Below are 114,334 nucleotides of genomic sequence, written 5' to 3'. Positions count from 1 at the left end.
GAAACCGAAATCCAGCCGGATGGCGCCATCGTCCGTCTCCCCAGCAAGGCGTGAAACCGCTTGAGCCGAGAACTGAAGACCAGGTTTGAAGCGCCAAGAGGCATTGAGCCCCAACTCACGGAAATCGAAGGAGCCTCCGTCGATGGACTCGCCGAAGTAATTGTTCCCTGTCGTCAGGATGTAACCCTGGGTCGCAAAGCCGTGAAGCTGTAATTGCTCGGGCCAATCGCCGGCCTGAACGGCCATGCCACAGAGACCAGCCAGCCCGACCGCACACTGGAGCGTAAATCCCTTGATCGTCGAGTGAAGATGCAAATGCAAAACAGACACTCCCTGAATTGTCCCTATTCCAACGCACAGGGATAAACCGATCGAAACGCGTCAAGCGAACCGCTCGCCAACCTTCGGGCACCATTGTAGAGCAGCAATCGCCCGAACGCCGCGCTGGAAACCGAAATCAGAGCATCTCCTGGACAGCAAGAAAGAGACCCGGCATGCGCCGGGTCGAGGGATCTCTCGGGGGAGAGATGAGGAGAACAGTTTCAGTTGTCGAAATCGATGCGTCGGGAAACATCGACCTCAAAGACGCTATCGGCACGAAACAGGCTTTCTTTACCGCGCCATTGCAAAAGGGGCGAACACTCCCGCGATGCCTGGACTCAGGTTCCGCAATTGGCCAGGCATAGGAGCCGATCGGCCAGATCCAAGATGGAATCGCCCCGACTGATGCGACCGCGCCAATCCTCTGGAATGGCGTCCAGACCATAATGGGCACCCGCAAGCTGACCATAGATGGCGCCCGTGGTGTCGGCGTCCTCGCCCAGATTGACGGCCCGCAATGCCCCCTCGCGAAAGGTCTCCGTGTTCCAAAAGGCCCAAAGGGCCGCCTCCAGCGACTGGACGACGTAACCCGTACCACGAATCGCCGGAGGATGACGCTCCTTGAAGCGACCGGCCGCGATGAGATCGATCTGGGGGCTCAACGGATACGTCCGCCAGTCGATACCCTCCGGCGCAAAACGCGAACCAAGCAGGGTCGCCTTGCCCACCCCGTGCACGGCGCCCAGAATGAGGCCGGTCATGTAGCGACAGGCATCGACCGCCTCCGAGGCACCGTGCGTCGTGCGGGACATACATCCAGCACAGCGCACCGCCTCGACGGGTGAATGGACGAAGGCGAGAGGAATGGGCGCCAGACGCATCAGCGAGCCGTTGCCAGCGCTGTGCGGGTCCCTGGACCCCGCCAAGGGATCGCCCGTCTCCTCGAAGCGCTGCAATGCCTGGGCGACCGTGTTGCCGATGTCGAAACAGCGTCCGGTGCTGCTCCAATGGCCTTGATCGCGCCAAAGCAGATAGCGGCGCATCTGATCCTCCGGATCGAAGCCGCCGCACACGACCAGACTCTCGGCCAGACACAGGGCCATCGAGGTGTCGTCCGTCCACTGCCCCGGGGCGAGCCGGAAGGGGCCGCCGCCCTGCATGCAGTCAATCGGCTGAAAGCACCCAGGGCGCGTGAATTCGAGCGTCGTTCCAAGCGCATCGCCGACCGCAAGCCCGATCAGCGCACCACGGAAGCGCTCCGCCAGCGAGGGTTCTGCGTGCGTTGTCATGGCGCAACCTCACACGCAGGATCCCTCAGAAGACGTGCGTAAACCGCCAGATCCTCCGCCGAGAAACAGCAGAAAATGACCTCTTCGACTACAGTCGGCCGCTCCAGAACCGCTCGGACGGTGCCGATAGCCACCTCGGCGGCCAACTCGACCGGATAGCCGTAGACACCCGTGCTGATGCTCGGGAAGGCCAGCGTGCGCAGCGAATGCGTCGCGGCCAGCTCAAGCGAGCGCCGGTAGCAGGAAGCCAGCAGCTCCGACTCGTTCGCCCGGCCCTGCCGCCATACCGGACCGACTGTATGGATCACACATCGGGCCGGGAGGCGATAGCCTCGGGTGATCTTTGCATCGCCGGTGGCGCAACCGCCGAGCTCGCGGCATTCCGCGAGCAGCTCGGGACCAGCCGCGCGATGGATGGCGCCGTCCACACCGCCGCCACCGAGCAGCGATTCGTTGGCCGCGTTGACGATCGCGTCCACCGCCAGGCTGGTGATGTCCGCTTGAATCGCACTCAATCTTGCCGTCATACGTAACTCCTCTCCGATCGCCTCAGACATCGACCGCTCGACACAATGCTGGTTTGACACGGCCAAACCATTAGGGCGGCACAGAACCCGCAACGTGTCCGAATGAGCGCGACCCTTTTGCTAAAGTGCGAACCCTCCGTTTCCGTTGGTTTGCAGTTTCATGGCTCGTGCTCCGAAGAAATCCTCGAAGAAACCCCGTTCCACCGCTAAACCCCGCTCGAACTCACCGACCTGGCTTCCCTCATGGCTCAAAAACTGGCTGATCAAGCTGCGCGTCTTCGCGATCGCGCTGGGGGCGATCGGTTTGGTGTCGACGCTCCCGCAAAACATCGTCGAAAAGCTGCCGGAAAACGCCCAGCAGGCCGTCTCCATCACCGTCGATATTCGCACATTGCTGGGCGATATCGCCTCGGATACCGGAGGTTGGCTTGGCGATCTGTTGAGTTCGCGCACGTCCTCCTTCAGCGAGGACCTGGTCTCGCTGATCCAGTCGCTTCCGCTCGATCCAAAACGCTGGATGCCCCAGAACGACGGCACCATACAGCCCGACGCCAGCAGACTGCCTCAGGTGGCCGGCTCATTCTCCAGTGCGAAAAAGCTACTCTACGAAAAAGTCTACTCAGACCACAGAGAGACCTTCTACTGCGGATGCCGCTATGACGACAAGCGCCAGATAGCGCTGGGCAGTTGCGGTCTGATGGGTTTGACCAGCTCGCGCGCCCAGCGCGTGGAGGCCGAGCACGTCTTTCCGGCGGCCCAGTTCGGCAACACCCGTAAATGCTGGCGTCAACCGGCCGCCTTTCCCGAGTGCGTGAGCAGCAGCGGCCGCACGCTCTCCGGCCGCCAATGCTGCGAACGTACCGACCCGGTCTTCGAGGCGGCGCACAACGACCTATTCAACCTCTATCCGGCGGACGGCTACATCAACGGCCAGCGCTCGAATTTCAATTGGGGCATGGTCAGTGGCGGGGAGCGTTTCGGCGACTGCGACATCCGCATCGACGCCAGCCAGCGACGCGTCCAGCCGCCTCAGAACGTACGCGGCGACATCGCCCGGACCATGTTCTACATGCGCGATACCTACGGCTTCCGTCTGAGTCGCCAGGACGAGCAGCTCTACACCGCCTGGAACAACAGCGACCCGCCGGATGTCTGGGAGATCGAGCGCGAGAAGCGCATCCGCCGCATCCAGGAAAAAGGGAACACATACATCTCGGATTACAAGCGGCTGTAGGCAACGACCGGCTGTCCATCCCGCCCGAGCGCATACGCCCGCAGTCGGGTGAAGATCGACCTCCATCCCTACAGCCGTAAGGTGGAGCTCGGACGCCATGGCCTGTATCGTGAAGTTCTCCGTCACAGCACGCAGGCGACAGCGAGGTCATGAGGATGAGTTGGAAAACCGCCTATCGTTCCTTCTACTACGAACATGCCCCCGAGCCGGACGACCCCGTGCTCCTTGCGCACGAAACCGCCCTGCTCTGCATCGATGTCCAGAACTACGGCATGGTGCAATCGGACGATCCCGACGAGCGCGCACGCTGGGAACCCTTTCACTCCCGGATGCGCCAAACCCTCATCCCGAATCTGCAGGCGATGCAGACACGCTTTCGTCGCAACGGAATCGACGTCATCCATGCCAGGATCGGCTGCCTGCTGGAGGATGGGCGGGACCGGTCACTGAGTCAGAAGCTTCCGGGATGGAACAATCTATTGATGCCGACCAGCACCGAGGCATCCCAGATCATCCCCGAATTGGCCCCGGCACCAGGCGAGATCGTGGTAACCAAGACCACCGATAGCGCCCTAACGGGCACCAATCTGCGGCTCGTCTTGAACAACATGGGCATCCGCAACCTGATCGTGACCGGCGTCTATACCGACCAGTGCGTCTCCTCCACGATCCGCAGTCTCGCCGACGAGAGCTTCTTCGTCATCCTGCTCGAGGATTGCTGCGCCGCCGGCACCGATGAATTGCACCGCCGCGAGCTCGAGATCATCAACATGATCTACTGCCACGTCATGAACAGCGACGAACTGATCGGGCTGATGGGTCTGAGCTGAGCGGATCCGCTCGTCTCGATAGGAGAAATCGAACCGCAAAGGACGCAAAGCGCGCAAAGGATGTTCATGAATCGAGCGGATTGCGCGCACCCACACACTGGTGGAATACGCGCATGGCTCAACCCCTCTTTCTCTTCGCGTCCTTTGCGCCTTTGCGGTTCAATTCATAGGGTCCAGGCAGCGCCATAGACGCCGCCTGGACGCATCGCGTCAGCCGATGAACTTACCGCGCGCCTGGTAGTGCGTGTGCAAGTGATGGTGCGAGATATGTCCGCAGGGACCGTCGGTGAGGAACTCCTGGTAGAGCTGGAGCACCATCGGGTTCTCGTGTGACTTGCGCACTGCGTAGTTGGCGTCGATCTGATAGATGGCCTGAGACCGCTTGGCGCGGATCTCCGGACTGGTCGGGATCGGCTGACCACCGCCGCCGAGACAGCCGCCCGGGCAGGCCATGAACTCGATGAAATGGCACTCGCTGAACGGGCCGCCGGCCTCGATGTCCTCCATCACCTGTTTGGCGTTGGCGGTACCATGCACCACGCCGACCTTGAGGGTCGCACCCTTCAGCCAATCCCAGTTCGGAACCAGATGCTTGAGGAGATCCGGAACCGGACCGACCTCGGTGATGGGGATCTCGGCCAGACGCGCCCCTTCGATCCCGCGCACCGGCAGGATGTTGGCGTGGTCGTAGAAATCCTCGACCTGCTTCCCGGTGACCATTTCGATCACGCTACGCAGCGCGGCCTCCATGACACCGCCAGTCGCGCCGAAGATAGCGCCGGCACCCGACGCCTCGCCGAAGGGGGCGTCGAACGGTGCTTCGGGCAGCTTGGGCAGGTCGATGCCCGACTCCTTGATCATCCCCGCCAGCTCGCGGGTGGTGAGACCGTAGTCCACATCCTTGAAGCCGCTCGAATTCATCTCGGGGCGGTTGCACTCGAACTTCTTGGCGGTACAGGGCATGAGCGCGACCACCACCATATCCGCCGGATCGACGCCCTTCTTCTCGGCGTAATAGGTTTTGAGCAGCGAGCCGAACATCTGCTGCGGGCTCTTGGCCGATGACAGATGATCGAGCCGATTCGTATGAAAATGCTCCATGTACTTGACCCAGCCGGGCGAACAGCTGGTGAACTGGGGCAGCTTGACGCTCTCGTCCTTTTCCACCAGGGCCTTGTAGAGCCGCAGGATCAGCTCGGTGCCCTCTTCGATAATGGTGAGGTCGGCGGTGTGGTTGGTGTCGAAGACCGCGTCGAAGCCCACCCGCTTGAGCGCGGTGTTGAGCTGTTGGGTCACCGGGGTGCCGGGCTCCAGCCCGAAACACTCGCCCATGCCCGCGCGCGGAGAGGGCGCGGTCTGAATGACCACATGCTTGGTCGGATCCTCGATCATGGTCCAGACCTCGTCGGTCTGATCCAGCTCGGTCAGTGCGCCGGTGGGACAATGGTTGATGCACTGACCGCAGTTGATGCAGACCACGTTGGCGAGCGGTTTGCTAGCGAAGGTCGCGACATGGGCGCGCGAGGAGCGACTCGCGACCGTGAGACAGCCCACGCCCTGGAGTTCTTCGCAGGCGCGCACACAGCGGCGACAGAGCACGCACTTGTTCATGTCGCGCACGATCGAGGGGCTACTGCGGTCGATGGCGTACTTGGGCTCGGTCGGGTGACCGAAGCGGTAGAAGTCGACGCCGTATTCGGCCGCCAGGGACTGGAGCTCGCAGTTGTTGTTGCGCTTGCAGGTGTTGCAGTCGCCGTAGTGCTCGGCGAGCAGCAGATCGATGATGTGGCGGCGCGCCGAACGGACCTTGGGGGTATTGGTCTTGACACTGATCGGCTGGGTCACGGGCGTGGCGCAGGACGCCTGCAGTGTCCGGGCGCCCTCGACCTCGACCACGCAGATCCGACAAACGCCGGCGGTGCAGAGATCGTCGTGATGGCAGAGCGTAGGGATGCGCACCCCGACCTGGCGTGCGGCGTCCAGAATACTGGTGCCCTGCGCCACCTTGAGCTCGATACCGTCGATGGAGATATCGATCATGGCGGCGTCCGGACCTGGGATGAAGGTGCTGTGGCTATGCGTGGCTGTTTGCATTGGCTTGTCGTTCATCTCGTTGTTGATCCCATCCGTCCTCAGGCCGCCAGTACCGGGCGCGCCATGATCTCTTCCTTGAAGTGCTCGTTGATGGCGACGAACACGTTCGGGCTCGCCTGACCCAGACCGCACTTGGAGGTGCTCTTGATGCTGTGGCTAAGACCGATGAGATCGTTGAGATAGCGGTTGGAACAGGTGCCCTTCTGGAGCAGGCGCACGCCGTCGAGCAGCTTCTGGTTGCCGATGCGACAACCGGTGCACTGACCGCAGGACTCCTCCACGAAGAACTCCAGATAATTCTCGGCCACCTCCAGCATGTCGCGGCCCTGACCGTAGACGATGATGGAACCACCGATACCCAGGTCCTCGTAGCCCATGACGCGGTCGAACTGGCTCGCCGGAACCAGCTCGCCGGTATAGCCGCCGACCTGGACCGCCTTGGCCCCCACGCCGTCGACCAGTTCCAGCAGCTGCCGCACCGTCATGCCCCAGGGCAGCTCGTAGACACCGGGACGCTCGCAGTCGCCCGAGACGCTGAACAGCTTGAAACCCTTGGAGCGCTCGGTGCCGATTGAGGTGAACCAGTTGACGCCGCGCGCGATGATGCAGCTCGCGGTGGCCAGGGTCTCGACGTTGTTGACGACGGTCGGACGGCCGTGCAAACCCTTCTCGACCGGATAGGGCGGACGGTTGCGCGGCTCGCCACGGCGGCCTTCCAGACTTTCGATCAGCGCCGTCTCCTCGCCGCAGACATAGGCGCCGGCGCCCATATGGATGCGGATATCGAAGCAGAAGCCGTCCTTGCCGAGGATGTTCTCGCCAAGCAAATTGGCCTGACGACGCGCCTCCAGAACCGCCTCCAGGTGCGGACGCAGGTGGGTGTATTCGTAGCGCAGATAGACGATGCCCTCGCGGGCCCCGACGGCATAGCCGGCCAGCGTCATGCCCTCGAACACCAGATCGGCGTACTTGCCGAGGAGCACACGGTCCTTGAAGGTCCCCGGCTCGCCCTCGTCGGCATTGCAGATGATGTACTTGACGTCGCCTTCGGCCTTGGAGGCCAGGCTCCATTTGACGCCAGTCGGAAAGCCGGCGCCGCCACGTCCCTTGAGTCCGGAGACGGTCAGCTCGCTGGCCACATCGACTGGAGTCATCTCCTCGACCGCCCGTGTCAGGGCCGAGTTGGGGGCGTGGGAGGAATAGCTGAGGATGCTGGAAAAGGTCTCGCCGACATTGCCGACGGTCGGACGGCGGGTGCGAACCTCCTGACGGCATTCCTCGATGATGCGATGCACCATCGGTGGGGTCAGGTTGGAGAAGACCTCGTTGTTCACCATCATGGCCGGGGCCTGATAGTTCATGCCGATGCAGCTCGTCCATTCGAGCGTGAACATACCGTCCGGGGTGGTCTCGCCGATCCGGATGCCCAGGTCGTTGCGCAGTTGGCGCGCGACCGACTTGGCGCCTTTCATGATGGAGGACATATCGCGGCTGAGCCGGATGATGAACTTGCCCTTCGGTTGCTTGTTGATGAAGTGGAAGAAGGTGGCGACGCCGTAGACCTCGTTGGCGGGGATCTTCAGCTGGTCGGCGATGTATTGCATCGCGAATTCGGAGACATAGCCGAATTCGTCCTGATACGCCAGAAGGAGTGGAATGAGCTCCGATCGCTCAGACCCTATTGTTTTCATCAGCTCCTTGATGACGGCTTTTTCATTGTCCTGCCCAGTCAGCAACATCAGAGACCTCACTCCGCACGCCCCGCGAAAGGGAGCACGCGGCCATGTTGAACACGAGCTGGGTGGCCGCGACAGCGGCCGATCCCCGCGTATCGACCCATCATCTGGACGTCGAAACGGCGCGGGAGCGCGGATGACCTGTGAGGAATCCGGTGTCCGACGGGGTTACGACCAGCGCGGCGCATGAAGGATCAGTATTGGGTAACCTAATACCCCTACAAAATACCGCAGAATTTAATGGTATTCTGAAATACATTCGTCATACAAGCATCTAGGCCGGCCTTGTTAAGGGTAATTACTCAATCCAGGTCATTCGGCGAGGAAACAACGTCGCCTCAAGGATCACGCCGAACCGCATCGTTCCGCATTGGTACGGACGCGTCAGAGACCGAGCCGAGCTGAATTGGAATGCCGATCAGCCCTGCATCCGCCGCATGCCCATGCCGACCTGGCGCGGAATCGACGGGGATCGGCAGATTCATACGTCGGCGGAAATGACGCGAGCAGCCCCACTGGTTCCAGCCGACCCGCCGTCCCATGCGATGGATGCGCCCCTCGAGACAGGCACGGCAGTCGGTCGGTTCCTCGTCGATACAGGGCTTGTTGTCGTAGAGCTGATAGCGCTTGCGCACCGGACGCGGGGTGATGTTGGGCATGATGATGTTGCAACCGTGGGCGATCCCCTGCTCGCGCCCGTCCTCGGCCAGGGCCTGCAGCGCGGTCGCTGCAGCGATGTTGACGTCGCGCAGCACCAGGCGGCAGACCGCCAGCATATTGAGCGCGCGCTGCAACAGCGGACCCGACGCCATCATCCCCTCGTCGAGCATGTCGCCGCCGCGCGAGAGGATGTACGGCCCCATGCCGAGCATGTCGACGTCCATGCGTTGATAGAAGCGGATGTCGGCGCAGAGATCGGCGAGGGTCTGACCCGGCAGCCCGATCATGCCGCCGGTGCCGACCTGGAAGCCGGCCGTACGCAAATCCTCCAGCGCCTGGATGCGCGAGGCATAGGCCTTCTCGTGGGCGAATCCGTCCGGATGGAGCCGAGCGAAGATCTCGGGATTGGTGGTCTCCATGCGCAGCAGATAGCGCATGCAATCGGCCTCGCCCGCTGCCGCACGCCAGCGTTCGTAGGTCTCCAGCGGCTGCTCGCCGAGCGAGAGCGTGATGCTGGCCCCGTCGGGCAGACGCTCGGAGCGGGTTCGGGCGCGGATCTCGCGGATGCCGTCCTCGACGAAGGCGACGAAGGGTTCGTCGCGCCGCTCCCCGGCCTGGAGACAGACCGAGCCGTAGTTGTTCTCCGCCGCCCAGACCGCCCCCTCGACCAGCTGCTCCAGGCTCAGGTCGTAGCGCTCCAGCTCTCGGTTGTCGCGACGGATGCCGCAATAGCGGCAGTTGAGGGTGCAGCGGTTGGAGAACTCGAGGATGCCGCGATAGTGGACCAGATCGCCGACCAGACGGGTCGTGAGATCGTAGGCCGCCCGGCGCAGACGCTCGCAGTCGTCGGGATCGGTCAGCCCCAGCAGGCGGATGATGTCGGCGTCGCTGAAACTTTCCTGCCGCAGGAGGTCGTCCAGGGTCTTCATGCCGAGGTCTCCCGACAGGCGTCTTCATAGGCCGCCATGGCCGCCGGAAAGGACTGCAGCGAGCGTGTCAGCACGCCCTGGAGCAGCGAGATGGCCACGCCATAATTGGTCATGGGCACGCCCTGGCGCTCGGCCCGGTAGAGCCAGGAGAGCATGTGCTTGCGCGTCACCATGCAGGCGCCGCACTGGATGATGAGGTCGTAGTGACCGATCTCCTCGGGGAAATACTTGCCGCTGCTGAAATCGATCCGAAGATCCCCGCCGACGAACTGGCGCAGCCAACGCGGAATCTTGACCCGGCCGATGTCGTCGCAGATGAGATCGTGGGTACAGGCCTCGGCGATCAGCACCCGGTCGCCCGGCTTGAGTTTGTGGATCATGGCCGCGCCGGCGGTCAGCTTGATCAGGTCCGCCTTGAAGCGGGCCATGAGGATGGAAAAGGTGGTCAGGGGCACCTCGGGCGGGGTGTCCGCCGCCGCCTTCATGACCACCTGCGAATCGCAGATCACCAGCGAGGGCGGCGTGCGCAGATCCTCGAACACGGCCGAGAGCTCGCGCTCCTTGACCACCGTGCAGACGGCATCCGCGTCCAGGACCTCGCGGATGACCTGGACCTGGGGCAGGATCAGCCGCCCCTTGGGGGCACCCAGATCGATGGGCACGACCAGCACCACGCTGCCGCCCGGCTGGATGAGATCGGCGACCAGCGGCGGCTCCTGCAAATAATCCTCGGGCACCAGACGGATGATGGATTCCTTCACCGCGTCGATGTTCTGGTGCTCCAGCGCCGAGATTCGCACCAGCTCGCCGCCCTCCCCGAGCAGCTCGGCGATTCCGGCATCCGGGGCCTCTCCCAGATCGCTCTTGTTGAGCACACAGAGGATCGGCGTCTCGCGCTCGCGGAGCTGGGCGATCAGCGCGCGCTCCTCGTCGCCGAGACCGCGCTGATCGCAGACCAGCAGGGCCAGATCAACCCGTTCCAGCACCCCGGCGGTCTTGGCCATGCGCATCCCGCCCAGCGCGCCCTCGTCGTCGATCCCGGCGGTGTCGACGAAGACGACCGGACCGATCGGCGGCAGCTCGAAGGCCTTCTCGACCGGATCCGTGGTGGTCCCGGCCACATCCGAGACGATGGAGAGCGGATAGCCCAGCAGGGCGTTGATCAGACTCGACTTGCCGGCATTGCGGCGTCCGAAGATGCCGATGTGCAGACGCAGACTCTTGGGGGTGTCCAGCATAGGAATGGCTCGGGTTGGGAAAGGCGGATGATTCTGCAGCGCGAGGACCGATTACCTACGACGGCATAGCCGGAACGGAGCGCATCAATGGCGCCATCGGTGACTCTTGTACGGTCGGTCTCAAGCTGATTGCTGTGGCTGCTTTCGATGAGTGCTTCCGAACCAGCGACTGGGTGACACCATCGAACTCCGAGTCCATCAGTTTTCTTCCATTTCGCTATCTCCACCCAGCTCACCCAGCTCGCTTTCGATCTGCTCAATGCTGGGCAGGTCCGTCTGCAGCTCGACCGGCAAAGACTCAAGCAGCTTGTATTCGGCGATACCCAGCGGCTGGGTCTTGTCACGCAGGGCATATTCGGCTACCACCTCATTTTTGCTCTTGCACAGCAGGAGGCCGATGGTTGGGTTGTCGTGTTCGCTCTTGAACTGAGCGTCCACGGCGGTGAGGTAAAAGCCGAGCTGGCCCAAATGCTCGGGTTTGAACTTATCGGCCTTGAGTTCGATCACCACATAGCGGCGCAATTTGAGGTGATAGAACAGCAGATCGATGAAGAAGTCGTCACCCCCGACCTCCAAATGCACCTGGCGTCCTACGAAGGCGAAGCCCGCGCCCAACTCCAGCAGGAACTGAGTGATGTGCTGCACCAGCGCGGCTTCGATTTCCCGTTCGCCCGCCTCATTGCCAATGCGCAGGAAATCGAACAGGTAAGGGTCTTTCAGGGATTGGCGGGCCAGGTCAGTGTCTGGTGCCGGCAGACGCTCGACAAAATTGGTGATGGCCTGGCCTTCACGCTCTAGCCGCCGGGTTTCGATATGGATTTCCAGCACGTTGCGCGACCAGCCGTGCACGATGGCGCGCTGAGCATAGGCTAGGCGCATCTCCGAGCTTTTCAGCTTGCCGAGCAGCACCAGGTTATGACCCCAAGGCAATTGTCCAACAGCCTGTTGGACAATTTCGACATCCGGCCATGCCTTGGCAAAGGCGCGCATATACATCAGGTTGGCGCGCGAAAAACCCTTCATGTCCGGAAAGGCGGTACGCAGGTCGTGCGCCAACCGTTCGATGATCTTGGCGCCCCAGCCTTCGCGGGCCTGGCGGTCCAGAATGTCACGACCGATCTGCCAGTAGAGCAACACCAGCTCCCGGTTGACGGCGAGCGCGGCGTGTTGCTGGGCACGGTGGATGCGGGTTTTCAGCTCGCCCAGCCAGTCGGCGTAACCATTGGGTGGTGGAGTCAGCGAGATGGGGCGGTCGGTCATGATGCGATTCCTTCCAGCCTCGACATAACGCACATATAGCCGACAAGCATGTCGTTGGCTTTGAACGGGTAGCGCTCCAGTTGGAACTGGGTCAACGGCATGAGGTTTTTCCAGTGACTGCGTAGCGAAAAGGGCACCCGTTCTGGCCACTCAATGCAGCTAACGAAACCCGAGCGCCGTCATGGCGGCCGGGGACAGCAATCGGTCCAGGGTCGCCGCATCGAGCAGACCCCGCTCCAGCACCAACTCGCGGACCCGCGTGTCGCTCGCGGCCGCCTCCTGGGCGATGCGGGAGGCGGTCTCGTAGCCGAGTGCGGGGACTAGGGCGGTGACGACGGCCCAGGAACGCTCGACCTGCTCGCGGCAGTGATCGGCGTTCACCTCGATGCCCTCGACGCAACGCTCGGCCAGGGTCAGGCTCGCGCGCTCCAGCACCGCCAGGCTCTCCAGCAGGGCATTGGCCACCAGCGGCAGGAAGGCGTTGAGTTCCAGCTGCCCCGACTGGCAGGCCTGGGTGATGATGGTGTCGTTGCCGATGGCGGTCATGGCCGCCTGGGCCGCCGCCTCGCAGATGACCGGGTTGATCTTGCCCGGCATGACGCTGGATCCGGCCTGGACCGGCGGCAGACGCAGCTCGGCGATGCCGGCACGCGGACCCGAGGCGAGCAGGCGCAGGTCGGATGAGATCTTGTAGAGATTGACCGCATGGGCCTTGAGGATGCCAGAGACCTCGACGAAGACGTCGACGTTCTGGGTCGCGTCCAGCAGGTTCTCGGCGCGGGCGAGGTTGAGCCGGGTTTCCTCGCGCAGCCGGTCGGTGACGCGGAAAATGTAGTCGCGCGGGGCGGTCAGCCCGGTGCCGATGGCGGTCCCGCCCAGGTTGACGACCCGTAGCCGCTCCTTGCACTTGAAGACGCGCCAGCGGTCGCGGGCGAAGGCCTCGGACCAGGCGCCGAAGGCGGCGCCCACGGTCATGGGACAGGCATCCTGGAGCTGAGTCCGGCCCATCTTGACGATACCCTCGAAGGACTGTTCCTGAGCCTGGAAGGCGGACTGCAGCCGGGCGATGCCCCGCTCCAGCCGGTCTAGCGCCACGAGCGCCGCGACCTTGAGTGCGGTCGGGAAGACGTCGTTGGTCGACTGGTGCAGATTGACCTGATGCAGCGGATGGACGCGCGCATAGGACCCGAGCGACCCGCCCAGCAGTTCCTCGGCGCGGTTGGCGATCACCTCGTTGAGGTTCATGTTGAGCGAGGTGCCGGCCCCGCCCTGGAGCGCGTCGACCCGGATCCATGGGTGCAGGCCGCCCGCGAGGATCTCGCGGCAGGCAGCCTGAATGGCCCCGGCCTCGGCCTCCGACAGGAATCCGAGCTCGGCATTGGTGCGGGCACAGGCCAGCTTCACCTGCGCCATGGCGCGGATCAGCTCGGCGCGGCAGGGCCGGCCCAGCAGGTCGAAGTTGGCCAGGGCGCGGGCGGTGTGGATGCCATAATAGGCATCGGCCGGAACGGGAAACTCGCCGAGCGCATCCGACTCGATGCGCATACCGGCATCTAGCTCCCCGGTCCCTCCGGCCATCTCAGCAGAAGACGTCGCGCTTGCCCGAGCGGATACGGTCGAGGATCACGTCCGAGACGCGCCGCTCTTCCGTCCCCATCTCGGCCAGATCGCGCTCGATCGCCTGCTCGCCGGCGCGGGTCGTCTCCGGGTTGGCGTAATCGAGCAGATATTCCATGAAGGTGCCAACCGAGTTGGGACCGCATTTCTGCTTGATGTCGGCCGTCTTGGCCCAGTGCATGAAGTCCTCGCCGGTGCGACCGTTGCGGTAACAGGCGGTACAGAAAGAGGGGGTGTAGTCCAGCGCGGCCAGCTCGCGAACCACCTCGTCGAGCGAACGGTGATCGCCGAGCGAGAATTGGCTCTCGTCGAAGTCCTCCGCGTCCTGATCGAGCTGCGCGGCATAACCGCCGGGGTTGGTGCGGCTTCCGGCCGAAATCTGCGAGACGCCCAGCGCCAGGGTCTCGCGACGCATCTCCGCATTTTCGCGCGTCGACATGATGATGCCGGTGTAGGGCACGGCGAGACGCAGGATGGCAACCAGACGCTTGAAGTCCTCGTCGGAGACCGGATTCAGGGGCGAGTTGGAGAAGTCGGATCCGTGCGCCGGCTCGATGCGCGGCACGCTGATGGTGTGACACCCGGCGCCGTAGGTGGACTCCAGATGCTCGGCATGCTTCATGAGCGCCAGCACGTCGAAGCGCCAGTCGCCGAGACCCAGCAGCGCGCCCAGACCGATGTCGTCGATCCCGGCCTGCATGGCGCGGTCCGGCCCCGAGAGACGCCAGTCCATGTCGCGCTTCTTGCCGCTGAGATGAACGGCCGCGTAAACGTCGCGCTGATAGGTCTCCTGGAACAGCTGATAGGTGCCGATACCGATCTCGTGCAGACGGCGGAATTCATCGACCCGCAGCGGCGCCAGGTTGACGTTGATGCGGCGGATCTCGCCATTGCCGATCTTGAGCGAATAGATCGCCTCCAGCGCCTCCATCACATAATCCAGTCCGCGCGGATAGGACTCGCCGGCGACCATGAGGATGCGCTTGTGCCCCTGCTCGATGAGCACCTCGGCCTCGCGCTTGATCTCATCCACGCTGAGTGCGCGACGCTTGAGGGTCTTGTTGTCCTTGCTGAAGGCGCAGTAGGAGCAGGAGTTGCCGCAGTAGTTGGAGATGTAGAGCGGGGCGAAGAGGACGATGCGCTTGCCGTAGATCGCCTCCTTGACCAAGCGGGCGGCGGCGTAGAGCTCCTCGACCAACGCGGGATCCTTCACCTGGAGCAGGGCTGCGACCTCGTTCGCCGTCAGCCCCTTGAGCTCGCGCGACTTGGCGAGCACCTCCCGTATCAGCGTGGCATCTTCACGGATATGGGCATCGAGGGCGGACGTGATCTCTTCGGCATTGAGCCAGGAGGTATCGGTCTCCGCCCGGTGGGAGCCAGCGGGGCCTGAGCCACCGTCAGCGCTCGCCAAAATCGTCATGACAGGATCTCCGAGGATCGCTAGAACAGATTAGCGGTCAACATGTTAGATCCGCGCCACGCTCGACGACAAGAAATTCACACTATTGCGAAGGCGAGACACTGACTATTGGGATATCTCAATCCGCCGCTCACCAGGATTCGCAAGCCCTCAAGAAACGCATACGGATACCGTCCGGATCGGCGCGTCAGAACTCATCCCAATCCTCATCCGATACCGCCTTCGACGACGAGGATTTAGGCGCACCGCCACCCGTGTCCGAGCGACCTCGCGACACCGCCTTCACCGCCCTGGAAGCGGGCTTCGCTCCAACCGGCGACGGGCTCGCTCCTTGATCCAGGGTAAAGACGGCAACGGATTTGGATAGCGAACGCGCCTGATCCTCAAGGCTCTCGGCTGCGGCTGCAGCCTCCTCGACCAATGCCGCATTCTGCTGGGTCACCTCGTCCATCTGGCTGACGGCCTGCGAGATCTGCTCGATTCCAGTGCCCTGCTCGCGGCTGGCCGCCGAGATCTCAGACATGAGGGTCGCGACCTGGCTGAACGAATCCAGGATGGAGGTCATGGTATGCCCCGCCTCGTCGACCAGTTTCGCACCGGCATCGACCTTGGTCGCCGAGCCGGCGATCAGGCTCTTGATCTCCTTCGCCGCTTGGGCGCTACGCTGAGCAAGCATGCGGACCTCGGCAGCCACCACAGCGAATCCCTTGCCCTGCTCGCCCGCCCGTGCCGCCTCCACCGCTGCGTTGAGCGCCAGCAGGTTGGTCTGGAAGGCGATGCTGTCGATCACGGCGATGATTTCGGAAATCTGCTCACTGGATTTCTGGATCTCGCCCATGGTATCCACCACACGCTCGAAGATCTCGCCACCGCGTACGGCCATATCGTTCGAGGTCTGAGCCAAACGGTTCGCCTCCAGCGCGTTCTGGGTATTCTGCTGGACCGTCGAATTGAGCTGCTCCATAGCGCTCGCGGTTTCTTCCAGACTGCTTGCCTGGGTTTCGGTGCGGCTCGACAGGTCCACGTTCCCCGCAGCGATCTCGCCGGCCGCCATATTGATGGTGTCGGCCGACTCCTTGATATTGCCGACCACCTCTTGAAGCCTGGCAACGGTGCGATTGGTGTCGTCCTTCAGCTGACCGAAGGTTCCCTCGTAGTGCGACTCGATACCCTTGGTCAGATCACCATCGGCGATCGCTTTAAGCACACGGGCGATGTCGGCGAGTCCGCCAGCCACAATATCGATCAGCCGATTCATGCCCTCGGCGAGTTCCCCGAAGAACCCCTCCTTACCCTCGCGCTGCAAACGGTGCGTGAAATCGCCTCGCACGGCTGCGTCCAGGAGCGAGGCCAGCTCACGCTCCGTCGCGACCTCGTCCGTACGGTCGTTCCATTCCAATACCGTTCCGAGCCGCTCGCCCTCATCGCCGATGACCGGATTGGCGACCAGCTTGAAGACGCGACCGCCCACCGTGATTTGGGTGACATGCGTGTTTTGGAGGGCCGCCAGCATGGATTTCTGATGGGCCGGATTGCGGTGAAAGGCGTCGAAACAGCTCCCCAGCAGACCGTCGACACTGAAATTCGGGAGATCCTTGCGGATATCCGACTCGGCCGTCCGCATCATGCTCACGACGGCCTCGTTCACGTAAACGATGGTGCCCTTGGGGTCGGAAACCATCATGTTGGTCGACGCCTTGTCGAGGGCGCGCTTGATACGCAGCGTCTCGGCGGCGATCCTGGCGTCCGATCGGGTCCGCTCGTCCAGGCTGCCCTGCATCGCCCCCAGAGATTGGAACAACGATCCGATCTCGTCGCCACGGCCGGTCGGAATCGCATTGTCATAATGCCCGGAACCGATGCGGGAGAAGATATTGGCTGCCTCACCGAGCGGTCGGCTGATCAGACGCCGCGTCAGCAGGAAGATCACGAATCCCAGAACGAGGACCGCGAGCAAGGCGACGGAGAAGGTGAGATTGCGCAGCATGACGCTGTCGCGGCTCAACTCATCGTCATACGCGCCACCGGCGATGACCCATTGCCACTCGGGGAAGAAGTCGTAGGCGACCACCTTGAACCTGGGCCGCGTCTCGCCCGCATCCGTGTTGATCCAGGGATAACGGATAACGCCTTGGCGCTTTTCCAGCATCTCCTTGATGAAGGAGTGGCCATCCGCATCCCTGGATTCGAGGATATTGGCCCCTTCCTGCAACGGATGGATCACCAGGGTACCGAGACTCGATCCGGGCCTCGCGTCGATGGCAAAGAAATATCCGGTCTCGCCAACCTTGATCGAGGTGATTTCGGATTTGACGCGCCCGAGTTGCTCCTCGATGTTCAGCGCGACGGACAGAGCCCCCACCACCTCGCCCCGCCCGTTCATCAGAGGATGGTAGAACCTGATGTATTGCTTGCCGAACAGGGTTGCCAGACCGGAATAGTCCTGCCCCACCAGCAGGCGCTCTCGCCCCGGATCGCTTGGATCGAACCGGGTGCCAACGACGATTCGGCCCTTCTCATCCTTAAGCGTCGTCGCGGTACGCACAAAATTGTTGCCATCGCGCACGAACAACGTCGCCACGGCACCGGTAGTGGCGGTGAAATCCTCCAGATAGGCCAGGTCGCGATCGAGCCGCCCTTCGACACCATAGAGCGCCGGCACCGAGGCGTCGCCCAACAGGACCCGCTCGTCCGGGCGCAATTCGAAGCGCGTTCCGAAACGCGAGGAGAGAACGGACATGAGAAGCTTCGCCTCGCTACCCATGTTTGCACTCAAATTGCTCAGCATCGACTTGACCAGAGCCGCCTGCCCGACGATCTGGTCGATCGCTTTCTGCTCCATCAGACGATGATTCAGCTGCGCGACCCCGATGGCAAAGGCACCGAGAATGACGGCAATGACCGCGCTGGCCGCCAGCGACAAGGTAAGCGCAACCGAGCGGCCACGAGCGAGTCTCTTAATTGGTCCCATGCTTCCCCCCTGCCTCCACGAAATCGACGGTAGCCTATATCCCAAAAGTGGGCGTTCGCACAACGAGCGCGACACCTGCCTACTCGCCCCCATATTGAGGCGGAATTCGAGATCAGAATATCGAGGCCGTCAAGCCCACAGACGAATGGCAAACAACGTCAAGTCGCGGACGAAGGCGGATCAAGGGTCCATGTGGCCGGCGATGGCGCGGGCAATGGTGCCCAATCGCTCCTCCACCACGACCGGGCGACGACAGAGATAAGGGATCGAGCGCTCGCGCTCGTCGAACAGACGCTCCTCAATAGCGAGCCGCGCCCGGAGATCCCTCGCCTGCTGCGCCGCCTCGGGCGAGGATTTGCGCTCAAGTTCGACCAGCGCATCGAGCGAATGGCCGATCGACTCGGCGCGTCTGGATTGATCGCGCGAATAGCGCTCGATCCCATCGATGAGGTGGGCACGATCCCGATTCAGGGTTTCCAGAACACCAGCGAACACCAGGGTTAGGCGTGCATTGCGTTCCGAGGGATCCAATTGAGCGACGAACTCGGCAATCGCGTTCGACGCCGCGTCCGCGCTGGTCCGTCGAGCGGAGAGATGCTCGACCAGGGCGGCGACCTCCTTGTCCTCGCGCCATGCAGCACCCTCGATAGAGGGACCGTCCCAGAGTACCGCGGCGGAAATCTCGGGTACGAGCACCTGGGGACAGGGCCAGTCCGAATCTGCGGCGAGGATCGGTCGGCAGGCGCAGACCGCGATCAGAGCGGTGAAGAGCAACGAACGGATGTTCGAGCCGGACGCGTTCATCGAATAACCTCCTGAGGACAAGAAACCAGGGTGAAATCCCAGAAAAACCCGGCGACCCATCATCCCCCAGGACGCCGCTTCAACATGCCGCGTCCAGGGTCGTAGCCCAGCAGGGCGGCGCCGAGAAAGACCGCCAACGCCAACGCAACGCCAGCCAGAGACAACCAGTCGACCCGGGCATAGAGCGCGAAACGGATGAGTTCCACCGCCCAGGTAAAGGGGTTGAAGCGACAGATCTCGTAGAGCAGCAAACTGGAATCGCGGATGCGCCACAACGGATAGAGCGCCGAGGAGGCAAAGAACATGGGGAAGATGACGAAGTTCATGATCCCGGCGAAGTTCTCCAGCTGGCGTATGACCGAGGAGAGGAAGAGTCCGAGCGCGCCCAGCATGAGCGAGGCGAGCAACAGGGCCGGAAGCGCCAGCAGATAGCCGATCGGCGGCGGACGCACCTCCCAGAACCAGGCGATCGCGAGAAAGAGATAGACCTGGAGGATGGCGACCAGCGCGCCCGCGATCAGCTTGCAGAACAGCAGATACCAACGCGGAAAGGGGCTGATCATGAGCAGACGCATGCTGCCCATCTCGCGGTCGTAGACCATGGAGAGCGAACTCTGCATCCCGCTGAACAGCAGGATCATGGCGACCAGGCCGGGGACGATGTACTCCTCGTAAAGGATATAGGTCTCGTAGGGCGGGATGATGGAGACCCCGAGGATGGATCGGAACCCGGCGGCGAAGATGAAGAGCCAGACCAGGGGACGCACCAGGGCACCGAAGAAACGCTCGCGCTGATGCAGGAAGCGCAGCGCCTCGCGCACCAGGATGCCGAGCAGACAGCGCAGATAGGCGCGCGCGCTCATGCCGCCTCCCGTTCTCCGGTGAGCCGGGCGAACGCCTCTCGGACATTCTCGGCACCGGCGGCCTCCAGCATCCCCCGAGCCGTCCCGCGATAGAGGAGCCGCCCCCGGTGCAGCAGCAGCACGCTGTCCTCGGGACGCACCTCGTCGACCAGATGGGTCGCCCAGAGCACGCCGACGCCCTGTAGACGGCAGGTCTCGCGGACCTGTTCGATGATCGCCTGACGACTTCTGACGTCGAGCCCGACGGTCGGCTCGTCGGCCAGCAGCAGCCGAGGGCCATGCAGCAGGGCGCGCGCCAATTCGAGCCGACGACGCTGACCGCCACTGAGCTGACGCACCTTGTCGCCAGCGCGCTCGGCCAGCCCGGCCCCGGCAAGCGCCTCGCGGATGCGCGGCCCCATCGTTCCGGGATCCAGCCCGTGCAACGCACAGTGATACAGCAGGTTCTGACGCAAACTCAGATCCAAATCCAGCGTCAGCTGCTGAAAGACCACACCGAGATCGGCCAGCGCCCGATGTCCATCGCGGGCCAGATCCTGGCCCAAGATGCGGATGCATCCGGCACGACACAGAAAGAGACGAGTGATGAGGGAGAAGAGTGTCGTCTTCCCTGCCCCATTGACGCCGAGCAGGACGCAGAAGACGCCGGCCGGCACCTGGAAACTGATGTCATCCAGGACCGGACGGCGCGGATAGGCGAAGCTCACCCCGCTCACGTCCAGGGCAGGAGCATCCGGCTCGCTCATGGCCCGACCACGACCCCCCAGGGCAGGCGCCCGACCGGGATGCTCTTGAGCACCTTAAGCCGTTCCATGTCGACCACCGACATATCGTTGCTCACCCCATTGGTCGTGAACATACGCGACTGATCGGGCGCAAAGGCGAGATTCCAGACCCGCTGGCCGACCAGCAGATATTTCTCCACCTCAAAGGTCTTGGTATCGACGACTGCGACCCGCGCGGCCGGCCCGAGCGCGATAAAGGCACGGCTGCCGTCGTCGGTGATACGGATGCCGACCGGCTGGATCAGCTCCTTGCGCATGCCGGGGATGGCGAATGTGATGACATGGACCTTCTCGCGCTTGGCGACGTCGATCACGCTCACCGTCCCACCGATCTCGGATGAAACCCACACCTGACGGCTGTCGGGGGTGAACTGGGCCACACGCGGACGCTGATCGACCAGGACGTTGCCCACCACCTCATGCGTGGAAAGGTCGATGAAATGGGCCATGTTGGTCGTCTCGGAGGTATTCACCAGCCACTTGCCGTCCGGGCTCACCCCCATCCCCTCGGGCTCGACGCCAACCTGGATCTCGATCACCTTGGTCCGTTTGTCGACGTCGACCACCGTGACCATGTTGTCGTCCTCGTTGGCGACATAGAGGAATCGGCCCTGAGGTCCCAACGCCAGCAGCTCGGGATCCGGTCCCGACGGCAACGTGTGGTCGACCTTCAGGCTCTTGAGATCCAGCACCTCGATGTGATCCTCGTCACTGGTGCAGACGTAGAGCGATTCGCCGTCCTTGCTCAGGGCGATCCCGCGCGGGCGCTGCCCCACCGGCACGACCTGGCGCACCTCCAGGGTCTCGCCGTCGACCACGGTGATGCTGTTGTCCTTCTCGCTCGACACATAAACGCTGTAGGCATGCGCCCCCAATGGCGACAACAGACAAACGCCGAGCAGGGCCGTTCGCAGATGATGCATGGTGCTCTCCTGATGCGGATGGTGAAGATTTGCAGGACGGTTCGGACTCAACGGATCGAGCACTCGGTCTCGGGTCGGTCGTAGCCCAAGGTGTCGAGGGTCGAGAACTGGTGAAGAAACCCTTCCTGTGGCGAGACCGAGACCAGTATTCGCGGCGAGACGATGAGGATCGGCTGGCGCATCTGACCGTTCCAATCGCGGAAGGACAGAGGAACGCCCTTAAAGGCCGCGAGTTTGAAATCGGGTCCCAGCAGATACTGACGCAGCCGCGACACCTCCCCCGTCTGGGTGCGGGTGGCGGCCTCGCCGATGCTGCGTACGGCCAGCCAGGCGGCATAGTCTCTCGGCGTCATGAAGCGTCCGGTCCGTTCGAGGAATCGACGCTGGAACTGAGTCGCGCCCCATTGCTCAGTGACGCCGCTCCAGGCGGTCGCCACCAAGCCCTGAGTGCCGCCGATGGGCCTGGGTCGATAGGTGCGGTAGTTGAGATAGGCCCCGAAGGCATCCGCCTCATCGGCGACCAGCAGGATGTCGTAGTCCTCGACCTGGGTGAAGGAGTTGGCGAGCTGCTGCTCGTTGAAATGCCCCGAATCGGTCCGCGAGGCCCCCGCCTTGAAGGTCCAGGGTTTCTGGACGACGATCTTGGCACCGAAACGCTTGGCGGCACGCTCGATCGCGGCGCCGAACGCACGATCCTCGGGGAGAGGGCCGACCACCAGGAACCAGCGCATCCAGCGTTTCCAGGCCAGATACTGGGCCAGCGCGTCGGCGCGCATGGCGCGACTCGGCACCGTATGCAACAGGTTGGAGCGACACCCCTGGGTGCGCAGGTCGTCGTCCATGGCCCCAATGTTGAACAGGAGCGCATCGCCGGCCTCCGGCAGGTCGGCCAGCTCTAGGAGATCGGCCGCCGGCAGATCGACCAGAAAGAGCCGCACGCCCCGCTGGATCAGATCGCGCACTACATCGCTCGGCGACTGGTCGGATGTCAACGTCACCGGCAACAGATCGAAGGACTGACCGGTAAATCGCCCGGTGGTGTTGTTATCGAGGATGCCCTGGCGCGCACCCTCCAACCCCTCGTCCTCGATACGCGGTTCGAGCGATGAGAGCGGAATGTACTCGGCGCGTTCCGCACTGATGAGACCGATGGGGATGCTGAGAGGCTCGGCTCGAACGAGACCGATCGACAGAATCAGAGAGAGCGAGGCAAGGATCCGAATCCAATCGGACGAACGTGACATGGCGGGGTTCATGGCCAGGGTCAGACTCCTAGGTGTTGGATGCGCCGAGAAGCATGCCGACCTCGATCGCGGGGCATGGCTTCCATTCCAAAACGACGAGCGCCTGATCCTAAGCAATATCCGCGCCCAAAAATCCAGCGTAGCCGCCGTCTCTCCCCGTGGCTCACGCACCAAGCTCGATATGGCAATTGCGAAGCTTTATCGACAACAGCGCCTGATGAACCTCTGTCGCACCCAGCCGCCCCCCTCCCGGCCAGGAATGAAGACCCGAGTGACGCACAACGTGTCAGTTCTGACACGCCGATCGAGACGCCAACCCCAGGACGTACCGCCCGGTCGCACGACAGGCACCACACGAAACGCGCGACCGGACCGCCATCCAGGCTTGACGATGAAAGGCACGTGATTTGCTGTCGAGCCAGAGGCGCCGATATCCCCAGACCGAAGAGGCCTAGCGAATCGAGCCATTCTTTATGAAGGAGACCGGCGCGACCGATCGCTGGATCGCGATCCGGGACATGCCATCGAGCGAGGTTCCATGCATCCGAGACTGAACGCACTCATCCTCACCGCCATCGTCACCGGCTGGGCCGGCACCTCGGCAGCCACCGAGACCCGCGCCACCACGCCCCAGGCCGAAGACGGTCGAGCCGCCTATCCCACCCAGGCGATCGCCGACTATGTCATCGGCTGCATGCTGTCCAATGGCGCCTCGGCGGAAACACTGCAGAAATGCTCCTGCAGCTTCGATCTGATCGTCTCCGAGATCCCCTACGCCGAATACGAGAAGGCCGAAACACTGATGCGCATGCAGCAGGTTCCGGGCGGAGGCCGAGCGGGTGCCTTCAGGGGCTCGGCCTGGGCCAAATCGACGCTCGAACGATTCAAAGAGGTTCAGGCCGAATCCACGCTACGCTGTTTTTAGACCCGCCGGACCTACAACGACACATAAAGAGACACCGAGGAGTCGACGATGGATGAGACACGCACCAAGATTCTGGGCCGCGCCCTATTGACCGTCGGTCTGGTGCTCGGCCCAGTCACCGCATCCCTAGCTGCGGACGGCGCAGAACTCTACCGGGCCAAGATCTGCCACACCTGTCACGGCGAGCGTCCGAACGAGCCGGTTCTGCCCGCCTACCCCAAGCTCTCCGGCCAGAACGCCGGTTATCTGTTTCAGCAGATGAAGGACATCCGCGACGGAAACCGAACCAACGGCCTCTCGGTCGCGATGAAAGCCGTCGTCGGCAGCGTCACCGACGAGGAATTCCAGGTGATTGCGAACTGGCTGGCGACCCAATAATCGACCGTACAGTCATCGACATCGCGGGTGATGCACTCCGTCGCGCCGACCATCGTTTCAAGGCAGAGGAAGGCGGCAACAGGACGCCTTCCTCTGTGGATGCGGTTTAGGCCGGCTGAGTGGCCGCTGCTGGTTCTTCTTCCATCAACTCCTCGGAATGCAGATCCAATTCCGCCTGCTCCAGCATGGCGAACTCTTCTTCGGCGCTCTTCGCCACCAGATGATTCTTGCTGTAACCGAAGTAGTACGCCGCACCCACTGCGAACAACGCCAAGGTGTAATAAAAGGCGCGTGGATCGAAGGCGTAGACACCGGTCAGGGCAACCAGCGACAGCACCAGCGCAATCCCGGAGGTCACCACGCCACCCGGGGTCCGATAGGGACGCGGCAGCCCCGGCTGCTTGACGCGCAGCAGGATATGGCTCAAGGCCATCAGGGCATAGGACAGGGTCGCACCGACCACGGCCATGGCCAGCATCAGGTCACCTTCGCCACTCAGCGAGGCGATGAAGCCAAGCACGCCGGGAACGATCAGCGCCCGAGCAGGCACCTTGCGAGCGGTGGTGACCGACAGGCTCTGCGGTAGATAGCCGGCACGGGACAAGGCAAAGACCAAACGGCTGTAGCCGTAGATGATGGAGAAGAAGGAGGCGATCAGACCGACCAGACCCAAGACGTTCACCAGCGTGGCGAGCGTGGTATTGCCGGTCGCCTTCAGTGCATCGACCAAGGGCACCGCGCTTTCGCCCATCACCTGCGCACCGGTCGCGCCCGGCACCAGCACCACGACCAACAGGGCCGTCAAGAGCAGGAACAGCATGGCGCCGATGATGCCCTTGGGCACGTCCTTAGCGGGGTTCTTGGCCTCTTCGGCGGCCAATGGCACACCCTCGACCGCAAGGAACAGCCACATCGCAAAGGGAAGCGCCGCCCAGACACCGTACCAGCCCATCGGCAGCGTGGAGGAAGCGCCCTCGGTCGCAGCAATGTCGAACAGGTTGGCGACATCGAAGCTGCCGATCAAGGCAACGGCGGTGGCCACGATGGCCAGCACCGCCAGACCGCTGATCACCATCATCGCCTTCAGTGCCTCGCCGACGCCGACCAAATGGATCCCGATAAAGACCAGATAGAAGGCCGCATAGACCCAAGGCCCGTTGAAGCCAACCAGCGCCTCGACCGCCGAACCGATGAAGATCACGATGGCCGCCGGGGCCAGGGCATATTCGATGAGCACCGCCAGACCGGTCAGGTAGCCACCCGCCGGCCCCATGACCTGACGTGCAAAGCTGTATCCGCCGCCCGCAGCGGGAATCGCCGCCGACATCTCCGCCAGCGACAGCACCAGGGTGAAATACATGAGCGCCATCAGTGCGGCAGCGATGGCGAAGCCACCCCAACCCGCCTGAGCGATACCGAAGTTCCAGCCGGCAAAATCGCCGGAGATCACATAGGAGACGCCTAATCCAGCGAGCAGGATCCAACCGGCGGTGCCGCTCTTCAGTTGCCGTTTGGCAAGATAATCTTGATGGGATGTGGACATGGAATACTCTTGTTTCAGTTCATCGAGTGATGTGAGTGGATGTGGGTCAAGGCATCAGGTGACCAAGAAGCTACGCGGGTCCCCCTGTTGATCGGGCTGGCCGATCAGGTCTCCCTCAGACGCGTCCTCAAGCGACCCACTACGATCCTTCAGCTGCACTCCGGACAGACACAGCCGGCGTGATTCGCGTAGTAAATACAATGCTTTATGCGCGGCCTCGCGGAAGCTCAGTCCGTCCGGTCGCACATTGGAAATACAGTTACGACGGGCATCGGTGAGACCGCGTCGCGGTGCCCAGGTCAGATACAGCCCCAGACTGTCTGGCGAGCTCAGACCCGGACGCTCGCCGATCAGCACCAGCACCGCCTTGGCGTTCAGCAACTCGCCGACGTCATCGCCAATGGCGACCCGCCCTTGCTCCACCAGGATGGTGGGCGCCAGATTCCAGCCCTGGTCGTCATGCTCAAGCGCCTCGCAAAGCGCGCGAATGAAGGGCACGGCGTTCTGAGCGATGGCGGTCGCGGACAGCCCGTCGGCGATCACCAACGCCAAATCGAATGGCTTCTGCGGGGTCTGGTGTTCCTGGCACAGCAGTACGCGCGAGGCCTCATCCAGACGACGCCCAAGGTCCGGGCGCTGCAGATAGGTCATGCGGTCCACGGCCTCGCTGTGCACATGCAGCGGCAACTCATCACCGAGCAAGGGACATTCGGCGGCAAGGGCCTCGATCTGCTGGCTCAAGGCATCGAAATCGAGCGGCAGATGCACCGCGTCGCGGGCTTGTGCGTGGGCCAGTTGAAAGGCCAGCATCTCGCGGGTCGAGAGGCTGACGCCACTGCGTCCCAAACCGATTCGCGCCGCCGTGAACTGGCGCAGGAGACGCCAAGGGTTATCGGTTACGCCATTCGAGGCATCGAGCTGTGACGTATTGGCTTGATCAGCCATGATGGATCGCTCCCTGGTCTGTCTGATTGCTGGCCGGCAGCCGCGTGAGCGAATCGGCAAAGACCGCTGGCAACTGGTCGTTGAGACGCGCGCCAGCGGCGTTGCTCATGATCTGCATCCGCTCCAGCCATGCCTCGAATTCAGGCGATGGACCAAGTCCAAGGACGCGGCGCACGTAAAGCGCATCGTGGAAGGAGGTGCTCTGGTAATTGAGCATGATGTCGTCGGAGCCGGGGACACCCATCACAAAGGAGCAACCGGCCGCACCGAGCAGGGTGAGGAGGTTGTCCATATCGTTCTGATCGGCCTCGGCGTGATTGGTGTAGCAGACATCGCACCCCATCGGCAGGCCGAGCAGCTTGCCGCAGAAGTGATCCTCCAGACCGGCGCGGATGATCTCCTTACCGTCGAACAGATATTCCGGGCCGATGAAGCCGACCACGGTATTGACCAGCAAGGGATTGAATTTGCGCGCCACGGCATAGGCGCGCGCCTCGCAGGTCTGCTGATCCAGGCCGTGATGCGCATTGGCCGAAAGTGCACTGCCCTGGCCGGTCTCGAAATACATCAGATTGCGACCGACGGTCCCACGGTTCAGTGACTGCGCCGCCTGCTCGGCCTCGGCCAGGTTGGAGAGATCGAACCCGAAACTGCTGTTGGTGGCCTCGGTGCCGCCGATCGACTGGAACACCAGATCCACCGGCGCACCCTGCTCGATGCACTCCAACGTATTGGTCACATGGGTGAGCACGCACGACTGGGTGGGGATCTCGTATTGCTGGATCACCTCGTCCATCAGCCTCATCAGCCTGGTGGCCTGCACCACGTTGTCGGTGACCGGGTTGATGCCGATCACCGCATCGCCGTTGCCGTAAAGCAGACCGTCAAGAATGCTGGCTGCAATCCCGTTCATATCGTCGGTCGGATGATTGGGCTGCAGTCGCGTGGCCAGGCGTTGAGCTAGACCAATGGTGCTGCGGAAGGCGGTCACCACGCGGCACTTCTTCGCCACCAGGATCAGGTCCTGATTGCGCATGATCTTGCTCACCGCCGCCGCCATTTCCGGCGTGACGCCCTTGCGGATGCGCGCGAGCATCTCGCTGCTCGCCAGGTCGGAGAGCAGCCAGTTGCGGAAGTCGCCAACCGTGAGATGGCTGATCGGCTCGAAGGCCGCCTGATCGTGCTCGTCGATGATCAGGCGCGTCACCTCATCCTGCTCGTAGGGAATCAGTGCCTCGTTCAGGAATTGCTTCAGCGGCACCTCGGACAACGTCATCTGTGCCACCGCACGCTCTTCGGCGGAGCGAGCGATCACCCCGGCGAGACGGTCACCCGAGCGACTCGGGGTCGCCTTCGCCATGAGATCGGCGAGGTTGCGGAATTCGTAGGTCTTGCTGCCCAGTTGATGGCGATAGGCCTGATGCATAAAGGTCCCCTGACCGACGCCTGAGTCTCGCGTCACGGACTGGCATGACCGGAACGAAACTTGCGGGTAGGTCGCTGAAAATTGGCACGTTGCCCGATCAGTTCAGCGAATCGCGTTCCATGGGCCTATCGAATTTCGGCAAATCGAAAATTACCTACTATTATCAATAATCTAAGCCTTACCCGAGCACCTTCCTCGGAATTTCCAAGGGATCACAACGCATGTGAAGCACCAGAACGACCCCCAGTCGAACCTGATTGCACCAGACTGGCGCATCATTGAGGCCACCGATGCCGACGTTCACGCGCGCAACCTGCGTGACTGGCAGCAACAGTACGATCAGATCAGCGACGGCCCTTTCTATGGCCGTATCGACGAAGTGGCGCTGGAGCATTTGCAGGTCTTCCGCGAGCACACCAGCCGCGCACTACGCCAGCAGTGCAACGTCTGGCCGAATGCATTGTGGTTGGGGTTTGCCGCCGGCACGGAGGCCTGTCGCATCAATGGCCAGACGGTGACCAGCGATCAACTGATGTGCCGCCCAGGCGGCTGCGAGTTCGAGCTAGTGACGCCCGAGCACTTCAATATCTACGGGATCGTCGTCGGCCAACAGGCGCTACTCCGGACGGCAGAGGCGCAAGGCATCCCCTTCGATGCCCGGCTGTGGTCGGCCCCCCGACGCAATTGGAACCCCCAACGGCTCAACGCCCTGCGGATTGCCTTGCAGCGGCTGCTGGCCCCTCAACACAGCGGGCTGGCCGGACCACTACAGCAGGATATGTTGTTGATGGCGGTGCTGGAGGTCGTGCAACGGGAAAGCGATGCGAGACCGCCGCCCGGTTATGTCCGGCGCAAGGCGGTCGTCGATCGAGTGAAGGACTATCTAGAGGCGAATCGGCAGGCGCCGGTCACCATCACCGAGCTATGCGAACTCACCCATGTGAGTCGACGCACCTTGCAGTACAGCTTCGAGAGCATCGTCGGGACCAGCCCGCTGCGTTATCTGCGGCTCTCGCGTCTGAATGGGGTGCGGCGGGCGCTGTCCCAGCCGGAAGAGCTGGACGAGGATGTCTCGGTGGCACGCATCGCCGCTCGCTGGGGATTCTGGCACGCAGGTCAGTTTGCACATGACTACAAGCAACTGTTCGGTGAGAACCCGTCGGAAACGCGGCGAAGAACCAGTGGAACGCCGTTCGCTGATGCGGCTCAGGCCGTCGGCTGCACGACAGGCGGTGCCTCAAGCTGACGGATCGCCTCGACGACGATCGTATCGAGCCCTTCACCACCGGTTGTCTCGACATGCGCAACGATCTGCGCCCGCATCCGGGGATCCCAGAACCGAGTGAGATGACTGGCGATCTCGTCCCGACCCTGTTTTCGATCGGGCCAGGCGCCGAAGAAACCGCCGATGCTGTTTGCCATCTTGACGAGATTTTGGATATCCATCCGCGCGACTCCGCTTCAACACAAAAAATGCATTCAACTAAGGTGTCCGTAGCCTGGACGCAACGCAGCAAAACCCAGTAGATACCGCAACCCAACCGGCCCGCCTGTCCGCGCGGTTTCCCCGGCTTCCGCTATCGCTCCATCCGGGCGACGCTCGAACGCTTCACGGCAGCACCCTATCTGGATGGCTGTAGACCATCATCCGCTCGCCTCGGGCGAAACCGATCAGGGTCATTCCTGCCTGCTCGGCCAGACGCACCGCCGCGCCGGTCGGGGCGGAGACGGCGACCAACAGACCGATCCCCGCGCTCATGCTCTTCTGGACCATCTCGAAACTCGCCCGGCTGGTGCAGATGACGAACCCCTCGTGGGGCCTGAAGCCGCGCCGATGGAGCGCACCGATGAGTTTGTCGAGCGCGTTGTGCCGGCCGACATCCTCGCGCACCAGATCGATTCGCCCGTCGGCATCGACCCAAGCCGCCGCATGACCGCCGCCGGTGGCTCGGAAGAGCAACTGATGGGACGGCAGATCGGCAAGCGCGCGCACGATGGCGCCAGGCTCCAGCGGGCAAACCGAGGACACCCGCCGCACCGGCTGAGCGACCGCCTTGAGGCTCTCGACACCACAGAGTCCGCAACCGGTTTTGCCGGACAGGGTGCGGCGGCGCTCCTTGAGTTCGGCGAAACGCCAACCTGAGATGGAGAGCCGGATCTCGATCCCCTCCTCCCCCGCCAAGACCGGGTCGCAGTCCAGCAGCTCCTCGACCGAGCGCAGGATACCCTCGGTCAGACTGAAGCCGAGCGCGAAGTCGATGAGGTCTGTCGGCGTCGCCAGCATCACGGCATGCGAGACGCAGTTGTAGACCAGGGCGATCGGGGTCTCCTCGATCACCTGATCGGCACGCACCGAGACGTGGCCGCCATCGAACTGCCGGGCCTGGACCTCACTCCGATCGGGCCAGTGCTCGATCGGCTCACGATCCTCGGGAGGCTTTGGCACGGGACATTCCATGAATAAAGATTCTCGTTCGTTTGAAGCAATCCCGGTCTAGACCGCCTCGCGCTTGCCCTTGCGCGGCAGCAGATCCAGCTGCGCCTTGCTGAACCGCCGATAGCGCTTCTGCCACTCGGACGGCTGATCCACCTGGACGACCTGCACCGCCGTCACCTTGTACTCGGGGCAGTTGGTCGCCCAGTCCGAATTGTCGGTGGTGATGACGTTGGCGCCGGACTCGGGAAAGTGGAAGGTGGTATAGACCACGCCCGGCTGCACCCGCTCGGTGATGGTCGCGCGCAGCACCGTCTCGCCGGCTCTGCTGGCGACGCCGACCCAATCGCCTTCGCGGATACCGCGTTCCTCGGCATCGTGCGGGTGGAGTTCGATACGATCCTCTCCGTGCCACTCGACGTTGGGCGTGCGCCGGGTCTGGGCGCCGACGTTGTACTGACTGAGGATGCGCCCGGTGGTCAGCAGCAGCGGAAAACGCTGGTTGACGCGCTCGTCGGTCGGAATGTAGCGCGTCACCATGAACCGACCCTTACCGCGCACGAACGCATCGACGTGCATGATGGGCGTGCCGTCCGGCTGCGCCTCGTTGCAGGGCCACTGGATGCTGCCGAGCTGTTCGATGCGATCGTAGCTGACGCCGTGGAAGGTCGGCGTCAGACGCGCAATCTCGTCCATGATCTCGGAGGGATGGCCGTAGTCCATCGGATAGCCGAGCGCGTTCGCCAGCGCCACCGTGACCTCCCAGTCCGCCTTGCCCCCGAGCGGCGGCATGACCTTGCGCACCATGGAGATGCGGCGCTCGGCGTTGGTGAAGGTCCCGTCCTTCTCCAGGAAGCTGGAGCCGGGCAGGAAGACGTGGGCGAACTTGGCCGTCTCGTTGAGGAAGATGTCCTGCACCACCAGGCATTCCATGGCAGAAAGCGCCGCCTGGACGTGCTGGGTGTTGGGATCGGACTGGACGATGTCCTCGCCCTCGCAGTAGAGCCCCTTGAAGCTGCCGTCGAGCGCCGCCTCGAACATGTTGGGGATGCGAAGACCCGGCTCGGGGTCGATCTGGACGCCCCACTCGCCCTCGAAGAGCGTGCGGGTCGCGGCATCGGAGACGTGCCGGTAGCCCGGCAGCTCGTGCGGAAAGGATCCCATGTCGCAGGAACCCTGGACATTGTTCTGACCGCGCAGCGGATTCACACCGACACCCAGTCGTCCGATGTTGCCGGTCGCCATCGCCAGGTTGGCGATACCCATGACGGCGGTCGATCCCTGGCTGTGCTCGGTCACGCCCAATCCATAATAGATGGCCGCATTGCCCGCTTCGGCGAAGAGTCGCGCAGCGCCGCGCACCTGCTCGGCCGGCACGCCGATGGTCGCCTCCAAAGACTCGGGCGAATTCTCCGGCAGGGCCACGAAGTCGCGCCAGGCGGCGAAGGAGTCGGCCTCGCAGCGCTCGGCGACGAAGGTCTCGTCGACCAGACCCTCGGTCACCACCACATGGGCCAGGGCGTCGAGGATGGCGACATTGGTTCCCGGCAGCAGCTTGAGGTGATAGTCCGCCCGGATGTGCGGGCTCTTGACCAGGTCGATGCCGCGCGGATCGACCACGATCAGCCGCGCGCCCTCGCGCAGACGCCGCTTGAGCTGGGAACCGAACACCGGATGTCCGTCGGTCGGGTTGGCACCGATCACCATGACGACGTCTGCCTGGAGTACCGAGTCGAAGGTCTGGGTCCCGGCCGACTCGCCCAGCGTCTGCTTGAGTCCGTAGCCGGTCGGCGAGTGACAGACACGGGCGCAGGTATCCACATTGTTGTTGCCGAAGGCGGCGCGCACCAGCTTCTGGACCAGATAGGTCTCCTCGTTGGTACAGCGCGAGGAGGTGATGCCGCCGACCGCGCCGCGCCCGTATTGGGCCTGGATGCGTTTGAACTCGGAGGCGGCGTAGCTCAGCGCCTCGTCCCAACTCACCGGCTGCCAGGGATCCTGGATGCTTTTGCGGATCATGGGCGTGGTGATGCGGTCCGGGTGGGTCGCATAGCCCCAGGCGAAGCGGCCCTTGACGCAGGAATGTCCATGATTGGCCTGGCCGTCCTTCCAGGGCACCATGCGCACCACCTGGTTGCCCTTGGTCTCGGCCTTGAAGCCACAGCCGACGCCACAGTAGGCGCAGGTGGTGACAACCGACTGCTCCGCCTGCCCCATCTCGATGACCGACTTCTCCATCAGGGTCGCGGTCGGGCACGCCTGGACGCAGGCACCGCAGGACACGCACTCGGAGGTCATGAAGGGCTCGTCCTGACCGGCCGCGACACGGGACTCGAAGCCGCGCCCCGAGATGGTCAGGGCGTAGGTCCCCTGCACCTCCTCGCAGGCACGCACGCAGCGGCTGCAGACGATGCACTTGGCGGCGTCGAAGGTGAAGTAGGGATTGGAGGTGTCCTTGGGGCGGGCCGACTCGGCATCGAAGTGATTCGCGCCCTGCATGCCATAGCGCACCTCGCGCAGTCCCACGACGCCGGCCATATCCTGCAGCTCGCAGTTGCCGTTGGCCGAGCAGGTCAGACAGTCGAGCGGATGGTCCGAGATATAGAGCTCCATGACGTTGCGGCGCAGCTCCATCAGCTCGGAAGACTGGGTGCGCACCTCCATGCCGGCCTCGGCCAACGTGGTGCAGGAGGCCGGATAGCCGCGCCGCCCCTCGATCTCGACCAGACACAAGCGGCAGGAGCCGAAGGGCTCGATGCTGTCGGTCGCACAGAGTTTGGGAATCCGGATCCCGTGCTCCTCCGCCGCGCGCATGACCGAGGTGCCCTCGGGCACCGAGACCGGCAGGCCGTCGATGGTGAGGTCGATCCAATGCTCGCTGACGCGGGCCGGGGTTCCGTAGTCGTGGTCACGATGCAGGGACATGGGTCTTACTCCAGCGAGCCGAGCCCGCGTTGTTCTTCTCCGCCGGTTCCCACGCCGGGCGTGGGAACGCAATCATGCTGCCCGAGCCGATTGGCCGATCCCGAAATCCTCCGGGAAGTGCTTCACCGCCGAGAGCACCGGATAGGGCGCCATACCGCCCATGGCGCAGAGCGAGCCCTTGATCATGGTGTCGCACAGCGAATCGAGCAGGGCGAGGTTCTTGGCGCGCTCCTGGTTGGCGATGATGCGGTCGATGACCTCGACCCCGCGCTGGGAGCCGATCCGGCAGGGCGTGCATTTGCCGCAGGACTCGATGACGCAGAACTCCATGGCGTAGCGTGCCATCCGGGCCATGTCGACACGGTCATCGAAGGCGACGATGCCGCCGTGACCGATCATGGCGCCCATCTGGCTGAACGCCTCATAGTCGAGCGGCACATCGAAGCGGGACTCGGGGACATAGGCGCCGAGCGGCCCGCCGACCTGCACCGCGCGGATCGGCCGCCCGCTGGCCGAGCCGCCGCCATAGTCGTAAAGCAGCTCGCCCAGGGTCAGACCGAAGGCCTTTTCGACCAGACCGCCGTGACGAATATTGCCGGCGAGCTGGAACGGTAAGGTCCCGTGCGACCGCCCGACACCATAGTCGCGATAGAAGGAAGCGCCCTTGGACAGAATGATGGGCACGGACGCCAGACTCATGACATTGTTGATGACGGTCGGCATGCCGAACAGACCGGAGATCGCCGGCAGCGGCGGCTTGAAGCGCACCAGCCCGCGCTTGCCCTCCAGGCTTTCCAGCATGGAGGTCTCCTCGCCGCAGATGTAGGCACCGGCGCCCATCCGCACCTCCAGCTCGAAGGCATGGCCCGAACCCAGCACGTCCGGTCCCAGCAGACCGGCATCGCGCGCCTTGGCGATGGCGCATTGGAGGGTGCGGAAGGCGTGCGGGTATTCGGAGCGGCTGTAGATATAGCCCTGGGTGGCACCGACCGCCAGCGCGGCGATGGTCATGCCCTCGATCAGACAGAAGGGGTCGCCTTCCATCAGCATGCGGTCGGAGAAGGTGCCGGAATCGCCCTCGTCGGCATTGCAGACGACGTACTTGTGCGGGGCCTCGGCCTCCAGCACCGTGCGCCATTTGACGCCGGTCGGGAAGGCGGCGCCGCCGCGACCGCGCAGCCCCGAATCTGTGACCTCCTGGACCAGCTCGGCCGGCGACAGGGCGAGCGCCCGTTCCAGTCCACCAAAGCCTCCGTTCGCCCGGTAGGCTTCGAGGCAGAGCGGATCGCCGATCCCGACGCGGGAAAAGGTCAAACGCTCCTGTCCGGCGAAATAGGGGATGTGCTCGGTCAGACCGTGCCCGAGCCGATGCGGACGTCCGTTCAGGAACCCGGAGGCGAAGAGATCGGGCACGTCGGACGGTTTGACCGGACCATAGGAGATACGCCCGGCCGGGGTCTCGACCTCGACTAGCGGCTCCAGCCAGAAAAGACCGCGCGAGCCGTTGCGCACCAACTCGATGGCAACACCCAGACGCTCGGCCTCGGCCAGAATCGCCTGAGCGACCGACTCGGCGCCGACCGAGAGCGCGCTCGAATCGATGGGAACGAAGATACGCAGACTCATGCCGACACCTCCTCGGCGCGCAGCCTGTCCACCAGCGTATCGAATCGATTCGAATCGACCCGCCCGAACACCTCATCGTCGATCCGGATGGCCGGCGAACAGGCACAATTGCCCAGGCAATAGACCGGCTCCAGGCTGATGGAGCCGTCGGCCGTGGTCTGGTGGAAGTCAACCGCCAGGCTCGACTTCACATGGGTCTCCAGCGCCTGGGCGCCCATCGCCTGGCAGGACTCGGCGCGGCAGATCTGGACGATGTGGCGGCCCGGCGGTTCGCGACGGAAGTCGTGATAGAAATCCAGCACGCCCTGAACCTCGGCGCGCGAGAGGTTGAGCGCGTCGGCGATCAGGGGAACGGCCTCCTCCGGAACCCAGCCCGTCCGTCCCTGGATCGCATGCAGAATCGGAAGCAGAGCGCCCGGAAGGGACGCCTTCTCGCGCACGATGCCCTGGATGGCATCCAGATCGATGGACGAAGCGGTCGACATGGGTCGTTCTCCTTCAATGGTCAGTACGCGGTTCGATCGGTGAGCGGTTCGAATTGGGCGCCCCGGCTTCACCAGATCCGGCCCGCGAGCACGAGACGGATCAGCCACCATGGCCAGCCGGGGCGGCAAAACGTTCTGAGAAGGTCCGTCCGGTCGAGTCCCTGGCCCGCACCGCCAGCTCGCCCAGCCGGTCCGGGACGAAGGTCAGACGGATGCTCGGATCCTCGCTGATGGAGATATTTCCATCCAGGCGCAGCAAGGGCCCGCCGGCATAGTCCATCTCGATCTCCAGCAGATAGTCGGGAGGGATGTAGCGCCGCGCGATCTGGTCGAACTGCAGGCCCGAGCTGTTGGGGTGTCGGATCAGCAGCTGCAGCGCGAGCGGTTCGCCCGCCTCGACGTGCTCCGGCCACCGAACCTTCATCCTCCCGAGATTGGCCTCGGCGGCAGCCGGATCCTTCGAGGAGGGCGCCGAGCAGCCGCCGGACGCCTTGACGAAATTGGCCGCCATGTACAGCTCGCCATCATTGGTCTCCGCGATCGCCCGGACATGGCTGTAGCTGTCGATCCGTACCCGGGTCCCCAGACTGCTCCAGCGACGATCACCGGTGAAGTGGAAGACACCCGCGACCGGGGCCGGATTCATGTCGATGACCAGATGCAGATTCTTGATATAGCGCTCTGGCGTCTGCGCGAAGGTCGCCTTGATCTCGATCGGCACCACCGCCGCGTCGAGCGCACGATAGGGCGTCTCCAGCGCAATCACGCCGTCGGCATCCTGAATCTGGCGGTCGCCGAACAGGGCAGACCGGATCTCCCGCCAATGCGCCTGCTGGTCAGGCTCGGCTGCCGGCTCGGCCAGCGCGACGGAGGCGATCCCCAGAAGCACGACGAGCAGCAACAGCCTGAGCCGGCTCACCTCCCAAGCCCAACGAACCTGTGCCGATTCTGGAACAGTCTGGATTCGCATCCGTCACCTCTGAAACAGAATACCGTTCGAATCAAACGGCCGAAGAAACCGCATCGCCTCCGAGAGGCCCGTCACATCGAACGCCGCTCGCCCAACCCGGCGGTACCCCCGGATTCCGCGTTCGCTCCATCCGGCCAAGGACCGCTCTTCTCTCGCCTGGGTGGCGTGCAGTGAACGGCAGGCGACTTCAGGAACGCTCTACAGGTCGCCTCCAAGATCGATGCCAGCTATCCGGCGGACGGGTAGAACCCGTGCCGCCGGTCCGGCCATCAGATCCCGAACAGCACCAGCGTCTTCTTCACCGTCATCCAGATCCCCCAGCTGAGCGGGATCCAGATCACCGCCCAGGCCAACAGCACCTTGCCCGAATGGGTCGCCTCGTGCGCCAGGGCCGAGACGTCCTGGGCGAAATGTTGGTGCGTGTCATCGGCGATACGTTTCTCCTCGGCGAGCTCCTCGTCGCTCATGCAGTGCTGCTCGGCCACCGGACGGATCAGCGCGTTGCAGATGAAGCCCAGCACCAAAATCCCGGCCAGGATGTACATGGTCATGGTGTAGGCATCGGCGCGAGCGACGCCATGGTCGAGCTGATATTCGCGAATGTAGTTGACGATCACCGGCCCGAGGATGCCGGCCGTGGCCCAGGCGGTCAGCAGCCGACCATGGATGGCGCCGACCATCTGGGTGCCGAACATATCGGCCAGATAGGCCGGCACCGTGGCGAAACTGCCGCCGTACATCGAGAGAATGACGCAGAAACAGAGCACGAAGAGCGCCAGCGTCCCGGCCGCAGCGGCCGAGGGGATGGCGGCATAGAGCGCGCAGCCGAGCAGAAAGAAGATGGAATAGGTCAGCTTGCGCCCGAGCTTGTCGGAGAGCGAGGCCCAGAAGAAGCGCCCGGCGATGTTGAACAGCGACAGCAAGCCGGTGAAGCCGGCCGCGACCGCCGCGATCTCGGTCTTCTGGGCGGCGGTCAGCTCATTGAAGGTCGCCTCGATCCCGATCAGGCGTCCGGCGAACACCTCCTGCAGCAATGGCGAGGCCATGCCGATGATGCCGATACCGGCGGTCACGTTCAGACAGAGCACCGACCAGACCAGCCAGAACTGGGGCGTGCGCCAGGCCTTGTCGAGATGGACGTGACGGCTGGTCATCATCGCCTTCTCGGCAGCACCAGCGGGCGGGGTCCAGCCGGCTGGTTTCCAGTTCGGCGGCGGCACCCGGTAGCCGAGCGCGCCCGCCATCATGAAGACGAAATAGATCCCCGCCAGACAGAGGAAGGTCTCCCAAACACCGACCGAGGTCTCGGTCGCGAAATGCTGCATCAACCGATCGGCCAGCGGCGCGCCGATCATGGCGCCGCCGCCGAAACCCATGATCGCCATGCCGGTCGCCATGCCGCGACGGTCCGGGAACCACTTGATGAGCGTGGACACCGGAGAGATGTAGCCGAGCCCGAGTCCGATGCCGCCGATCACGCCGGACCCGAGCCACAGCAGCCAGATCTGATGGGTCATGATGCCGACCGCCGAGATCGCCAGACCGCCGCTCCAGCAGAAGGCGGCCACCACGCCTGCCTTGCGCGGACCGGCGCGCTCCAACCAGCCGCCCCAGATGGCCGCCGAGCAGCCGAGGAAGACGAAGAACAGGGTGTAGACCCAGCCGAGCATGGAGATTTTCCAGTCGCAGCCCGTCGCAAAGATCTGGGCGAAGAAGCCCATGTCGGCCGGACAGGCGATCGGTGCCGTGATGCCGACCGCCTTGGACAAGGGCAGCCAGAACACCGAGAAGCCGTAGGCCATGCCGATGCAGAGATGGATGGCGAGCGCCGCCGGCGGGACCAGCCAGCGATTGAAGCCCGGTCGGGCGATGGTGCGTTCGAGCGCGAGCAGGCCGGGGCCGGCCGGCACAGCGATAGACGTTGCGGTCATGGATATCCTCCTGTTGGATGCATCTGTCACCAGATCGACGACGACCGACCGGCCGAACCGATCGGCGGGATACCGGGCTTTTTCGTGTGCCTCTGTGAATCCCGCGTCGCGACCGAGACTAGCGGAGGTGACGATCCGGTGAACAACGAAAAAAACCGAACGGCCGTTCGTCCGAACCGAACGCCAGCAATCAGCCCGAGGCGCGTCCGGCCTCGGCGGCCTGACGACAGAAGGGGCCGACGGCCTCGGCGAACAGCGCCTCCACCATCGGCGAACGCGGCTCGCGCACCATCGCGACCAGGGAGATCTGCCACCTCAGTCGCGGCTCGACCAGTTCCAGCGCCTTGACCCCGTCCGGCACGCCGATCAGCTCCAGCACCGAGCGCGGCACGATGCTGCACCAGGCACCGGAGCAGACATGGGCCAGCAGCGAGACGATGGAGTTGGTCTCCAGGGTCACATTCGGACGGCAATCCTGACAGTGGAACACCTCGTCGATGGTGCGCCGGTTCTGCATGTCCGGCGTCAACAGACAGAGGTTCAGCGCTGCGGCCTCGCGCCAGCTGATGGCCTCACGCTCACCGACGGGTCCTCCGACCGGGGCGAGCAGTACATGGTCCTCTTCGCACAAGGGCGTGCGCACCAGATCCGTTTCCTCGGCCGAGGCGGAGTAAAGAATCCCCGCATCAAGCTCGAAGGAACGCAGACGAGCCAGGATCTCGTCCGTGCTGAGCGAGAGCACCTCGGTACAGACCAGCGGATGGCGCAACGCAAACCGCGAAGTCAGCGAGGCGACCACGGTGAGCGCGGTCGGGATCACCCCGAGACGCATCCGCCCGGACAGACCATCGCGCAGCCGCGCCAGCTCCTGGCGCAGATCGGCCGCGCTGGCCGCCGCGCGTTGGGCGTAATCGAGCACGCACCGCCCCTCGGGCGTCAGTCCGGAGAACTGCTGACCGCGCTCGACGACCGCCACCCCGAGTTCGGTCTCCAGATCCCGGATCGCTGCCGACAGTGTCGACGGCGAGACGTGACAGGACGCTGCGGCGCGACCGAAGTGCCGTTCGCGGGCCAACGCGATCAGATAGAGATATTTGCGCGCGATCATGTACGAGCGACTCCCGAGCCGTTCTCCTGTGTCGATCCCGAGACAGCACCCGAACGCCTCCACCAAATCTGCAACAGCGGCACGGGATTCCCGATCCACCTCGCATGCATCGCCCCCTACTCCCACTCCAGCTCGACGAAGGCGGCGGTGACGTTGCGACCCTGATAGGCGTCGAACAGCAGCCAGCCTCCGGGGTTCTCGCGCCCGAGTTCGGCGACCGCCTGCTCGATCGTCCCACGTGCGCGGATTACCCTGCGTACGCCTTGCGCCAGTCCGTCGAGATAGCGCCGCTGCCGGGCCAGGGCGGCACGCCAGTCGGCCGGCACCGGACCATGCCCCGGAACGACCCGCTGGGCCGGGAACGCCATCAGCGCATCACAGACGTTCAGCCAGCCGAGCAGGCTGCCGTCCAGCGCCGGAATGCGCTCGACGAAGAGCAGATCGGAGAGCCAGAGGGTGCCCGTGCGCCGATCGAAGACCGTCAGATCGGAATCGGTGTGGGCGGTCGGATGGGCGCGCAGTTCCAGTACCCGACCGCCGAGATCCAGCTCGATCCGATCCGCAACCGTTCGATTCGGCGCCACCAGACGGCTGCCCTCGGCGATCGGTCCTAGCGTGTCCCGCGCACGGGCAAGATAGCCCTCGCCCCGGCGGGCCATGGCGTCGGGCAGATGTGCATGGCCGACGAACGCGGGCCGATCCTGCTCGAAGGCCGCGGCCCCCAGGATGTGATCCGGATGGACATGGGTCAGGATCACATAGGCGATCGGCAGATCCGTCACCCCGCGCACCGCCGCGCGTAGCGCCTGACCTTCTTCGAGCGAGCCGCCGGTATCGATCACGGCGACCCGCTCGGTGCCCACGATGAAACCCAGATTGGCGATGCGCCCATGATTGGACGCCGAGGCATCCTCCTGAGCGCCGGCGTGGAAGAAGACACCGGGCGCAATCTCGCTCACCGGCAATGGATCGACCGCCTGCGCGAGCGCAGACCAGAGCGCGGCGACTGCGGCGAAGAGGCTGGCCAGGTTGGCTCGCCGGCACTGAACGGGCATCAAGATCAATCTCCAGCAGCTGTGAACCGCGCTGCGTAGCCTGAATGCAGGGCCGCGCAACTCAGGTTCGTTCAGGCAACGGCCAAATCGGCGATCAATGGCCTGTGTTTTGCTTCAAAGACGAACCGTCAACGTTCTCACAGCCCCGGAAGCAAAGTGCGGACCAGCTATCGGACGAGCGGCCCGGACTCCGGACGACGGACCACCCCTCGAACAGGAGTTGAGATGCCCATCGCCATGTCACACACAAGGCCCCTCGGAGCGGTACGCTGGATCCTCTGCGCTGCGCTCGCCCTGACCCTGCTTGCGCCTTCGACCCCGACCCTCGCCGACGGCACGCTCCGGCTCGCGGTCCTCAAATTCGGCACCCTGTCCTGGGAGGCGGATGTCATCCGACACAATGGTTTCGACCGCGCCGAGGGCTTCAGCCTGGAACCGAGCGCCTTCGCCGGCCCACAGGCGACGCTGGTCGCGCTCATGGGGGGAAATGCAGACATCGCGGTTACCGACTGGATCTGGGTCTCGCGCCAGCGCGACGCGGGCCGACCATACAGCTTCGTCCCCTATTCGACGGCCATCGGCGCGCTGATGGTGCCAGGCGGCTCGGACATCGGATCGCTCGCCGACCTCGCGGGCCACCGCATCGGCGTCGCCGGGGGACCGCTCGACAAGAACTGGCTCCTGTTGCGCGCCCTCGCCCGCCAGCGCTCCGGCCTGGATCTCGCGAACCAGGTCGAGCCAGTCTATGGCGCGCCGCCGCTGCTGAATGCGCAGATCCAGCAGGACCGTCTGGACGCCGTCATCACCCACTGGCCCTACGCCGCTCGTCTGAGCGCGATCGGCTACCGTCCGTTGATGGATGCACGCGAGGCCATGTCCGAACTGGGCATCCAGGCCGAAGTGCCCATGATCGGCTATGTCTTCAATGAGGACTGGGCCAAGTCGCACCGCGAAACGACCGACGGGTTCTTCCGCGCCGTCGCCCGCGCCAAGTCGCGTCTGGCCGAATCCGACGCCGAATGGGAGCGACTGCGCCCGCTGATGCGGGCCAAGGACGAGGCGACCTTCATCGCATTGCGCGAGGGCTACCGAGCCGGCATCCCCAAAGGCTGGGGCGCGGAGGAACGGGTCGCCGCCGAGCGGCTCTTCGAGATCCTGCGCGCGACCGGGGGCAGCGCTCTGGTCGGCCACTCCGAACGGCTCGCGCCCGGAACCTTCTGGGACGGAACGCCCGATTGACCCCGTCCCTGCCCGCGCAACACCCGCTCGCATTGCGGCTGGCTTCGGCGCTCTCCCTGATCCTGCTGTGGCAGTGGGGCGCCTGGCAGGCACAGAGCAACCTGCTGCCGACACCCTCGGCGGTGCTGGATCTGGCCTGGGGCGAGCTGGTTCATGGACCGCTGCTCGAACATCTCGGCGCCACGCTGCGCCGCGTGGTGCTCGCATTCTGCATCGCCATGCTCGTCGGAGGAACGCTTGGCGGCCTCATGGGACGCCTCAAAACGCTCGACGCCATCCTGGATCCCTGGCTCGTCCTGCTGCTCAACATCCCGGCACTGGTCATCATCATCCTCGCCTTCGTCTGGTTCGGGCTCAACGAGACCACCGCCGTCATCGCCATCGCGCTCAACAAGATCCCGAACGTCATGATCATCCTGCGCGAGGGCGCGCGCACACTGGACCCGGACTTTCGCGAGATGGCCCAGAGCTTCCGGCTCGGCTGGCGCAAGACGCTGCTCTACGTGACCCTCCCCCAACTGCTGCCCTACATCGCCGTCGCCGCACGCTCGGGGCTGGCGCTCATCTGGAAGATCGTACTGGTGGTCGAGCTGCTGGGACGCAACGACGGTATCGGCTTCATGCTCCACACCTATTTCCAGCTCTTCGACGTCACCGGAATCCTGGCCTACAGCCTCTCCTTCATCCTGGTCATGCTGGGGATCGAATATGCACTCCTCCAACCGCTCGAACGTCTTGCCAATCGCTGGCGGCGCTAATCCGACGGTGCCTGGATCGAGACGTCTGCGACAGGTCTCCATGTCCAGCGAACCGCTCACCCAATGCCCGCCGCTGGTCGAGGTCGAGATCGCGCGCAAATGCTTCGCCGATCCGGAAAGCCATCGGCCCAGAATCGTGCTGGAGGATCTGGGATTCGCCCTGCGGGCCGCAGAGGTGGTCGCGGTCGTGGGTCCATCGGGGTGCGGAAAGACGACCCTGCTGCAACTCATCGCCGGTCTGGACCGCGATTTCGAGGGCCGCGTCGCCTGGGCCGACACGCGTTCCGAACAGCCGCCTCGGCTCGGCTACGTCTTCCAGAATCCGCGCCTGCTGCCCTGGCTCACGCTACGCAAGAACATCGAACTGGTACTGAACGAACGCGCGCATCCTCGACGTCAGGTCGACGACCTGCTCGCGCTCACCGGGCTGAGCGGATTCGCCGAACTGCACGCCAATCGCCTCTCGGTCGGCATGCAACGCCGCGCCGCGCTCGCCCGCGCCTTCGCCGTGCAGCCACAACTGCTGTTGATGGACGAGCCATTCGTCTCGCTCGACGCACCCACCGCCCAACAGTTGCGGCGACTCCTGATCCAGATCTGGGACCGAACCCGCCCCACCATCCTCTTCGTCACCCACGACCTGCGCGAGGCCACCATGCTCGCCGATCGCATCCTCTGCCTCTCCAGCAACCCCGCCAGACTCATCGCCGAAATCCCGGTCGGCATCCCCCGCACCGAGCGCCTGAACGAAACCGCAACCGAGCGGCGTCACACCGAAATCCGATCCCGCTTCGAGCGCCTTTACGCATGACCTGTAGTAAAGCGGACTTAAATTGGCATTGACGTTAATTAAAAAAAACGACTATTACTTAAATAAAGAGCAAAGTCAGATGTAGACGCCCCATCAACATGCCCGAACCAACCCGCCTTGGCTGTTTTATCGAATCCCCCGTCGCTGGCGAGATCGTTCGCGCATTTATTCCACCACCGCTGCCGCCGAATCCGCCGATCGACGTGCTCAGCCTGCTCCATCATCTGAGCGCAGCGGAGCGCGCCTTGGGGCGACTCGACGGCATCACCATCCTGTTACCGCGCCAGGAACTGTTCCTGTACATGTATGTGCGCAAGGAAGCCGTACTGTCCTCGCAGATCGAGGGAACCCAATCCACCCTATCGGACCTCCTGCGCTTCGAGGCTGAGGCACAAGCCGGCCAGCCAATCGACGATATCCGAGAGGTTTCGAACTATGTCGACGCCATGATGTATGGCCTCGAACGCCTAGAGGACCTGCCTCTGTCACTTCGGCTCATCCGCGAGATCCACGCAAGACTGCTCCAGGGCGGTCGCGGTGGCACCAAGAGCCCAGGCGAATTCAGGCGCTCGCAGAACTGGATCGGCGGCACGCGTCCCGGAAACGCCCTGTTCGTCCCACCGCCCACGACCGAGCTGGACGCCTGTCTCTATGCGCTCGAAGGCTTCATGCACGAAGAGGATTCACGGCTCCCGGCGCTCATCAAGGCCGGGCTCATGCACGTCCAGTTCGAAACGATTCATCCCTTCCTCGACGGCAACGGACGCATCGGACGCCTGCTGGTCACACTCTATCTCTGCACCCATGGAGTGCTACGCAAACCGCTTCTCTATCTCAGTCTCTACCTGAAAAGTCACAGAACCGACTATTACCGGCTGCTTCAGGAAGTCAGAGAACAGGGCGCCTGGGAGCCATGGCTCGAATTCTTCCTGACCGGCGTCGCCGAAACCGCCAATCAGGCGTTCGATGCGGCAACACGTATCGTCGAGCTATTCAAGGATGATCGCGAGCGCATCGCCGCAAGCGGCGACCGCGTCAACTCCGCTCTGCGAGTCCACGACTTCCTCCAACAGAGCCCCTACCTCACAGCCAACGTACTCGTGACTCGAACCGGGCTCTCGGCCCCGACCATCAACGCCGCGCTACTGGACCTCCAGCGTCTTGGAATCGTCGAGGAGGTGACGGGCCGTCGCCGTGGACGTGTATTTGCCTATCGAAGCTACCTGGCCATCCTTGGCGAAGGCACGGATCCGCCGTCGACCCCGTAAGCGCAGCGAAACGGGGGTGCCACCAACCTCGCCGCCGTACCAGTACGCGCCAGGATTGCGCTGAAACCGCATCCGGGATAGGGTCGGGCACCGATACACGCGGCGCGCCACGAAGAGCGAGGTGGTTCATCGATGAATCCGACCAGGGATCCCCGATCCCCGAAAACCGCATCTAACGCGAAACAGCGCAAGAGAGCCCTCATGTTCGGCGTCACCCTATTATTGGCCGCACTCACGCCCCCGGCCCTGCCGACGGGACAACAACTCGCCGAGCGGCTGTTCCTGGCGGCCATCTCCCGATTCGGGGGACCCTGCCAAGGCATCGAACGCACTCGGGCGCTCGGGACCGGATCGAACGGGGCGGCACTGGTCGCCGTGGCCTGCACCAAGGGCGGACGACACGTGTTGCGCATCCACGCGGACAACACCGTCTCCTACATGTCGCCGTGCGCGGATTTCGAGTCGCTCACCGGACTGCGCTGTTTCCCCGCAGAAAAGTGAAAGGTCCGCTGATCTCGCTCCGAAGGCCAAAATCCTCCACGCGCGTACCCAGCAGTAACAGGCAACCGCCCGGCGGCCCGATCTCCGGTGCGAGTTTTCTCGAATATCCTGCTAGTTTATGCTCCTGATACATCGCAATTAATTAGGAATCGGGAACGCACGCTCCCAACTCAAGGACACAGGGCGCACTCGCAAGGCTCATGCGTCCCCATGATATGGATATCCAAGACGGCCCGGCGCACGCCGAAAAGACCGTCGCAATCGAACCGGACGCGCAATCGTCCGGCAAAAGGCGCCGCAGAATAGATCGATGAATTCCCCTCGCTTTACAGAATGGGGGAATCCGAACGGACCCGTGCAACGCGGGCCGTCACTAAAATGAGGAGGAGAGGAACGTGGGTGAAGCAATCATGCGGCTCAGCGGGTCTGAGCATGCGGACTTGGTTAAGGCCGCAATCGCTGGCGACGAAATGGTCTGCTCGCAGTTCGACGAGATCACGGTCGCCTCATGGCACCGTTGTTACACGGGATACGGGCTCGATCCAATCGATGCTCCAGATCCGGTGATCATCCCCCGAGGCGATCTGCGCGAGCGCCAGGAACGGGCCTGTCATCTGTTGGAGATCGCCCGCCACGAGATGACCAGCCTCTACCAACAGCTCGCCGGCTCGGGACACGCCATCATTCTCACCGACAATGAGGGCGTGCTGCTCAACTACATCGGTGACCCCATGTTCACCGATACCGCCGCCAACGTCTGCCTGCAAACGGGTGCGGTGTGGGACGAACGGACCCAGGGCACCAACGGCATCGGCACCTGCGTGATGGAGAAGAAGGCGCTGGTGGTCCACAAAGGCGCACACTATCTGGAGCGCAACGCCAACCTGACCTGCGCTGCGGCGCCCATTTTCGATCCGCACGGCAACGTACTGGCGATCCTGGATGCCTCAAGCGAGGCCAAGCTGGCCCAGAAGCACACCATGGTGCTGCTCAACATGTCGGCGCAGATGATCGAGAACCGGGTCTTCTTCTGCGCCTTGAAGGAGACCTACGTCTTCCGATGTCACAGCCGGGCCGAATTCATCGGCACGCTCGGCGAAGGGCTCATCGCCTTCACCCCGGAGGGTCGCGTCCTGGCCGCCAACCGCAGCGCCATGTTCCAGATGGGGCTCGAATCACCGCAACAGATCGTCGGTCGGGAAATCCAGGATCTCTTCACCATCTCGCTGCCCATGCTGCTCAAGCGCGCCCATTCCCAGAGCTGCCCGGCCTTCCCCATCATCGAAACCCACTCGGAGCGCCGCTTCTTCGCCAAGGTCCAACCCCCCGAAACGACCTCCGCGCCAACGCCGGCACCGATCCAGCGACGGGCGGCCTCCAACCTCCGCACCGATGCCTGTCCCTCGCGCTACGACCCCTTCGACGCGCTGCACTTCGGCGACCCACGGATGAAGCGCAACATCGAAACCATCCGCAAGGTTCTCGACCGCGACATCCCCTGCATGCTGTTCGGCGAGACCGGCGTCGGCAAAGACGTCTTCTCCCGCGCCATGCACCAATCCAGCGAACGCCGCGACAAGCCATTCGTCGCCCTCAACTGCGCCTCGCTGCCCGAGTCGCTGATCGAAAGCGAGCTGTTCGGCTACAAGGCAGGCGCCTTCACCGGGGCGAGCCGCGACGGCAACCGGGGCAAGATCCTCCAAGCCGATGGCGGCACGCTCTTCCTCGACGAGATCGGCGACATGCCGATTCATCTTCAGGCCCGTCTGCTGCGCGTACTGGAAGACCGTACCGTCGTGCCGCTCGGCGGTGACAAGCCGATTCCGGTCTCCATTCAGCTCATCAGCGCGACCCATCGCGACGTGCGCAGCCTCATCGCCGAGGGCAAATTCCGCGAGGATCTCTACTACCGCATCCACGGCATTTCCATTCAGATCCCAGCCCTGCGCGACCGCGCCGACCGACGCGAACTCATCCGCCGAATCGCCCAGGAAGAGGCTGGCGAGAATGTTAGACTCGACTGGGAGCCAGCAGCCCTGGAACAGATGGTCGCCTATCAGTGGCCGGGCAATCTGCGCCAGTTGCGCAACGTGCTGCGCGCAATCACCGCGCTCTGCGAAGACCATTACGTGCGAATGCGCGACCTGCCCGACGAGATTCGTCACCCGGCGCACGAATCGGCCCAAGACGACATCCCGGCACCCGAGTTCAACGCTCTGGCAGTCGCCGAGCGCGATGCACTGCTGAAGGTCCTGGAAGGCGCCCATTGGAACGTCAGCCTGGTCGCCAAAAACCTGGGACTCAGCCGCAACACCCTCTACCGACGGATGAAACGCTATGGAATCAATCCGGCGCGTTGAGAGGCGAGCGCCATGACGCCGCCCGAGACGCCCCGCCTGGCCTGGGCCATCACCGGCTCGGGGCATTACCTGAACGAATGTCTCGAACTGCTGGCGCAACGCGACGATGTCGATCTCTTCCTCAGCCGAGCTGGGGCCGAGGTCATGGCCATGTACGGCCATGACCTCAAGGCGCTGCGCGAACGTATGACCTGCTTTCGCGACACCACGGCCAGCGCCTCGCCGGTCGGTCTCTTCTACAAGGGACATTACTCGCGGCTGGTGGTGGCCCCCGCCACCTCCAACAGCGTGGCCAAGATGGTGTGCGGCATCTCGGACTCGCTGGTGACCAACATCTATGCCCAGGCCGGCAAGTGCCGCATCCCAAGCCTCATCTTCGCCTGCGACACGGCACCCGCGATGGAGACCGAGGCACCGAGCGGCCAGGTGATGGTCTACCCGCGCCGCATCGACCTCGAAAACGTCGAACGTCTGCGAACCTTCGAGTACACCCAGGTCGTCGACAGCTTCGCGCAGCTCAAGAGCGCACTGGAATCGCCGCCAGACTGAGCCGATTCCCCAGACACACGCGTCCCGAGACCATCGAGCACCCGGACCAACCTTCAGCGAGAGTTAAACGCCCGTGATTCAAGAAGTCATCGTCACGACAATCGACCCGTTGGGCGAAACGCACATCGCCCCGATGGGCATTCGCCGCCGCGAGGATTTCCTCGTGATCTCGCCCTTTCGACCGTCCAGAACACTGGAAAACCTGCTCCAGACCCGGCACGCCACCGTCAATTACACCGACGACGTGCGCGTGTTCGCCGGCTGCCTGACCGGGCGGCGCGATTGGCCGCTCATGGACAGCACCCGTATCGACGTCCCCCGTCTGCGTGACGCCTTGGCCCACACCGAACTTGAACTGCTCGACCTGGAAGAGGACGAGATTCGACCGCGTCTGCTCTGTCGCGTCCTGCACGAAGAGACGCACCGTCCCTTCCAGGGATTCAACCGCGCCCAGTCGGCCGTGCTGGAGCTTGCCATCCTGGTCAGTCGGCTGGAACGACTGCCGTTCCAGAAGGTGGTGGAGGAGATGGCCTATCTGCTCACGGCCGTCGAGAAGACCGCCGGTCCGCGCGAGCAGGAGGCATGGAACTGGCTGATGGACCATGTCACCAAGCGCAAGGCCCTCATGGAAGCGGGGACATGACCCGCCTGCTGGCGAGCGTCACCGATGCCGAGGAGGCCGAACTGGCGATCCAAGGCGGCGCGGACCTGATCGATCTGAAGGATCCCGCTCGGGGTGCGCTCGGGGCGCTGAACCTGACGGAGATCCGGCACATCCTGGCCCAGGTCGGAGAACGCCGCCCGGTCAGCGCCACCATCGGCGATCTGCCGCCCGACGCCCGCGCCACCGAGTCGGCCATTCGGACCACGGCTGCAACCGGAGTCGACCTCGTCAAGATCGGCTTCTTCTCCGAGGCCCACCTCGATGCCTGTCTCCCGGTCGTCGCCGATCTCAGCGCCAAGATCGCGATCGTCGCCGTGCTCTTCGCCGATCGCCCGACCGCCGAGACCGATCCAGCCCGCTTCGCCGAGGCCGGATGCGCCGGCGTCATGCTCGACACCGCCGACAAGTCGCGCGGACGACTGCTCGACCATCTCGACACCGATTCCCTGCGGCGCTTCGTCGACCGCGCCAAGCAGCTCGACCTCATGAGCGGACTCGCCGGATCCCTGCGTCAGGAAGACATCGCGCACCTCCTGCCGCTCGCCCCCAGCTACCTCGGCTTCCGAGGCGCGCTGTGCACGTCCGGTCAGCGGGCCGAACGACTGGTGCCCGAACGCCTGACCGAGATCCGCGCAGCCTTATAGAACGATCGAATCTCGCCTCAGCCCCGAACGACGCAGGAAGTAACAATCCTCTGGTGACACTCTGTTGCGAGCCTGGCGCAGCCAAGGCATGGCAACCTCAGCCGCTCCAGGCTCAGTGCTCTGGCACTCCAATTGCTGACGTGAACAACCGAACACGACAAACAGCCAGATGGCAATAAGAACAGCCCAGGAGAGACAGAGATGATCTACGCCAAACCCGGCCAACCCGATTCAAAGTTCAGCTTCAAGTCCCGCTACGCCAACTTCATCGGCGGCGAGTGGGTGCCGCCGGTCGAGGGTCGCTATTTCGAGAACGTCTCGCCGGTCGACGGCAAGGTGTTCTGCGAGATCCCGCGCTCGTCCGCCGCCGATATCGAGCTGGCCCTGGATGCCGCGCATCGCGCCAAGGCGGCCTGGGGCCACACCTCGCCGGCCGACCGCTCCAATGTCCTGCTCAAGATCGCCGATCGCATGGAGCAAAACCTGGAGCTGATCGCCCTCTCCGAGACCTGGGACAACGGTAAGCCGATCCGCGAGACGATGGCCGCCGATATTCCGCTGGCGGTCGATCATTTCCGCTATTTCGCCGGTTGTATCCGCGCCCAGGAGGGTTCGATCTGCGAGATCGACAAGGATACGGTCGCCTACCACTTCCATGAGCCCCTGGGCGTGGTCGGGCAGATCATCCCCTGGAACTTCCCGATCCTGATGGCGGCCTGGAAGCTGGCACCGGCGATCGCCGCCGGCAACTGCGTGGTGCTCAAGCCGGCCGAGCAGACCCCGGTCGGCATGCTGGTGGTCGCCGAGCTGATCCAGGATCTGCTCCCGCCCGGCGTGCTCAACATCGTCAACGGCTTCGGTGTCGAGGCGGGCAAGCCGCTGGCGACCAACAAGCGCATCAACAAGGTCGCCTTCACCGGTGAAACCAGCACCGGACGGCTGATCATGCAGTACGCGGCCGAGAACATCATCCCGGTCACCCTGGAGCTGGGCGGCAAGTCGCCGAACATCTTCTTCGCCGATGTCATGGATCAGGAAGACGCCTTCTTCGACAAGACCCTCGAAGGCTTCGCCATGTTCGCGCTCAACCAGGGCGAGGTCTGCACCTGCCCCTCGCGGGTGCTGATCCAGGAGTCGATCGCCGACACCTTCCTGGAGCGCGCCATCGAGCGCGTCAGCAAGGTGCGCCAGGGCAATCCGTTGGATACCGACACCATGATCGGTGCCCAGGCGTCGCACGAGCAGTTGGACAAGATCCTCTCCTATCTCGACATCGGCAAGCAGGAGGGTGCGCAGTGCCTGATCGGCGGCGAGCGCAATGTGCTGGAAGGCGATCTGGCTGAGGGCTATTACGTCAAACCGACCGTCTTCCGCGGTCACAACAAGATGCGCATCTTCCAGGAGGAGATCTTCGGCCCGGTGGTCTCGGTGACCACCTTCAAGGATGAGCAGGAAGCGCTGGAGATCGCCAACGACTCGCTCTACGGCCTGGGCGCCGGCGTCTGGAGCCGTGACGGGCGGCGCGCCATCGTCATGGGCCGGGCGATTCAGGCCGGTCGCGTCTGGACCAATTGCTACCACCTCTACCCGGCCCATGCCGCCTTCGGTGGCTACAAGCAATCCGGCATCGGGCGCGAGACCCACAAGATGATGCTCGATCATTATCAGCAGACCAAGAACCTGCTGGTCAGCTACAGCCCCGACGCATTGGGCTTCTTCTAGGTCGCAGAACCGGATTCCGATCTGCTGCACCCGGGCTACATCCCGTAGCCTGGATGCAGCGCCGCGAAACCCGGAGATGGCACCAAGCCCCATGCGGACGAAGCGCTGACGCTATCGCGCAAGGATCGGAAATCGGCTGTTACGCCGTTTCAAAAGCCAAGCAGCGGCAGCAACTTAGCACCCAAAAGCCACTGCTGGAGCAACCGATATGCCCGACCCGACACCGCGCGTCGTCGCCACCGAGGCGACACTCGAACTCATCGAACGGCTCAAGGAAATGCACGGCGAACTCATGTTCCACCAGTCTGGCGGCTGCTGCGATGGCAGCGCACCCATGTGCTGGCCGGCTGGCGATTTCCGCACCGGCGCCAGCGACGTCAAGCTCGGAGAGATCGGCGGCTGCCCCTTCTGGATGAGCGAATCCCAGTTCGAATACTGGCAGCACACCCAGCTCATCATCGACGTGGTTCCCGGTCGGGGCGGGATGTTCTCGCTCGAAGGACCGGAAGGTGTCCGCTTCCTCACCCGCTCCCGACTCTTCACCGACGAGGAATCGGCCGGCGTCGCCCCGGTCGAGCACGGCGGCGACGCCTAACCGCCTCGGTCGCTGTCTCAGAAGGCGTAGCTCGCCGTCAGACCGACCAGATAGGTCGCGCCCGCGCCCGGCGCGTAATAGCGCCCATTGGCATCGTTCGCGCGCACCCCTGAGATGTAGTCCCGATCCAGCACATTGTCGACGCGCACGAACTCCGAAAGCTCCAGCCCGCCCATCCGCTGGGTGAACCCACCACGCAGATTCAGCAACCAGTACCCGGCCGCCGTCTCGGTGTTGCGATCGTTCACATAGACCGCGTCCTGGCCATAGACGCTGACCCCGCCCTCGAATCCCCAGGGCGCGTAGGCATAGCTCAGCTCCCCGAAGACGCTGAACTCCGGCACGCCCGGAACCTGGTTCCCCGAGTCGACGGTCGCCGCATTGAGCGTCGAACCGGTGGTGCGGCACGGAATGCCGGCACAGCCAACGAAGCTGTCGGTAAAGACGCTATCGATATAGGTCGCCGCCAGATGTCCGGCAAAGCCGTGATCGAACTCGCTCGCCAGCATCAGCTCCGCCCCTCGGCGACGCGAGCCCGGTACGTTCTGATAGGTGGAGCGCCCACCGCGATTGGTGGCGACCGTGATCTCGTTGTCGGTGTCGATCTGGAACAGCGCCAGATTCAACCGTGTCCGATCCCCCAGCAGGAACTTGGCACCCAACTCGTAATGCCAGCTGATCGCAGGCTCCAGATCCAGGTTCAAACCAGAGCCGCCATCCGGGCGATAGGCCAACTCGGTGAAGGTCGGGGTCTCGAAGGTCTTGCCGACGTTGGCGTACAGATTGATGTCCGGGGTCAGACCGAACAGCAGACCGAAGGCCGGCGTCCAGGCACTGTAGGTCTTGCTGCCGCTGTTGTCCGGGTTGTAGCTGCTCTCCGAGATGGCGACGGTCGAGCCGCTGCAGGTCCCCGCCGAGGTTCCGGGCGCCGTGACCTGCTCGGTGGTGCAGATGAAATGGTCGTCCGAATCGAAACGCACCTGGGTGCGACGCAGACCGACATCCAGACTCCAGCGCGGGGCAAAGGCCCAGCTTCCCTGCACGAATCCGCCCCAACTGTCGACGCTGTTGTCCTCGTTGCGCTTGAGCGCGCCACGCGTGCCGTACTCGTTGATATACCCTTCGCGATCGTCGGTTGAGCGATCGTAATCACCACCCAGGGTCAGGGTCAGAGGACCCTCGGCCAAGCTGGATTCGTGACTCCACCACAGGCTCGCCCCGCCGAAATGCCGATCGTAGGTGCTCACCCCACCGGCAGAGGTGATGGCGTTCTGACTGAACAGCGGCACGGCGAGGAACTGCTCGTTGGAACGCGTGCCGGAATAGGCCATCACCCGCAATTGATCCGCGTCCGACACGGGCTGATCGAGGATCACCCCGCCCTGCATGTTGTCCAGGGTGCGGCGCGTCTTGTAGATCAGCGCACCCTCGGACGCCTGGCGCGGATCCTCGCGCACCTGCTCGGCCGTCAACCCGAGCGGATCCCGACTGTTGGGCAGATTCATGGAATTGGCGATCAGACTCAGCGTGCCGCCGCTCGGCAGGGCGTATTTCAACTTGGCATTCACCTGATCCTTGATCGAGGCGCTCCAGTCGCGATAGCCGTCAGTCTCAGAGTGATAGGCATCCACCACCCCGTTGAGATCGCCGAACTGTCCGCCAAACTTGCTCCCCGCGATCCAGGTGCCATCGCTGCCCGCCATCAGACGCATCGACAAGGTCGGATCCACCGGCCCATCCTCGGTGAACACCTGAACCACGCCGCCCGAGTGATTGCCGTAGAGCGCCGAGAAGCCACCGCGCATCACCTCGATGTCTCCCGCCGACCCCAAATCGAACAGCCCCGGACCGCCCTGCCCGTCCGGCGTGCTCGCCGGAATACCGTCCGCGACCAGCTTGATGCCACGTGTCCCGAACTGCGAACGACCGCCGAAACCGCGGATCATGATCTGCTCCTCCTGAGCGAAGGTGCCGCGATTGGTCACCAGGGTTCCCGGCACCCGTTTCAACACCTCAGAAACCAGAACCCGAGCCGTCTGGTCCTGAATGACATCGGACTCCAGGGCATCGATCGAGACCGGCAGATCGAAATTGCGCGCCTCCACCCGCGTCGCCGTCACCACCACTGCATCCAGCTCGGTCACCCCCGCCGAATCCGCCACCGACTGCGCAACGCCAGCGCCCCACAAGACCGCCGCCATCGCCACCAGCCTCCCGCTCCGACCAAACAGCTCGTCCATTTGTCCTCCACGAAACCTTGTTGTTTTTTCTCGTCCAACGCGCGTCATGCGACGCCCGACAGACCGAAATCAAGCATGATCTATACCTTGTTAACAGCAAGGAAATAACAGCGACTTAGCGCACGGCCGGCGTTCCAACCCGCCGCCAATGGGGGAAAGGGAGTTTCAGTATGAGACAGGTGTGTCCGGGGTGACACAGAGGACGCAGACCGACGCCTGCGCCGACCTAAAGCGATCCGCGAGAAACTCACGCCCCCAGAGAGAGGACGAGCTTCGCAACCTTGCCGGTGAAAAAGCGCTCGCTCCAGAGCTTCAATCCAGCCTGCTCTGGCACTGCCAGAAACGGCTCCACATCCTGTGCCGCCACGGTCCAGTCGATCGCTCGAATACGCGCAATCAAGGACGACTCCAACCAGGCCTCGTCGACCCTCACACCGGCCTCCCGCCAAGGACCAGATTGATCGATGGCCGCCGCAAGATGCGATAGGTTGGGCTTCACGCCTCGAGCGACATACCAGGCGAAGTCGAACCAATCGCGCCCCTTGAGATAGGGCCGACAGAGCAAGGCATGGATCTTCAACGCGAAGTTGCTTGGCGGATCCTGAAGGCAGACCTCGAAGTCGAGAGGAAAGTCGAGATAAGAATATTCGAACCCCGAGCCCGCCGGAGGACAGGTGTCGACCTCCAACTTGACCTTGAGCTTGCGGCCGGTATCGCCGCGATAGAAGGACAGATCGAGCTGACGCGCGATGGAATCGTCCTTGAGCATGGCCTGCCTGACGGCGCGATCCATCCGACCTCGGTCGACCAGTTCGCAATGCACGCCGAACTCGGCCAGCACGTCGACCAACACCCCGAAATAACGCGACCAGTCGAAACCCGCATCGGCGTCGATCAGAATGAAGTCCAGATCCTCCGAAAAGCGACGCAGACCATGAAATAGCCGCAGGCTGGTTCCACCCTGGAAGGCCGCCACCTCGAAAAAGCCGGCGCGCCACAAACCGTACAGGGCCACTTCCTGCAGGATCTCCCTCAGCGCCTGCTCTTCGCGCCACGCATCGGCCACCGCATAGCTTTCGAGCCGCCGACGCAGCAAATCGATCATGACGCCAACTCCCGTTCCATGGCCTCAATCGCCGCCCGCATTCGGCCATGTCGATATAGCGGACGCAGCGCCTCCAAATCATCGCGCCGCAGCGACGCCATCAGATCCGGATCGATACGCATCTCCCACGCCAGTTCCATCAATCCCGGCCAGTCCCGCTTGAGCAGACACAGCCGATCCAGCAAGGCCCGCAGCGGACGAGCCACCAAAGCCACCTGCTCATCGAGCTGAACCCGCTCGACCGCTTCGAGAAAGAAGCCCGGATTCAGCGCCAATGGCAAAAACCGAAAGGTCTGGAACTGAGGAACCTCGAACTCCTCGCGCCGACGACCTGGAACGACGCAGAGCGTCATGGGCACCGCCTCCGGAATCCATCCATGAAAGCTTAAGGCCGATTCAAAGGACACATAAGAACCCGACCGCAACGCCTGAGCCACAACGAACGGATGCGCCAGCTTCCCCGATACCGAAGCGGCCAACCGATAGCGTCCACGCCGTAGCCGCACCAACTCACCACGATGCAAGGCTCGATTGACCAGGTTGTAACGCCGCTGCGCGGTGCCATCGAGCAGGCGCGCCAACTGCCCCTCGGTGAGGATGCGCTCCGCCCAGCCCGCCGCAATGATCGACTCAGTCAGTGTTTCCATGAAATGCAAGATACTTTCATTGTTTGAAAGTTTTCAACATTTCTTCTGAATCTCCGAGCGAAGCTGTCTTGGGGCGTGCGAGCCGCGCCAAGGTAGTCGCAGATATTGATGGTGCAGTATCAGGCGCAGCCTAGCCAATGCACGAAAAATGGCGCGGGTCGGTCGCAAAGACCCGCGCTCTAGACGCCCCGCAAACGCGGGGAAGTGAAACAGAGGAACGAAGCAGTCACCTCTGAGCACGGTCCATCCCCGCAAGCACGCGGGATCGACGCTGTGCATCCGTTCCCCGCGCCTGCGGGGATGAACCGGACATCCAGGAACTGAGTGACGAAGACCTGAGCCGTTCCCCGCGCCTGCGGGGATAAACCGTTCACCGAGTTGATACCGGGCAGCTTGCAGTAGAGGCGCTCGACGCCTATTTCCTGGATGTGCCGAACGGAGAATCCCGATCTCATGCTGGCGGATCGCACCGAAACCTCCAACAATTGAATTCAAATGATTTTTTTCACCACAAGGACGTCTAAGATGAGACTGTGCATCCCCGCGAAAACAGCGGTGACCTTCCTCGCCGAAGGTCACCACATCGCATGCGAAGCGGCCCTATCCCGGCATTGGGATGGCGCGTCTTGGCCCGTCGTTGACATGCGTACTGAACGGAAAGCGGCTGACGCCCCCAAAGTCGCACCGCGACGACGCTATCCAAAACCGAGTGAGCGCGCATGAATGTTCCCACCGGTCCCGAAACCGGAGAGGAAACGCCCTTATGGGACGACCCCCAAATCGCGCTGATTCACTTAAGCGCGATTCACGCCTTCTCCGCCAGCATCGCGGCCAAACCGAATCCACAGCAGCTGTCCGAGGCATTTTTGGACGGCGTGCTGCGCCTTCCGGAGCTGGACGGCGCCGGACTCTATTGGCGCAATGCGCAGGGCGGTTATCGGCGCGACACGGGGCGCGGACTTTCTGAAACCGTCCACGCTTGGATCGAGCATGGGTCGGCCGGTTCATCGCTTGCCCGTCTTGCAGATGGGACAGGTCCGAGGTGCTTCCGCGCGCAGGCTCAAGACGCCTCCAGCGACGAAGGGGATATGTTGGACCCCGCCTTGATCGATGAAGGCGTCCGGTCGCTGATCATGATGCCAATCCATGTCGGCGGCGAGCCATACGCCGCTCTGTACCTGACCAGCCGACAAGCCGCATCCACCGATCGGCGAACCCTCGATACGCTGGACACCCTGACCAGGCTGTTCGAGTTGGCCCTGGAACTCGCCCCCGCCGAGCCGCATAGCCCGCACGAACACGAGGAGATGTTCCGTCTCATTTTCGAACTGGCAGAGGACGGCATCGCACTGATGGATGCCGAAACGCTACGGTTCGTCGAGGTCAACGACGCGGTCTGCCGTATGCAGGGATACAGCCGCGACGAGATGCTTCGACGCTCTCTGCTGGATACCGAAACGGAGGCGGACGCGTCCGTTGCGCGAGAGCGGAGTGCGCGCATACGGACGGAGGGAGATGCCTGCTTCGAGAACCGGCTTCGCCGCAAGGATGGGACGGTGCTCGACGTGCAGGAGCGCATTCGCTGCATCCGGCTTCACGGCAAAGACGTGCTGCTAGCGGTCTGGCGCGATATCGGTCCCGAAAAGACCCTTCGAGAGACATTGGCGAACGAGGCCGCTTGGCTGCGCGCGCTGATTGAGCATTCGCGCGACGGAATCGCCATCTTCGATCAGAACCATCATCTCATCGAGACCAATCCACGCTTCACCGAGATGCTCGGCTACGCGCCGGAGGAGATGCTCGACCTGCATGCCTGGGACTTCGATGCCCAACTCAGCCGAAACGATATCAGTACCCTGTTCGCCGACATTACGTCGGTCAACATCACCTTCGAGACACGTCACCGGCGCAAGAACGGAGCGATCTACGATGCGGAGGTCAGCCTCAGGGGCGCCCGCATCGGGGGACGTGAAGTCCTCGTCACCGTCGCCCGCGATATCAGCGACCGTAAGGTCGAGCAGCGAGCGCTCGAGGAGCGCGAGGCGCTGTTGGACGCCATCATCACCCAGGCCATGGATGGCATCCTTCTGATCGACACCGAAACCTTGCGTTTCAGCGAATTCAACGAGGCGGCCTGTCGCGGGCTCGGCTACGATCGCGAGGAGTTCTCCCAGCTCACGCTGGCGGACGTTCAAGCCGACTGGACGCCGGAGCAGGTCGAAGAACAGTTGCGGCACCTCATCGAGCGGGGCGGAGGAACCCTCGATGTCACGCATCGCCGCAAGGATGGCGAAACCCGCTTCGTACGTGCCGCCAATCGCCTGATCACGATCCAGGACCGGCGCTATTTCGTGACCCTCTGGTACGACATCACCGAGCAAAAGGAGGCTGAAAAGACGCTGCACGAGGCGATGCTCTTTCTGCGTCAGAGTCAAACGATCGCCCGAGTCGGCGGCTGGAAGGCCAATCCGGCCAGCGGAACGCTGATCTGGACCGAAGAGATCTACCGTTTGCTGGAGCACCCTCTGGACCGGCCACCGGCCAACCTGGAAGAGGGGCTGAGATACTACGTACCAGAATTCCGAGACCAGATCCGTCGGCACATGGTGGCAAGCTGGGAGTCTGGCACTGCGTTCACCCTGGACTGTGAAATGATCACGGATTCTGGACGGCACTTCTGGGCGGAGCTGCGCTGTATCGGACGCGTGGAATACGACGGCGAAACGTATCTCAGTGGAACCTTTCAGGACACGACCGAACGCCGCACGGCGGAAGCGGCGTTGCGCGAGACCGAGGAACGCTATCGCGCGGTGATCGAGAGTCAGGACGACGCCGTCTGCCGCTGGCTTCCCGATGGCACCCTGACCTTCGTGAACAGCGCCTATTGCGCGCTGTTCGCCAAACCGAGCGAGGAACTGATCGGTCGAAGCTGGCTCAGCTTGGTCCCGGAAACGGAACGTGCGGCGATAGACGAGGCCATCCACGAGTTCTCCGCGCACCCGCGCAGACGTCGCTACGACCAACCGCTCACGCAGGACGACGGCGAGGTCCGCTGGCTGCACTGGGCGGACGTTCCCCTGTTCGACGCGCAGGGCGTCTGCGTCGAATTCCAATCGGTCGCTCGCGACATCACCAAGCGCAAGCGTATGGAGGAGGCCCTGCGTGCAAGCGAGGACTCGCTCAACCGGGCGCAGTCGATCGCTCAGATCGGGAGCTGGACTCTGGACATCGCGACCGGGGCGATGTCCTGGTCCGACGAGTCCTATCGCATCTTCGGTCTTCCGCTCGGCTCGTCAGCGAGCTTCGACAGCATGGTCGCCGCCCTGGTCGAAGAGGACAAGGTCGCGATGCTGGAAACATGGCGGTCCACCCTGTCGAGCCGCCGGACGAAATACAACGCCGAGCACCGAATCATGGCGGGCGGCCAGACGCGCTGGATACGGGTGCTCGCCGAGATCGTCCGCGATGCAGCCGGCACGCCTCAGCGTGCGCTCGGCGCCGTGCAAGACATTACCGAACGCAAAAAGACCGCCGCCGAGCTGGAACGGCATCGTCACCATCTGGAGGAGCTGGTAACCGAGCGCACGGCCGAGCTAGAAGCCGCAAACCGCGCGCTGTTGGTGAGCGATCTGCGGCTCAAGGCCCTGTTCGAGATGAGCCAGGATGCTGAAACGCTGAATGAGCGGCAACTCATACAGCGCGGCGTCGACGCGGCCGTGCGTCTGACCGGCAGCCAAATCGGCTACCTGCACCTGGTCAATGAGGATCAGGAAACGCTCGAATTCCACACCTGGTCGAGCGGAACGCCGAACCCATTCGACACGCCCCATAACGCGCACTCGCCCATCGCATGCAGCGGCGTTTGGGCCGATACGGCGCGAATACGCCGCCCAGTCGTCCACAACGACTATCAGAACCAATCCGATCGACGGGGATATCTGGATGGCTACGTCCACCTGACCCGTCATCTGGGCGTACCGGTGGTCGCGGATGGCAAGGTTTGGGCACTGCTGGGCGTCGGCAACAAACCGACCGACTACGACGCATCCGACGCGCACGAGCTACAGCTGATCGGGGACGATCTCTGGCGTATCGTCATGCGTCGGCGCACCGAGGCGACCCTGGCCTCGGCCAAGGAAACGGCGGAGCAGGCCAATCGGGCCAAGTCGCATTTCCTGGCCAATATGAGCCACGAGATCCGCACCCCGATGAATGCCATCCTGGGACTGACACATCTGCTGCGTCAGCAGGAGTCGGATCCAGACCGCCGAGATCGACTGGACAAGATCGCTGGCGCCTCCAAACATCTGTTGCAGCTCATCAACGATATCCTGGATCTAGCCAAGATCGAGGAACAGAAGATCGTCCTGGAGTCGGCCGAGTTCGATCTAGCGGCAGTGCTACGCAATGTTTGCGCGCTGGTGAGCGATAAGGTCGAAGCCAAAAACCTGGAGCTGGTGGTCGATCTGGACCCCAGCACGCCCGACCGGATAGACCTGCGCGGCGATCCGACGCGCCTGAGCCAGATCCTACTCAACTTCCTCGGCAATGCGGTCAAGTTCACCGAACACGGAGTCATCTGTCTGCGGGTGCGCAGCGAAGAGGACACACCGAATGAGCGGCTCTATCGATTCGAGGTCCGGGATACGGGCATCGGCATCGCACCCGAGAGCCTGGATCGCTTGTTCCAGTCCTTCGAGCAGGCGGACAGCTCGACCACGCGCCGCTACGGTGGCACGGGACTGGGGCTCGCCATCAACAACCGACTTGCCGAGCTGATGGGCGGCGGAGTCGGCGTGATCAGCCAACCCAAAGAAGGCAGTACCTTCTGGTTCACCGCGCGCTTCGAAACGCTCGCCACGCCCGCAACCGATACAGAAACGCGGGGCGCCTTCCCAGACCACCGCGTGCTGCTGGTGGAGGACTGTACCGAGGCCAGCGCGGTGATGACGGGCATGCTGCACGCCTGGAACATCGAGGTGACCTCGGTCGCCTCGGGCAAGGCGGCTTTGACCGCACTGAGGGAGCGACCCGAGGGTTTCGATCTGATCCTGATCGACCAGAGCCTTCCGGATATGGACGGGGCCGAAACAGCCAGAAAGATCGAAAGCTTGCCGATTCGGCAACGACCGATCTGTCTTCTGCTACTGACCAGCCTTGATGGATCAAGCCCGCGCGAGGCGGGGGACAACCGCGTCCTCGTCAAGCCGATCACCCCCTCCAGTCTCCACGAGAAGCTGACGCAACTGCTCGGGGGAATCGAATCCTCCGAGCCCGCGTCGAAGCAGGCCGAGTCGGACGCCTCGCGCCATCTGGCCACACGCTACCGAGGCACGCGCCTTCTGGTGGCCGAGGATGATTTCATCAACCAGGAGGTGAGCCGAGAGCTACTGAGTGCGGTGGGACTGCAAGTCGACATCGCGAACGACGGCGCGGAAGCGGTCGCAATGGCCCAAAAAACCCGTTATGCACTGATCCTCATGGACATGCAGATGCCGAATATGGACGGTCTGGCGGCGACCCGAGCCCTTCACGCACTGCCAACCTGGCACAAGGTGCCCATTCTCGCCATGACCGCCAATGCCTTCACGGAGGATCGCAATCGCTGTCTGGAGGCCGGCATGAGCGATTTCATCGCCAAGCCCGTCGACCCGGACGCGCTTTACGCCACGCTGCTGACCTGGCTGTCCCACGCCCCCTCGAAACCCAAGGCCGTACCGACGACCGCAGCACCCGCATCCAAGACGATGGATCTGGAAAAGGCAAAACATGTCTTTCAGGATTTCGGGCTCTACCGCCACTTGCTGAAACGCTTCGTCGAATCCTACGGCACCGCCGCTCGGGAGATCGCCGAATCGCTGGCGAACGGCGACCATAACGCCGCCGAAGCGGTATCCCACAGGATCAAGGGTGCGGCCGGCTCATTGGCACTGACCGAGGTCGCCCGCATTGCGACGGAAATGAATCAATCGATCAAGGACGGCACCGAACCCGTGCATGGACCGGAGGACTTGGAAAGGGCGCTGAAGACCACGGCGGAGGCGATCGCCGAATTCATCCGGGATGAAGCATCGGGATGAAGCATCCCCATAGGACGGACATTCGCCAAATCGAGCGAAGAGACACACGGAGCTGTCGGTGAATAAGCGGACGGACCCGCCTTCCCTGGCGAGTCGGAGCAGGGAAAATCGAGGCCAACCTCAGACCGAGAGGTCGAGCACCGAACCACCACGAGTGGCCTGCGCTGGCTGGCCGGCGGAAAGATCCGCATAGGGATTATTGCGGGCCTGGGTCCGCTGCTGCTCGGCCAGGATCTCGGCTGGATCCTCGCTGGACTCTTCCGAGGCGGCCCCAGCGGCCACCGTAGCGTTTGCCGCAACCTCGGCGATCTCACCACTCAAAGACGACTGGATCTGGTAACCACCGTCCGCAGATGCGGGCGGCGATGTAGTCGCGGCCGGAGATGCAGTCGGGGATGCGGATGTAGGCGCTCTCGACTCTTCAGGCGCAACCTGCGAACGGGAGCGCAAGGCGTCCTGGGTCGTTGTCGCCAACTCCTGCTGTTGGGGTGGGGTCACCTCTTCGACCGGGCGAGTGGTCTCTGGCACGACGGAGGTCGCGGGAGGGGCAATGGCGAGTTGCTGGGCAGCGGGGGAACTCGCAGACGCCAGCTCCGAATCATTCGCAGGGCTTGTCGCGGGGCGCGTGGAGGCGTAAGAGGCCGCCAGGTTCGGTGTGGTTATGGAGACAGGAGAAATGCTCATGGTTCTGTTCCGCGGCTCGAATCCTTAGGCGCAATTAGATTGCTCAACCAATCGGCCCAAAGATAGTGAAACTGCCGGTTCGCCGAGAGAGGTTTCCTGATACACCGCATGGAGCGAATCCGACGGTCACGTGATCGACCGACTTGAACTGCTGAACGCGCTTTCTCGATCGACACGCTTTATGACTTAAGCATATGCAATTACCGCACACTTAACTGATATTTTCATCACAACGCCGACAAAAGGTCTCAGACCGAACGTCCTCCAGAACCTCTGCCAGATGACGCGACGTGACGTTCCCTCTCAAAAAGGGCGTCAAGACACGTCAGCTGGCATGTTCGTTGGAAGAAACCACCTCAGTACAGGCTTTCCAAGGCGCCGATAAAGAGGAGGGTCAAAACGATGGCGGCGATGGTGATGAGGTCGCGAGTCAGTGCAAACATGGGGGTCACCTGCTATCGACTGGGATCAAAGAGGCGATGCAGCCTTGCCTCCCCCTGGTTAGCCGCTCGGAGCGGCCCGAAAGCGCGAAACGAGTCGCGCGCCCTCACCAACCAGGTTAGTCAAGAATCACTCAGGCACAAGGGCCTCTTTTCAAAAGGTTCCAAGCCGACTTTCCGACAGCAAACACCTCAAGCGATCCAGTCCATGCGGATCCTGGATCGACAACAGATAGACTCTGGCCCCACTGACGACCGCGTAGTCGGGGAAGAGTCGATCGACGACACCCGCACGGGCCAATGCACTCAGATCGATCGAGTCCCACGCCAGGACGGCAGATTTGACCAACAGCAATCCAGAGGCGGACAGGATGGCGGACAACCAAGCCGCGAGAGAATCGGAGGTCATGTCCCAGGTCTGGGGGATGCGGGGATCGGCGAGCACCATGTCGACCGGCATCCAGACCGGTGTGCATCCCGCGTCGAGGGTACGGCGGATCTCATCCAGGCTCGCAACCGGGGTGAGCCCAGCCTGGATGGCGCACACCATGCGACCGTACTGCTCCATGGCGAGCAGCGCCAGGTGATGCGCGGCCTCATCCGCGAAACCCCAACGCGCCTGAGCCAGACGCACCTGATCGGCGAAGGGGCCGCCACCCGGTACCAGCACCAGATCGGAACGTCCGGCCAATGCGTCCAGCCAGGCGGGCAGCCGCTCCGAGTCGGCGAGACTGCCCCCGAGCTTGACCACCCACACGACTAGCTGCCCAGATTGCCGAGCCGCATGCGCTCCAGCAGATCGAGCAGCGGCGCGGCCTTGTGATAGGTCTCGCGATACTCGGACTCGGGATCGGAATCCATGACGATACCGCCACCGGCCCAGCAGCGCGCGACCCCGGCCGAATGGACCAGCGTGCGGATGGCAATGTTGGTATCCATGGCCCCATCGAACCCGACATAGCCGATCGCGCCGCAGTAGACACCGCGCCGGTGCGGTTCCAGCTCCTCGATGATCTCCATCGCGCGCTTCTTGGGCGCACCCGTGATGGAGCCGCCAGGAAAGCAGGCCCGCAACAGATCGAGCGCGCCGCTCCCCCGCGCCAGATGCCCGCGAACCGTACTGACCAGATGATGCACGCGGGCGAAGCGCTCGATCTCGAATAGCTTGGGTACCCGCACGCTGCCGATCTCGCATACCTTGCCCAGATCGTTGCGCAAAAGATCGACGATCATGAGGTTCTCGGCACGGTCCTTGGGGCTGAAACGCAACGCATCGGACAGCAGCAGGTCCTCGATGGGATCGGCTCCGCGCGGACGCGTCCCTTTGATCGGCTTGGTCTCGACCTCGCCCTCGCAGACCTGAAGGAAGCGCTCTGGCGAGGAGGAGAGTACCTGGCACTCACCGATGTCGAGATAGCCACCGAAGGGCGCCGGATTGAGCTGGCGCAGCAGCTTGTACGCCTGCCAAGGATCGCCCTCGGCGGGGACGGAGAAACGCTGGGCGAAGTTCACCTGATAGCAGTCGCCCTCACGCAGATACTCCTTGATGCGGGCGATGGACTCCAGGTATTGGCCGTGGCTCATGTTGGACCCGACCTGCCCCAGCACCCGGAACGAGCGATGCGCCGTGCCGCTGGAGCGTCCGGCGAGCGCCCCAGACAACAGCCTGGCATAGGCATCGAGCGTCGCCCGGTCCGGCCCGACCAGATGGCTGCGACAGGCCTGATGATCGACCACCAGTGCCCAATCGTAGATGCCCACGGCCATGTCGGGGATGTCCTCGGCGTCGAGCGCCAGGCTGGGCAAACGCTCCAAACGCCGTCCCAGGTCGTAGCCAAAGTAGCCGATGGCGCCACCGGCAAAGGGTAACCTCTCGGGCGCCGGACGGCTCGGCCCGAGCGTCTCGGCGAGCAGGGTGAAGGGATCCTCCAGCGAGGCCCGACTCCCCAACTCCGAGCGGATCTCGGTCTTGAGCCCTCGGGTGACGAGACGAGCCCCTGGATCGGCGCTCAGGATATCGAAACGCCCCTGTGCGCAACCGGGTCGGCCACTGTCGAGGAAGACCGGCCAGGCACGAGTGGCAAGCGGCTCGAACAGCGCGGAACTGTCGGGTCGATAGGGAAATTCGCGGATCGATGGAGTCGATGTCATCTGCATTGAGGCCGAATCGAGTACCTGGATTTCAGACCAGGTTGACAACAAGGGAACGCTCCACGACCACGGTTGATCGGAGCGGAGCGCACCGCTGATCAGATCATGGCCGCCAGACGCGCGAGCGCGGCGGCCGGAGCGCAGTCAGCCATATCCGGCGCGCCAACCTCGCTCGGCGCGAACAGCGACTCGAATCCGATATAGGGCCGACCCAATCGTTCGGCCAGACGGCGGGCCAGGAAACGCCCGACACCCGCCCCCAGAATCGGTGCCTGGGCCACCAGCTCACCACGCGACAAGAGACAGGCGCTGGCCTCCATGAGCCCCTGAAGCTGCACCTCGGCGAGATACTCGGCGAGTCGCTGCCAGCCCTGTTGATCCGCCGCCTCGACATCGAGACCCAGCATGCGGGCCAAGCGCCGGGCGCTCGCCATCGGCGTCTTCTCGCGTCCATCGGCGCTCGGCAGCAGGTCCGCATGATCCGGCAGTTCGCCGGTCAGACGATAGACGTCGCCCGTGGTCGCAAAGTGCTCCGCCATCAGCGGCACCCAGACCCCATCGAAAGGCGCGCGCTGGGCCAGCGACATGAGCGGGGTCCGCCCAACCCCGGCATAGAGGAGTTCGCCATGACGCAAACGCTCGTGATCGGTCGTGCCCCAGGCGCTGACCGCGCCTTCGGCAAAGGGCACCAAATCGGTCGTGGTGCTACCGATATCGATCAGCAGACCTTCGGGCACGATCGAGGCGGCCAGCGCGGCGCTCGCCATCCAGTTGGCCGAGGCGACCTGATGGGCCAGATCGACCGCCCGCGCCGGATCGACGAATCCGGCCGCTCCGGCATAGATGAGGAGCGGCTCCTCGCCGAGACGCTCGCGCATGACCGAAACGAGCGTCGCAACGCCTTGGTTCCGTCCCTCGAACAGGTCGGCCAGTTCACCGGTCATGGTCACCGCATGCCGATGCGGGCGCGGATCCACCAAGCGCTCCAGCACCCTGTCGATCCCGGCATGCAGATGTTCCACCCCCTGCCAGAGCGGACAGGCGACCTGGACCACCTCCAAGGCCCTGCCAGCCGCATCGAGCTGAACCGCCTTGAGGTTCGCACCTCCCAAGTCCCAACCAATCCAAGTCTCAGGCAACGTCAGAATCCTCCAGACAGATTTCGATCGCCCTCCCCGACTCGGCCGAATCGACCTCCGGCCAGCCGCCGGCATCGAGGCCAAGCACCACCGCGGCCGGATTGAGTCCAAGTGCGTCCTTGATCCCGACGTAAGAGGTGGTGAGGCGCGGATTGACCTCCAGAATTCGCGGTCCATCCTCGGTCAAGATCAGATCGACGCCAACATAGCCCCAGAGATCAGGCATGGCGGCCGCAATGCGCGCGGCCAGTGCGCGCAAGCCGGAATCTCGCGCGTCCCAGGCGTTGACCACGCAACCGAGCAGAACCAGTTCCTCATCCATCAGGGCCATGCGCTGACGGTTGACGCTGAGCAGACGCGCCTCGCCGTCGCGGGCAATGAGGCTCAGACTGGCCGGGGTGCCCTGAACGAACGGCTGCGCGACATAGATACAGCCCTCCTCCAGATGATCCCAGGCACCGCAGAGGAGATCGCGATCCTGGAACAACCGGATCCCGAGACAACCGACACCATCGTCCGGCTTGAGCACCCAGCGGCCTCGAATGTCGGGCAGGACATCCTCGCACGCGAAGGTGGGAACGACCGGAAGCCCGGCGGACTCCAGCACGCGCAGCGTCTGGATCTTGCTGGTCGCGGTCATCACGGCACGGGGACGGCTGTTGAGCAGCCGCTTGCCCGAGGCAAGAATGGCCCCGGTGATACGCCCCAGTGCCTGTTGATGCTCGGGCACGATGGGCCAGACAGCATCGACATCGGAGAGGGTTTCGCCCCAGACCTGGGTGAACTGCTCGGGCGAGTGAACGCTACGGGACTCGATGGGAAGACTCAGCGGGGCGAGCCGTGCGTCGCGCGTGATGAGACACTCCACCCCATCCAGCACGGTGAGATCGGAGACCAAGGCACGCAGCATCATATCGCCCTCGCGCACCAGCGAAGGAGTTAGGGCAGTGTCCAGCAAACCGCCACCAGTGATGTATTCGAAGACGAAAATGCGCATGCCCAATCCGAAATGAAACTGATACCTGTCATCGACCTGAAGAACGGCCAAGTGGTCGCCGCGCGGCAGGGTCGGCGAGACACCTATGAACCGCTCGTCTCGCCACTTTGCCCATCCAGTCAATTGGACGAGGTGGCGACGGCCATTCTGAGACGCTATCCCGTTGAAAGCCTCTATATCGCCGACCTGAACGCCATCGCCGGGGACGGCGATCATGTCGACCAGATCGAGCAGCTGCACCGGCGGCACCCCACGCCGAGGCTTTGGGTGGACAGCGGGCTTACCGCACTCGATCGGCTCGCCGCCCTCGTCCGTCCGGTGCTGGGTAGCGAATCGCTCGAATCGCTCGACCAACTGGCCGAGCTGCGCGCGCGCTACCCGGATGCGGTGCTATCGCTCGACTACCGTGGCGAGCAACCGCTCGGCCCCGCCGGGCTGGCCGCGAATCCCGCGCTCTGGCCCGACGATGTCATCCTCATGACGCTGGCAAGGGTCGGCAGCGCGCAAGGACCGGACCTCGACCGACTCGCCGCGCTGCGCCGTCTGGCGCCGAGCCACCGCATCCATGCCGCCGGAGGCGTCCGCAGCCCAGCCGACCTGGAACGACTCGACGCGCTCGGCATCGCCGGTGCCCTCGTCGCCACTGCACTGCATCAGGGCCACATCCCCGCCGCCAGGATCACCCAATAACCAGGATGCAACGCAGCGAAATCCAGGGGCTACCAAACAACGCCAACGCTCGCCCCCGATTCAACGGTGTCACCGGATCAGGCTGCGTCAGATCGCTGCGACGGACGCGCGCCAGGACGAGGCGCCGATCTGACGCTGGAAATGGGTCAGGACCGGGTCACTGCCGTCGCGCTGGAAATCGGCGAGACTGGGGCCGCTGTAATTGCACCAGGATTGGGTGGTCTCGTGTAGCTCAAGCTCGACGAGGCCGGGAAGATAATCGATGAGCTGCTCCCAGATAAAGACGCACAGCATCTCGGTGCTTGAGCGCCAGGCCAGTTCGGAGGCGGCGTAGTTGAGTGTGGCGTGATCGAAACGCTCGATCACCCGCCGGCCGACGACCCGTTTGAGATAGCCGTAGTCGATCACGCAGCCGGTCACCGGATCCATGCGCCCGCGCACCTTGACGTTCAGGGCATAGCGCCCGCCGTGCAGGTTGGAGCACTTGGCCGGATGGTCGGTGATGAAGTGGGCCGAGTCGAAGACCAGGTTCTTGCAGACGGTGAGCGTCGGGGTCTCCTGCTCGAAACGCTCCAATGCACCGGGCATGGCGCTCAGATGGGGACGCAGCCGATCCAGCAGACATTGGGTGTCCGCCAGGGCGTGGGTGCGCAACAGCGCCCCGCCCGGCTGATCGGCGGCGTCCAGCTCGATGACGGTGATCCCCTGACGTTCCAGCTCGACCGCAACCCAGTGCGCCTGGGATGCCTGCTGAAAGGGCATGAAGAGATAGCCCGCGTGCCATTCGGCCACGTGCGCGACGAAGGTCGCCAGGGCGAGCCAAAAATCGGGCGGCGGAACGGGACAATGGGGCACGGCATCCAAGAGGCTCAGATTCGACTTGGGTGCCTTGAGGCGATTGTGGGCGACCACCCGATGGGAGCGGTCGCTGTAGCGGTATTCCTGACGGAAACGAAAGCCGTAATCGCTCAGCGCGTCGAGATTCCAGAACAGCAGATCGAGGCGCCGCACCTCGCCGGGAAGCACGCTGAAATCGCCTTCCTCGCGCAGCAGGCCGGCCCAGCCAAGCCCACGCAGCACGGCTCGGGCGCGCTCGCCCGGATAGTGACTCGGCGGCGGATAGTCCGAGATCCGATCCGGACGATTCAGATCGTTGCGCTCGACCAACAGATCGAGCGGCACATGATGGCGGATGGCGTATTCCTGAAGGGTCAGTCCTTCGGCGTCGAGCCATTGCTCCAGCCCGACCGAGCGGACCTCCCCCATATCCTGCATCGTCACTTGCGATCGCTCCTGCATGAACGCGGACCGAGCGGTCCGCGCTCCAGCGTCAGATCAGTCGTGGGCGGCAAAGGGGTGCGAGGCGCCACCCTTCTGGGCGACGACGTCCTTGGCCTTGGGCTCGCCAGCCACGGCGCGCTTGATGGACTCCTTGGTCGCCTGATAGTTGAAATCCTGGATCTTGGCGTCGTCCTCGGCCTCCCAGTGGATGAAGACGCCGACACAGATGAAGAGGTCGTCCGCCTCGTCGGCCGGAATGGTGCCGTCCTCGACGCAATCGGCTACCGCCATGGCGACACCGCGCTGGGCCGGCCCGAACATCTGCACCGCCTGCTTGGCCCCTTTGATCGTGACCTTGTTGAACATCATGGTGTTCGGCTTGACCGGCAGGTTGGGGGCAACCACGGCCAGCAGGCTGGTGAAGCCGTCCTTGTTGTTGACCAGACCGTTGCAGAAGGCGGTCTCGACCGCCGAGCCACGCGGCCCCATGAGCAGGTCGATGTGCGCAACCTCGTTGCCGTCGCCGACCAGGGATTCGCCGACCAGAGTCTTGTTGATGACAGCCATCGTGATGTCTCCTTCGTGGTGGTGGTTGATTCAAGAACAGATCCCGGTGGCGCCACCGCCCGCCGGGACATCGGAAAGACGGCGACATGCCGCCGTGGGCTCGAACACTGAGGGAGCGGTTTCCAACCCGCGCAGCAAACGGGTTGCGACCGTCAGATCCGCCGAGGTACCTGGATTGATGCCGGCATCCTTGAGTTCCCGATCGAACGCAAGCAGCTCGGCCCGCCGCATCCGAGGATGTTTCGCCCGCCGCACATCGTCGAGCAGGACGGCGGCGCGCTCGCGCACCTCCTCGGCCGTCTCGGCCCCCTGCTTACGCGCGATGTGCGAGTCCGGCCAACGCGCGAGCAGCTCCAGATAGAGCAAGGCGGTCGACCAGGCCCGATCCTGCCAGCGTCCGTCGAGATCGACCGACAGCGGCTGGGCAACCTCGAAAAGGTCGGCATAATCGGTGGCGTACTGACGGGCGATGCGGTCCCGAGAGGCGGCGCTGGCCATGACCTCGATCAGGTGCGCGCCCGCGCCGCCGCGCACATCGTGCTCCGACGCCTCGCCCAGTCCACCCGGCGCCGCCAATCGGATGGCCCGGAACAGCCAATCCGTATCCTCGACGTCGGTCGTTCGCAGGATCTCTGCAAGCCGTTCGCGCAGACCGAGCGTCGGGCGCGGATCAAGCGCCGCCTGGATCAGCGGAGCACACAGCAGCAGGATGCCAAGGTTGGTGTTGCAGCCGACGGCCTCGCGGGTCGCGGCCACGGCGCCATGAATACGCGCGCCGAGTCCGATCCCCGGCTCGGTCAAGGGTGCGGCGCTCGCCTCGACGCTGTGGACGAAGTCCTCGACGCACATCCCATGTCCCGAGGCGTAGCGATGGACGTTGCCGGGCTTGAGCGCCTCCAGCTCCAGCAGGCACGCCTGGCGATAGAGACGCATCAGCTGGGCGCGACGCACCGGCATCCCGCCGTTCGAGACCGGATCGCACCGATGGAATAGCCTCATGACACGGCCTCCATGACGCGATTCTCGTGAATACGGCGCAGCATATCCGACACCAGCACCTCGGCCAGATCGAGCCCGCACACCTGCTGCAGCCCCTTCCAGGCGGGCACCCCGTTGACCTCGATGACCCAGGCTCGACCCTCGCGATCGCGCAGGATGTCGACACCGGTATAGGCCATCCCGAGCGCGGCCGAGGCTGACTCGGCCAGGGTGCGCAGCTCGGCGTCCAGCACCGCCGGGTGACAGCTTGCGCCCTGGGCGACGTTGGTGATCCAGTCGCGACTCGAACGGCGCATGGCCGCCAGGGCCTGTCCGCCGACGACGAAGACGCGCCAGTCGTGCGCACCCGCATCGCCGGTCGGGATGAAGCGCTGAAGGTAATGGATACCGTTGCAGTCGTCCGGCGCGGGAAGGTCGCCGCGTTCGCGCACCCGCGTCAGCCCCTCACCCTGCGAGCCGAAGAGCGGTTTGTGGACCAGCTGGTGACCGGCGGCCAGTTCGCGCTCGACCAGTTCGGCGATCCAGTCGGGGTCGCGCGCGCACCAGGTCGGAGGGGTCGGAATACCGGCGGTACGCAGCAGAAAGCTGGTCATGCATTTGTCGACGCTACGCTCGATGGCACGCGCGTCGTTATAGACCAGGATGCCGAGTCGGCGCAGGGCATGCAGTACGTCCAGATGGAAGGTGACCTGTTCCAGCGTGCCGCCCGGAACGCCGCGCACAAAGGCACCATCCGGCAATCCATCGAAGCCGGGGATGACCAGTCCGGCGCCATCGCCATCGTCCGTCAAATCGAAGCGGCACGCCTGCAGCGAGACATAGCCACTGTCCCAGCCATGCTCGGCAAAGGCCCGGCGCAGACGCGCGCCGTGCCAGCCCGGATCGTCGGTGCAGATGGCGATACGCCGACTCGGCTGGGTCATGGAGCGATCCCGAAGGAGGCCGCGAGCAGATCGAGGTCGATCCGGCCCGCCGCAAAGGTGCGCCCGCTCTCCACGGCGGTCAGCAGAATCCGGGCCGGGCTGAAGAGCAGCGGATCGACCTGAAAGAAATCGTAGTCGTAGGCCTTGAAGACCTCGGCGAACGGCCGTCCGTAGTCGCGCGAAGCACTGCTGGGCAGACGCTCGGCCAATTCTTCGATGGCGTCGTCTCGTCCACCCAGGAAGAGATGCACCTGCCCGCCGAAGAGAATGGCGTCGTTGGTCCGTCCCATGGCGGTGACGAAATCGGGCGAGGGCGGCGGCAGCGGCGCGCTGCCCATCCCGTCTTGGATCCGATCCAGATCGAACCCCAGTTCGTGCGTCTTGTGCAGTGCCACCTCCAGCACACGGGAGACGATCTGGACGGTCCCGGTGAGGCTGCTGGTCGGGGTGAGAATGAGGGTCAGGGCCGATGGATCGACCCCACACTCGTTCGCGATCTTGTCGACCAATGGAAGCGGCGGCTCCTTGTCGACCTCCAGGATCAGACAGGCCCGCTCGGACCGATCGCGATATCGGAGTTCGGCGAATAGCGGCTCCTTGCCGGCGAGCGCCCGACCGGGACCGGATCCAAGCGCATGAAAGGCGCCCTTGCCCTCCCCGTGCGCCAGACTCCATCCCGCGTACTGGCTGCCCAGACAGGCCAGCACCGGATCGGCGGCGCTCACCTCGACGTTGGACGGCCAACCGGGGACTGGACCGCTGCCGCTCAGCGTCACCCGACTCAGACCGCCGAGACAGATCTCGGAGATCCGTCGCCCGGCCTCCAGACCGCCGAGCGCCGAGATGCCCGCGTCGATGAGCTGGGCGCCGTTCTCCAAACGCCGCACCTCCAAGCGCAGCCAATCGGCATCGGCGACCAGTGCGTCGACCAATGGGGTAACGAGAGCGTTGAGGCTCGGGCGGCGCTCGATCATGAAATCACCTCGGTAGACATCAAAAGGGTCGATCTGCCCGCAAGGATCGAGAGGACCAGACGAGCGCGCTCGGCGAGCAGCATCTCCACATCCACGTCGGTCGCCTCCGCGTACAGGCTGCACAGGGGCGCGCCGCGCGGAATCCAGGTTCCGGGCCAGGGCCGATCCCGGACCCAATCGGGCCAGGAGAGTCCAGCCGGAACCGAGAGATCGCGCTCGGCATAGAGAATGCGGTGGGCGCTCGCATGGGACGGCGCGTGAGGGGCGAGATCCGGCAACAGACCCTGGCAGGCCCGAACATGACACGCGATCCAGCCCTCGGCCAAGGGGGAGGGATGGAGCGCCAGGGTCGCCGTGGGACGTGGATTGAGCTCCAGCAGCTGGACCCGCCCCCGATGCAGGATGAAATCCAGACCGTTGATGCCACGCAGACCCAGATCGGCGACCAGCGCTCGCGCATAGGTCTCGATCGCCCGGCAGCGAGCGACCTCGGCCGCATCGAGGCTTCTGGCCCCCGCATAGAAAAACGGGCCATCCATGGCATCGGCTGCATTCGCCAGCCGGCTGTAACCGATCGGGATCGAGCGCTTACCATCGGCGATGAAGAGCAGGGACATGGGCACGCCGTCCAGAAGGCGCTGGAAATAGTGCGCCCCTTCCGGCCGCGACAGATCTGAGCGCCAGCGCCGAACCCCAAGACCGCCGCTGCTCGCGGGCTCCTTGAGCAGCCAACCCGCGTCCTGTTCGGGCGGATCGAAACGGACCTCCGGGTAGTGGATACCGAGACGATCGAGCCGCGCGAACCAGGCGTTCGGGTCGGCCAGCAAACGCAGCACAGTGGAGTCGTTCCCGAGCAGGGTCACCCTCGACTCCAGCCATTCGAGAAGATCCGCCGAGGGCTCCAATCCGGCACCGTAGACCAAATCCGGGCGCCCCGATGCGTGGGACAGGATCCGCTCCAGCTCGCACCGAACGGCATCGGCGTCCAGGCCATGGCCCTTCATGGGGACCTGGATGCATTCGGCGCAGGCGCGGCTGTCCTCATCGGCAAAGGCGTCGATCAGCCGCACCCAGTATCCGGCGCGAACGGCCGCTTCGGCGATCGCGCGTCCTGAGTTGGCGACGATCAGCAGCTCGGATCGCTCAGTCGACATGCCGGCGGGCCATCTCGAAGGCGGCGTCGAGTCCCAGATATTGCGGGAATCCGGCCTCGTGCATCTGGCGCAGCAGGGCCTGCTGCACCTGATATTTGACGTTGCCGACCGCAAGCGCGCCGATCCCCAGGGCACCGCTGTGTGAGCCATCAATGGGCACGCCCCGATCCATCACACCGACCCCCTCGATCCCCTCCGGAGGAACCGCGTTGACGTCGCAGGCAACCTTGAGCCGCGTTCCGGCCTCGACCTGATCGGCATTCAACACCTGAACGCCAGCGGCGGCAGCATTGAAGACGGCGTCGGCCCCGGCCATCATGGCGGCGATACGATCCGGACCGCTGCCGTCTTCGGCACCCAGGGTCACCTCATAGCGATCCGCTATCGCCTGGGCCACCTCCTCGGCCTTGCCCAGCCCCAGATGACTGACGATCGCCACGTCCGCGCCCGCCTTCGCGGCCAGCATGCCGGCGGCCGTCCCCACAGGACCGGTTCCGCCGAAGACCAGGATCCGGCGACCGGCGAGCCCCTCGGGGCTCAGCTTGCGCAGCTCGGATTCGACACAGGCGACCATGGCCGCCGCCGTGGTGAAGGCCCCGCTGGGATCGGCCAGGACCGAGACCTCGAACGGCGGCACCATGGCACCCCGCGCCGCGTCCAGCATGTCGTTGGCCAGATTGATGTCGCGTCCGCCGAGGAAGAGCCCGGTGCGCTTCACGCCCTTGGGGCCGCGCGAGAAGATGGCGTCCTGAACCAGGCCCGGAACCTCGTCCAATGCAACCTGGAGATAGGGCACGCAGACCGTCCAGCCGGCATCGCAGGCCATGTTGACGTCGAAGGGGCTCAGGTTCTTGGCCGCCGTGATCATGTGCAGGATGAAGGGCTTTTCCATGGAATCGGTCAGCTCTCTTGACGAAGTTTGATCGGCGCCTCGACGCGATCGATGCGGGCACCGAGATTGCGTCCGGTCACGATGCGGTAGCGCAGCGGGGACAGATCGCCGAAACGGCGCTTGAGTCCCTGTTCCAGCCAGCGCGCCTGTTCGCCATCCTCGGCCAGCACGAAGCCAGTCGGACCCCATGAACTCTGGCCCACCCCGGCGAAGCCCTGACCGGCTGCCCAATCGAGCGCGGCAGACACCGCCGGCGAGGCGAAGCAGCCGCCCTGGGCCGGCGCGAAATGTTCGCCGACGGTGCGCTGGATGGCGCCGATCCCCTCGGCCACCGGATCCAGACTTCCTTCGAGCAGACCGGGCACGACCTGCATCAGCAGGATCCGACACAGTTGACCGGCCGACGCCTCGGGAAACTCGGGCAGCTCGGCGAACGCACGCACTTCCCGTTCGCCATGCATTCCCTGTCCCCGTTGATCGAACAACAACAGAATACGCCAGTCCTCGGGGAAGGACAGACGCAAGGCGAGCGGAGGAACCTCGCCCGGCGCGCGGTCATCGCGCCCGCAATCCACGATGAACCCGCCGTCCTCGAAGGCGCCGATACCGATCCCGGAACGCCGACCACGCTCCAAGATGCCGGCAATCGCGCGGCTGTCCGAATGGGCCTCGTAGAGACGCGCCATGGCCGTTCCGACCGCAAGCGCCAGTTGCGTCCCGGACCCCAAGCCGGCATGTCCGGGAATCGTTTCATGCAGATGAAGACGCACGCCTCCCGCAAGACCGAGTCGAGCTCCATAGGCTCGGGCGAACGCCAGCGCCCGCTCCGACTCAGGCCCCTCGGCGCTGAAATCATCGGTCCTTTCGGCTCGCAACCTGGTCGCCACCCCCTCGATGGTCAGCCCCAGACTGCCGAAGCGGCGCCCCAACCCGCCGTTGAGGTCGAGGAATCCCAGATGAAGACGGGCCGGCGCCTCCACATCGACCGTATGATTCGGATAACGCGTCGTGAAGCGATGATTCATCCACTACCCCCTTGTCGAAATCGACGTTGATCCGCTCTAAGCAAATCACATGCCCTGCCCATCGCAAACAGGCTCGCGATCCCGGCGGACATGCCGGTCGGCCGTGCCTGTGTCCCTGCTGACTCAGAGTGTCACTCGAAGGCATGCCGCTGGACACACCGAGCGACCAGCCGGCAGCCCTGACCGGCGCGCGCCAACGGTGCGCATCAAGCCAGCGAAACCATCGTCTAAATGGCATGATGTCTGCGTTGCAACACGGCCGGACATCGCCCGCCGCTCGCGCGGCGGCTTCACTCCCACGTCCATTCCAGGGAGACGCTCAGAAGCATCATGTGGAAGACCGAGCTCACCGCCAGCACGGACCATCTCACCTGCCCCTTTTGTGGGCTCGCGTGTGACGATCTGCAACTGGAGCATCAGGACCCGAACGGCCCGATCGACATCCGAAACGGCTGCGAGACCGCGCGCAATGCCTTCACCCAACTCATGGCGGCCGAAACGCGACCGCCCATGATCGCAGGGCGACCTGTCGCGCTCGAAGAGACGCTGGAGCGGTGCGTCAGCCGACTCCGCGAGGCACGCGCACCGCTCTTCGGCGGCCTCGCAACCGACGTGAACGGGATGCGCGCCGCACTGAGCCTGGCCGACCAGTGCGGCGCACTGCTGGATCACGTCAATAGCGACGCCCTCTTCCGCAACCAATTGGTGCAGCAGGACAGCGGCTGGATGACCACGACTCTGACCGAGGCACGCAATCGCGCCGATCTGGTCGTGCTGATCGGATCACAATGGCACGAACGCTTCCCCAGACTGATCGAGCGCGTCCTAAGCCCGCCCGAGGCGCTGTTCACGGAGACAAGCGAGCGGCGTTTCGTCCTCATCGGCCCCAATGAAAGCCAAGCGGTTCCGGCCGAACTGCGGGGCTGCATTCAGAATGTAATTCAGATCGAGAACCGACAGATCGGCGCACTCGCCGGGCTGCTGCGCGGGCTCGTCGCCGGACGCCCGGTGCGCGCCGACGCCATCCCAGACGTGAACGCCGAGACGCTCCTGACGCTGGCGGAGCAGCTCAAGTCGGCCAGCTATGCCCTGTTCGTCTGGTCTGCCGCCGAGCTGGATTTCCCGCACGCCGAGCTGACCGTCCAGGCACTGAGCGAACTGGTGCGCGACCTCAACCAAACCACCCGAGCCGCCGCGCTGCCATTGGCCGGCACGCTCGGCGACATCACGGTCAATCAGGTCTGCACCTGGCAGAGCGGCTATCCGCTTCGCACCGATTTCCAGCAACAAGGTCCGCGCTACGACCCCATGTTGAACCGCCACCAGGACATCCTAGCCCGCAACGAATGCGACCTGCTGCTGTGGATCGCCGCAATTCCGGGAGGCGGCGACCCACCATCGACGGACTGTCCAACACTGGTACTGGGACACCCTGGACTGCTTCTCGAACGTCCGCCCGAGGTCTTCATTCCGGTCGGGGTTCCGGGCATCGATCATCCGGGGCACTGGTATCGCAGCGACGCCGCCTGTCCGCTGCCGCTGGGACAGATCCGGGATCTCGGACTGCCCTCGGTCGCCCAGATCCTCACCCAACTGGGCCAGCGCCTCGCGCAGACCGCACAGGAGGAGACACCGTGCTGACCAAGCTCGCTGGCGGCCGACTGTACGATCCCGCGAACGGGATCGACGGCGAGGTCCGCGATCTCTACATCCACGACGGTCGCATCCTGCACCACCCACCGCCCGGCGAGACGCCCGGACAGACCTTCGATCTGGACGGCAAGCTGGTCATGGCGGGCGCGATCGACATGCACACCCATATCGGCGGCGGCAAGGTCAACATCGCCCGCGCCATGCTGCCGGAGGACCAGCGCGCCCATCGTCGCAACCGGACCGCCTCGACCCGCTCGGGCGGCGGCCATGCCGCGCCCTCGACCCTCGCCGCCGGCTACCGTTACGCGGAGATGGGCTATACCTGCTGCTTCGAGCCCGCCATCCTGCCGATCAACGCACGTCAGTCGCACATGGAGATGGCCGACACGCCGATGGTCGACACCGGCGGCTACGCCATGCTCGGCAACGACGACCTGCTGCTGCAACTCATGAGCGAGGGGGCGAGCCAGGAGACCATCAACGACTATGTCGCCTGGACCCTGCACGCCACCCAGTGCATCGGTATCAAGGTGGTCAACCCGGGCGGGATCAACGCCTTCAAGTTCAACGCCCGCACCCTGGACGTCGACGAGCAGCACCCGCACTACCCGCTCAAACCGCGCGACATCATCCGCACCCTGAGCCGCGCGGTCGCCGAACTGGGCGTGCCGCACCCGCTCCATGTCCATGCATCCAACCTGGGCGTCCCCGGCAATCGGACCGCGACCCTGGCGACCATGGCCGCCGCCGAGGGCTTTCCCATCCACCTGACCCACATCCAGTTCCACGCCTACGGAACCGAGGGGGATCGGCATTTCTCGTCGGCGGCGGCCGAGATCGCCGAGGCCGTGAACCGGCTGAAAAACGTCACCATCGATGTCGGACAGGTGATGTTCGGTCAGACGGTGACCATCTCGGGCGACAGCATGCACCAGCATGCCAACCATCATCACGCCCATCCGCACAAATGGACCTGCATGGACATCGAGTGCGAGGCCGGATGCGGCGTCATCCCCTTTCGCTACAAGGACAAGAACTTCGTCAATGCACTGCAATGGGCGATCGGACTGGAGCTGTTCCTCATGGTCGAGGATCCCTGGCGGGTCTTCCTCACCACGGACCACCCCAACGGTGCGCCCTTCACCAGCTATCCGCATCTCATCCGGCTGCTGATGGACCGCAGCTTCCGCAACGATCAGCTCGCGCGGATCCACCCGGACGCCGCCGCCATGAGCCTGCTCGGCTCGCTGGAGCGCGAATACAGCCTCTACGAGATCGCCATCATGACCCGGGCCGCGCCGGCGCGGATCCTTGGGCTCACCGATCGCGGCCATCTGGGATCGGGCGCCCGCGCCGACCTCTGCGTCTACCGCCCCTCGGACGATGCCGAGCGGATCTTTTCCAGCCCCATGCTCGTCTTCAAGAACGGCGAGGTCGTGGTCGAAGAGGGACGCATCACCCGTCCGCTGCAGGGAACCACCCAGGTGGTTCGGCCCGAATACGATCGCGCCATCGAGCGGCGCATCGGCGACTGGTTCGACCGCCACCATACGGTGCGACTGGCCAACTTCGGCATCTCCGACGCGGAGATGGCCGAGGGCATCGGCAGCCCGGTCGAGGTCCACCCCTGCCGACCGAGGAGCGTCACATGATCCGCAACGGCATCGAGATCGAGGACACCTTCGCCGAGGCCTTCGGCATGAACGCCACGCGGCTCGTGATCACCGCGCTCGACCATCGCTGGGCACGGATCGCCGCCGAGACCATGACCGGTTTCGCAACCTCGGTCATCGCCTGCGGCGCCGAGGCCGGAATCGAGGCCGAGATGGCGCCCGAGCAAACGCCCGACGGCCGTCCCGGCATCAGCGTGCTGCTGTTCGCCATGTCGGGCAAGGAGCTGGAGAAGCAGGTCGAACGACGGGTGGGACAATGCGTTCTGACCTGCCCGACCACGGCCATCTTCTCCGGCATCGCCAGCGAAAAGCCGGTGCCGCTGGGCAAGAACCTGCGATTCTTCGGAGACGGCTACCAGATCTCCAAGCAGATCGACGGCCGACGCTACTGGCGGGTGCCCGTGATGGACGGCGAGTTCCTGTGCGAGGAGTTGACCGCCCGTGTCGGCGCCGTCGGCGGCGGCAATTTCCTGGTGCTGGCGCGCACTCAGACCCAGGCGCTCGCCGCCTGCGAACGAGCGGTCGCGGCAATCCGCGCCCTGCCCAACGTCCTGCTGCCTTTCCCCGGCGGAATCGCGCGCTCGGGATCCAAGGTCGGTTCCAAATACAAGGCGCTCATGGCCTCGACCAACGACGCCTTCTGTCCCACCCTGCGGGGACTCTCGCCCTCCTCCCAGCTGGGGTCGGAGGTCGGGGCCGTGCTGGAGATCGTCATCAACGGCCTCACCGAGGACGACGTTCGCCAGGCGACCCGGACCGGCATCGAGGCGGTCTGCACGCTCGGCGCGGACTCGGGCGTCCTGCGTATCTCGGCCGGCAACTACGGCGGCAAGCTGGGGCAATACCATTTCCACCTGCGGGAGCTGATGGCATGAGCGCGCTCACACTGCGCCTGCGGGAATGCCCGCGACAACGCATCGATCTTTCTGGATTCACATCGGACGCGCTCGCGGGAAAGTCCCTGGCCGATATTCAGGCGCTCCCGCTGTGGGTCGGCAATCGCCAGATGCCCGCCGGCGACCTCTTCATCATCCATGGACACGACAGCGATCACATCCGCATCGAGTCCGAGAGCGATCGGCTCGACGGCATCGGCAGCGGGATGACCCGGGGCAGCATCCGCATCCAGGGACACGCCGGTGCCTATCTCGGACGCGGGATGCGCGGCGGCGAGATCCAGGTCGAGGGCGACGCGAGCCTCTTCGCCGGAACCGGCATGACGGGCGGCCTGCTTCGGATCGGCGGTAACGCAGGCGACTTCCTCGGCGCCGCCATCCCAGGCGAGCGGCGCGGACTGCGCGGCGGTCGGATCGAGGTACGGGGCAATGCCGGCGAGCGCGTCGGCGACCGCCAGCGACGCGGCATGATCCTGATCGCCGGCAACGCCGGAGACTATTGCGGCTCGCGCATGGGCGCCGGCACCATCCTCGTCCTCGGCCAGACCGGAGCCAATGTCGGATTCGCCATGCGGCGCGGCACGATACTGCTGACCTCCGCGCCCGAATTGCCGCCGACCTTCAACGACAACGGACCGCAGGACCTCAGCGTCCTGACCCTGCTCGCCAAATCACTCCCGTCGCCCTTCGACCAGATCGGCGAACGCGGCACCCGCGTCCAACGCTGGCTCGGCGACCTCGGCCACGGCGGCCAGGGCGAGGTATTGGCCTGGCCGCCGCTCACGTAGCCTGGGTGAAGCGCAGCGAAACCCAGGACGGTGCCCGACTCACCACCGCACCCATCCGCGAGGGTATCCCCGGATTCCGCTATCGCTCCATCCGGGCTACGGGCGGTGGGCGATTGTGATGTTGCGGCCTTTCGTTGCATGGACGAAGGCGGCGACGATGAGCGCCATCCAGATGGCGAGCGAGAGCACGCCGAACAGGATCGAGCCACCTCCCGCCACGAGACAGCCGAGGGCGAGGACGATTCGTTAACCCTGTGTGTCCGCCAGCACCCCCGAAGGACTCTGCATCGCCGTGTAGACGTAGTCGTACATGGCGGCGAGCGAGCCGAGCGCGGCCCCGCTGGTGCCGAAGGCAGCCATCAGGTCCGCAGCGACCACGCCTGACACCATTCGGTGGAAAAAGACCATCATGTAGGCCAGTACGAGGATGGTGTACACGGATCAGCGCGCACGCAGAAAACGCGCTCGAACATGGGGATCGATCGACATGGCGAACCCTGCTCCTCATCACTGATTCCCTGAAGCCAGCCGTTCTTAATTGATATCGATTCAATGAGTTGCGACGGGTCTTGACACGCACCTCACAGATCGCAATGGCGCAGCTTGTCTCCCAAGGAGGCACAGCGTAGCATGCCAATAAAGCTACATTTGAATTGATGAATGTCATTTCGCTCCATCCCACACCCCGTTCACAGATCATGCGATCGGGCCTCAGGATCGAACAAATGACTCCGGACAGATCGCCAGCCGCACCCCATGATGGACGGACGTACAGCCCGGTCGGTTGCGGCATAGGCCGACAGGACTCGCAGCGAACGCCCTGTAGGCGTTCAATCCCACACATCACCGCATCGTCTCCATCGACGAACGGGGACGCGCCGACGCTTCGCCGACATGAAACGAAAGATCACGCCCACCTCGGTGGAGAAGGTCATGAGGGACGACGATTTCATCGTCTCCAAAACAGACCCCACCGGACGTATCACCTACGGCAATCGCATCTTCATCGAGTTCTCCGGCTATACCGAGTCCGAGCTGATCGGAACCCAGCACAACATCATCCGTCACCCCGATATGCCGAGGGCGGTTTTCAAACTGCTCTGGGACACCATCCAGGCGAAGCGCGAATGTAACGCCTACGTGAAGAACATGGCGAAGGACGGGAGCTTTTACTGGGTCTTCGCCAACATCACCCCGAGCCTGGCCCCCAACGGCACCATCGACGGCTATTTCTCGGTACGACGCAAACCTAAGGCGACGGCTCTCGCCACCGTCACCGAACTCTACCGCGCCATGCTCGATGCCGAGCACCAAGCCGGTCCCAAACTGGCGATCGATGCCTCCAGCAAAATTCTCACCGATCTCTTGACCGAAAAGGGCATGAGCTATGACGAATTGGTCCTTGCAATCTAAGTTCGTCGCCCTGCTCTGGTCCCTCGCCGGCCTGACGCTCGCGAGCACCCTCTATGCCTGGTGGCAAACTGGGACGGACTGGGCGATGGTCTTGTTCCCGCTACTGGCGATCGGCGTCGCCATCGTGGGGCAGAGGGCGGTCGGAAGTTGGCTGGCACCCATTACCGCGCTGGACCGGCTGACCGCCGAGATCGCCGCAGGCCGCTTCGAGGGCCGCATCACCGACATCCGCCACGCCGATGAGATCGGCCTGCTGTGCTGGAACGTCAACGACATGCTCGACCAGCTGGAGACCTTCTTCCGCGACGAGACCACGGCCTTCAGTCAACACGTTGCCGGAAACACCTATCGCAAGGCGTTTCCCGCCGGACTGCACGGCACCTTCAAGGAGGGACTGGAAAGCCACAACCGACTGCTCGACGGCATCGCCGAGGTCCAGCGCGAAAAGATGCGCAACCGCCTCCTCACCCAGGTCCAGCAGCTCAACAGCAGCAACCTCCTCGACAACCTGGCCTCCAGCCAGAAGGATCTCATGCGGGTCAACACCGAGATGCAATCCGTCCTCGAACTCGCGACCACCACGGCGGTCGATGCCGAGGACAGCGAAAGCACCGTCAGCCAAGTCGTCGTCTATCTCAACGAGATCACCTCCCGCATCAATCGCGTCGCCGACGCAGTCGCAGAGCTCAGCGCCCGCAGTCAGGAAATCACCTCAGCCGTACAGCTGATCACCGCCATCGCCAACCAAACCAACCTGCTCGCGCTCAATGCCGCCATCGAGGCCGCACGCGCGGGCGAGTTGGGACGTGGATTCGCGGTGGTCGCCGATGAGGTGCGCACGCTGGCCGAAAACACCAAGAGCGCCTCGGAATCCATCGGTCAGATCATGGGAAGCTTCGCCGTCGCCACCGAACGCATGCAAGAGGACTCGCTCGCCATGCGCGACATGGCGAGCAGTTCGAGCGAGGTGATTGGGGAGATGGAGGGGCGCTTCGCCCATTTCGCCATCTCGGCCCGCGAGACCCAGAAGCGCGCCACGCGCACGCGCGACATGGGCTTCGGCTCGCTGGTCAAGGTCGATCACGTCATCTTCAAGCAGCGCGCCTATATGGCCATCAACGCGGCCGACCAGGACAACGACTATCGCGACGCGGTCCGGGTCGATCATCATCAGTGCCGTCTCGGACAATGGTACGACTCGGCGGGTCGAGAGGATTTCGGCCTGACACGAAGCTACGCGGCGCTGGAGCACCCGCACGCCCAGGTGCACGATCATGTCAACCAGATGCTGCCATGCCTAGACGAGGCATGGGAAAGCGATATCGAGGTGCAAACGGCCATCTTGGAAGCCATGACGCAGACGGAGGCTGCCAGCCTTGAGGTCATGCGACTGGTCGACAGCATGGTGGTCGAGAAACACGGCAGCTGGAGCTGACCGTAGACAGGACGGAGAGGCGTGGAGCGGCGCCGACGTGCCGTTCATCACGGCCGATCGACGCCACGCATGTCTTCGGGCGGCGTCCTATCGCGCCACTCCGTTCTCGTCGAACAGCCCCTCGAACAGCACCGAACTCAGATAGCGCTCGCCCGAGTCCGGCAGCACCACCACGATGGTTTTGCCCGCGTGCGCCTCACGTTGCGCCAAACGCACCGCCGCCGCAACCGCCGCGCCACTGGAAATACCGGAGAGGATGCCCTCCTCCCGCGCCAGACGCAGCGCGTATTGGATCGCGTCGGCGTTCTCGACCGTCTCGATCAGGTCGACCAGCGAGAGATCCAGCACATCGGGGACGAATCCCGCACCGATCCCCTGAATCTGATGCGGTCCGGGCTTGAGCGGCTCACCGGCCCGGGACTGGGTCAGTACAGGGCTTGCCGCTGGCTCGACCGCGACCGAGAGGATCGGCTTGCCTTGGGCCTGCTTCAGATAGCGCGTCACACCAGTGATGGTGCCGCCGGTACCGACGCCCGAGACGAAGATATCGACCTCGCCCTCGGTGTCGTCCCAAATCTCCGGGCCGGTCGTGGCCTCGTGGATCGCAGGGTTGGCGGGGTTCTTGAATTGCTGGAGCAGCAGATAGCGATCCGGATCCGAGGCCGCAATCTCTTCCGCCTTGGCGATCGCACCGCCCATGCCCTTGGCCCCTTCGGTCAGCACCAGCCGCGCACCATAGGCCGCGAGTAGCTTGCGCCGCTCCAGACTCATGGTCTCTGGCATGGTCAGGGTCAGCGGAATCCCCTTGGCGGCGGCAACGAAGGCCAGCGCGATCCCGGTGTTGCCGCTGGTTGGCTCGACCAGCTCCTTTCCTGGACCGAGCAGCCCGCGACGCTCGGCATCCCACACCATGGAGGCGCCGACCCGACACTTGACCGAATAGGCCGGATTACGTCCCTCGATCTTGGCCAGCACCCGCGCCGGCGCGCCGTCCGTCACCCGATTCAGCGCGACCAACGGGGTGCGGCCGATGGACTGGGCATTGTCTGCAAACCACTTGGACATGAGCTCTCCTCTAAAAAATGTCACCGATCGCCGCGAACATGGGCCACCAGCGTCGCGCCGCACACACGCATCAGGCGGTCGGTCTCGCCCTCAGCCCCAGGTCTCCACGCGGTGCGACGGCCGACTGGATGTGCATAGGGGCGCCCAGACCCCGCGACTGCCACGCCTGAAAGGACTGGAGCAAGGCGAGCCCCTCAGGCCAGGGTCCGAACCCCGATGCCTCGTTCAGATGCCCAACCTTGCCGGCATTCACGACGGTGCTGCCCCAACGGTCGGCCCAATAGGCCACTCTCGCCGGTCGCATCCAGGGATCGTCCCCGCTTGCCACGATCAGAGTCGGGAAACCGAGCAGATCCCGAGGCAAATCGGACCCGATGCTGGATCCACTGGTCTCCGATTCTCGCAGACCCCGAGCCGAGAAACGATCGGGATCGCCCGGAGCCACCAGCAGGGCACCCGCGACCCGCGAAGCCAACGCATTACCCGCCGTCACCGCCGCCAGGCAGCCGAAACTATGCGCGACCAGCCACACAGGCTCCGGCGCATGCTGAATCGCAAGCCGAATAGAATCCGCCCAATTCGCCAGCACCGGCGCGCCCCAATCGATCCCGGACACCCGACGCGCCTCCGGGAGCTGATGCTCCAGCCAGGTCTGCCAATGACCGGGACCACTCCCCTGAAAGCCCGGGATGATGAGTGTCGAATGCGCGGGAAAAGCGGCGATCTTGGTCGAAGACATGGCGGTCGCTCCAGAATGGCGTGAGATCGGAAACATCGGCCCGATCCAAGACCGGATCGGTACATGACTCAACGATAGCCACCACAACCCGCGAACGAAAAGAATACTTATCGCTTTGCATATAACGCCAAGGCATAACTTTTCACAGCACTAACCCACAGGCCACGTCGTCTGGGTGCAGCGCAGCGAACCCCAGAGGCACCGCAAAGACACCCGCAGATTCGGCTATGCTGCATCCGGGCTACGACACCCTGGAATCGATGCGCACGCTCGACACGCACAATCCCCTGGACGGAGGTCCGCCATGAAAGGATCCATCGCTTTAACCTGCGCCCTGTTGACCCTCACGATCGCCATGCCCTCGGCCGCACAGCAGGTCCGACTGGAGGGTTACTTCATCGCCCTCGCGAAGTGCGAGGCGAACCAGAAAAAGGACAGCGGCAACCCCGGCAACATCCGGCTCGAAATCCGACGCGCATACGACATGATCGGGCGCAACTCCACGCCGGGCACCCATTACCAGATCAAGGTGCCGGACGCCCCAATCACGCAAGCCCGCTGGGTTCCCATGAGCTGCGGCGCCTACGCACCCAAAAACAGCCTGGTGATCTCCCCGGATCAGGGCCAAGCACCAAGCACCCAGCCCACCAGCACCGAAGCCCGCGGCCTCGCCCAGGACAGCATCGAATACGTCCTCGCCGCCAGCTGGCAGCCCAGCTTCTGCGCCACCGCGAAGGGCCGCGACAAGAAGGAATGCCGCTCACAGACACCCGATCGATTCGACGCCACCCATTTCGCGCTCCACGGACTCTGGCCCGACGATCTGGACGATACCGCGATCTTTCCCTGCTATTGCGGCCGAGGCGGCCCCGTGAGCTGCAAGGGCAGCCAGGATGACGATACGCAAATCAGGCTCTCGCCCGAGGTGATGAACGACTTGAAGGTCGCCATGCCAGGCGTGCAATCCGGCCTGCACCTGCACGAATGGCCCAAGCACGGCACCTGCTACGAACGCGACAAAAGTGGCCCGGACGCGGGGAGCGACCCCGACGAATACTTCACCGAGGCCATGGCCGCTCTGAAGGCACTCAACGCCTCCAGCGTACGGCAACTCTTCGCCGAGCATATCGGCCAGACGCTGACCCGCGATCAGATCCGGTCCGCATTCGACGACGCCTTCGGCTCCGGTGCCGGAGAACGCGTCCTCATCCGTTGCACCAAGGTCGGAGGCGAGAACCTCATCGCCGAGCTCTGGATCAACCTCAAGGGCAACATCGCCACCCCGGCCGATCTAGACACGCTGATACAGGCCGCGCCGCCGACATCCGACTCGACCAATCAAAAGAGCTGCGTCAAGGGACGCGTACAAGCGGTGCGTTGAGGACGCGGAACAGGAAGACGCCGGAGCCGTTTCCGGGACCGGCGTCACGCCATCAGAGGCCGCCACAGGGGGTATCGAACCCGAATCGTTCGGCCCCTTCTCACCAAGGAAGGGGAAGAGGCTCAAGCCCTGTTCGACAGGACGCAGGCTTCTCCCTGGACTCCGTCCCTGTGGGGATTGCTGGGGAAGGGGCGTAAACGTCTGCGTCAGCCCGAGGGTGTCAGACGCGAATGCCTTGACCGCCCAGTTGACGTCGCACGATGGGGTCGGTGCGGTTTTTCGATGTCGCGGCCTTCATAAAGACGACGACCCGGTCGATATCGCGGATGACACCGAGCAGGATCTCGTCATCCGGATAGAAGATTCGCAGGGACTCGAAGGCGATGTCCATCAGATGCTCGTCGGCACGGGCGATGCCGACCGCATAGGCGATGTTACAGGCCAATCCCGCCTGATGATGATGCAGGCGCCCGGCGAAACGACGCCAGGCATCGACCCAACCCTCCCACTCTCTGGACGAGACGTTGGCGCGACTGGTCCTCAGGAAGAGAACCACCTTCAACAGTTCGTCTTGCCATGCCCAGATATCGTTACCGAGACTCTTGCGAACCCGCTCGACCACACGCCCGTGGTACTGGACGCAGTGGTCGCATTGATAGTAGAGCCCCAGCGAATAGGCGATGTACTCGCGTTCGAGTTCGCTCAGCGTAAAAGGGTCGGACTCCCCGGGAGCACCGGAGAAGGTATGTGCGTGCAACTCGTTCAGCACATCGTTAAAGGGTTGGCCCTGTATGGACTCACGTACTGCTGCTTGACTGGCCACCGTTGGAACCTCTATAGAAATACGACTTAATCTAGCTTGAATGCTACGCGCGGACGCATATCACGCACGTTCTGGCCCACCGCCTGCAACCTTTAAGACCAGCTGGCCATTGATGGACCGATCCGGATCGAGAATGCGCTCGCCGGGCAGATTGCAGGATGGGGATGTATCGATAGCCACGGGGGCTCCGAATAGCCCTGATTGCCTCGACGCACGCTAAAGATCTAGGGTGTCTTGGCGCGGAGAGATGGCGAAACGCCTGATGGACTCCCGGGCCGGGAGCGGCCGGATTGTACTCTCATGCTCGAAGGATGCCTCAATGCCTAAGGATACATTGGATACCGGTACAGGCTTACACAATATCACCAAATTGTGATGAATTAGACGTCTTCAAGCGTGCCGACCCGCCGTTTCAGTGGCAAAAGCGCAAGCCCTCGACGCCCCGCCCAGGGCAGCGCATGCGGACTACGATGGCCTCGGACTCTGGGCCAGCGCATCGGCGGGCGATCGATGCCCGATCACAAGAGGAAAGACGCCCTCAACGGCAGGTGATCGGAAGCCACACGGGTCAGCGGGCTGCGGATCACCTCCAGTGCGTCCAGCGTCAGGCCGCCACCGAACCAGATGCGGTCCAGCGGAAAGAGCGGAAAGACGCCAGGAAAGGAGCGACGCATCGGGGCGGGTTGGAGCCATGCGTCGATGGCCGAAAGCCGTCTCGGATGTCGGCGCCATTCGTTGAAGTCGCCGAGCAGGATGGTCGGGCGCATGCCACTCGGTCGCCTGGCGAGTTGGCCGAGCCGCTCGGAGATCCGGGCGAGCTGACAGCGGCGCTCGGCGACGCTCAGCCCGAGATGGGTCGCGAGACAGCAAAGTTCCGACGGCGCCGCCGCCCCTGCTGGATCGGCACCGCTCATGTCCATGACCGCCTCGATGAGGCCGCGCGGTTCGCGCTCGGGGTAGCTTAGATTCCGCTGCCGATGGATCTTGACCGGCAGCCGGCTCAGCAGCACGTTGCCATAGCTCGAGAGTTCCGAGGTCAGCGTCGGCCCCAGCAGGGGCCGGTAGCCCTGGTGTCTCAGGCGCTGCATCAGGGGCACGTATTCCGGCCCCGGTTTGAGCGGCGTCTCGACCTCCTGCAAGGCGACCAGATCCGCGTCCAAATCAAGAATGACATCCAGGATCCGCCCATCGTCGATGCGGCGATCCGACCCCATCGAGCGATGAATGTTGTAGGTCGCGACCGTCAGGGACCGACGCTTATCGGTCATCGGCGAGCATCCGTCGTCCGTACCAGGTCAGCCCGGCGATCGCCAACACACCCACGAAAACGAGCGCCACGGCGCGCAGGTCCGCCTTTCCGATGAGCGACATGAGTCCCTCGGCGAAGACCGCCATGGCCAAGATGGCCGGGGTCATGCCGATCGCGGTGCCGATCAAGAAATCGCGCAGCCGCAGATGCGAGGCGCCGGCGAAGAGGTTGATGACGGCAAAGGGCGCCACCGGAACGATACGCACGGTCACGACGGTCAGGATGCCGTGGCGGGCGAGACGGCGACTCAGCCGGCCCAGCCCGCCCCCGGACATGCGATCCACGGCCTGGCGACCGAGATAGCTGCCGATCCCATAGCCGGCATAGGACGAGAGCGTGGCGCCGCTCAGAGCGACCACGGCCCCGGTCACCGGCCCGAAGACCAGAGCGGACACCAGTATCAAAAGGGTTACTGGCACGGCAATCACGGCGGCCGTGACGAAGGCGGCGACGGCAACCGGCGGCCCCCAGACGGCGTGATTCAGTCCCTGCACCAGGCTCGCCAAGGTCTCTGGCTTCAGCCAGTCCCCGAGAGCGGTCCAGCGCCAGCTGGCCGCCAGCGCGACGAAGAGCGCCACCAGGACGCCACCGAGGATGAGTCGCCAGCGCAAATGCCGGGTATGCTCCTCTCCGCCGACCACGACCTTGGTGACCAGATCGCCGTCGATGGGCCGATCCGGGTCAAGGATGCGCTCGTCCGGGAGCTGCCGGTTCCATTCGGGATCCACCTCGCCGTCGAGGACCGCGAGCCGAATCGGAGGATCCGCGTCCGGCACCGACTGTTGCTCGCGCAGCCGTTCGAGCGCCTGGAGAATCCCACCGCCCTGCTCGCGCGCCTGACGTTCGGCCTCATCGACCCGCTCGGAGTCGACCGAAAGGAACATACCGAGCAGCCGCTGGCGCAAGGCGCGAATGGCGCCGACCTCTTGCGCGTCCTTGGCGACGACGCAGAGGTCGCATTCGCTGTCGAGCCCCATGGATCGATTGCTCAGGTTGGAGGATCCGATCCGCAGCACGGCATCGTCGACGATCATGAGCTTGGCGTGGACCATGAGGCAGCCGTCGCTCAGCCCCTGAACGTCGGGATAGTAGACGGCAAGCCGTCCGTGCCGGTCGAGCCTGCGCATCCGCGCCAGCATGCGCGCACGCAGCACATCCATGGTGTGCTGTTCGATCCAGGCGCCGGTCCGCTGCGGCAGGATGACGACCACCTGCGGCCCCTTCCGGCGCCTGAGCGAGCGACACAGCGCCTTGACCAGGGAGCGGGAGGATAGGTACTGGTTTTCGATATAGATGCAGTCGCGCGCCCCCTCGATCATATCCAGATACAGCCGTTCGATCTCACGCGACTCGGGGCGCTCTCCGTAGGCGGGCAAGGTGCGGGCGATCCCCACCCGCGTGTCCCGCAACATGGGATCCACGCCTTGAGGCCAGGGGGCCGGCGCGTCATCCGAAGCAGACAGGGGCTCCAGGGTCTCGCCGGTCGCCCAACGCCAGCGGTCCAGGAAGAGATCCATGATGGCGGTCGCAGCAGGTCCGTCGACGAGCATTTGCAGGTCGTGGAAGGGCGGATAGGGATTGCCGTCCGGATCGACGCGACGCTCGTCCTCAGACGGGTGCGCGTTGGTGTCCCAACGCCATTTGCTCAAATCGAAGCCGCCACAGAAGGCGATGCTCCCGTCGATGGCAACGAGTTTCTGATGCTGACTGGCGACCACCGGATGGCTGGCGTCCTTGACGAAATGCAGGCGAGGATGGTCGTCGCCCCAGGGATGATCCCCCAGAAAGAGCGGCTCGCGCTCCAGGGCGTAGATGGGGGCATAGTCCCAAAGCAGGACGAACACCTCCAACTCCGGGGTGCGCTCCAGCAAATGACGCAGCAGTTCGGCGAGTCGGACCGGATGGCCGTCGTCGCGGCCATCGCGGACCAGGCTCAGCTGACTGTGCAGATCCCAACTGGCGATGACGATGCGTCGGCGCGCCTGGATCATCGCCTGGCGCACGACCCCGTAATAGTCTTCGCCATCGACCAGCACGGCGAGTCGGCCAACCTGCTCCAGACGCCAGCAATTGCGCCCCGGCTCCAGAAGCGAATCGAACGCCCGGAGCGACTCGTTCCCACCGGAAGGTGATTTCCTTGGACTCCAACCGACACGCCGACTGGATCGAGCGGAATCAGGGGGAGAGGAGTCCCCCTCGAACAGATTGATGGATGAGGATGTATCGACAGCCATAGGTGTCTCCGAAGTAGTCGTGATCGCCCCGATGCCCGCGCGCGACGCGACCCATTGGCGCGGTGGGTGTGACGAGCGTCTGATCGATGCATTGAGCCGACACAGCCGGATTGAACGCCCATTCCGACATCGTGGCACAGAGCAACGAGGATGCATCTCTCAAACAGAGAACGAATAGAGTCTGTTGTCGAGACAAGCGGCGTGTGAAAGATGGCTAACGCGACGCGCCCTCACCTCCTGTCCATTGAGGATAAATCGACGTCAAGGACAGTATCACCTTGGATGCTGACGCAGGTTCAAGCAGCCAATTGGCATGGGGGCGAAGCCGACTCGTTCAAGCACGCCGACCCGCCATTGTCGCGAAGAGAGGACGCAAAAAACGGATTGTTTGTGATGCTATTCTCAGATCGACCGCCTCTAAGATGTCAACGTAAGGTGTCGGAAGGACAACGATTCACCTCATTCACCCTCCACTTCAAAGAGAGGGCGACCGCTCCCAAGGAATCGGTCACGGGATTCAGGCATTGCCCCCAGGGCTTCCGCCGAACAACCTGATCTAACAGACCAAACAGAGAGCCGCACATGCAACGTTACATCCTGACCGAATACGAAGACGCATCGCCCGAGACGCAGGCGGTCTATGACGACTATATGCGCATGACCGGAGACAGCTCGGTACCGATCTGGATGAAAAGCCTGGGTCATAGCTCCGCGCTGGCTCGCGCCTATTGGGAAAGGGCGAAAGGGACCCTGTTCAGTGGCAGTCTGCCGTTGCCGCTGAAAGAGATGATCGTGTTTGCCGTCTCCGCCAAACATGGCGCCCGCTATTGCTCGGCCTGCCATGCCCAGAGTGTGCTTGGTCTCGACAAGGCGCTGGAATTCCAAGACCTGTCCAATTTCGTCCATGCCGAGGCCGCCTTCACCCTGCCACCCTACTACGAGCATGTGGTCGAGTTCGCGAACAAGGTGGTCGCGGACCCCAATCAGGTCGAGGACGCGGATTTCGAGGCGCTGATGGACGAGGGCTTCAGCCGGGAGGAGATCTGCGAGATCATCGCCGTAATCGACTTGGCGTCCATGTTCAACATCTACACCAGCTCGCTCAAGATGGATCTGGATCCGAACTATCGGGCCATTCTCTGACGCCCGCCGCACTCTGCGGCGAGCCTCATTCCGAGTGACCGCTTGGGGAAGGGTACATGGATACAGAACCCAAATCGGACTGGCAGGAACGAACCACACAGCAGTTGGTGCGTTACGAGGCGCTCTTCAAACTGCTCGACGACATCCAACAAACCGAAGATATCCAGCAGATCGCACGTCTGGTCGCAACCCATTGGAAATATTTCGCCAACGTCGCCTGCTGGCGCATGGTCATACCCAATGGGAAGGGCTTCCGGGTGATCGACGGCTTTCGTGGAGAGGCCTATCTCGCGGAAGTGGACAACCTCCATCCCTGGGATGCGTATCATCTGGCCGCCCAGATGCCAATACAGGTCAAGCGATCAGAGATCCTGGACAACCCACGGCTACCGGATCATCTCGAAGGCAATGTCATCAGCGAGATTCTGGTCTTACCCTTCATCCGTCTCGGGCACTGCACCAGCCTTCTGACCGTGGCCGCACGGCGCGACCCATTCAATGATCTGGACACCCGATTCATCCGCATCTTCGGCAGCCATTTCTCCGAGCGCCTGTCCACCATCCAGTTACGACAGCAGGCGATGGAGGCACTCCTGCACAAGGCGACCCGCGACGCACTGACCGGTCTGCTGAACCGAGGCGCGATCATCGAACACCTCGGCATGCAGCTCGCACGCGCTCGGGCCGAAGAGCGACCGCTGAGCGTCGTCCTGGCCGACATCGATTTCTTCAAGGTCATCAACGACAGCAACGGCCATCTGGCGGGCGACCAGGTACTGTGCGAGGTCGCGCGCCGGCTGCGCGCGCACACCCTCGCGGGCGACAGCCTGGGACGTTACGGCGGAGAGGAGTTTCTCTTCGTACTCTATCCCTGCACCGAGGACGCGGCCGCGAACGCCGCCGAACAGTTTCGCCGGCTCATCGCCGAAACGCCCATCACCCTCCGTCGCACCCCACCGCAGAACATCATCGTCACACTCAGTCTCGGCACCTCCAACACCGATGGGCGCTCAGACGTCAGACTGGAAGAATTGCTCGAACGGGCCGACAATGCCCTCTATCGCTCCAAGGCATCGGGCCGCAACAGAGTTGCGACCGGATGAGTCTGTCGGTGCTAACCGCTCATGCGCGTATCGGACCCGCGCCCCAGACGCCCCCATAGCACGCGCAAACCATCAGCGGCCAGGTTAATATAGCCGCAGGTTATGACATGGACGCAGCGCATGAACCTTCAGCAGCTCAGATATATCCACGAAGTCGTCCGCCAGGGACTAAATGTTTCGGCAGCGGCCGAGGCGCTCTTCACCTCGCAACCCGGCGTCTCCAAGCAGATCCGTCAGCTGGAAGACGAATTAGGCGTGGAGATCTTTGCCCGCCAGGGCAAACGTCTGGTCGCGGTGACCGAGCCCGGACACGAGGTGCTGGCGATCGCCGCGCGCATGCTGGGCGATCTGGACAATCTGCGCCAGGTCGGGGCCGAGTTCAACAACGAGTCGGTGGGCAAGCTCTCCATCGCCACCACCCACACCCAGGCATGCTACGTACTGCCGAAGGTGGTCCACGCCTTCATCGAGCGCTATCCGCAGGTCGGTCTCTCCCTTCAGCAAGGCAATCCGCCGCAGGTGTGCGAGTTGGTTCGTTCCGGACGGGCGGATCTGGTCATCGCCACCGAATCGGTCGCCGACTATCCAGAGCTTCTGAGCCTGCCCTGCTACGAGTGGAATCACTGCATCATCGCCCCGCTCGGGCATCCGATCCTCGATAGCGCGTCGCTCAGCCTGGAAGAGATCGCACGCTGGCCGATCGTGACCTACGACTCGGCCTTCACCGGACGCAACCAGATCAACCGGGCCTTTCAGAGCCACGGACTGGAGGCCAGGGTGGTACTGACCGCGTTGGACGCGGACGTCATCAAGACCTATGTGCGCATGGAGCTCGGCATCGGGATCGTCGCCCGCATGGCCTACGACCCCTCGTTGGATATCGGGCTCGGGATGCTGGACGCCGGACACCTGTTCGATTCCAGCGTCACCCATCTGGGTCTACGCCGAAACGCCTGGCTGCGCGGCTACACCTACGACTTCATCGAGCTGTTCGCCCCGCATCTCACCCGCCGTGTCATCGACCATGCGCTGAAGGCCGACGGGAGCGAATACGCCATCTGAGCAACCGGCGGTTCGAATCGGCGCTGCCTCGGACCCGATAGCCGTCACCGAGCATCCGCGCGGAAGAGGGTCACGAACCAGATGCCGAGCACGATCAACGCGATCCCTATCCCATGGAAAAGCGCCAGCCGCTCACCGAGCAGCAGCATCGCAAGCAGGGCGCCGAAGACCGGAATCAGATGGATGAACTGTCCGGTCCGGTTCGGCCCCATCCGGGCCACCGCCAGATTCCAGACCATATAGGCGACGACGGAGGGAAAGACGGCGACATAGCCGATCGCCGAGAGATTGACCGGATTGAGCGCAAAACGGTGCCCCTGGGCGAGATCCCAGAGATAGAGCGGGAACAAGGGAACCAGCCCGATCGCGATGAGGATGGTAAGCAAAACCAGGGGATCGAGCCCCGACGGACGCCAGCGCAGACAGACCGAATAGAGCGCCCAGCTCAGCGCGCCTACCAGAATCCAGAGATCCCCACGGTTGAACGCCAGATCGGCGAATCGAGATGGATTCCCCTGAGTCACGATGACCAACACGCCCAGCAGCGACAGCAGAATTCCCAGTCCCTGCCAGGCAGTGACGCCCTGACGCAGCAGCAGAAAGGAAAATCCCAGAATTAGCACCGGCATGGTCGAGGTCAGCAAGGCCGCATTGGTCGCCGTGGTGTCCTGCAGCCCCAGGTAGACGAAGGTGTTGTAGCCGCTGATCGAAAGCAGCGCGAGCAGCGTCAGGATCGGCCAATGCGGCAGCGCCAGTCGCCACTGGGCGCGCAACGGAGCGGCGGCAAAGGGCAGCATGACCGCAAGGGCCAGCAACCAGCGCCAGAAGGCCAGGGCGAGCGGTGGGATCTCGGTGTGCAGGGCGCGGGCGAACACCATGTTCCCGGCCCAGAACAGGGGCGGCAAAATGGCCAACAGCCAGATGGGAAAACGCATCCAGATTCAGCTCCCAGCCATGGCCGGCGCGAATCGGTAGATCGAATCGAAACGGATAACACGGCCTTATTCAGCGGATGAGGGACGACGCTCGCTCCCGACGTCTCCGATCGGAGCGGCAAAGGCATCGAGCACCAGGGTTTCGATCGCGCCGGTGAGCGAGGTCAGGAAGGCCACCAGATCCCGGGACTCCCGTGCCGTCAGTCCGAGCGGACGGATGCGCGGATCCTGCAACGGATTGGACACCCCGCCCCGGTCGTAGAAGGCGACGACCTCCTCCAGGCGAAGGAACCGCCCATCATGCATATAGGGTGCGGTCAGCGCAACATTACGCAGGCTCGGCGTCCTGAAGCTCCAACGATCGGCCGGATCCCGGGTGATGCGGTAGCGACCCAGATCGGCCGTCCGCCGGGGACGCGAAACGGACGAAAGCGCCGCAGCGGAAAGCTCGCCGTAGACGCCCGGCGCCAACAGGACGCGGCGCGGCTCGGTCCGTCCGCGCTCATTCGGGCTCGGGTAGCCGACCCCGGTGTTGTGCAGTTCCTGGTCGGTGAATAGCGCGCTCCGCTCGCCGATGGTGTGGCAACCGCTGCATCCGGCGCGGCCGGTGAAGAGCGTGAAACCACGCCGGGCCGATGCGCTCAGGGCATCGCGCTCGCCGCCGAAATACCAGCGATCGAAGGGCGAATCGGCCGAGAGCAGCGTGCGCTCGTAGCTGGCGATGGCCTGACCGACGCTCTCCATGCTGGCTGGTCGGCCAGCGAAGGCGGACTCGAAACGTCCTGCGTAATCGGGCCAGGTTCGCAGACGTTCGAGTACGACACCGATGGACGGATTGGCCATCTCCAGCGGATTGATCATCGGCTGCCAGGCCTGGTGCTCCAGGCTGCGTTCGCGTCCATCGTGGAAGAGCCGGCGCAGGTAGGCGACGTTGTAGAGCGTGGGCGCGTTGCGACCGACGTCCCTGCCCTCCAGACCGACCGCCGTTGTCAGCTCGTTGTTGGTGAATCCCTGCTCCGGGATGTGGCACATGGCACAGGACTGGGTGCCGTTGAGCGAGAGACGCCGGTCGTAGAAGAGCTTGCGCCCGAGCGCGATCTTTTCGGCCGTCAGCGGATTGTCGGCCGGTACCGGAAGCGGCGGCAGCCCCAGCGGCGGATCGCGCGTCAGCGCCAGCAGATCCGCCTCCCGGCCGACACGTCCGCTCAACGCCAGGGAGCGGGTGCGATAGTCCGCCGATGCGTAGCCATCGCGATAGTCGCCGGGTCCGTCTACCGCCGCCGAAGCGGGCGACAGGATGCAGCACATCAGACACCAGCAGCCAGCGGCGATCGGGCGCGCAATCCCGCGCCAGGCTCGACGGACGCTCGGCGCGGGAATCGATGGGTTTCGCTGTGCGCGACCCATCCTACGGCTCCGTGCTGGCGGAATCGGCGGCGAGGCGATCGAGATCGTCGCCGGTCAGTGCGCGGAGGAAGGCGATGAGGTCCGTCCGTTCGTCGGCGCTCAGACCGAGCGGTCGGATGCGCGGATCCTGCTCCGGGTGAGGATGACCGCCGCGATCGTAATAGTCCACGACCGCGGCGAGATCGGGCAGGCTGCCGTCGTGCATGTAGGGCGCGGTCCGATCGACGTTGCGCAGACTGGGCGTGCGAAAGCGCCAGCGGTCGGCGGGATTCTGGGTGACCTCGTAGAGCCCGAGATCGTTGAAGCGGCGCTCCTCGGTTCCGGCGAGCGCGGCGGGGTCGATATCGAGCGTTACGCCCGGAGCCAGCTCCAGCCGTCGACGCGGCGGCTCGGGATGCATGGAGCGCGCCCAACCGATACCGGTATCGTGCAGCCGGTTGTCCGTGAAGAGCGCGTCCCGCTCACCGATCGCATGGCACTGGACGCAGCCCGCCTTGCCCTCGAAGAGCCGAAAGCCACGCTTCGCCGCCACGTCCATGGCATCCGTCTCGCCACCGAAACGCCAGCGATCGAAGGGCGCGCTCCCCGAGACCAGTGTTCGCAGATAGGCGGACATGGCCTCGCCAAGCGTCTCCATGTTCGCGCCCCGACCCCCGAACGCCCGCTCGAACCGCCCCTGATATTCAGGCAGCTCGCCCAAGCGATCCAAGACCATGGCGACCGAGCGATTGCCCATGCGGTCGGGATCCAGCAGCTCCTGCCAGGTCAAGGTATCCAACCCGCGCTCGCGTCCATCCAGAAAGAGCGGCTGGACGTAGGCGACATTGAAGAGACTGGCCGCATTGCGTCTGAGCGAACGCCCCTCCATACCGACGGCGCGCGACATGGCCTGACTGGTGAAGCCCTGGTTGGGGATGTGGCAAAGGGCGCAGGAGAGGGTCCCGTTCGAGGAGAGACGCCGATCGAGGAAGAGACGCCGCCCCAGATCGACCTTCTCGGCCGTCAGCGGCTGTCCCTCGATCACTGGAAGCGGCGGCAGACCGAGCGGCGGACGCGCCGCCCGCGCCAGCAGCGCGCGGCTTCCTGTGTCGGGCGGCGGTGTCCGCGCGGCCCCGTCATCGACCGCCTCCTCCTGCATCAATGTACGCAGATCCGCGAGTAGCAGGTCGGGATGGAGAAAGGAGACGCTGTAGATGTTGCGGATGCGCCGCTCGGGGTCGATGAGAAAGACCCGCAGCACATGGGCGAAACGACCGCTCGGCTGGCCTTGCGCGTCATAGAGACGGTTCATGCCTTGACCATAGGCGTCCAGCACCGGCGCCAGCGCCGCATCGGAGGCCGCGGTCAGAAAGCGCCAGTCGACCGGACCGCCGTGGAAACCGGCGCCGTAGAGACGCATCACCTCGGGTGTGTCGTGCTCCGGGTCGAAACTCAGGGTCAGCAGCCGAACCTGGCTGGCCAGCTCGGGCTCGGCCTTGAGCGCACGGAAGAGCCGGTAAAGCACGGCCGTGGCGAGCGGACAGCCGTTGACGTCGTCGCAGCTGCCGTAGATGAAGCTCAAGATGCTGTAGTGACCGGCCAGCAGATCCTCCAGCCGGACCGGCTCGCCCGTATCCGACAGGAGCTCGCCGCCTGCAGCCGGACCGATGACTGGAAGACGATAGGAGCCCGGCTCGGGCGGAGGAAAGCTCAGCGCCCGGTAGCCGGGCGCCAGAACCTGAGCCGACGCATCCGCCGCAACGGACGCAACCGGCACGGTCAGACAGACGCCCAGCAGAAGGGCGACGTCTATCCTCGAACACATGAGGCGCACCGGATTCAGTCGGTTCCCGAAACCGCCGCCAGCGCGCCGACCCGGCCGGAGGGCGTGGAACTCTCGGCGATCTTGCTCGCATAGAGCGCGCGTGAGTTGAGCGTGATCAGATGGGCGCGACCCAGCTTCTCCTTGTAGAAGTCCACCGTGAAGCCCTCGCTCAGCTGCTTGCCGTCCCAGTGGTACATCTTGAGAAACTGCTGATCGTCCTCGCCCTTCTTGTCCCAGTTGGCGAGCAGCGAGGAGGTGAAGTAGAGACGCTCGCCGTCCCAGCTCTGGGAGACCATATTGACCTGCGAGCCGATCTTGAAGGTGTCCACGAGCTTCGCATCGAAGGGATCGGAGACATCGAACAGCCGGGTCGAGCCGTCCATGAAGGTGTTGACCCAGAGGAAGCGGTCGTCGGCGCTGATGGAGAAGGCGACCGGCAGCGGAACCTTGGAGGGATCGCCGATGGTGCCGACCTCCTTGGCGGTCCAGCCCTGATCCTTGTCCTCGTAGATCAACCAGATCTTGGAGGTGAGCGCGGTGGTGGTGAAGCAGTAGTTGCTGCCCCAGGCACAGCGGATCTCCAGTGGCGCCCCCGGCACGTCGAAGACCTTGAGCGGCTTGCGCGCGTGCAGGTCCCAGACCGCGGCCGTGTTGCCGAAACGCTTCATGGCCTCCGGGTCGTTCAGCATCTTGCCGAAGTCCATCATGTAGTTCGACCAGCCGGTGAAAGAGCTCGTCACCATGAGATTCTTGGCCGGCAGGAAGCGCACGTCGTAGCCGTAACCGTCGGCAAACTGGCCCGTCTTCTCGGCGCCCTGGAGATCATCGTCGGTCGGCATCCAATGGGTCGCGACATAGTCGCCCTCGTTGCTGTACTCGACCAAGGCGGTCCGTCCACCGTGATCGGCATTGTTCGAGAGCGCGCTGATCATCATGCGCCCAGGCAGGGCATAGAAGCTGTGCGGACCGACCACCCCGCCGCTCACGGCGACGAAGTCGTCGATCACCTTGAACAGACTGGGCTTCGCCGGATCCGTGTGCACGTCGAAGATGAAGATCTTGTTGGTGTCCAAGCCTCCCGCCCAGAGATAACGGCGGTCGTCGGAATAGCCCGAGTGGTGCGCCTCGTTGCGACCGCCGACCGAGACGCTATGCAGCACCTTGCCGTAGGTCGGCGAATCCGGGTTGGCGTCGATACTGACCAGTTTGTCCTGCTCATCGCCCATCCCCTCGACGCCCAGGGTCCAGACGTAGACATAATCCTCTTGGCCGACGATTTTGGGCGAGTACGGGGAGACGCAGGTCTCGTCGGCGGAGACCGATCCGACCGCCCCCAAAACCAGCGCGCTGGTGACGCCAGCGGCCGAAACCCAGCCTGACAGTCTCTGAAACATCCCGATCCTCCTATGCTGTTGTTGTATTAAGCGGAATCGAGCCGAAGCCCTCACCCAAACCAGGAGCTATCCGAGTGAGCACCCGGCTCGTTTCCGACTCAAACGCTAGGGCAATTTCCGAGCCACGCGGCAAGCGATCGGATCGAGACGGCAAGAGGCCGGACCAAACCCAGGATTCCTGACGCCATCTGGTCGAACACCGCAGCAGGCTGCTCCAGAGCAGAGACACCTGTGCCCCGCTGAAGGCACGTCGGAAGACAATCGGTCGTCGACGCCAGCCCACAACCGATCGCTGGCATGCCACCTGCTGACCAGAGGTCATGAAAACCCTTCACGCACAGATCCTATTCCGACTCGCACTCGCAACCCTGCTGGCCCTGGCCTGCACTCATGCCAAATCCGAGCCGATCGGCGGCGACTTCCAGCTGATCGACCAGGATGGCCGCCCATTCAGCCTGAGCCAGGTGCGCGGCAAGGTCGTCGTGCTGTCCTTCGGCTATACCTTCTGTCCGGACATCTGCCCGACGACCCTGGCGGTCATAAGCGCGGCGCTCCGCCAACTCGGAGACCAGGCCGATCGGGTTCAGGGAATCTTCATCTCGCTCGATCCGGATCGGGATACGCCGGAGAAGCTGCGCGAGTACGTACGTTATTTCGATGCGAGGCTGATCGGCCTGACCGGAACGGCCAAGGAGCTAAAGGAGGTCGCCGACCGCTATCGTGTCCGCTATGCGTTCGTGGGAAAGGGAGAGCGCGAGCACTACAGTCTGGACCACAGCGCCGCTATCTACATACTGGATACGGAAGGCCGCGTTGCCCGTCTCGTTCCCTACGGACTGCCACCCGAGGAAATCGTGGAGACCGTACGCGGATTGCTCGGCACGCACAGGCCTTCTGGCTGAAGCGGCGAGACGCGCTCGCCCGATCGACCGGACCATTCCGACCATTTGAAAGGAGATCCGAAGATGTCAGAAGAAACGGTCTATGACGAGGCGGACATCCAGCATCGGCTGAAATCCGAGCTACCCCATTGGTACTACGAGAACGGCTGGATCCGGCGCAAATACCGCACCAGCGGCTGGAAGGGAACCCTCATGGTCATCAACACGGTGGGACATCTGGCCGAGGCGGCCTGGCACCACCCCGACCTGGCGGCCTCCTATGCCTTCGTGATGGTGAAGCTGATGACCCACTCGGCCAAAGGCATCACTGACAAGGATTTCACGCTGGCACGCAAAATCGAGGAAACGCTCATGTGGCGTCCCAGCGCCGAGAGCGCGCTGGACGGGACGCCGGACGATCCGCGCTACGCCTACATCAAGTACGACTGAGTCCCGGCGCCGATCCTGCGAGCTTGGGCGACTGCAGGACATGGGTCTCGCCCTCGCTACGGGCGATGATCACCGCACCGCAGGAGTCGCTGAAGACGTTCACGGTGGTGCGCATCATATCGAGGATACGGTCGACGGCCAGGATGAGGCCGATGCCTTCCAGCGGCAAACCGACGGCGCCCAGGATGATGGCGATGGCGACCAGACTGGCGGCAGGGATGCCGGCCACGCCGATCGAGGTCAATAAGGCCAAGGACACGACCAGGAACTGGGTGCCGAAGGTGAGATCCAGTCCGTAGGCCTGGGCGATGAACATGGCGGCGACGCACTCGTAGAGCGCGGAGCCGTCCATGTTGACGGTCGCACCGAGCGGGAGCACGAAACTGGTGACGCGATTGGAGACGCCGGCATTCTTCTCGACGCACTCCATGGTGACCGGCAGGGTTGCGGATGAGGAGGCGGTCGAGAAGGCCGTCAGCAAGGCCGAGCCCATCGCCGAATAGTGACGGATTGGGCTCACGCCACCGATGAAATAGAGCAGCAGCGGCAGAACCACCAGGAAGTGCGTCCCCAGGGCGAGCACTACGGTGAGGAAGAAGAGCGCCAACGGCACGAAGGCGTCGAGCCCTGTGCTCGCGACCGTCTTGGCCACCAAGGCGAAAACGCCGATGGGCGCGAAACGCATGATGAGATCTGTAATGCGCATCATGATCTCGAACACGCCTTCGAAGAAACTGGATTGCGTCTTGGCGAGGTTCTCGGGAAGGCGGGTGATGAAGAAGCCGTAGAGCAAGCCGAAAAAGATGAGTCCCAGCATCTGGCCAGCCGCCGCTGCAGCCACCACGTTGGTGGGAATCATGCGCAGGAAGACCTCCACCACGTCCCCGCCGTCCTTGTCGCCGATCTTCGCTTCGAGCGATTGGACATCGGCGCTGAACCCGAAGACCTCTTTCGGATCCCCGTCCACCACGCCTGGCTGGATCAGGTTCACCAGGATGAGACCGACCAGGATGGCGAAGAGGCTGGTCATGGCGTAATAGCCGATGGTCTTGCCACCCAGCCTGCCGAGATTGCCCGACCCGAGCCCGGAGACCCCGACGATGATCGATGAGAGGATCAGCGGAACGATCAACATCTTGAGTGCGTTGAGGAAGAGCTTCCCAACGAAATCGAAGATCGCGTAGAAAGTGACGCCGAAGAGTCCGGCTTCACGTCCGACCGCGAGCCCGACCAGAATGGCCAGGCCCAGTGCGATCAGAATCTGCCAATGGAGCTTGAGCTTGAGTGGAGACATCGTCGACTACCCTGCTTGCGTCGGCGGATTCGGGCAGCCCGATCGCTCGGGGGAAAACCCATCACCACACCATGAAATGAGTCTGAGCGCATGATGTCAGATCGTGCCCGGCCGAGCAATCGAGGTCCGGCGATACGAATCGCGCGGCCGGGTCGAGATCAGGGCTTGAGCCCGTACTTGGCGGGATCGACGCGGGTCCAGGTCTGGGTCTTGCCAAGTAGGCTGATGACCACATAACCGCGCAGTTCGAGACGATCCTTGCCGGCCAGGGTGATGGTGCCCGAATAGGTCTTGCCGTCGCGCGGATTGTAGACCTGACCGCCGGAATAGACGCCCGGCGTGTCGCCAGGCACGAAGCCCGAGAGGATCTGCAGTCCCAGCCGCTTGTGCTCGCGCAGCGCCGGGTTGGGGTTAAAGTCGTCCAGCAATGGCTTGCCGGCGCGCCCCTCGGGATCGTCGCTCGGATAGCTGGACTCCTTCATCCAGACCGTGCGGCCGTTCAATACGCCGCCAAACTCCTGCAGCCGAACCACGGCGCCGCCGTCCTGCACGAGCCAAAAGCCGACCGGCGACGGCTCCGCCGACCAAGCGGCGAGCGGCACGAGCAGAACGAGGATTCCGAGCAGGCGGAAGCGGCGCATCATGGTGGTCTCCGAGCATAATAAGAGGCGAGGTAGTTCAACATCCAAGCCTGAGCCATGCAACCGACGTCGATCCCTGTTGACGAAAATGCCGATGGGTTGCTTCGACAGGTACCAATCTTCAGACACTGGGGACACCGACGATGACGCACATACGACTGACGCATTCACCGATCGGCCTGCTCCTGATCGCCGCACTGGCGGCTCCAGGCGCGGTTTTGGCCTACGACAACAAGGACGCCATCCAATCCTGCGAGAGCCGGTTGCGCAGCGATTACGGCCTCATCGACCTGCGCGAATCGCGCGCGGAACAGATCCCGGGCGACAAGCACTATCGAGTCGAAGGCAAGACCAAGATCAACGGCACCAAATATCCCTGGCGCTGCGAGATCGACAGACGCCGCGTCGTCGACATTCGCTACCATGGACCCCGCCCGCAGAGGCCGATCGCGGGCGGCTCCACGGAGGTGAGACAGATGGCCTCGGGCGACCTCGATGTGCGCGTTCCGGGCGGTTGCCGGGCGATCTACGATCACCGAGGCAATCTCATCAGACACTACCGAAACTGTGGTACGGATGAGATGCGAAGAGCCGATCATGCCATTCGCGAGCACCTGCGCCAGAACCGTTGGGACGACGATCGTCCTGGACGCGATGACCGCCCAGGTCGCGATGACCGCGAGATGCCGCCTCAGATCCTCCCAGGCCGCCACGGCGAAACCCGAGTCCTGTTCGAGGACGATTGTCAGGTCATCTATGACCGCTCGGGTCGTCGCACGGACGCCAGCCCGAACTGCCGCAACCACCAGATCATCAAGGCCGACCGCGCCATGCTCAGATACCAGCGGGGACCCAGATATTGATCCCGCGCCCCATCCGGGATCCCGCTCGCGACCGGCAACCCCACGCGCTTTCGAACGCACCAGGACCCCCAACATGATCAGCGACCCCCAACAACGCGATCAGATCCTCGATGTCTTTCCCTTTCTGCGCGCGGCCTCGCCCGACTTCCGCGAGGCGCTGTTCGACACGGCCACGTCGATGCGTTTGCCGGCTGGGCATCTCATCTGCCAGGACGGTTCGCAGTGCGCGGCACTCCCTCTGGTGATCGCCGGAACGGGCCGCGTCTATAAGCTCGGCGAGAACGGTCGCGAGATCACGCTCTACCGGATCGAGCCGGGCGAAAGCTGTGTGGTGACCGCCTCCTGCATCCTCAGCGACCGCCCCTTCCCCGCCTTCGCCGAGTGCGAGACCGAGGTCGAGGCACTGGTGGTGCGCCCGAACGACGTGCGTCGCTGGATGGCCGATTCGGCACCCTGGCGCGCATACATCTTCGGCCTGATCGCCGAGCGGCTGCAGGAGGTCTTCGGCGTGCTCGACGCCGTGCTCTTCCAGCGCCTGGACCAACGGCTCATCGCACGGCTGTTGAGCCTGCGGACCGCCTCGCCGACGCGCGAGATCCGCATGACCCATCAGGCGCTGGCCGTCGAACTGGGGTCCTCGCGCGAGGTCATCAGCCGAGTACTGAAGGGGTTGGAGGGACAGGGGCTTTTGCGCGCCACGCGCGGGCTCATCGAACTGTTGGACATCCCCGAACTGGAACGGCGCGCGCGGGACGGTTGAAGACATTTTCAAGCGAGGGTGACAAAGTCACTGAGCGCAATAACCCAGTCCGATAGTCTCCTACCACACCAAGTCGGACCGGCCACAACGGCCGGTCGCCATCATCCTGGAGACCATCGCATGACTCAGAATCTCGGCAAGCTCGATCGCACCATCCGCATCGTCGGCGGCATCCTTCTCGTCGCCTGGGGACTCGCCTCCCAGAACTGGCTCGGCGTCATCGGCCTGGTCCCGCTTGCCACCGGCCTGATCGGCTGGTGCCCCGCCTACCGTCCGCTCGGACTGAACACCAACAAGTAAGCCTGAAATCGGTTCTCTCTTCACGCGTCCTCTCCCGCCGGGAGAGGACGCGCCGGAGCGCTCACGCACAAGATCCGCGCCTGGAGACACCATGACCACCCCGAGCGAAACGCACTCGCGTATCCAATTCTTTCCCATCTCATTCTTTGCCATGGTCATGGGCCTGACCGGTCTGACCATCGGCTGGGAGAAGGCGCAGCACATCCTGCATCTGGACCTGGGCATCGACCCCTGGCTGGTCGGCCTGAGTTCGGGACTCTTCCTCGTCCTAGCGAGCCTTTACGGCACCAAGTTGGCGCTCCACCGCCCGTTCGTCGTCAAGGAACTCAGACATCCGGTGAAGCTGAACTTCTTCCCGACCATCTCGATCAGCCTCCTGCTGCTGGCTATCGCCTTCCTGCCGCTCGCGCCGTCGGTGAGCCACGTGCTCTGGACCGCCGGCGCCAGCCTGCATCTGCTGTTCACCCTCTATGTGGTGAGCGTTTGGATCCATCACGACCACTTCCAGGTCCACCACATGAACCCTGCCTGGTTCATCCCAGCGGTCGGCAACGTGCTGGTCCCGGTCGCGGGCGTTCCGCTGGGCCATCCGGAAGTGTCCTGGTTCTTCTTCAGCGTCGGCATGCTCTTCTGGCTGATCCTGATGACGATCATCTTCTATCGGGTGCTCTTCCACCAGCCGATCGAGGAGCGACTGATGCCGACGCTCTTCATCCTCATCGCCCCGCCTGCAGTCGGCTTCATCGCCTATCTGCGGCTAGTTCAGGACCTGGACAGCTTCGCGCACGCGCTCTACTACAGCGCGCTCTTTCTGACCCTGTTGCTCTTCACCCAGGCACCCCGGTTCCTGCGGCTCGGGTTCTTCCTCTCCTGGTGGGCCTACTCCTTCCCACTGGCGGCCTTCAGCATCGCCAGCATGCTGATGTTCGAGCAGACCGGGAGCCCGTTCTTTCGTTATCTGGGAATCGGCATGCTGACCATGCTGACCGGGATCATCGCCGTGCTGCTCGTCAATACACTGAAGGCGGTGACTAAACGACGGATCTGTTCTCCGGAACACTAGCCTCCGCGTCTGCCATTCCATTCCCCAGAGAGAAGACCATGTCCGACACCCAAGCATCCAGCCCCTGGAGATCCGGGCTCGCCATTGCCTATCTGGCACTCACGTTTGCCGCCGGCCTGCTGTTCGTCTACTCGGTCGACGCGACATACCCATCCGCCGACCCAGGGGGCATCGAGCCGGAGAGCGCCGCCAACAGCGAGGCAGCGCGAGACCCAGCATTGGCCGCTGAACTCGCGGACACCCAAGCGCGCATGGAGACGCTGGAGACCACACTGGCTGCGCTCAAACAGGATCAGATCACCCGATTCGAGGCCGAGCGCCAACGGTTAACGGAGGAGCTGACCGAGATCCTGGACGCGGATCGGTCCGCACGGAAAGAGACTCAACCCAGCGTCCAGCCGGAAACAACGGCTACGCCAACGCTGGAGGAGGATCTGGCCGGGCTCGACGCCCAGCCAACCGAGGACGGTCTGCGTATTTCGCTTGGCGAATCCGAGCTGAGCTTCCCGTCCGGATCGGCCGATTTGGGAAACACCAACCCCAAAGCCCTGGCGCGGATCGCCGACCTGCTCGCCAGACGCGACAATCTGCGGGTTCTGCTACGCGGACACACCGACAGCCAAGGCAAGGAAACGACCAACCTCAAGCTCTCCGAGGAACGGGCACGCGCGGTCAAGGACCTGCTGGTCGCATCGGGCGTGTCCGAGGAACGAATCCAGGTCGAGGGATTCGGCGAACGATCCCCGATCGCTGCCAACGAGACCCAGGAAGGCCGTGCCCGCAACCGGCGAGTCGAACTCTATCTGAGCGAGTGACGCCTACCACGAAGCGAACCGGATACAACCAGCGGTCTCGGCGATATCGCTCCGTCCGAGTACCAACCTGTTCCCCAGCTGACACAGATGGGACGGCTTGACATCCCGTACCCAGCAATCGAGGCCCGTGCTGCAAAGCGCGCAGCAAGGTATCGGCCCCCGATGAAGCAGAAATGGCACGTCTCCTGCTGTAAATCTTCCGCGAAACGTCGCGATCCAAGGATCCACCCCCGATCGCGCCAGGGACTGCGCAGCGGATCCAGGCTCGCGACCACTCGCGGCACTGCCATGCCACCACCACTGTGCAGAAGACGGAGGACACGCCCCATGACCTGGTCGACACCTGCCTACGAAGACCTGCGGCTCGGATTCGAGATCAACCTCTACATCAACAATCGCTGATCGAGCGGCAACGCCAGCCCCGTCGGTGGAGATCGCCGACGAGGCACTCCCTCATCCGAAGGCGGACGCGCTCCGCCGACTCATGCGGCGGGCCGTCTCATGCGAATCCATGTACTGGGATCCGGGGCGGGCGGAGGCTTTCCCCAGTGGAACTGCAACTGTCCGAACTGCAGCGGACTGCGGCGGGGAAACATCCATGCCAGCGCGCGCACCCAATCCTCCATCGCGATCAGCCCGAACGACAAGGACTGGGTCCTCTTCAACGCATCGCCCGACATTCGGGCCCAGATCGAATCCTTTCCGGCATTGCAGCCGGCCCACCACATCCGCGACACCGCCATTCGCGCCATCCTGCTGGTGGACGCCCAGATCGACCACACCACCGGGCTTCTGATGCTGCGCGAGCACACCGCGCCCTGGGATATCTACTGCACCCAGGCCGTTCAGCAGGATCTCACGACCGGTTTCCCCATCTTCAACATCCTCGGACATTTCCGTGGTGTGCATTGGCACGAGGTCCCGACCGACCGCACGGCATTCGAGATCCTCGGCGCGGAAGGGCTGAGCTTCACCGCCGTACCGCTCAAGAGCGAGGCGCCGCCCTACTCGCCGCACAGACACAATACGGTCCCCGGCGACAACATCGGTGTGCGCGTGCAGGACTCTCACACCGGCGGAACGCTCTTCTATGCCCCGGGCCTGGGCGCGTTCGACGAGGAGGTGCGGGGCTACATGCGCGAGGCCGACTGCATCCTGGTCGACGGCACGCTCTGGACCGATGACGAGATGATCCGCGCCGGCATCGGCGAGAAGCGCGGACAGGAGATGGGTCATCTGGATCAGTCCGGGCGAGGCGGCATCGTCGAGACGCTGAGCGCACTGAAGGGACCACGCAAGATCCTCATCCATATCAACAACACCAACCCCATCCTGGACGAGGACTCGCCCGAACACCGCGCCCTGGAACGGGTCGGCATCGAGGTCGCCTACGACGGGATGGAGATCAAGGTGTAACCGGATCGGACGTCGAATCGATCAGAAGGCATCGCTCGTCACACCCGCATGCACCGAGGAGTCCTATGGAGAACGACACACCGCCCTGGTCTCGCGCCGAGTTCGAACAGAAGCTGCGCGAGAAGGAACGCTACTACCACATCCATCACGAGCTGCATCAGCTCATGCACAGCGGTCAGGTGGACAAGCCGGTGATACAGGGCTGGGTCGCCAACCGTTTCTACTATCAGACGTCCATCCCGCTGAAGGATGCCGCCATCCTGTCCAACTGCCCGAGCCCCGAGGTACGCCGGCATTGGATCCAGCGCATCATCGATCACGACGGTACACCGGACGAGGAAGGCGGGATCGAGGCCTGGCTGCAACTGGGCGAGGCGGTCGGTCTGTCGCGCGAGGATCTCTGGAGCCAGAAGCACCTGCTGCCCGGCGTCAAGTTCGCGGTCGACGCCTATGTCGACTTCGCCCGGCGCCAGCCCTGGGAGGTCGCGGCCAGCTCCTCGCTCACCGAGCTGTTCGCCCCGACCATCCATCAGTCCAGACTGGATAGCTGGCCGGCGCACTATCCCTGGATCGAACCTCAGGGCTACGCCTATTTCCGCAAACGTCTGAGCGAGGCGCGCCGCGACGTCGAGCACGGACTCGCCATCACCCTGGACTACTACCGCACCCGCGAGCAGCAGGAACGCATGCTGGAGGTGCTGCAGTTCAAGCTCGACGTCCTCTGGACCATGCTCGACTGCATCTGGATGGCCTATATCGCCAAGCGTCCGCCCTATCACAACCTGGGAGGCCGACCATGAGCACCGAGATCGAGCCGACCAGCGTCCCGCGCATCAGAACGCAGTTCCGGCTGCAATGGGAGGAGGCCCAGGGCTGTCACGTGCTCCTCTACCCGGAGGGCATGGTGAAGCTCAACGGTCCGGCCGGCGAGATCCTCAAGCGCTGCGACGGCGAGCGCTCGATCGACGGCATCGTCGCCGACCTCGAAACCCAGTTCGCCGAGGCCCCCAGTCTGCGGGACGACGTCTACACCTTCCTGAGTACCGCCCATGACAACCAATGGATCCAATTCGACGCCTAAGCCGCTCTGGCTGCTGGCCGAGCTGACCTATCGCTGTCCGCTCCAGTGTCCCTACTGCTCCAATCCGCTGGACATGGCCAAGTACGCCGATGAGCTCTCGACCGAGGACTGGTTCCGGGTCTTTCGCGAGGCGCGCGCCATGGGTGCCGTCCAGCTCGGGCTCTCGGGCGGCGAGGCCCTGGTGCGCAAGGACCTGGAGGAGCTGATCGCCGAGGCGCATCGGCTCGGCTTCTATACCAACCTGCTGACCTCCGGCATCGGCATGGACGAGCGTCGCATCCGTGCCTTCAAGGAGGCGGGGCTCGACCACATCCAGATCAGCTTCCAGGCCAGCGGCGCCGAGCTGAACGACTTCATCGCCGGCAACGACTCCTTCCAGCACAAGCTGGAGATGGCCCGACTGGTGAAGCAGTACGACTACCCCATGGTGCTCTGCTTCGTCCTCCATCGGCACAACACGGGCGAGGTCGCCCAGATCCTCGACATGGCGCACGCGCTGCAGGCGGACTATGTCGAACTGGCGACCACCCAGTATTACGGCTGGGCCATGCTCAACCGCGACCAACTCCTGCCGACGCGCGAGCAGGTGCGGCAGGCCGAGGCTGTCGCCCATGAATACCAGGAACGACTCAAGGGTCAGATGAAGATCTTCTACGTGGTCCCGGACTATCACGAGGAGCGCCCCAAGGCCTGCATGAGCGGTTGGGGCGCGATCTTCCTCACCGTCGCCCCGGACGGGACCGCCCTGCCCTGCCATGCCGCCGGCTCGCTGCCGGGACTGAGCTTTCCCAACGTCCGCGAGCACGATCTCGACTGGATCTGGAACGACTCGCCCGACTTCAACCGCTTTCGCGGCGACGGCTGGATGAAGGAACCCTGTCGCTCCTGCGACGAGAAGACCAAGGATTACGGTGGCTGTCGCTGCCAGGCCTATCTGCTCACCGGCGATCCCGCCAACGCCGATCCGGTCTGCTCCAAGTCGCCGCACCACGCGGAGCTGCGCCGTCAGGTCCAGATCACGACCGAACAGCCCGCACAGTTGGAGGCCCCGCTCATCTTCCGCAACATGCGCAATTCCAAGCGACACATAGGTCTGCCGGAGACCGATGCCGCACCAACCAGGCACGTCGACCGAACGATCGTTACCGGATGAGCCCAAACGTATGGAGCAGTGTAATACCCAGGCTGGTGAAGGCCATGGAACCGATGGTGCTCAACACGATGATGTTGGCCGCAAGCGCGGCGTTACCGCCCATGGCGCGCGCCATCACATAACTGGCAGCGGCGGTCGGCGCCGATGACATGAGGAAGAGGATGCCGAGTTCTATGCCCCGCAATCCAGCCAGATAGCCCATCCCGGTCACCACCAGCGGCGTGACGACCACCTTGCCGAAGGCGCCGATGAGGGCGTTGCGCGAATCCAGATGCAGCGCCCGCAGGCTCATGGATCCGCCGGTGCAGAGCAGGGCGAGCGGCAGGGTCATCTGGGCGAAATACTCGCCCGTCTGCAGCAGCAGATCCGGCAGCCGCACCTCGAAATAGGCGAAAGGCAACGCCGAGAGGATGGCGATGATCAGCGGATTGCGGGCAATGTCCTTGAGGATGGGTACGAGCGACCGATGCTCGCTGAGCGAGCGGTTGAGCGTGATGACCGCCAGCACGTTGAAGAAGAGCGTGACCACGCCGAGATAGAGCGCGGCCGTCGCCATCGCCACGTCTCCATAGGCGTTGACGCAATAGGCCAGCCCCACGATGCCCATGTTGGCGCGAAAGGCGCCCTGCACCACCACGCCCCGATCCCGACGCGGCGCCACCGTCACCGCCGCAATCAGCTCGAAGAGCAGATAGCTCACCAGCGTTCCCATCAAGCCCACCGCCAATAAGCGCAGATTCGCCGCCTGGGTGTAATGGGTCTGACTGATGGTGATGAAGAGCAGGATCGGCAGGGTCACATTGAAGACCAGCCTGGAGCCGACATCGGCAAAGGCGTCCGTCAGCAGACCGCGCTGCGTGAGCCAGACCCCAAGCGCAAGGACGAGCATGATGGGGCCGGTGACGGAAAGGGCGAATTCGAGATTGGTAAGCAAGCCGTGCATCGAGAGACGTCGTCAGCGAATCAGGCGGACATACTGCCCGCCCCGCGCCTGAAGATCCAGAGCCCCGCCGCGAATCAACCGGCTTGGCGAACCGGCGTGACCGATCAGGGCAGCGCCAGGTAGCAATCGGGATCCGACCCGACGAGCAGTGCCTTTGCATACGACGAGCCGGCCGGTAGAAAGCCCTCGAAGCCGGACAGCGCCGCAGCCCCGCCGACGGCGCGCTCGACGTCCGGGCGCGGCCGACCGGTCAGGGCATAGCCGAGAATCCGACGGTCCCGGCCGACGAGCAGGACGGATCTCGGAACCGACTTCTCGTGTCGCGCGTAGATCCAGCCCGAGAAGCGGAGATAGCGCGCATCGCCGTCGACCGGAGCGATCCCGTCCAGATGCCCGAGACAGACGCGATCCGGAACCTCGCCGATGCGGGTGCCGAGCCGGGCGCCCGCGTCCGCGAGCAGTGGATCGCCGAACGCCGACCAACCGTTCCTGATCGCCGGACGCGCCAAGGCCAGTGCCAGATCGACCTCCGGAAAGGTCGCGCTAATCCGCGCCGAATCCCGAACGCCCAATTCCAATGCCAGCGCGGCGATCGCGCGCGAGAAGTTCTGCTCCTCGTGCGACCTCGGCGACCCAAGATCCGACGCATACAGCAGGAAGATCCTGTCGTCATGCGTCTGCAATGCAAGAAATTGGAAGGGCGTCAGCAGGAGCAGGAACGCCAACGCGGCCCCGACCAGGGTCGGACGCAGACGCCGATCGTCGAGTCGGTGAGCGAACCTGGCGGCGAAGGCGATCAGCAAGGCCGACCAGGCCATCAGGACCGGGGTCATATACCGGCTTGGCAGATAAGGCCGATCCCCAAAGAAATGGATGCGGCCTGCGGAGGTGATGACCGCCGTTCCGATCACATAGGCAACGAAGGCGAGCAGCGCCAGTTCGAGCGCGTGCTGGCGCGGATCGCGCAGCGATCGAATCGCCAGAAACAGCGCGCTCAGGACGACGAACAGCCCGACGGCCAGGGCGAGTCCGGGGTGGCGCATGCCCAGCAGATGGTAGATCGGTCCGCCCAGATAGATGAGCGTGTGATTCGCGAGCAGGACGGGATGCTCGATCAGGGCGGCGAACAGCGAGGCGTGTTGCCCTCCGGGCGTGTGGTAGCCGAACAGATAGAGTCCAGCCATGAGGATCGATACCGCAACGAGCGCGCCGACCCGGACCCGGCCGGCACCATAGATCCAGGCCAGGACGGCGAAGGCGGGAAGCGCCAGGATACCGTTCGCCATGGTGCCCACGCTGAGGATGCCGACGAGAACAGCGGTGATGAACAGGCCATCGCTGAACGGCGAGGCACGACGCGCGCGATAGAGCGCATAGAACCCAAGCAGCGGAAAGAGCTGTGCGCCGAAGAACTGGCTCTGGTAGTCCCAGGTGAAGTTCTCCATCTGCAGCCACGAAAAGCTCAGCGCGCAGATCAGGCAGGCGAGGATCAAACGCATGCCGGACGATTTGCCGACGGGGATGGCATCCGCGAGCGCGCGCAGAAAGATCAGACAGATCGCGCTCGCCATGGCGTAGTTGATCGCCACCAGAAAGACCATGGAGCCGTCGAAGAGCCGGATGTCCAGCCACTGCAGCACGCGGGTGAGCAGGATGCGATGCTCGTTGTGCAGCGTCCACCAGGCCGACAGATCTCCGCTGGAGACCTGTTCGACGAACTGGTAGATGCCCCAGGAATCCCAGAAGGGTGTCGGCGTGTAGCTCCGAAAGCCGCCGATCACCGCCAGGGAGACGAAGAGCACCGCCAGGGCGAGGAAAGGCCAGGTGAGGTAATGCGGTCGAAGGTCGCGCGATAAGACGGGCATATGCATCAGGGTGATCCATCACGAGGAAATCGGGAATCGGTGGCAACGCTCGGATCAATCAGCCGCGCCGGTGACCAGGTATCCAGCGCGGGTCAGTAGCGATAGGCCGACTCGATCCGGCCTTTGGTCAGAACGCCGTAGATATGATCGATTCCAGGGGCGATCGGGCGCTGGACATAGAGCGCCTCCACGCCCCGCGAACGCAGGATGTCGAGCGCCTCCTGGAGCGTCGCCTGCAGATGGACAGCTGCCAGTTCGAGCCGCTCGGCCGGAATCGCGAGCAGATCGATCTCCTGTGCCTCCGGGTCTTGGGCGAGATGGCTGGCGATCGCGATCCCCGGCATCAGCAGCGAAGGCCCCCTGGCCGTCTCGATGATGATCCATTCAGGCCCCTCAGCCATCAGGCGCTCTGCCGCATCCCGGGTCATGAGAGCCGCCTGACGTCTGAAATTGGTATTCATCGCCCCGCCCACCCCGCTGCGCCGCAGCAGTGAGACCACCGGATTGGCGCGGTAATCCAGTCCGTTGGCCCGCAGCACGCCGAGAAAGAGCGAATCCTTGCGGAACAGCTGGCTGGTCGTGACGACCGCCAGAATGATCGCCAGCATCCCCGGCATCATGACGCCAGGGCTGTGCGCCAGCTCCACGATGGCGGTCAGAGCGGCCAGCGGCGCCTGCAGGCTTGCGCCCATCATCGCCCCCATGCCGAGCAAGGCATAGTAGCTGGCATGGCTCGCATCGATGGGCACCCATAGACCGGCCAGGCCCGCCACGAGATTGCCGATCACCGCCCCCATGAACAGCGCCGGACCGATGGTTCCACCCGGAATGCCGAACCCCACGCTGGTCGAGGTCGCAATCAGCTTGAGCAGCAGCAGAACCAGCAGAAACGCCCAGGGCAATTGACCGACCAGCAGGCGGTCCAGGGTGTCGTAACCCAGCCCCATCACCTCCGGA

General features: G+C 63.9%; 98 protein-coding genes and 1 pseudogene (2 of these 99 only partly in view). 40 read left to right on the top strand and 59 right to left on the bottom strand.

Annotated features, from left to right (window positions below):
• The 3 genes from THIDRDRAFT_RS03105 to THIDRDRAFT_RS03095 all read right to left on the bottom strand — a co-directional run.
• Window positions 1-330, bottom strand: partial view of a hypothetical protein gene (locus THIDRDRAFT_RS03105; protein WP_425358422.1) — the 5' portion only. Its footprint begins 894 nt before the window's first position; 330 of the gene's 1,224 nt are visible here — the first part of the coding sequence; it begins with the start codon at window positions 328-330; the stop codon falls past the left edge of the window.
• A 329-nt stretch (window positions 331-659) separates the two neighbouring features.
• Complete coding sequence (locus THIDRDRAFT_RS03100; protein WP_007039341.1) at window positions 660-1,610, bottom strand: ADP-ribosylglycohydrolase family protein; 951 nt, start codon at window positions 1,608-1,610, stop codon at window positions 660-662.
• Window positions 1,607-2,167, bottom strand: a complete 561-nt coding sequence (locus THIDRDRAFT_RS03095; protein ID WP_007039340.1) for an O-acetyl-ADP-ribose deacetylase — start codon at window positions 2,165-2,167, stop codon at window positions 1,607-1,609. Before THIDRDRAFT_RS03095 ends, THIDRDRAFT_RS03100 begins: the two co-directional genes overlap by 4 nt.
• Window positions 2,168-2,297: 130 nt before the next feature.
• Between THIDRDRAFT_RS03095 and THIDRDRAFT_RS03090 the strand changes: the two genes are divergently transcribed.
• Together THIDRDRAFT_RS03090 and THIDRDRAFT_RS03085 are read left to right on the top strand one after the other, a co-directional pair.
• A complete protein-coding gene (locus tag THIDRDRAFT_RS03090) occupies window positions 2,298-3,371 on the top strand; it encodes an endonuclease (RefSeq protein ID WP_007039339.1) in 1,074 nt (357 codons plus the stop codon).
• A gap of 155 nt (window positions 3,372-3,526) precedes the next feature.
• Complete coding sequence (locus THIDRDRAFT_RS03085) at window positions 3,527-4,201, top strand: cysteine hydrolase family protein (protein ID WP_007039338.1); 675 nt, start codon at window positions 3,527-3,529, stop codon at window positions 4,199-4,201.
• A 210-nt stretch (window positions 4,202-4,411) separates the two neighbouring features.
• On the opposite strand, the gene THIDRDRAFT_RS03080 is transcribed toward THIDRDRAFT_RS03085, so the two are convergent.
• The 13 genes from THIDRDRAFT_RS03080 to THIDRDRAFT_RS03020 form a co-directional block, all read right to left on the bottom strand.
• Window positions 4,412-6,295, bottom strand: coding sequence for an NADH-dependent [FeFe] hydrogenase, group A6 (locus THIDRDRAFT_RS03080; RefSeq protein WP_216725609.1), 1,884 nt, complete (start codon window positions 6,293-6,295; stop codon window positions 4,412-4,414).
• A gap of 38 nt (window positions 6,296-6,333) precedes the next feature.
• The gene (locus THIDRDRAFT_RS03075) at window positions 6,334-8,034 is read right to left on the bottom strand and encodes an NAD(P)H-dependent oxidoreductase subunit E (protein ID WP_007039336.1); all 1,701 of its coding nucleotides are present in this window, start codon (window positions 8,032-8,034) and stop codon (window positions 6,334-6,336) included.
• Between the two features lie 335 nt (window positions 8,035-8,369).
• Window positions 8,370-9,620 carry a [FeFe] hydrogenase H-cluster radical SAM maturase HydE gene (gene hydE / locus THIDRDRAFT_RS03070; RefSeq protein WP_007039334.1) on the bottom strand — a complete coding sequence of 417 codons (1,251 nt, stop codon included), beginning with the start codon at window positions 9,618-9,620 and terminating at the stop codon, window positions 8,370-8,372.
• Window positions 9,617-10,858, bottom strand: a complete 1,242-nt coding sequence (hydF, locus tag THIDRDRAFT_RS03065; RefSeq protein WP_007039333.1) for a [FeFe] hydrogenase H-cluster maturation GTPase HydF — start codon at window positions 10,856-10,858, stop codon at window positions 9,617-9,619. The genes hydE and hydF overlap by 4 nt, the downstream gene beginning before the upstream one ends.
• Window positions 10,859-11,056: 198 nt before the next feature.
• Window positions 11,057-12,118, bottom strand: a complete 1,062-nt coding sequence (locus tag THIDRDRAFT_RS03060; RefSeq protein ID WP_007039332.1) for a PDDEXK nuclease domain-containing protein — start codon at window positions 12,116-12,118, stop codon at window positions 11,057-11,059.
• 159 nt (window positions 12,119-12,277) lie between these two features.
• Window positions 12,278-13,663 carry an aspartate ammonia-lyase gene (locus THIDRDRAFT_RS03055; protein WP_216725608.1) on the bottom strand — a complete coding sequence of 462 codons (1,386 nt, stop codon included), beginning with the start codon at window positions 13,661-13,663 and terminating at the stop codon, window positions 12,278-12,280.
• A gap of 34 nt (window positions 13,664-13,697) precedes the next feature.
• A complete protein-coding gene (gene hydG / locus THIDRDRAFT_RS03050; protein ID WP_007039329.1) occupies window positions 13,698-15,155 on the bottom strand; it encodes a [FeFe] hydrogenase H-cluster radical SAM maturase HydG in 1,458 nt (485 codons plus the stop codon).
• A gap of 187 nt (window positions 15,156-15,342) precedes the next feature.
• Window positions 15,343-18,126, bottom strand: a complete 2,784-nt coding sequence (locus THIDRDRAFT_RS27060; protein ID WP_007039328.1) for a Cache 3/Cache 2 fusion domain-containing protein — start codon at window positions 18,124-18,126, stop codon at window positions 15,343-15,345.
• A gap of 180 nt (window positions 18,127-18,306) precedes the next feature.
• Complete coding sequence (locus tag THIDRDRAFT_RS03040) at window positions 18,307-18,930, bottom strand: hypothetical protein (protein WP_007039327.1); 624 nt, start codon at window positions 18,928-18,930, stop codon at window positions 18,307-18,309.
• 59 nt (window positions 18,931-18,989) lie between these two features.
• Window positions 18,990-19,793, bottom strand: a complete 804-nt coding sequence (locus THIDRDRAFT_RS03035) for an ABC transporter permease (protein ID WP_007039326.1) — start codon at window positions 19,791-19,793, stop codon at window positions 18,990-18,992.
• Entirely contained in the window at window positions 19,790-20,539 is a 750-nt protein-coding gene (locus tag THIDRDRAFT_RS03030) for an ABC transporter ATP-binding protein (protein WP_007039325.1), read from the bottom strand. Before THIDRDRAFT_RS03030 ends, THIDRDRAFT_RS03035 begins: the two co-directional genes overlap by 4 nt.
• Window positions 20,536-21,501 carry a YVTN family beta-propeller repeat protein gene (locus THIDRDRAFT_RS03025; protein ID WP_007039324.1) on the bottom strand — a complete coding sequence of 322 codons (966 nt, stop codon included), beginning with the start codon at window positions 21,499-21,501 and terminating at the stop codon, window positions 20,536-20,538. Before THIDRDRAFT_RS03025 ends, THIDRDRAFT_RS03030 begins: the two co-directional genes overlap by 4 nt.
• 47 nt (window positions 21,502-21,548) lie before the next feature.
• The gene (locus tag THIDRDRAFT_RS03020; protein ID WP_139058598.1) at window positions 21,549-22,745 is read right to left on the bottom strand and encodes an ABC transporter substrate-binding protein; all 1,197 of its coding nucleotides are present in this window, start codon (window positions 22,743-22,745) and stop codon (window positions 21,549-21,551) included.
• 538 nt (window positions 22,746-23,283) lie between these two features.
• Between THIDRDRAFT_RS03020 and THIDRDRAFT_RS03015 the strand changes: the two genes are divergently transcribed.
• Window positions 23,284-23,670 carry a hypothetical protein gene (locus THIDRDRAFT_RS03015; protein ID WP_007039322.1) on the top strand — a complete coding sequence of 129 codons (387 nt, stop codon included), beginning with the start codon at window positions 23,284-23,286 and terminating at the stop codon, window positions 23,668-23,670.
• A 48-nt stretch (window positions 23,671-23,718) separates the two neighbouring features.
• Complete coding sequence (locus tag THIDRDRAFT_RS03010; RefSeq protein ID WP_007039321.1) at window positions 23,719-24,048, top strand: c-type cytochrome; 330 nt, start codon at window positions 23,719-23,721, stop codon at window positions 24,046-24,048.
• Between the two features lie 106 nt (window positions 24,049-24,154).
• Here THIDRDRAFT_RS03010 and eat read toward each other — a convergent pair whose 3' ends face one another.
• From eat to THIDRDRAFT_RS02995, 3 genes are read right to left on the bottom strand one after another with little or no spacing between them, the layout of a single operon-like run.
• Window positions 24,155-25,591, bottom strand: coding sequence for an ethanolamine permease (gene eat, locus THIDRDRAFT_RS03005; protein ID WP_007039320.1), 1,437 nt, complete (start codon window positions 25,589-25,591; stop codon window positions 24,155-24,157).
• 54 nt (window positions 25,592-25,645) lie between these two features.
• Window positions 25,646-26,536, bottom strand: a complete 891-nt coding sequence (gene eutC / locus THIDRDRAFT_RS03000) for an ethanolamine ammonia-lyase subunit EutC (protein WP_007039319.1) — start codon at window positions 26,534-26,536, stop codon at window positions 25,646-25,648.
• The gene (locus tag THIDRDRAFT_RS02995) at window positions 26,529-27,962 is read right to left on the bottom strand and encodes an ethanolamine ammonia-lyase subunit EutB (protein ID WP_007039318.1); all 1,434 of its coding nucleotides are present in this window, start codon (window positions 27,960-27,962) and stop codon (window positions 26,529-26,531) included. Before THIDRDRAFT_RS02995 ends, eutC begins: the two co-directional genes overlap by 8 nt.
• A gap of 223 nt (window positions 27,963-28,185) precedes the next feature.
• On the opposite strand from THIDRDRAFT_RS02995, the gene THIDRDRAFT_RS02990 reads away from it, so the two are divergent.
• Window positions 28,186-29,208 carry a helix-turn-helix domain-containing protein gene (locus tag THIDRDRAFT_RS02990; RefSeq protein WP_007039316.1) on the top strand — a complete coding sequence of 341 codons (1,023 nt, stop codon included), beginning with the start codon at window positions 28,186-28,188 and terminating at the stop codon, window positions 29,206-29,208.
• On the opposite strand, the gene THIDRDRAFT_RS02985 is transcribed toward THIDRDRAFT_RS02990, so the two are convergent.
• The 9 genes from THIDRDRAFT_RS02985 to THIDRDRAFT_RS02945 all read right to left on the bottom strand — a co-directional run bounded on the left by THIDRDRAFT_RS02985 (window position 29,169) and on the right by THIDRDRAFT_RS02945 (window position 40,496).
• A complete protein-coding gene (locus tag THIDRDRAFT_RS02985) occupies window positions 29,169-29,408 on the bottom strand; it encodes a formate dehydrogenase subunit delta (RefSeq protein ID WP_007039315.1) in 240 nt (79 codons plus the stop codon). The two genes, THIDRDRAFT_RS02990 and THIDRDRAFT_RS02985, sit on opposite strands and share 40 nt — an antisense overlap.
• A 163-nt stretch (window positions 29,409-29,571) precedes the next feature.
• Window positions 29,572-30,408 carry a formate dehydrogenase accessory sulfurtransferase FdhD gene (fdhD, locus tag THIDRDRAFT_RS02980; RefSeq protein ID WP_216725607.1) on the bottom strand — a complete coding sequence of 279 codons (837 nt, stop codon included), beginning with the start codon at window positions 30,406-30,408 and terminating at the stop codon, window positions 29,572-29,574.
• A 48-nt stretch (window positions 30,409-30,456) separates the two neighbouring features.
• Entirely contained in the window at window positions 30,457-33,321 is a 2,865-nt protein-coding gene (gene fdhF, locus THIDRDRAFT_RS02975; protein ID WP_007039313.1) for a formate dehydrogenase subunit alpha, read from the bottom strand.
• Window positions 33,322-33,393: 72 nt separating this feature from the next.
• Window positions 33,394-34,947, bottom strand: a complete 1,554-nt coding sequence (locus THIDRDRAFT_RS02970; protein WP_007039312.1) for a formate dehydrogenase beta subunit — start codon at window positions 34,945-34,947, stop codon at window positions 33,394-33,396.
• Window positions 34,944-35,432 (bottom strand): formate dehydrogenase subunit gamma, encoded by a 489-nt coding sequence (locus THIDRDRAFT_RS02965; RefSeq protein WP_007039311.1) that lies wholly within the window; start codon window positions 35,430-35,432, stop codon window positions 34,944-34,946. Before THIDRDRAFT_RS02965 ends, THIDRDRAFT_RS02970 begins: the two co-directional genes overlap by 4 nt.
• A gap of 100 nt (window positions 35,433-35,532) precedes the next feature.
• A complete protein-coding gene (locus THIDRDRAFT_RS02960) occupies window positions 35,533-36,402 on the bottom strand; it encodes a quinoprotein dehydrogenase-associated SoxYZ-like carrier (RefSeq protein ID WP_007039310.1) in 870 nt (289 codons plus the stop codon).
• A 269-nt stretch (window positions 36,403-36,671) separates the two neighbouring features.
• Entirely contained in the window at window positions 36,672-38,333 is a 1,662-nt protein-coding gene (locus THIDRDRAFT_RS02955; RefSeq protein ID WP_007039309.1) for an OFA family MFS transporter, read from the bottom strand.
• A gap of 190 nt (window positions 38,334-38,523) precedes the next feature.
• The gene (locus THIDRDRAFT_RS02950) at window positions 38,524-39,441 is read right to left on the bottom strand and encodes a LysR family transcriptional regulator (protein WP_007039308.1); all 918 of its coding nucleotides are present in this window, start codon (window positions 39,439-39,441) and stop codon (window positions 38,524-38,526) included.
• A 116-nt stretch (window positions 39,442-39,557) separates the two neighbouring features.
• The gene (locus THIDRDRAFT_RS02945) at window positions 39,558-40,496 is read right to left on the bottom strand and encodes a quinoprotein relay system zinc metallohydrolase 2 (RefSeq protein WP_007039307.1); all 939 of its coding nucleotides are present in this window, start codon (window positions 40,494-40,496) and stop codon (window positions 39,558-39,560) included.
• 237 nt (window positions 40,497-40,733) lie between these two features.
• Between THIDRDRAFT_RS02945 and THIDRDRAFT_RS02940 the strand changes: the two genes are divergently transcribed.
• The 11 genes from THIDRDRAFT_RS02940 to THIDRDRAFT_RS02890 all read left to right on the top strand — a co-directional run bounded on the left by THIDRDRAFT_RS02940 (window position 40,734) and on the right by THIDRDRAFT_RS02890 (window position 51,607).
• On the top strand, window positions 40,734-41,735 hold the full coding sequence (locus tag THIDRDRAFT_RS02940) for an ABC transporter substrate-binding protein (RefSeq protein ID WP_216725606.1): 1,002 nt from the start codon (window positions 40,734-40,736) through the stop codon (window positions 41,733-41,735).
• Window positions 41,732-42,493, top strand: a complete 762-nt coding sequence (locus THIDRDRAFT_RS02935; RefSeq protein WP_007039305.1) for an ABC transporter permease — start codon at window positions 41,732-41,734, stop codon at window positions 42,491-42,493. The genes THIDRDRAFT_RS02940 and THIDRDRAFT_RS02935 overlap by 4 nt, the downstream gene beginning before the upstream one ends.
• Window positions 42,494-42,533: 40 nt before the next feature.
• The gene (locus tag THIDRDRAFT_RS02930) at window positions 42,534-43,304 is read left to right on the top strand and encodes an ABC transporter ATP-binding protein (RefSeq protein ID WP_007039304.1); all 771 of its coding nucleotides are present in this window, start codon (window positions 42,534-42,536) and stop codon (window positions 43,302-43,304) included.
• Between the two features lie 98 nt (window positions 43,305-43,402).
• Entirely contained in the window at window positions 43,403-44,572 is a 1,170-nt protein-coding gene (locus THIDRDRAFT_RS02925) for a Fic family protein (protein WP_007039303.1), read from the top strand.
• Between the two features lie 201 nt (window positions 44,573-44,773).
• The gene (locus THIDRDRAFT_RS02920; protein ID WP_040843745.1) at window positions 44,774-45,073 is read left to right on the top strand and encodes a hypothetical protein; all 300 of its coding nucleotides are present in this window, start codon (window positions 44,774-44,776) and stop codon (window positions 45,071-45,073) included.
• A gap of 395 nt (window positions 45,074-45,468) precedes the next feature.
• A complete protein-coding gene (locus tag THIDRDRAFT_RS02915; RefSeq protein ID WP_007039301.1) occupies window positions 45,469-47,433 on the top strand; it encodes a sigma-54-dependent Fis family transcriptional regulator in 1,965 nt (654 codons plus the stop codon).
• Window positions 47,434-47,445: 12 nt separating this feature from the next.
• On the top strand, window positions 47,446-47,982 hold the full coding sequence (locus tag THIDRDRAFT_RS02910) for a flavoprotein (RefSeq protein ID WP_007039300.1): 537 nt from the start codon (window positions 47,446-47,448) through the stop codon (window positions 47,980-47,982).
• Window positions 47,983-48,055: 73 nt separating this feature from the next.
• The gene (locus THIDRDRAFT_RS02905) at window positions 48,056-48,625 is read left to right on the top strand and encodes a DUF447 domain-containing protein (RefSeq protein WP_007039299.1); all 570 of its coding nucleotides are present in this window, start codon (window positions 48,056-48,058) and stop codon (window positions 48,623-48,625) included.
• Window positions 48,622-49,290 carry a (5-formylfuran-3-yl)methyl phosphate synthase gene (locus THIDRDRAFT_RS02900; protein ID WP_007039298.1) on the top strand — a complete coding sequence of 223 codons (669 nt, stop codon included), beginning with the start codon at window positions 48,622-48,624 and terminating at the stop codon, window positions 49,288-49,290. The genes THIDRDRAFT_RS02905 and THIDRDRAFT_RS02900 overlap by 4 nt, the downstream gene beginning before the upstream one ends.
• A 201-nt stretch (window positions 49,291-49,491) precedes the next feature.
• Window positions 49,492-51,012 (top strand): aldehyde dehydrogenase, encoded by a 1,521-nt coding sequence (adh, locus tag THIDRDRAFT_RS02895; protein WP_007039297.1) that lies wholly within the window; start codon window positions 49,492-49,494, stop codon window positions 51,010-51,012.
• A 208-nt stretch (window positions 51,013-51,220) separates the two neighbouring features.
• On the top strand, window positions 51,221-51,607 hold the full coding sequence (locus THIDRDRAFT_RS02890) for a DUF779 domain-containing protein (RefSeq protein ID WP_007039296.1): 387 nt from the start codon (window positions 51,221-51,223) through the stop codon (window positions 51,605-51,607).
• Between the two features lie 17 nt (window positions 51,608-51,624).
• On the opposite strand, the gene THIDRDRAFT_RS02885 is transcribed toward THIDRDRAFT_RS02890, so the two are convergent.
• The 3 genes from THIDRDRAFT_RS02885 to THIDRDRAFT_RS02875 all read right to left on the bottom strand — a co-directional run bounded on the left by THIDRDRAFT_RS02885 (window position 51,625) and on the right by THIDRDRAFT_RS02875 (window position 55,599).
• Complete coding sequence (locus THIDRDRAFT_RS02885; RefSeq protein ID WP_007039295.1) at window positions 51,625-53,847, bottom strand: TonB-dependent receptor family protein; 2,223 nt, start codon at window positions 53,845-53,847, stop codon at window positions 51,625-51,627.
• Window positions 53,848-54,094: 247 nt separating this feature from the next.
• On the bottom strand, window positions 54,095-54,952 hold the full coding sequence (locus THIDRDRAFT_RS02880) for a nucleotidyl transferase AbiEii/AbiGii toxin family protein (RefSeq protein WP_007039294.1): 858 nt from the start codon (window positions 54,950-54,952) through the stop codon (window positions 54,095-54,097).
• Entirely contained in the window at window positions 54,949-55,599 is a 651-nt protein-coding gene (locus tag THIDRDRAFT_RS02875) for a type IV toxin-antitoxin system AbiEi family antitoxin domain-containing protein (protein WP_007039293.1), read from the bottom strand. The genes THIDRDRAFT_RS02880 and THIDRDRAFT_RS02875 overlap by 4 nt, the downstream gene beginning before the upstream one ends.
• A gap of 719 nt (window positions 55,600-56,318) precedes the next feature.
• On the opposite strand from THIDRDRAFT_RS02875, the gene THIDRDRAFT_RS23535 reads away from it, so the two are divergent.
• Window positions 56,319-61,679, top strand: coding sequence for a PAS domain S-box protein (locus THIDRDRAFT_RS23535; RefSeq protein WP_007039292.1), 5,361 nt, complete (start codon window positions 56,319-56,321; stop codon window positions 61,677-61,679).
• A gap of 120 nt (window positions 61,680-61,799) precedes the next feature.
• Here the strand turns inward: THIDRDRAFT_RS23535 and THIDRDRAFT_RS25445 are convergent, their stop codons facing one another.
• The 5 genes from THIDRDRAFT_RS25445 to THIDRDRAFT_RS02850 all read right to left on the bottom strand — a co-directional run bounded on the left by THIDRDRAFT_RS25445 (window position 61,800) and on the right by THIDRDRAFT_RS02850 (window position 67,090).
• A complete protein-coding gene (locus THIDRDRAFT_RS25445) occupies window positions 61,800-62,207 on the bottom strand; it encodes a hypothetical protein (RefSeq protein ID WP_139058595.1) in 408 nt (135 codons plus the stop codon).
• Between the two features lie 750 nt (window positions 62,208-62,957).
• Window positions 62,958-63,560, bottom strand: coding sequence for an amino acid kinase family protein (locus tag THIDRDRAFT_RS02865; protein ID WP_007039290.1), 603 nt, complete (start codon window positions 63,558-63,560; stop codon window positions 62,958-62,960).
• A 2-nt stretch (window positions 63,561-63,562) separates the two neighbouring features.
• Window positions 63,563-64,960, bottom strand: coding sequence for an aminodeoxychorismate synthase component I (gene pabB, locus THIDRDRAFT_RS02860; protein ID WP_007039289.1), 1,398 nt, complete (start codon window positions 64,958-64,960; stop codon window positions 63,563-63,565).
• Between the two features lie 92 nt (window positions 64,961-65,052).
• Entirely contained in the window at window positions 65,053-66,093 is a 1,041-nt protein-coding gene (locus THIDRDRAFT_RS02855) for a hydantoinase/oxoprolinase family protein (RefSeq protein ID WP_007039288.1), read from the bottom strand.
• Complete coding sequence (locus tag THIDRDRAFT_RS02850; protein ID WP_007039287.1) at window positions 66,086-67,090, bottom strand: ATP-grasp domain-containing protein; 1,005 nt, start codon at window positions 67,088-67,090, stop codon at window positions 66,086-66,088. The genes THIDRDRAFT_RS02855 and THIDRDRAFT_RS02850 overlap by 8 nt, the downstream gene beginning before the upstream one ends.
• 12 nt (window positions 67,091-67,102) lie before the next feature.
• Between THIDRDRAFT_RS02850 and THIDRDRAFT_RS02845 the strand changes: the two genes are divergently transcribed.
• On the top strand, window positions 67,103-67,780 hold the full coding sequence (locus THIDRDRAFT_RS02845; protein ID WP_007039286.1) for a HisA/HisF-related TIM barrel protein: 678 nt from the start codon (window positions 67,103-67,105) through the stop codon (window positions 67,778-67,780).
• Window positions 67,781-67,867: 87 nt separating this feature from the next.
• Here THIDRDRAFT_RS02845 and THIDRDRAFT_RS02840 read toward each other — a convergent pair whose 3' ends face one another.
• From THIDRDRAFT_RS02840 to THIDRDRAFT_RS02805, 8 genes are read right to left on the bottom strand one after another with little or no spacing between them, the layout of a single operon-like run.
• Window positions 67,868-69,055 carry a 6-pyruvoyl trahydropterin synthase family protein gene (locus THIDRDRAFT_RS02840; protein ID WP_245535773.1) on the bottom strand — a complete coding sequence of 396 codons (1,188 nt, stop codon included), beginning with the start codon at window positions 69,053-69,055 and terminating at the stop codon, window positions 67,868-67,870.
• 60 nt (window positions 69,056-69,115) lie between these two features.
• Window positions 69,116-69,628 carry a formaldehyde-activating enzyme gene (fae, locus tag THIDRDRAFT_RS02835; protein WP_007039284.1) on the bottom strand — a complete coding sequence of 171 codons (513 nt, stop codon included), beginning with the start codon at window positions 69,626-69,628 and terminating at the stop codon, window positions 69,116-69,118.
• Window positions 69,629-69,658: 30 nt separating this feature from the next.
• Window positions 69,659-70,627 carry a triphosphoribosyl-dephospho-CoA synthase gene (locus tag THIDRDRAFT_RS02830; protein WP_007039283.1) on the bottom strand — a complete coding sequence of 323 codons (969 nt, stop codon included), beginning with the start codon at window positions 70,625-70,627 and terminating at the stop codon, window positions 69,659-69,661.
• Complete coding sequence (locus THIDRDRAFT_RS02825) at window positions 70,624-71,550, bottom strand: ATP-grasp domain-containing protein (RefSeq protein WP_007039282.1); 927 nt, start codon at window positions 71,548-71,550, stop codon at window positions 70,624-70,626. The genes THIDRDRAFT_RS02830 and THIDRDRAFT_RS02825 overlap by 4 nt, the downstream gene beginning before the upstream one ends.
• Window positions 71,547-72,524 carry a methenyltetrahydromethanopterin cyclohydrolase gene (gene mch / locus THIDRDRAFT_RS02820; RefSeq protein ID WP_007039281.1) on the bottom strand — a complete coding sequence of 326 codons (978 nt, stop codon included), beginning with the start codon at window positions 72,522-72,524 and terminating at the stop codon, window positions 71,547-71,549. The genes THIDRDRAFT_RS02825 and mch overlap by 4 nt, the downstream gene beginning before the upstream one ends.
• Window positions 72,521-73,678, bottom strand: coding sequence for an ATP-grasp domain-containing protein (locus tag THIDRDRAFT_RS02815; protein WP_007039280.1), 1,158 nt, complete (start codon window positions 73,676-73,678; stop codon window positions 72,521-72,523). Before THIDRDRAFT_RS02815 ends, mch begins: the two co-directional genes overlap by 4 nt.
• Window positions 73,668-74,570, bottom strand: coding sequence for an NAD(P)-dependent methylenetetrahydromethanopterin dehydrogenase (locus THIDRDRAFT_RS02810; RefSeq protein WP_007039279.1), 903 nt, complete (start codon window positions 74,568-74,570; stop codon window positions 73,668-73,670). The genes THIDRDRAFT_RS02815 and THIDRDRAFT_RS02810 overlap by 11 nt, the downstream gene beginning before the upstream one ends.
• A gap of 8 nt (window positions 74,571-74,578) precedes the next feature.
• Window positions 74,579-75,595 carry a beta-ribofuranosylaminobenzene 5'-phosphate synthase family protein gene (locus THIDRDRAFT_RS02805; protein ID WP_007039278.1) on the bottom strand — a complete coding sequence of 339 codons (1,017 nt, stop codon included), beginning with the start codon at window positions 75,593-75,595 and terminating at the stop codon, window positions 74,579-74,581.
• 330 nt (window positions 75,596-75,925) lie between these two features.
• Between THIDRDRAFT_RS02805 and THIDRDRAFT_RS26480 the strand changes: the two genes are divergently transcribed.
• From THIDRDRAFT_RS26480 to THIDRDRAFT_RS02785, 4 genes are read left to right on the top strand one after another with little or no spacing between them, the layout of a single operon-like run.
• Window positions 75,926-77,236, top strand: a complete 1,311-nt coding sequence (locus THIDRDRAFT_RS26480; protein WP_007039277.1) for a hypothetical protein — start codon at window positions 75,926-75,928, stop codon at window positions 77,234-77,236.
• Complete coding sequence (locus THIDRDRAFT_RS02795; protein WP_007039276.1) at window positions 77,230-78,900, top strand: formylmethanofuran dehydrogenase subunit A; 1,671 nt, start codon at window positions 77,230-77,232, stop codon at window positions 78,898-78,900. The genes THIDRDRAFT_RS26480 and THIDRDRAFT_RS02795 overlap by 7 nt, the downstream gene beginning before the upstream one ends.
• Window positions 78,897-79,796 carry a formylmethanofuran--tetrahydromethanopterin N-formyltransferase gene (gene fhcD, locus THIDRDRAFT_RS02790; protein ID WP_007039275.1) on the top strand — a complete coding sequence of 300 codons (900 nt, stop codon included), beginning with the start codon at window positions 78,897-78,899 and terminating at the stop codon, window positions 79,794-79,796. The genes THIDRDRAFT_RS02795 and fhcD overlap by 4 nt, the downstream gene beginning before the upstream one ends.
• A complete protein-coding gene (locus THIDRDRAFT_RS02785; protein ID WP_007039274.1) occupies window positions 79,793-80,605 on the top strand; it encodes a formylmethanofuran dehydrogenase subunit C in 813 nt (270 codons plus the stop codon). Before fhcD ends, THIDRDRAFT_RS02785 begins: the two co-directional genes overlap by 4 nt.
• A 186-nt stretch (window positions 80,606-80,791) precedes the next feature.
• Here THIDRDRAFT_RS02785 and THIDRDRAFT_RS02780 read toward each other — a convergent pair.
• Window positions 80,792-81,043: pseudogene (locus tag THIDRDRAFT_RS02780) on the bottom strand (MFS transporter); the annotation flags it as partial.
• 456 nt (window positions 81,044-81,499) lie between these two features.
• Between THIDRDRAFT_RS02780 and THIDRDRAFT_RS02775 the strand changes: the two are divergent.
• Window positions 81,500-82,018 (top strand): PAS domain-containing protein, encoded by a 519-nt coding sequence (locus tag THIDRDRAFT_RS02775; protein WP_040843741.1) that lies wholly within the window; start codon window positions 81,500-81,502, stop codon window positions 82,016-82,018.
• Complete coding sequence (locus THIDRDRAFT_RS02770; RefSeq protein WP_245535769.1) at window positions 82,008-83,453, top strand: methyl-accepting chemotaxis protein; 1,446 nt, start codon at window positions 82,008-82,010, stop codon at window positions 83,451-83,453. The genes THIDRDRAFT_RS02775 and THIDRDRAFT_RS02770 overlap by 11 nt, the downstream gene beginning before the upstream one ends.
• Before the next feature lie 87 nt (window positions 83,454-83,540).
• Here THIDRDRAFT_RS02770 and cysK read toward each other — a convergent pair whose 3' ends face one another.
• Both cysK and THIDRDRAFT_RS02760 read right to left on the bottom strand, forming a co-directional pair.
• A complete protein-coding gene (gene cysK, locus THIDRDRAFT_RS02765) occupies window positions 83,541-84,518 on the bottom strand; it encodes a cysteine synthase A (RefSeq protein WP_007039270.1) in 978 nt (325 codons plus the stop codon).
• A 70-nt stretch (window positions 84,519-84,588) separates the two neighbouring features.
• Window positions 84,589-85,257: an RBBP9/YdeN family alpha/beta hydrolase gene (locus THIDRDRAFT_RS02760; RefSeq protein ID WP_007039269.1), complete on the bottom strand. Its 669-nt coding sequence runs from the start codon at window positions 85,255-85,257 to the stop codon at window positions 84,589-84,591.
• 304 nt (window positions 85,258-85,561) lie between these two features.
• Between THIDRDRAFT_RS02760 and THIDRDRAFT_RS02755 the strand changes: the two genes are divergently transcribed.
• Window positions 85,562-86,638, top strand: a complete 1,077-nt coding sequence (locus tag THIDRDRAFT_RS02755) for a ribonuclease T2 family protein (RefSeq protein WP_007039268.1) — start codon at window positions 85,562-85,564, stop codon at window positions 86,636-86,638.
• A gap of 220 nt (window positions 86,639-86,858) precedes the next feature.
• Here THIDRDRAFT_RS02755 and THIDRDRAFT_RS02750 read toward each other — a convergent pair whose 3' ends face one another.
• The 3 genes from THIDRDRAFT_RS02750 to THIDRDRAFT_RS02740 all read right to left on the bottom strand — a co-directional run bounded on the left by THIDRDRAFT_RS02750 (window position 86,859) and on the right by THIDRDRAFT_RS02740 (window position 91,004).
• Window positions 86,859-87,461 carry a hypothetical protein gene (locus THIDRDRAFT_RS02750; RefSeq protein WP_007039267.1) on the bottom strand — a complete coding sequence of 201 codons (603 nt, stop codon included), beginning with the start codon at window positions 87,459-87,461 and terminating at the stop codon, window positions 86,859-86,861.
• A gap of 518 nt (window positions 87,462-87,979) precedes the next feature.
• Window positions 87,980-88,729: an endonuclease/exonuclease/phosphatase family protein gene (locus THIDRDRAFT_RS02745; protein WP_007039266.1), complete on the bottom strand. Its 750-nt coding sequence runs from the start codon at window positions 88,727-88,729 to the stop codon at window positions 87,980-87,982.
• Window positions 88,719-91,004: a VTT domain-containing protein gene (locus THIDRDRAFT_RS02740; RefSeq protein WP_007039265.1), complete on the bottom strand. Its 2,286-nt coding sequence runs from the start codon at window positions 91,002-91,004 to the stop codon at window positions 88,719-88,721. The genes THIDRDRAFT_RS02745 and THIDRDRAFT_RS02740 overlap by 11 nt, the downstream gene beginning before the upstream one ends.
• Window positions 91,005-91,586: 582 nt before the next feature.
• Here THIDRDRAFT_RS02740 and THIDRDRAFT_RS02735 point away from each other — a divergent pair.
• The 3 genes from THIDRDRAFT_RS02735 to THIDRDRAFT_RS02725 all read left to right on the top strand — a co-directional run bounded on the left by THIDRDRAFT_RS02735 (window position 91,587) and on the right by THIDRDRAFT_RS02725 (window position 94,312).
• Window positions 91,587-92,147 carry a carboxymuconolactone decarboxylase family protein gene (locus tag THIDRDRAFT_RS02735; protein ID WP_007039264.1) on the top strand — a complete coding sequence of 187 codons (561 nt, stop codon included), beginning with the start codon at window positions 91,587-91,589 and terminating at the stop codon, window positions 92,145-92,147.
• Window positions 92,148-92,203: 56 nt separating this feature from the next.
• Complete coding sequence (locus THIDRDRAFT_RS23530) at window positions 92,204-93,250, top strand: GGDEF domain-containing protein (RefSeq protein WP_007039263.1); 1,047 nt, start codon at window positions 92,204-92,206, stop codon at window positions 93,248-93,250.
• Between the two features lie 120 nt (window positions 93,251-93,370).
• Window positions 93,371-94,312: a CysB family HTH-type transcriptional regulator gene (locus THIDRDRAFT_RS02725; RefSeq protein ID WP_007039262.1), complete on the top strand. Its 942-nt coding sequence runs from the start codon at window positions 93,371-93,373 to the stop codon at window positions 94,310-94,312.
• Between the two features lie 44 nt (window positions 94,313-94,356).
• Here the strand turns inward: THIDRDRAFT_RS02725 and THIDRDRAFT_RS02720 are convergent, their stop codons facing one another.
• From THIDRDRAFT_RS02720 to mtoX, 4 genes are all read right to left on the bottom strand, one after another.
• Window positions 94,357-95,247: a DMT family transporter gene (locus tag THIDRDRAFT_RS02720; protein ID WP_007039261.1), complete on the bottom strand. Its 891-nt coding sequence runs from the start codon at window positions 95,245-95,247 to the stop codon at window positions 94,357-94,359.
• Between the two features lie 66 nt (window positions 95,248-95,313).
• Complete coding sequence (locus THIDRDRAFT_RS02715) at window positions 95,314-96,654, bottom strand: cytochrome-c peroxidase (protein WP_007039260.1); 1,341 nt, start codon at window positions 96,652-96,654, stop codon at window positions 95,314-95,316.
• Window position 96,655: 1 nt separating this feature from the next.
• On the bottom strand, window positions 96,656-98,458 hold the full coding sequence (locus THIDRDRAFT_RS02710) for a cytochrome c peroxidase (RefSeq protein ID WP_007039259.1): 1,803 nt from the start codon (window positions 98,456-98,458) through the stop codon (window positions 96,656-96,658).
• Window positions 98,459-98,472: 14 nt separating this feature from the next.
• A complete protein-coding gene (mtoX, locus tag THIDRDRAFT_RS02705) occupies window positions 98,473-99,852 on the bottom strand; it encodes a methanethiol oxidase (protein ID WP_007039258.1) in 1,380 nt (459 codons plus the stop codon).
• 320 nt (window positions 99,853-100,172) lie between these two features.
• On the opposite strand from mtoX, the gene THIDRDRAFT_RS02700 reads away from it, so the two are divergent.
• Together THIDRDRAFT_RS02700 and THIDRDRAFT_RS02695 are read left to right on the top strand one after the other, a co-directional pair.
• The gene (locus THIDRDRAFT_RS02700; RefSeq protein ID WP_007039257.1) at window positions 100,173-100,754 is read left to right on the top strand and encodes an SCO family protein; all 582 of its coding nucleotides are present in this window, start codon (window positions 100,173-100,175) and stop codon (window positions 100,752-100,754) included.
• 63 nt (window positions 100,755-100,817) lie between these two features.
• On the top strand, window positions 100,818-101,183 hold the full coding sequence (locus tag THIDRDRAFT_RS02695) for a 4a-hydroxytetrahydrobiopterin dehydratase (RefSeq protein WP_007039256.1): 366 nt from the start codon (window positions 100,818-100,820) through the stop codon (window positions 101,181-101,183).
• On the opposite strand, the gene THIDRDRAFT_RS02690 is transcribed toward THIDRDRAFT_RS02695, so the two are convergent.
• Window positions 101,170-102,477: a dicarboxylate/amino acid:cation symporter gene (locus tag THIDRDRAFT_RS02690; protein ID WP_007039255.1), complete on the bottom strand. Its 1,308-nt coding sequence runs from the start codon at window positions 102,475-102,477 to the stop codon at window positions 101,170-101,172. The genes THIDRDRAFT_RS02695 and THIDRDRAFT_RS02690 overlap by 14 nt on opposite strands.
• Before the next feature lie 158 nt (window positions 102,478-102,635).
• Window positions 102,636-103,121 carry a DUF2147 domain-containing protein gene (locus THIDRDRAFT_RS02685; RefSeq protein WP_007039254.1) on the bottom strand — a complete coding sequence of 162 codons (486 nt, stop codon included), beginning with the start codon at window positions 103,119-103,121 and terminating at the stop codon, window positions 102,636-102,638.
• A gap of 140 nt (window positions 103,122-103,261) precedes the next feature.
• On the opposite strand from THIDRDRAFT_RS02685, the gene THIDRDRAFT_RS23525 reads away from it, so the two are divergent.
• The 10 genes from THIDRDRAFT_RS23525 (at window position 103,262) to pqqE (ending at window position 110,569) form a co-directional block, all read left to right on the top strand.
• Window positions 103,262-103,981 (top strand): hypothetical protein, encoded by a 720-nt coding sequence (locus tag THIDRDRAFT_RS23525; RefSeq protein ID WP_007039253.1) that lies wholly within the window; start codon window positions 103,262-103,264, stop codon window positions 103,979-103,981.
• 73 nt (window positions 103,982-104,054) lie between these two features.
• Window positions 104,055-104,741, top strand: a complete 687-nt coding sequence (locus tag THIDRDRAFT_RS02675; protein WP_007039252.1) for a Crp/Fnr family transcriptional regulator — start codon at window positions 104,055-104,057, stop codon at window positions 104,739-104,741.
• A gap of 120 nt (window positions 104,742-104,861) precedes the next feature.
• Window positions 104,862-105,041: a YgaP family membrane protein gene (locus THIDRDRAFT_RS02670; protein ID WP_007039251.1), complete on the top strand. Its 180-nt coding sequence runs from the start codon at window positions 104,862-104,864 to the stop codon at window positions 105,039-105,041.
• Window positions 105,042-105,132: 91 nt separating this feature from the next.
• Window positions 105,133-106,104, top strand: a complete 972-nt coding sequence (locus THIDRDRAFT_RS02665) for an SLAC1 anion channel family protein (protein ID WP_007039250.1) — start codon at window positions 105,133-105,135, stop codon at window positions 106,102-106,104.
• A 38-nt stretch (window positions 106,105-106,142) separates the two neighbouring features.
• On the top strand, window positions 106,143-106,919 hold the full coding sequence (locus THIDRDRAFT_RS23520) for an OmpA family protein (protein ID WP_007039249.1): 777 nt from the start codon (window positions 106,143-106,145) through the stop codon (window positions 106,917-106,919).
• Window positions 106,920-107,006: 87 nt separating this feature from the next.
• A complete protein-coding gene (gene pqqA / locus THIDRDRAFT_RS27265; RefSeq protein WP_083827419.1) occupies window positions 107,007-107,321 on the top strand; it encodes a pyrroloquinoline quinone precursor peptide PqqA in 315 nt (104 codons plus the stop codon).
• Window positions 107,322-107,420: 99 nt separating this feature from the next.
• Window positions 107,421-108,335 carry a pyrroloquinoline quinone biosynthesis protein PqqB gene (gene pqqB, locus THIDRDRAFT_RS02655; RefSeq protein ID WP_007039248.1) on the top strand — a complete coding sequence of 305 codons (915 nt, stop codon included), beginning with the start codon at window positions 107,421-107,423 and terminating at the stop codon, window positions 108,333-108,335.
• 65 nt (window positions 108,336-108,400) lie between these two features.
• The gene (pqqC, locus tag THIDRDRAFT_RS02650; protein ID WP_007039247.1) at window positions 108,401-109,135 is read left to right on the top strand and encodes a pyrroloquinoline-quinone synthase PqqC; all 735 of its coding nucleotides are present in this window, start codon (window positions 108,401-108,403) and stop codon (window positions 109,133-109,135) included.
• Entirely contained in the window at window positions 109,132-109,416 is a 285-nt protein-coding gene (gene pqqD, locus THIDRDRAFT_RS02645) for a pyrroloquinoline quinone biosynthesis peptide chaperone PqqD (protein WP_007039246.1), read from the top strand. Before pqqC ends, pqqD begins: the two co-directional genes overlap by 4 nt.
• Window positions 109,385-110,569, top strand: a complete 1,185-nt coding sequence (pqqE, locus tag THIDRDRAFT_RS02640; RefSeq protein WP_007039245.1) for a pyrroloquinoline quinone biosynthesis protein PqqE — start codon at window positions 109,385-109,387, stop codon at window positions 110,567-110,569. The genes pqqD and pqqE overlap by 32 nt, the downstream gene beginning before the upstream one ends.
• Here the strand turns inward: pqqE and THIDRDRAFT_RS02635 are convergent.
• The 3 genes from THIDRDRAFT_RS02635 to THIDRDRAFT_RS02625 form a co-directional block, all read right to left on the bottom strand.
• Window positions 110,559-111,512, bottom strand: coding sequence for an AEC family transporter (locus tag THIDRDRAFT_RS02635; RefSeq protein WP_007039244.1), 954 nt, complete (start codon window positions 111,510-111,512; stop codon window positions 110,559-110,561). The two genes, pqqE and THIDRDRAFT_RS02635, sit on opposite strands and share 11 nt — an antisense overlap.
• 104 nt (window positions 111,513-111,616) lie before the next feature.
• Window positions 111,617-113,383, bottom strand: a complete 1,767-nt coding sequence (locus THIDRDRAFT_RS02630) for a hypothetical protein (protein ID WP_007039243.1) — start codon at window positions 113,381-113,383, stop codon at window positions 111,617-111,619.
• A gap of 86 nt (window positions 113,384-113,469) precedes the next feature.
• A protein-coding gene (locus THIDRDRAFT_RS02625; protein ID WP_007039242.1) for a chloride channel protein crosses the window boundary here: on the bottom strand, window positions 113,470-114,334 show its end. Its footprint extends 881 nt past the window's final position; 865 of the gene's 1,746 nt are visible here — the last part of the coding sequence; its start codon lies beyond the right edge, outside the window; its stop codon occupies window positions 113,470-113,472.

The sequence above is a fragment of the Thiorhodococcus drewsii AZ1 genome (assembly GCF_000224065.1).
GTDB lineage: Bacteria > Pseudomonadota > Gammaproteobacteria > Chromatiales > Chromatiaceae > Imhoffiella > Imhoffiella drewsii.
Note: the sequence above shows the minus strand (reverse complement) of the source record. Positions and strands in the feature narration are given on the sequence as shown.

What these genes read in the sequence shown, in the direction of transcription:
- THIDRDRAFT_RS02635 (WP_007039244.1), bottom strand. Translation starts at nt 111,512, where the DNA reads ATGCACGGCTTGCTTACCAATCTCGAATTCGCCCTTTCCGTCACCGGC.
- THIDRDRAFT_RS02885 (WP_007039295.1), bottom strand. Translation starts at nt 53,847, where the DNA reads ATGGACGAGCTGTTTGGTCGGAGCGGGAGGCTGGTGGCGATGGCGGCG.
- adh (WP_007039297.1), top strand. Translation starts at nt 49,492, where the DNA reads ATGATCTACGCCAAACCCGGCCAACCCGATTCAAAGTTCAGCTTCAAG.
- mtoX (WP_007039258.1), bottom strand. Translation starts at nt 99,852, where the DNA reads ATGTTTCAGAGACTGTCAGGCTGGGTTTCGGCCGCTGGCGTCACCAGC.
- THIDRDRAFT_RS02810 (WP_007039279.1), bottom strand. Translation starts at nt 74,570, where the DNA reads ATGGAAAAGCCCTTCATCCTGCACATGATCACGGCGGCCAAGAACCTG.
- pqqC (WP_007039247.1), top strand. Translation starts at nt 108,401, where the DNA reads ATGGAGAACGACACACCGCCCTGGTCTCGCGCCGAGTTCGAACAGAAG.
- pqqE (WP_007039245.1), top strand. Translation starts at nt 109,385, where the DNA reads ATGACAACCAATGGATCCAATTCGACGCCTAAGCCGCTCTGGCTGCTG.
- THIDRDRAFT_RS02845 (WP_007039286.1), top strand. Translation starts at nt 67,103, where the DNA reads ATGAAACTGATACCTGTCATCGACCTGAAGAACGGCCAAGTGGTCGCC.
- fhcD (WP_007039275.1), top strand. Translation starts at nt 78,897, where the DNA reads ATGATCCGCAACGGCATCGAGATCGAGGACACCTTCGCCGAGGCCTTC.
- THIDRDRAFT_RS02690 (WP_007039255.1), bottom strand. Translation starts at nt 102,477, where the DNA reads ATGTCTCCACTCAAGCTCAAGCTCCATTGGCAGATTCTGATCGCACTG.
- THIDRDRAFT_RS02880 (WP_007039294.1), bottom strand. Translation starts at nt 54,952, where the DNA reads ATGATCGATTTGCTGCGTCGGCGGCTCGAAAGCTATGCGGTGGCCGAT.
- THIDRDRAFT_RS02825 (WP_007039282.1), bottom strand. Translation starts at nt 71,550, where the DNA reads ATGACCCAGCCGAGTCGGCGTATCGCCATCTGCACCGACGATCCGGGC.
- pabB (WP_007039289.1), bottom strand. Translation starts at nt 64,960, where the DNA reads ATGCAGATGACATCGACTCCATCGATCCGCGAATTTCCCTATCGACCC.
- fdhF (WP_007039313.1), bottom strand. Translation starts at nt 33,321, where the DNA reads ATGTCCCTGCATCGTGACCACGACTACGGAACCCCGGCCCGCGTCAGC.
- THIDRDRAFT_RS03090 (WP_007039339.1), top strand. Translation starts at nt 2,298, where the DNA reads ATGGCTCGTGCTCCGAAGAAATCCTCGAAGAAACCCCGTTCCACCGCT.
- THIDRDRAFT_RS02745 (WP_007039266.1), bottom strand. Translation starts at nt 88,729, where the DNA reads ATGACCGATAAGCGTCGGTCCCTGACGGTCGCGACCTACAACATTCAT.
- THIDRDRAFT_RS03010 (WP_007039321.1), top strand. Translation starts at nt 23,719, where the DNA reads ATGGATGAGACACGCACCAAGATTCTGGGCCGCGCCCTATTGACCGTC.
- THIDRDRAFT_RS02710 (WP_007039259.1), bottom strand. Translation starts at nt 98,458, where the DNA reads ATGTGTTCGAGGATAGACGTCGCCCTTCTGCTGGGCGTCTGTCTGACC.
- THIDRDRAFT_RS02960 (WP_007039310.1), bottom strand. Translation starts at nt 36,402, where the DNA reads ATGCGAATCCAGACTGTTCCAGAATCGGCACAGGTTCGTTGGGCTTGG.
- THIDRDRAFT_RS02910 (WP_007039300.1), top strand. Translation starts at nt 47,446, where the DNA reads ATGACGCCGCCCGAGACGCCCCGCCTGGCCTGGGCCATCACCGGCTCG.
- hydE (WP_007039334.1), bottom strand. Translation starts at nt 9,620, where the DNA reads ATGAAGACCCTGGACGACCTCCTGCGGCAGGAAAGTTTCAGCGACGCC.
- fae (WP_007039284.1), bottom strand. Translation starts at nt 69,628, where the DNA reads ATGGCTGTCATCAACAAGACTCTGGTCGGCGAATCCCTGGTCGGCGAC.
- THIDRDRAFT_RS23535 (WP_007039292.1), top strand. Translation starts at nt 56,319, where the DNA reads ATGAATGTTCCCACCGGTCCCGAAACCGGAGAGGAAACGCCCTTATGG.
- THIDRDRAFT_RS02700 (WP_007039257.1), top strand. Translation starts at nt 100,173, where the DNA reads ATGAAAACCCTTCACGCACAGATCCTATTCCGACTCGCACTCGCAACC.
- cysK (WP_007039270.1), bottom strand. Translation starts at nt 84,518, where the DNA reads ATGTCCAAGTGGTTTGCAGACAATGCCCAGTCCATCGGCCGCACCCCG.
- pqqA (WP_083827419.1), top strand. Translation starts at nt 107,007, where the DNA reads ATGGGACGGCTTGACATCCCGTACCCAGCAATCGAGGCCCGTGCTGCA.
- THIDRDRAFT_RS03035 (WP_007039326.1), bottom strand. Translation starts at nt 19,793, where the DNA reads ATGAGCGCGCGCGCCTATCTGCGCTGTCTGCTCGGCATCCTGGTGCGC.
- THIDRDRAFT_RS03025 (WP_007039324.1), bottom strand. Translation starts at nt 21,501, where the DNA reads ATGCATCATCTGCGAACGGCCCTGCTCGGCGTTTGTCTGTTGTCGCCA.
- hydG (WP_007039329.1), bottom strand. Translation starts at nt 15,155, where the DNA reads ATGACGATTTTGGCGAGCGCTGACGGTGGCTCAGGCCCCGCTGGCTCC.
- THIDRDRAFT_RS02805 (WP_007039278.1), bottom strand. Translation starts at nt 75,595, where the DNA reads ATGAATCATCGCTTCACGACGCGTTATCCGAATCATACGGTCGATGTG.
- THIDRDRAFT_RS26480 (WP_007039277.1), top strand. Translation starts at nt 75,926, where the DNA reads ATGTGGAAGACCGAGCTCACCGCCAGCACGGACCATCTCACCTGCCCC.
- THIDRDRAFT_RS02830 (WP_007039283.1), bottom strand. Translation starts at nt 70,627, where the DNA reads ATGAGGCTATTCCATCGGTGCGATCCGGTCTCGAACGGCGGGATGCCG.
- THIDRDRAFT_RS02930 (WP_007039304.1), top strand. Translation starts at nt 42,534, where the DNA reads ATGTCCAGCGAACCGCTCACCCAATGCCCGCCGCTGGTCGAGGTCGAG.
- pqqD (WP_007039246.1), top strand. Translation starts at nt 109,132, where the DNA reads ATGAGCACCGAGATCGAGCCGACCAGCGTCCCGCGCATCAGAACGCAG.
- THIDRDRAFT_RS03020 (WP_139058598.1), bottom strand. Translation starts at nt 22,745, where the DNA reads ATGTCACGTTCGTCCGATTGGATTCGGATCCTTGCCTCGCTCTCTCTG.
- THIDRDRAFT_RS02950 (WP_007039308.1), bottom strand. Translation starts at nt 39,441, where the DNA reads ATGATCGCGCGCAAATATCTCTATCTGATCGCGTTGGCCCGCGAACGG.
- THIDRDRAFT_RS03060 (WP_007039332.1), bottom strand. Translation starts at nt 12,118, where the DNA reads ATGACCGACCGCCCCATCTCGCTGACTCCACCACCCAATGGTTACGCC.
- THIDRDRAFT_RS02715 (WP_007039260.1), bottom strand. Translation starts at nt 96,654, where the DNA reads ATGGGTCGCGCACAGCGAAACCCATCGATTCCCGCGCCGAGCGTCCGT.
- THIDRDRAFT_RS02840 (WP_245535773.1), bottom strand. Translation starts at nt 69,055, where the DNA reads ATGCAGGATATGGGGGAGGTCCGCTCGGTCGGGCTGGAGCAATGGCTC.
- THIDRDRAFT_RS02985 (WP_007039315.1), bottom strand. Translation starts at nt 29,408, where the DNA reads ATGGATATCCAAAATCTCGTCAAGATGGCAAACAGCATCGGCGGTTTC.
- THIDRDRAFT_RS02995 (WP_007039318.1), bottom strand. Translation starts at nt 27,962, where the DNA reads ATGCATCAGGCCTATCGCCATCAACTGGGCAGCAAGACCTACGAATTC.
- THIDRDRAFT_RS02890 (WP_007039296.1), top strand. Translation starts at nt 51,221, where the DNA reads ATGCCCGACCCGACACCGCGCGTCGTCGCCACCGAGGCGACACTCGAA.
- THIDRDRAFT_RS02920 (WP_040843745.1), top strand. Translation starts at nt 44,774, where the DNA reads ATGTTCGGCGTCACCCTATTATTGGCCGCACTCACGCCCCCGGCCCTG.
- THIDRDRAFT_RS02875 (WP_007039293.1), bottom strand. Translation starts at nt 55,599, where the DNA reads ATGGAAACACTGACTGAGTCGATCATTGCGGCGGGCTGGGCGGAGCGC.
- THIDRDRAFT_RS02725 (WP_007039262.1), top strand. Translation starts at nt 93,371, where the DNA reads ATGAACCTTCAGCAGCTCAGATATATCCACGAAGTCGTCCGCCAGGGA.
- THIDRDRAFT_RS02670 (WP_007039251.1), top strand. Translation starts at nt 104,862, where the DNA reads ATGACTCAGAATCTCGGCAAGCTCGATCGCACCATCCGCATCGTCGGC.
- THIDRDRAFT_RS03015 (WP_007039322.1), top strand. Translation starts at nt 23,284, where the DNA reads ATGCATCCGAGACTGAACGCACTCATCCTCACCGCCATCGTCACCGGC.
- THIDRDRAFT_RS02945 (WP_007039307.1), bottom strand. Translation starts at nt 40,496, where the DNA reads ATGCCCGTTCAGTGCCGGCGAGCCAACCTGGCCAGCCTCTTCGCCGCA.
- eutC (WP_007039319.1), bottom strand. Translation starts at nt 26,536, where the DNA reads ATGGCTGATCAAGCCAATACGTCACAGCTCGATGCCTCGAATGGCGTA.
- THIDRDRAFT_RS23530 (WP_007039263.1), top strand. Translation starts at nt 92,204, where the DNA reads ATGGATACAGAACCCAAATCGGACTGGCAGGAACGAACCACACAGCAG.
- THIDRDRAFT_RS02925 (WP_007039303.1), top strand. Translation starts at nt 43,403, where the DNA reads ATGCCCGAACCAACCCGCCTTGGCTGTTTTATCGAATCCCCCGTCGCT.
- THIDRDRAFT_RS02720 (WP_007039261.1), bottom strand. Translation starts at nt 95,247, where the DNA reads ATGCGTTTTCCCATCTGGCTGTTGGCCATTTTGCCGCCCCTGTTCTGG.
- THIDRDRAFT_RS03055 (WP_216725608.1), bottom strand. Translation starts at nt 13,663, where the DNA reads ATGCGCATCGAGTCGGATGCGCTCGGCGAGTTTCCCGTTCCGGCCGAT.
- THIDRDRAFT_RS02900 (WP_007039298.1), top strand. Translation starts at nt 48,622, where the DNA reads ATGACCCGCCTGCTGGCGAGCGTCACCGATGCCGAGGAGGCCGAACTG.
- mch (WP_007039281.1), bottom strand. Translation starts at nt 72,524, where the DNA reads ATGATCGAGCGCCGCCCGAGCCTCAACGCTCTCGTTACCCCATTGGTC.
- THIDRDRAFT_RS27060 (WP_007039328.1), bottom strand. Translation starts at nt 18,126, where the DNA reads ATGGGACCAATTAAGAGACTCGCTCGTGGCCGCTCGGTTGCGCTTACC.
- THIDRDRAFT_RS02630 (WP_007039243.1), bottom strand. Translation starts at nt 113,383, where the DNA reads ATGCATATGCCCGTCTTATCGCGCGACCTTCGACCGCATTACCTCACC.
- THIDRDRAFT_RS03085 (WP_007039338.1), top strand. Translation starts at nt 3,527, where the DNA reads ATGAGTTGGAAAACCGCCTATCGTTCCTTCTACTACGAACATGCCCCC.
- pqqB (WP_007039248.1), top strand. Translation starts at nt 107,421, where the DNA reads ATGCGAATCCATGTACTGGGATCCGGGGCGGGCGGAGGCTTTCCCCAG.
- eat (WP_007039320.1), bottom strand. Translation starts at nt 25,591, where the DNA reads ATGTCCACATCCCATCAAGATTATCTTGCCAAACGGCAACTGAAGAGC.
- THIDRDRAFT_RS03095 (WP_007039340.1), bottom strand. Translation starts at nt 2,167, where the DNA reads ATGTCTGAGGCGATCGGAGAGGAGTTACGTATGACGGCAAGATTGAGT.
- THIDRDRAFT_RS02685 (WP_007039254.1), bottom strand. Translation starts at nt 103,121, where the DNA reads ATGATGCGCCGCTTCCGCCTGCTCGGAATCCTCGTTCTGCTCGTGCCG.
- THIDRDRAFT_RS02695 (WP_007039256.1), top strand. Translation starts at nt 100,818, where the DNA reads ATGTCAGAAGAAACGGTCTATGACGAGGCGGACATCCAGCATCGGCTG.
- THIDRDRAFT_RS02850 (WP_007039287.1), bottom strand. Translation starts at nt 67,090, where the DNA reads ATGCGCATTTTCGTCTTCGAATACATCACTGGTGGCGGTTTGCTGGAC.
- hydF (WP_007039333.1), bottom strand. Translation starts at nt 10,858, where the DNA reads ATGCTGGACACCCCCAAGAGTCTGCGTCTGCACATCGGCATCTTCGGA.
- THIDRDRAFT_RS03040 (WP_007039327.1), bottom strand. Translation starts at nt 18,930, where the DNA reads ATGAACGCGTCCGGCTCGAACATCCGTTCGTTGCTCTTCACCGCTCTG.
- THIDRDRAFT_RS02775 (WP_040843741.1), top strand. Translation starts at nt 81,500, where the DNA reads ATGAAACGAAAGATCACGCCCACCTCGGTGGAGAAGGTCATGAGGGAC.
- THIDRDRAFT_RS02965 (WP_007039311.1), bottom strand. Translation starts at nt 35,432, where the DNA reads ATGTCGACCGCTTCGTCCATCGATCTGGATGCCATCCAGGGCATCGTG.
- THIDRDRAFT_RS02940 (WP_216725606.1), top strand. Translation starts at nt 40,734, where the DNA reads ATGTCACACACAAGGCCCCTCGGAGCGGTACGCTGGATCCTCTGCGCT.
- THIDRDRAFT_RS23525 (WP_007039253.1), top strand. Translation starts at nt 103,262, where the DNA reads ATGACGCACATACGACTGACGCATTCACCGATCGGCCTGCTCCTGATC.
- THIDRDRAFT_RS23520 (WP_007039249.1), top strand. Translation starts at nt 106,143, where the DNA reads ATGTCCGACACCCAAGCATCCAGCCCCTGGAGATCCGGGCTCGCCATT.
- THIDRDRAFT_RS02955 (WP_007039309.1), bottom strand. Translation starts at nt 38,333, where the DNA reads ATGACCGCAACGTCTATCGCTGTGCCGGCCGGCCCCGGCCTGCTCGCG.
- THIDRDRAFT_RS02785 (WP_007039274.1), top strand. Translation starts at nt 79,793, where the DNA reads ATGAGCGCGCTCACACTGCGCCTGCGGGAATGCCCGCGACAACGCATC.
- THIDRDRAFT_RS03100 (WP_007039341.1), bottom strand. Translation starts at nt 1,610, where the DNA reads ATGACAACGCACGCAGAACCCTCGCTGGCGGAGCGCTTCCGTGGTGCG.
- THIDRDRAFT_RS03075 (WP_007039336.1), bottom strand. Translation starts at nt 8,034, where the DNA reads ATGTTGCTGACTGGGCAGGACAATGAAAAAGCCGTCATCAAGGAGCTG.
- THIDRDRAFT_RS02970 (WP_007039312.1), bottom strand. Translation starts at nt 34,947, where the DNA reads ATGAGTCTGCGTATCTTCGTTCCCATCGATTCGAGCGCGCTCTCGGTC.
- THIDRDRAFT_RS02665 (WP_007039250.1), top strand. Translation starts at nt 105,133, where the DNA reads ATGACCACCCCGAGCGAAACGCACTCGCGTATCCAATTCTTTCCCATC.
- THIDRDRAFT_RS03030 (WP_007039325.1), bottom strand. Translation starts at nt 20,539, where the DNA reads ATGAGCGAGCCGGATGCTCCTGCCCTGGACGTGAGCGGGGTGAGCTTC.
- THIDRDRAFT_RS02815 (WP_007039280.1), bottom strand. Translation starts at nt 73,678, where the DNA reads ATGTCGACTGAGCGATCCGAGCTGCTGATCGTCGCCAACTCAGGACGC.
- THIDRDRAFT_RS02760 (WP_007039269.1), bottom strand. Translation starts at nt 85,257, where the DNA reads ATGTCTTCGACCAAGATCGCCGCTTTTCCCGCGCATTCGACACTCATC.
- THIDRDRAFT_RS02735 (WP_007039264.1), top strand. Translation starts at nt 91,587, where the DNA reads ATGCAACGTTACATCCTGACCGAATACGAAGACGCATCGCCCGAGACG.
- THIDRDRAFT_RS02675 (WP_007039252.1), top strand. Translation starts at nt 104,055, where the DNA reads ATGATCAGCGACCCCCAACAACGCGATCAGATCCTCGATGTCTTTCCC.
- THIDRDRAFT_RS02740 (WP_007039265.1), bottom strand. Translation starts at nt 91,004, where the DNA reads ATGGCTGTCGATACATCCTCATCCATCAATCTGTTCGAGGGGGACTCC.
- THIDRDRAFT_RS03080 (WP_216725609.1), bottom strand. Translation starts at nt 6,295, where the DNA reads ATGCAAACAGCCACGCATAGCCACAGCACCTTCATCCCAGGTCCGGAC.
- THIDRDRAFT_RS02755 (WP_007039268.1), top strand. Translation starts at nt 85,562, where the DNA reads ATGAAAGGATCCATCGCTTTAACCTGCGCCCTGTTGACCCTCACGATC.